This is a genomic window from Sphingopyxis sp. H050 (assembly GCF_001468265.1).
Lineage (GTDB): Bacteria > Pseudomonadota > Alphaproteobacteria > Sphingomonadales > Sphingomonadaceae > Sphingopyxis.
Genome location: NZ_LNRZ01000008.1, coordinates 115344 through 220587, shown reverse-complemented (window position 1 = coordinate 220587; position 105244 = coordinate 115344). Strand labels below are relative to the sequence as shown.

Genomic DNA, 105244 nt, shown 5'->3' with positions numbered 1-105244 from the left:
GGCGGGGAGCGATCCGCAGCGGCTGGCGCAGACCGGCCGGCAGCTGGCGCGCGCGGTGCGGCGCGCCGTGGCGAGCGGAGAGGATTGATGGGTTGGGCGCTGGTGGCGGCCGAGCCGCATCATCGCAAGGGCTGGGTAAAACGCTTCGATCCGCGGTTCTGGACGGTCAATTTCCCGCGGCCGATGATGGCGGGGGTGGTGACGGCAGCGCCCGACGCGTTGCGCGTCGATGCGGTCTTCTATCGCAAGCAGGATCTGGCGGGGCTGATCTGGGAAAGCGAGGATCGCTGGGATCATCCGTTGCTGGCCTATGAAACGATGCGCGATTACCGGCACATGCAGCTGCGCTTTCGGTGGCGGTCGGGCGGGCTGAAGCCGCTCGATGCGCTGCACGGGCCGACGCTGACGATCGAGGGGCGCGATGCCGCGGGGAGCGCCCGCGCCTGGTATGTGCGGCTGTGGAACTATGCCGCGGGAAGCCCCGAAGATGCGGTGATCTCGCTCGATTTCGATGCGCTCGAGGGCGGGTTTCTGTTGCCCGGCGAGGCCGACCCGGTGTGGGCGGGCGATGTCGACCGGATGTTCGTGTCGCTGGTGCCGCCGGCATTCGACGGCAGCGACGGCGTGCTCGCGGCGCCCGCCGAGGGCTGGGTGGAGATGAGCGCGATCACGTGCGCCGGGTCCGGATCGGTGCTGGCGATCGGCGATGCGATGTTGCCCGAGCATGATCTGGGGATCGCGAGCGGCTATGACGACAGCTATCATCTGACACCGGCGCGGCTGGTCCGGCAGATGGTTCAGCTCGGTTACCGGGGCGATGTCGTCCATTATGTCGGGATGAGCCATTATATGCGGCTCGAGGCGCTGGGCGAGGGATTTTATATCAGCCTGGCCGGCGGGGTGCTCAATCGCCCGACGGACGAATGGCACCGGAGGCTGGCGGAGGAATGCGCCGCCGCGGGGCTCGGCCTCATCTGGTCGCTCTCGTATGAATTGTTCGACGCCTATTGCTGGAACGACTGGAAGCAGCGCGCGGCCGACGGCGCGCCGGCGCTGACCGGTTGGGTGCCGCCCTCGACGCTGCTGTCGCCGGCCAATGCCGCGGCGATGGGCTATTTGCAGCTGGTCGCGCGGAGTTTCATGGCGATCGGGATCGCGGCCGGGCTGGCCGCGAAATTCCAGGTCGGCGAGCCCTGGTGGTGGATCGCGCCCGGCGGGCGGATCTGCGCCTATGATGCGGCGACGACGGCGGCGCTCGGGACGGCGAGCGTGGCGATCGCCGATGTGCGGGGCAGCCTGAGCGCGCCGCAGACGGCGATGCTCGAGGCGCTGGGCGGGCTGCTCGCCACATCGACCGCGGCGTTGGTCGCGGCGGCGCGCGACGAGGCGGGCGCGCTGGAGAGCTATCTGCTCGTCTATCTGCCGACCGTGCTCGACGATGCGGCGGCGGAGGTGCGGCGGGCGAACGTGCCGATCGGCTGGGCGGCGCCGGCGTTCGATGTGCTGCAACTCGAGGATTATGACTGGGTGACGGGCGGGCGCGCGGCCGAAACGGCGCGCGCGCGCGCGGTGATGGCGGAGCGGCTCGGCTATCCTGCCGACGATCAGCAGTATTTTTCGGGGTTCGTGCTGATGCCCGAGGATCGGGCGCAATGGGCGGCGATTGCCGACGCAGCCGCGGCGGCGCGGCGGGCGGTCGCCCGGACATATGTCTGGGCGCTGCCGCAGGTGGCGCGCGACGGCTTTGTCGCGTTTGACGATCGGGGCGACGGGGAGGATGAGATGCAGGCTTTCGATGCGGTCGACTTTCCGCTGGCGATCGGGCGTGAGGCGAGCGCGCTCACCGAATTTTCGACGCAGATCGTGAGTTCGCCCGCGGGACATGAGCAGCGCGCGAGTGAATGGGCCGAAGCGCGGATGCGCTATGACGCGGGGCCGGGGGTGCGGTCGGAGGCCGATGTGCGCTTGCTCGCCGATTTCTTCCGGGCGCGGCGCGGCGCGGCGCGGGCGTTTCGCTTTCGCGACCCGTTCGATTGCAGCTCGGCCGCCGATGGCGGGATGCCGGGCGCGACGGACCAATGGCTCGGGACCGGCGACGGGATGCGGCGGCAATTTGCGCTGGTGAAGCGCTATGGCGCGGGGGAGGCCGAGCAGGTGCGCCGTGTGCGGCTGCCGGTGGCGGACAGCGTGCGCGTGTCGGTCGACGGGATCGAGACGGCGGCGTTCGCGGTGACGGGTGAGGGCGAATTGCTGCTCGATGCGCCGCCGGGCGCCGGCATCGCGGTGCGGGCGGGGTTCCTGTTCGACGTGCCGGTGCGCTTTGCCGAGGACCGGCTGGAGGTGAGCCGCGCGACCTTTCTGGCGGGCGAAGTGGCGAGCGTGCCGCTGGTCGAGGTACGGGCGCCGTGGTGAGTTTCGGGGTGACGACGATGGCGCCCGACTGGCTGCGCGAGGAGTTGGTGACGCTCGCCTGGTGCTGGCGGCTGTCCCGGCGCGATGGCGTGGCGATCGGGCTGACCTCGCACGATCGCGATCTGGTCGTGGCGGGCGTGCCCTATCGCGCGGCGCCAGGGATGAAGCCCTCGGCGCTTGAGACGAGCGACAGCCTCGATGCGTCGACAATGGACCTGGAAGGCGCGATCGCGAGCGATGCGATTGCCGCGGCGGACCTCGACGCCGGACGCTGGGACGGAGCGGCGCTGGAGCTGTTCGTGACCGACTGGACCGCGCCCGAGGCGGCGCCGGTCGTGGTCGCGCGCGGATCGCTCGGCGCGATCGAACGGCGCGGTGCGGCGTTTACGGCGGAACTGCAAGGGGTGACACGGGTGCTCGACGCACCGGTTTGCCCGGCGACCTCGCCCTCGTGCCGCGCTTCGCTCGGCGATCGCGCTTGCCGGGTCGACCTGGCGCCGCTGACGCATGAACGCCGGATCGTGGCGGTCGAGGGGCGGGCGGTAACGCTCGACAGCGCAGTGCCGGGGGCGATGGCGTTCGGCGAGCTGCTGTGGATCGAGGGCAGCGCGTGCGGGCTGGCGACGCCGGTGATCGCCGAGGCGGACGGCGTGCTGATGCTTGCCGAGATGCCGCCGGTGCTGCCTGCGCTGCCGGCGCGGGTGCGGCTGGTCGAGGGGTGCGACAAGCAGCTCGGGACCTGTCGCGAACGCTTTGGGAATGCTGTCAATTTTCGCGGCGAGGCGCATCTGCCGGGGAACGACCTGCTGACGCGTTATCCCGGTGGATGAGCTCGGCAGCCGCGCCTTTGTCGCGGCGCGGGCAATGGTCGGGGCGCGCTTTCGGGCCCAAGGCCGCGATCCGGCGCTGGGAGTCGATTGCGTGGGGCTGGTCTGGGCGGCTTATGCAGCGGCGGGGTGCGTGCTGCGGGCGCCTTGCGACTATCCGCTGCGCGGGTGGAGCCGAGGGCGGATCGTTGCGGCGCTGGAAGCGGCGGGGTTTCGGGCGGCCGTTGATACGCGCGAGGGCGACGTGGCGCTGATGGCGCTGCCCGCGGGGCAGTTTCATCTCGGGCTGATCGGGGTCGGGCGGATGGTGCATGCGCACGCCGGGCTGCGGCGGGTCGTGGAGACGCCTTTGGTTGCAGCTGGCGCGATGCAGGTGTGGCGTTTGGTCGATGGCCCGCCCCGCTGCGCCTGACGAACAAGTTCGTCAGGCCCGCTGCCCCTCCCGCATGCGGGAGGGGTTTTCAGTTTATCTTTCCGGAGTTTGACGATGGCGACTTTGGTGCTGACGGTGGTCGGCGGGATCGTGGGCGGGCCGGTCGGAGCGGCGATCGGGGCGACCGTCGGCCAGCAGATCGACGCCGCGATCTTCAAGCCCAAGGGGCGCGAGGGGCCGCGGCTGGCCGACCTGAAGGTGCAGGCCTCGACCTATGGCCAGCAGATCCCGAAGCTGTTCGGCACGATGCGCGTCGCGGGGAGCGTGATCTGGGCGACCGACCTGATCGAACGGCGGGCCAAGCGTGGCGGGGGCAAGGGACGGCCCTCGACGACCGAATATAGCTATGCGGTGTCGCTCGCCGTGGCGCTGTCGGCACGGCCGATCCGCGCGATCCGGCGCATCTGGGCCGACGGCAATCTGCTGCGCGGGACAAGCGGCAGCTTTCAGGAGCGCTGCGTCTTTCGCTGGTACGACGGGGGCGAGGATCAGCCGGTCGATCCGCTGATCGCATCGGCGGTGGGGCCGGATTCGGCGAGCGCCTTCCGCGGGCTGTCCTATGCCATGTTCGAGGAACTGGAACTCGCGAGCTTCGGCAATCGCATCCCGTCGCTTACCTTCGAGGTCGAGGCCGATGCGGGCGATATCGACGCGGGGTTGGTTGGCGATGTCTTGCTCGGCGAGACGGGGCGGTGCGAGGGGGGGTGGCCCTTTGCAGGCTATGCCGCGTCGGGCGACCGGCTGCGCGAGGCGCTGGCGCCGCTGTTCGAGGTCGATGCGGCCGGGTTGTGCAGCGCGCCGGACGGCTGGCGGTTGGCCCCCGCAGGCGGCGATGCGCTGAACCTGCAGGGTTTTTGCGAAGCGCGGCGGACTGTCGGCGCGGCCGATCGCATCGAGCGGCGCCGCGCCCCTTTGTCGTCGCTGCCCGGCGCAATTCGGCTGCGCCACTATGAGCCCGAACGCGATTATCAGCTGGGGCAGCAGGCGGGCGCGGTCGCCGGCGGCGGGGCGCGCGAGGACCGGATCGATCTGCCCGCGGTGCTGGCGGCTGGTTCGGCGCGCGCGCTGGTGCAGAAGCTGGCGGCCGCGGCCGCGGACGGGCGCGAGGCGCTGGTCTGGCAGGGCGACCTTGCAGCGCTGGCGCTGCCGGTCGGCGGCTTGGTCGATCCAGGCGACGGCAGCCGCTGGCGCATCGCCGCGCGAACCATTCGCGATGCCGTCGTCGCGCTGGAGCTGCGGCGGCATCAGCCGATCGCGCCGGGCGCGGTTGCGGCCGATCCGGGGGTGCCGGTGACGGCGCCCGACTGGCCCGACGCCGCGGGGACCGTGTATCTGTTCGACGGTCCCGCCGCCGGCAGCGTCGCGGCATCGGCGCCGCGGTTGCTGGTCGCAGCGGCAGGCGGCAACGATGGCTGGCGCGGGGCCGATCTGTGGTTCCGGCCGACCGCGGAGGCCGAGCCGATTGCGCTCGGGACCGTTCGTCCGGCCGCAGCACTCGGGGCGCTGTCCAGCCCGCTGGCGGCCGGGTATCCGGGGCTGATCGACACCGTGAACGAGATTGTGGTCGAGCTGGTGAACCCATCAATGACGCTCGAATCGATTTCGGATGCGGCGCTGTTGGGCGGCGGCAACCGCGCGATGGCGGGCGGCGAGATGTTCCAGTTCGGGGTCGCCGAAGCGGTCGGCCCCGGCACATGGCGGCTGTCGCGCCTGCTGCGCGGACTGGGCGGCACCGCGGATGCGATGGCGCACGACGCCGGCGCGCCCTTCGTGCTGCTCGACGATGCCGCGCTGCTCGCGGTGCCCGATGACCTGGCGGATATCGCCAGGAGCGGCGGCGCGGTTCTGCAATGGGCGGCGCGGGCAAGCGCTGCGCCGGCCGACGTTCCGATCATGGCCGCGGGTCGCGCATTGCGCCCGCTGGCGCCCGTGCATGGGCGCGTCGAGGCCGATGGCGCGGGCGGGGTCGCGATCGGCTGGACCCGGCGCAGCCGCGCCGACGCCGGATGGCGCGACCATGTCGGCCTGCCGCTGGGCGAGGCGCGCGAGGCGTGGCGCGTCGAACTGTCCCCGCCGGTGCCCGGTACAGGGCCGTGGGAGAGTATCGCGCCGATGCTCGCGATCGACGCGGCGACGATGGCGGCGCTGCCGCCCGGCTGCGCGGTGCTGATCCGCCAGATCGGCGACTTCGCGCTCTCGCCGCCGCTTTCCTTGCCGCTGACCTAGGAGGATATGATGACCGACCTGCCGCGCACCGCGCGCTATTCGCTGCCTTTGCTTGCGCTCGCGCAAGCGCAGAAGGAGGTGACGCACAATGAGGCGCTCGTGCTGCTCGACGCGCTGGTGCAGGCCGCCGTTGTGGCGGGGCCGATCGCCGATCCGCCGTCGGCCCCGGAGGAAGGGCAGTGCTGGCTGGTCGCCGCCGGCGCGAGCGGCGCCTGGGCCGGGCATGGAGGCAAGCTGGCCGTTCGCACTGGCGGCGGATGGCGATATGTCACGCCGGGTGCGGGCTTTCGCCTGACCCGGCAGAGCGACGGCGCGGCACTCTATTTCGACGGCACGGCATGGATCGCGCCACCGACGATCGCGACTCCTGCGGGCGGAGTTACAATTGACGTCGAGGCCCGGTCTGCTATCGCCGCTTTCGTCCTGCTCCTTGAGGCGCATGGTCTTCTGATTTCAGGCTGATTTTGCTCAGTTTAGAGTATCAAGTGCGACTTTTTGGCAACAGATTGACGATTTGTTAGCTTGCACGGAACCAAAGCGACGGGTAGGACGTCTGACGAGACGTAAATCTCAATTGAAAGGGGAATCTACTATGAGGAAGCTTGCCGTCGCAATGGCGTTGGCCTCCACCGCCCTGGCGTCGCCGGCTCTGGCGCGCGACAACTCCTGGTATGTCGGAGTTGGTGGCGGTGTGATGATCGTCGAAGATCTCGATCTCGACATCGGCGCTGCCGACAATGCCGGTTCGCTCGATCACCGCAAGGGTTACGACTTCGAAGGTACCGTCGGGTACGACTTCGGTGGTTTCCGTGCGGAAGTCGAAGTTGGCTACAAGGAAGCCGACATCAAGTCAGGTCGCTTCACGACGCCCGGTATTCCGCAGAGTGTTTCGGGTACCGGCCCTCTCGCGACGGGTGCCTTTGCGCTGAATGGTGACTCGAACGCCCTGAGCTTCATGGTCAACGGTCTGCTCGACTTCGGTGACGACGACGGCCTGCAGGGCTTCGTCGGCGGCGGTGCCGGTGTGGCGCGCGTCTCGGTCGAGCCGGTCTATGCCGGTGCGTTCCTCGACGATTCGGACACGGGTTTTGCCTGGCAGGCGATTGCAGGCGTTCGCGCTCCGCTCAGCTCGAACTGGGATGTCGGCCTGAAGTATCGCTTCTTCAACGCCAGCAACCTCGACTTGGTCGATCAGGTTGGCCGCGATGTTTCGACGCGCTTCCGTTCGCACTCGATCCTGGGCACGCTGACCTACAACTTCGGTGGCGCAGAACCGCCGCCGCCGCCGGTGGTGTGCGAGCCCGGACCGTACATCGTGTACTTCGACTGGGATCAGTCGAACATCACGCCGGAAGCGGCTTCGACGCTCGACAACGCGATCAGCGCCTACAACCGTGGCTGCTCGGGTACGCAGGTCTGGCTCGCCGGTCACGCTGACCGTTCGGGTTCGGCAACGTACAACGTTGGCCTGTCGAACCGTCGTAACGACGCCGTTCGCAGCTACCTGACCGCTCGCGGTATTTCGGATAGCTCGATCAGCGCCGAAGGCTTCGGCGAAAGCCGTCCGGCCGTTGCGACTGCCGACGGCGTCCGCAACGACCAGAACCGCCGCGTGGAAATCAAATACGGTCCGGGTTCGGGCATGTAAGATTTCCAACCCGGTTCGGGTTTGAGACAAGAGGGGCGGTACCGAAAGGTGCCGCCCTTTCTTGTTAGGTGTGCGAGGCCGTTGGCGGCGCGCTTTTTATTTGCCCCTGCTGCAAAATGTTATACCATAACAGCGCAGATTGGCTCGCGGTGCGAGTCAAAGATCTGCGGCGCGGGGCAAGCGCCGAGGTGGCATGGGCTCCGCCGGACAGGGAGAGAGAGGATGCGCAAGCTTCGTAGCCGGTTTCACCAGAGCGTCTTTCGCGCGGACCCCAATGGCGATCCCGACATCAACACCACGCCGCTGATCGACGTGATGCTGGTGATGCTGGTGATGTTCATCATCACCATCCCGCCGCCGACGCACAGCGTCGATATCACGCTGCCGATCGGCGGCCACGCCGAGGTCCGTGACGAGAATCGCGTCACGATCGACACGCGCGATATTATCCGATGGAACGGCGAGCCGGTCGATCTCGCGCAGCTTGGCCAATTGGTCAAACTGGCAGCGGATCGGCCCGAACAGGCGACCTTGATGTTCGAACCCGAGGCCCGCGCGCGCTATCTGCGCGTCGACGAAGCGATCGGGGCGATCCGCCGCAACGGCGGCAGCAAGCTCGCGTTTCCCGGCATCCACCAATATGGCGGCCTGATTTGAGCCGAAGTGTTGGCGGGCGGCCGCTTTGGGGTGCGGAGCGGACGTTCAATTCTCGTCATGCTGAACTTGTTTCAGCATCCATGGGCTGAGCTCGAATGAAATGCCGCGCCTGAGGAAACGGCAGACCATGGATCCTGAAACAAGTTCAGGATGACGAAGCTATAAATGTCGTGTTTCGGTCGTTTCCGGTCGTTCCCTTGTCCGTTCGTGTCGAGCGAAGTCGAGACACCCATCGATCTCGCGCCACGCCGAGGGGCATCTCGACTTCCGGGGCAGCCGGAAGTTTATCCTGAGCGCCTGCCAAGGCAGTCGAAGTAGGTTAGGCAGCCTCCGGTCGCTATCTGCCATCGTGCCCCGTATTGCGCCGGCGAAAACGGGGTGGGGAGTTCTCGGTCAGCTTTCAGGCCGAGCGAAGCATGATGGACTAAGGGCGAACCTCATCGCCTGCGGCATACGGTGGCAGATTGGCAACGGCTTCTCGAAACGCCGAGATAATTTCAGTGACGCTAAAGCTGCGATCCCACAGGTCCGTGGCCAAGGTGCTGATTGCTTGAGCGAGAACGGGATTGTCCGGCCACGGGTTTGCTTTGTGAAGCTCGCTCACCGCGAGCGAATAGCGGTAGGACGCTTCATACAGCGCCGTCTGCCAATCATCGCGTTTAGCCTGCTCGTGCTCGTTATTCATCGGGCTGTGATGCCACCAACTCGCAACGTCCGCAATTAGGAAGCCTATTCCTCGGCTTAAACGGCAAAGAACGGTCGTTACCGGTCATCCCGTCCCAATCGGCACGACTGTCAAAAACGACCGAAACCGGTCATAGCCACCCGCCGCCATCGTCAGCCGGCGGGCGCGGTTCCCGGGCGCAGATATTGCAGCATGTAGCCGACATAGTCGGACTTGCCGAGCGGGACGCCCATGTGGCGGAGGATCGCATAGGCCGCGACGGCGTGGAAATAGAATTGCGGCAGCGCCCAGTCGCGGATGTAGCTGTCGGCGGTCATGTCGAACGCCATGCCGTTCGGCAGGTCGAAGCCGATGGGCCGGGCGCCGTCGTTGCCGAGCGCTGCGGGCGTGACGCCGTTCAACCAGGCGATCGTCTCGGCGATCTGCGTCTGGAGTCCCGCGAAGTCGGTGGCGTCTTCGGCGAGCGCGGGCGCGCCGGTCGCGCCGAGGCGCGTCGGGGCCTGCGCCGCCTGCACGCAGGTCGAGCGGACCTGCGCCGCGAGCGGGAACATGTCGGGCGCGAGGCGCGAGGCGATGAACTGGAGCTCGCCGACGCTGTTCTCCGCGCCCCATGCGAGCGCCTTGTCGAGCTGGCCCGAGAGCGCGCTGAGGCCATGGACATAGGCGGGGATGATGCGGTCGTGGAGCGTCATGGTCATCGGGGCGTCCTTGATAGGGTGGCGATCGGGAATAATGGCGCTCAGGCGGCGGCGAGACTGTCCTGAAATTGCAGGCGCGCGAGGCGGGCGTAGAGGCCGTCGGCGGCGACGAGCGCGTCGTGTTTGCCCTCCTCCACGATGCGGCCCTCGTCCATCACGACGATGCGGTCGGCGGCGCGGACGGTCGCGAGGCGGTGCGCGATGACGATCGTGGTGCGGTCGTGCATCAGCGTTTCGAGCGCGTCCTGCACCAGCTTTTCGGATTCGGCGTCGAGCGCCGAGGTCGCCTCGTCGAGGAGCAACAGCGGCGCGCGGCGCAACAGGGCGCGCGCGATCGCGACGCGCTGGCGCTGGCCGCCCGACAGGCGCGCGCCGCCTTCGCCCATGAAGGTGTCGAGGCCTTGCGGCAACTTGCGCAGGAAATCCTCGGCATTGGCGGCGCGGGCCGCGTCCCAGAGCTCGTCGTCGGTGGCGAGCCAGTTGCCGTAGCGCAAATTGTCGCGCGCCGAGGCGGCAAAGATCACCGTCTCCTGCGGCACCATTGCGATGCGCGCGCGAAGATGGGCGGGGTCGAGCTCGGGCAGCGGCACACCGTCGAGGCGGATCTCGCCGCCCTGTGGATCGTAGAAACGCTCGGCGAGCTGGAAGAGCGTCGACTTGCCGGCGCCAGAGGGGCCGACGATCGCGACGGTCTCACGCGGGCGGATCGCGAGGCTGAAATCGTGGAGCGCCGGGGCGTCGGGGCGGGTCGGGTAGCGGAACTCGACATGGTCGAATTCGAGCGTGCCGAGGGGTGGTTCGGGCAGCGCGCGGGGGCCGGCGGGCGCAGCGATGCTGGGTTCGGCGTGGAGCAGCTCGCTGAGCCGTTCGGCGGCGCCGGCGGCGCGGAGCAGGTCGCCATAGACCTCGGTCAAGGCGCCGAAGGCGCCCGCGACAAGCCCGCCGGTGAGGACGAAGGCGGCGATCGTGCCGCCGGTGATCGTGCCCGCGGCGACGCCGGCGGCGCCGTACCACAGCAGCGTCGTGATCGCGCCGAACAGCAGGCCGATGACGATCGCGGTCATCGTGGCGCGGAGGCGGATGCGGCGCTTTGCGGTCGCGAAATTGGCCTCGACTGCGGCGGTGAAGCGCTCGGCCTCGCGCGCCTCCTGCCCGAAGGCCTGGACGATCTTCATCGCACCGAGTTGCTCGGCGGTGGTCGCGCCGATGTCGGCGACGCGGTCCTGGCTGGAACGCGAAACATTTTGGAGGCGGCGGCCGAGCAGCACGATCGGCATGATGATCACCGGGATGCCGAGCAATATGCCCCCGGTGAGCTTGGGCGACAGGGTGAAGAGATATGCGATGCCGCCGATGCCCATGACGGTGTTGCGAAGCGCGACCGAGACGGTCGTGCCGACGGTCTGTTCGATGATCGCGGTATCGGCGGTCATGCGCGAAGCGATTTCGGACGGGCGGTTTTCCTCGAAGAAGCCGGGGGCGAGGCGGAGGAGGTTCTGCTGCACCGCCTGGCGAATGTCGGCGACGGTGCGCTCGCCTAGCCAGCTGACGAAATAGAAGCGGAGCGCGGTCGCGAGCGCGAGGATCACGACGATCACGTAGAAGAAGCGGAAATGCGGGCTGACGTCGCCGCCGCCGGCGACGAAGCCCGAGTCGATCATTTCCTTGAACTGATAGGGGATCGCGAGCGTCGCGAGCGCGGCGATGCCGAGCGCGACAGCGGCGACGAGCAGCTGCAGCGGGTAGCGGCTGGCATAGTGCCACACCATGCGCAGGCTGCCGAGCTTGCGGGGCTGGGTCGATTTGTCGGATTTGGTCGCCATTTGTCATCGCCGTAGCAGCCGCAGGGGTGCCGCTCAACGCCGCAGAATGGCGGCGGGCTTCAAGGACCATGAAGCAGGACTGCGTAAAGGGAGATAGAATCCATCTGCCGCAATCTTTGGCGGTTGCCCGCGAGCCCGGACATGATCACTCGATCGGACACGACGGCGTTCGCTGTCCCATAATATTGTCGACGAAATAGGGGGTGCAACGATTTTGATGCATTGCACAATGACAGCGTTGCCCTAGACTGGCGTTCGAGCAGGGACGCCGGAAGAGCGCCCGACAGGACGCAAGGACATGGGAATGCTGTATCACGCCTTTGAAATGCAGAAGAGCTGGCTCGCGGGGGCGAGCGCGCTGGCGACCGCGGGGGCGCAGGTCATCCAGCATCCCGCGAACCCGCTCGGCTATTTCGGGGGCAGCCCGATGTTCGCCTCGGCGCTCGAAGTGTTCGCGCACGCCTCGGCGCCGCGCGGCAAGCCGGGGTTTGAACTGTACGAGACGGTGGTCGAGGGCGAAACCGTGCGCATCACCGAGCGGGTCGAGGCGCGCAAGCCGTTTGGCCAGCTCAAGCATTTCAAGCACAAGGCGAGCGAAGGCAAGCCCAAGCTGCTGATCGTCGCGCCGATGTCGGGCCATTATGCGACGCTGCTGCGCGGGACGGTCGAGCGGATGATCCCCGAGCATGACGTCTGGATCACCGACTGGCGCGACGCGCGCAACGTGCCGCTGGAGGCGGGTCAGTTCGATCTCGACGATTATATCGACTATCTGATTTCGTGGCTCGAGCATATCGGGCCGGGCGCGCATATGCTGGCGGTGTGCCAGCCGTCGGTGCCGAGTCTCGCGGCGGCGGCGATCATGGCGGCGGACAAGCACAAGTGCCGGCCGAAGACGCTGACGATGATGGGCGGGCCGATCGATACGCGCAAAGCCCCGACCGCGGTCAACGAACATGCGATGACGCGGCCTCATGCATGGTTCCAGGAAAATGTGATCGTCACGGTCCCGGCCTGGTATCCGGGCGCGGGGCGCCGCGTCTATCCGGGCTTCCTCCAGCTCGCCGGCTTCATGTCGATGAACCTCGGCAATCATATGATGAGCCATTGGGCGATGTTCAAACATCTGGTCGACGGCGACGGTGAGAGCGCCGACAAGACCAAGGAGTTCTACGACGAATATCGCGCGGTCTGCGACATGACCGCCGAATTCTATCTCCAGACGGTCGACGTCGTGTTCCAGCGTCACGCGCTGCCGAAGGGCGAGATGCTTCATCGCGGCAAGCCCGTCGACCTGACCAAGATCGAGGATATCGCGATCCTGGCGATCGAGGGCGAGCGCGACGATATTTCGGGGATCGGCCAGACGAAGGCGGCGCTGACGCTGGCGAAGGCGCTGCCGGCCGAGAAGAAGAAATATTATATGGCGAAGGCCGTCGGCCATTACGGCATCTTCAACGGCCGCAAATGGCGCGAGGAGATTGCGCCGGTCGTGGAGAAGTGGATCCGCAGCAACGGTTGATAGCGACCGGTTGCCGCCTTCCTAACCCCGCTCGCATCTAGACCTTCGACTGCCTTGCAGGCGCTCAGGATAAACTTCTGGCTGCGCCGGAAGTCGAGATGCCCCTCGGCGTGGCGCAAGGTCGATGGGTGTCTCGACTTCGCTCGACACGAACGGACAAGGGAACGACCGAAAACGACCGGTAGCGGCCTAACCTACCGCCGTTCGCATCGAGCCCTTCGACTGCCTTGGCAGGCGCTCAGGATAAACTTCCGGCTGCGCCGGAAGTCGAGATGCCCCTCGGCGTCGCGCGAGGTTGATGGGTGTCTCGACTTCGCTCGACACGAACGGAAAAGGGAGGTGACGGCTAACGACCTATAGCTTCGTCATCCTGAACTTGTTTCAGGATCCATGGCTCGCCGTTTCCCTCGACGCTGCGTCAAATTCGAACACAGGCCATGGATGCTGAAACGAGTTCAGCATGACGAGAATTGAGGGGCAGCTCCCCACCCCAAAGCGGCCGCAGCCCTCATTCTTTGCGCCGGCCCAAGGTGCTCAATGCCAGGGCGAGGTTCGTACGCTCCAGTAGATCAGGTAGAGCAGCCCTCCCCACAGGAGCAGGATGAAAGCCATGCCGGTGCGGCTCGACGGGCGTTCGCTCGCGGCCTCGGCGGCGGCGTGGAGTTCGGCCCAGAGGGGGGCGGGGATCAGGCGGCGCACCAGGATCAGGCCCAAGGGCACGATGATCAGATCGTCGAGCCAGCCGAGCACCGGGATGAAATCGGGAATGAGGTCGATCGGCGACAGCGCATAGGCCGCGATCGCGACGGCAAGGATGCGCGCAAGCATCGGCACGCGCGGGTCGCGCGCGGCAAGCCAGGCGGCATGGGCCTCGACGGCGAGGCGGTGGCCGAGATCGCCGATGCGTTCGGAAAGGGATTTGCCCGAAGAAGGTTTGCCGGTCATCGCGATCTACACTAGCCTCCCCGCATGGCTATCCAACTGAAAAGCGCGCGCGTCGAGCGCTGGCCCGTCGCCGGAGAATTCGTGATCGCGCGGGGCGCAAAGGATCATGTCGATGTCGTCGTCGCCGAGGTCGAGGCCGAAGGTGCGACCGGGCGCGGCGAAGGGACGCCGGTCTATTATCTGGGCGAAGATGCGGCCGGATGCCGCGACCAGATATTGCATGCGGCTGGGCATATCGGCGACCTCGACGCGGCGGCGGCGCGTGCGGCGATTCAGGAAATCATGGGGCCGGGCGCGGCGCGCAATGCGCTCGATTGCGCGCTGTGGGATCTGGAGGCGCGGCAGCGCGGCCTGCGGCTATGGCAGCTCGCCGGCTGCGACGGCGCGCCGACCGCGCGCACGACCGCCTACACCATCTCGCTCGGCACACCCGGCGGGATGGCCGAGGCGGCGGCGACCGCCGAGGCCAACGGCTATCACCTGCTCAAGGTCAAGCTGACCGGCGAGGGCGACCGGCTGCGCGTCGCGGGAGTGCGCAAGGGGGCGCCCAATGCGCGGTTGATCGTCGACGCCAACGAGAGCTGGGGGCAGATCGACATTTTGAGCGAGGCCGAGGCGCTCGCCGACATGGGGGTCGAGATGATCGAGCAGCCGGTGCCGGTCGGCACCGATGCGCTGCTCGACCAGATCTACGCCCCGATCCCCTTCGTGGCCGACGAAAGCTGCCAGGTCGCGGCCGATGTGGCGCGGATCGGGCCCTTCTATGATGGGGTCAACATCAAGCTCGACAAGGCGGGCGGGCTGACCGAGGCGTTGCGCCTTGCCGATGCGGCGGACGCGGCGGGATTGTCGATCATGGTCGGGTGCATGCTCTGCACCAGTCTGGCGATCGGTCCCGCGTTCGTGCTGGCACAGCGCGCGAAATGGGTGGACCTCGACGGCCCCGCGCTGCTGGCGCGGGACCGCGAGGGCGGGTTCGAGTTTCGTGAGGGGCGGATCGGGCCGCGCGTGGCGTGATTGGGCCTCCCCATGCCTTCGGCAGGGGGGAGGATCGATCAGAGCGACACCTCGGCGTGTTTGCCGAGTTCGCTGCCCTTCATAGTGATACCGGTCGCCAGCTTGAACAGGCCCTTGAGGCTCGGCTCGGCGGTCCAGATTTCGGCGTCTTCGAGGTCGAAGCGGAGGAGGACGAGCTTGGGGTCGTCCTTGCCGCCTTCATACCAAGCCGCAATGCTGTTGTTCCAGAGCTTGTCGAGGACCGCGCGATCGTCCTCGCGGCGGAGGGTGCCCGAAATGCAGGCGTAGAGATCGTGGCCCTTTGACGCGAACTGCGCCATCGCCGGGCCGCCGCCCGCGATGCGGTTGTCGGTCGCGGTGAAGAACCAGAAGGCGCTGTCGGCATCCTTGTCGAGCTGCGCGTTCATCGGGATATGATGCTGGCGCTCGCCGGTCAGGCCGATCATGACATAGGGGCTGGCGTCGAGCGCCTTCCAGAAATCCTGCTTGATATCGTCGCTCATCGGTCGGTCTCCATTTGCCCCCCGATGAGCGATAAACGCGCCTGAATGCCGTATGTTGCGACCTTTCAGCGCAGGCGCGGCTCGGCATAGCTGACAACCTCATATTCGATGCCGTCGGGGTCGAAGAAATAGAAGCGGCGGCCGGGGTCGTAATCGCCATGGTTGAAGGGCGTGAGACCGACCGCCTTCACGCGCATTTCGATCGTGTCGAGGTCGTCGACCTGCACGCCGAGATGGTTGAGCGGCTCCCCCTTTGGATAGCGCGCCTCTGCGTGCTGGCCGTCGGGGCCGGTGTAGAGCGCGACATAGTCGCTATCGGTCCCGAGGTGGATCGTACGGCCGCCGTCGCGCGCGGGGCCGCGCCAGCGTTCGTGCCAGCCGAAGATGGCCGACAGGATACCCGCCGTGCGATCGGGGTCGCTGACGGTCAGGTTCACATGTTCGATGAAGGGGTGCGTCATGATTCTGCTTTCGTGATTCGGGTTGACGCAGCGGTATATGAAAGCTCAAGTGAGGTTTAGATCAAGCGGAAAGCGAAAGACCATGAGCATTCATCGGACCGACCTGATCGCGATCGGCGAATTGGCGGCGCGCACGGGCACCGCGGTGTCGGCGATCCGCTTCTATGAAGCGAAGGGCTTGCTCGAGGCGCTGCGGACCGGTGGTCGGCAGCGGCGCTTCCTGCGTGCCGATATCCGCCGCGTGTCCTTCATCCTGATCGCGCAGCAAATGGGGCTGAGCCTCGAGGAGATCGCGGGCGAGCTGGCGCGGCTGCCCGCGGGGCGGACGCCCAACGCCGCCGACTGGACGCGGATCAGCACCGGGCTGCGCGCACGGATCGACGCGCGGATCGCGGCGCTGGAGCGGACGCGCGCGCTGCTCGACCAGTGCATCGGCTGCGGCTGTCTGTCGTTGAAGAAATGCGGGCTCTACAACGCTCAGGACAAAGCGGCGCAGCGCGGCGCGGGGCCGCGCTACCTGATGGGCGATCGGGCGGGGGAGATTGCCGAGGTGGGATGACGGCAACGGTTTTGGGGGTGGGGAGTGGACGTTCCATTCTCGTCATGCTGAACTTGTTTCAGCATCCATGGGCTGAGCTCGAATGAAATGCCGCGCCTGAGGAAACGGCAGACCATGGATCCTGAAACAAGTTCAGGATGACGAAGCTATAAAGGTCGTGGTCCGGTCGCAACCGGTCGTTCAGACCGCGGGCAGGCTCTCGATTTCGGGCGCGCCGGCCAGGCAGGGGCCGAGTTTGGCGCCGAGGGTGCGGAAGTGATCCGACGCCCGGTGCGCGGCGATCGCCGCCTCGTCGTCATAGCATTCGAGCACCTTGTACACGCCGGTCTCGGCGGTGCGGAACAGCTTGTAATAGCTGTTGCCGGGTTCGTTCGCGTGCACCGCGGGGGCGAGCTCGGCGAAGATGCCCTCGAATTCGGCTTCCTTGCCGGGCTGGACGCGCAGCGTTGCGATCACTCCGATACCGCTCATGTCATTCTCCTTGTTGGTCAGGCCTTGAGGTCGGGGTCGACCTCCCAGCCGTCCTCGACCTGGATGCCGAAGCTGTTCAGCATCATCGAAACCTGGGTGTATTGGCCGACGGTCATGACAAGGTCCATGCGGCCCTTGTCGCCGAGCGGCGCGAGCGCGGACCAGCTGGCGTCGAAAACGAAGTGATGGCTCGTGAGGTCGTCGGTCGCGCGCAGCATCGCGCGGTCGATGTCGCTCCAGCCGTCGGCGTCGGGGCCGGCCTTGATGCGTTCGATCTCGTCTTTGGTCAGGCCGCTGTCGAGCCCGATGCGCCTGTGCTGCGTCCACTCATAGCCCGAGCGGCAGTTGTAGCCGGTGCGCAGGATGACGAGTTCGCGGTCGCGCGCGGACAGCGCATTGTGGCGGGACAGGATGTAGCTGCCCCAGCCGAGAAAGGCGGTCAGCGCTTTCGGTGCGCGCGCCAGCGTGCGGAAGATGTTGAGCACCCGTCCGCCGCCGACCTTGCCGCCGCCATTGTCGAGGAACGGCGACAGCGCAGCGCGCTGGTCGGCATCGAGCCGGCCGAGATCGACCGGCTCGATACGCGGAGCGTTCAGACGCAAATCAGAAGACCTCGAACAGGCCCGCCGCGCCCTGGCCGCCACCGATGCACATGGTGACGACGGCATATTTGACGCCGCGGCGCTTGCCCTCGATCAGTGCGTGGCCGACGCAGCGCGCGCCGGTCATGCCGAAGGGGTGGCCGATCGAGATCGAGCCGCCGTTGACGTTGAGCAACTCGTTCGGGATGCCGAGCGTGTCGCGGCAGTAGAGGACCTGCACGGCGAAGGCTTCGTTGAGTTCCCAGAGGCCGATGTCGTCCATCTTGAGCTCGAAGCGTTCGAGCAGCTTGGGGATGGCGAAGACCGGGCCGATGCCCATTTCGTCGGGCTCGGTGCCCGCGACCGCCATGCCGACATAGCGGCCGAGCGGCTGGAGGCCCTTCTTTTCGGCGACCTTGGCTTCCATCAGCACCGCGGCCGACGCGCCGTCGGCGAGCTGGCTGGCGTTGCCCGCGGTGATCGTGTGGCCTTCGCCCATCACCGGCTTCAGGCTCAGCAGGCCTTCGAGCGTGGTGTCGGGACGGTTGCACTCGTCCTTGTTCGCGACGACGTCCTTGAAGCTGACTTCCTTGGTTTCCTTGTCCACGACCGCCATGGTGGCCGGGCACGCGACGATTTCGTCGTCATATTTGCCCGCGGCCTGCGCGGCGGCGGTGCGCTGCTGCGACTGGAGCGAATATTCGTCCTGCGCTTCGCGGCTGATGTTGTAGCGCTTCGCGACGACCTCGGCGGTGCCGATCATCGGCATATAGGTGTCCTTGTGCATCGCGATCAGCTCGGCGTCGGTCTCGATGAAGACCTTGCCGCTGCCGCTGACCTTCGAGATGCTCTCGATGCCGCCGGCAACCGCAATGTCCTGGCGGTCGACGATGATCTGCTTCGCGGCGGTCGCGATCGTCATCAGGCCCGATGAGCATTGGCGGTCGATCGACATGCCGGGGACGGTGACCGGCAGGCCCGAGCGCAGCGCGATCAGGCGCGCGACGTTCATCGTCTGCGACCCCTGCTGCATGGCGGCGCCGAACAGGACGTCGTCGATCTCGCCGCCTTCGATCCCGGCGCGTTCGACCGCGGCGCGAACCGCATGGGTGCCCAGCGTCGGGGCGAGGGTGTTATTGAAAGAGCCGCGCGCCGCCTTGGTCAGCGGGGTGCGGGCGGTGGAAACGATGACGGCGTCACGCATGATAATGTTCCTTCTTACTTAAGCCCTCCCCTGCAGGGGAGGGTTTGGGTGGGGCATGTCAGGGGAAGCCCAAGGCCAACAGGCCCTCCCCCGACCCCTCCCGCAAGCGGGAGGGGAGATTTACCTCAAACGAAAAACTGGCTGATCCATTCGGCGATCAGCGCGGGCTTTTCCTCGCCTTCGATCTCGACGGTCACTTCGTTGGTCTGCTGCCACTGGCCGGGGCGTTTCTCTTCGAGTTCGAGCAGCTTGATATGGCTGCGCACGCGCTTGCCCGAGCGGACGGGCGACAGGAAGCGGACCTTGTTGCAGCCGTAGTTGACGCCCATCTTCACGCCGCCGACCTTCGGACCGTCGGTGCTCGCGCCGAGCATCGGCAGCAGCGAGAGCGTCAGGAAGCCGTGGGCGATCGTGCCGCCGAACGGCGTCAGCTTGGCCTTTTCCTCGTCGATATGGATGAACTGGTGATCGCCCGTCGCGTCGGCGAACTTGTTGATCATCTCCTGATCCACAAGCACCCAATCGGACGTGCCGAGATGTTGTCCAACCCTGGTTTGCAGTTCCTGCGGTGTGATGCTGGCCATGTGCCATCCCCTCTGATCGTTGGTTCGGGGCGCGTTCTAGGCCTGTCTTGCCGCGTTGCACAAGGGCCAAGCCCCGCGCCCGCGCCGCCGTAGCGTCAGCCGGGCTTGGCGGCCTTTGCGGCGCTTGCCTTGGGTTTCGGGGACTCGGGATAGGGCATGATCATCGTGCCGTCGGGCGCCGCGGTAAAGGTGGTCTGCGTCGGATAGGCGAACTCGTATCCGGCCGCGGCCAACGCCTCGAACAGCCGGATGCCGACGTCCGTCCGCGCCGCGACCACTTCCTCGAACTGTTCGGTGAAGACGTCGAAGAGCAGCTCGAAATCGAGGCTCGACGGGCCGAAGGTGAGGAAGCTCGACCGGATGAATTCATGCCCCGCGGCCTTCACCTGCTCCTCGAGCAGCGCGGGCAGGTCGCGCAGCATCTGCGGCGTCGTCTGATAGATGACGCTGATCGTGAAGGTCACGCGGCGGCGGTGGAGATGCGCGAAATTGGTGATCTCCTTGCCGAGCAGATTGGTGTTCGAGATCACGAGCAGCTCGCCGTTGACCGAGCGCAGCCGGGTGCTCTTGAGCCCGATGCGCTCGACCGTCGCCGTGCTGGTGTCATATTTGATCGTCTCGCCGACGCGGAACGGCCGGTCGAAGATGATCGAGAGCGACGCAAACAGGTCGGAGAAAATGCCTTGGGCGGCCAGGCCGATCGCGATGCCCCCGATGCCGAGGCCGGCGATCAGGCCGGTGACGTTCACGCCCATATTGTCGAGAATGACGATGATCGCGATCGCAAATAGCGCGACGCTAATCAGCAGCCGGATGATCCCCATCGCATTGCTGAGCGTCTCGTTATGCCCTTCGGCGGCGCGGCGGCCGATCAGGCCGAGGATGATCTCGCGCACCCAGATCGCGACCTGCAACACCACCGCCACGGTAAAGACGAACTGGATGATCTGCAGGATCGCCGCGGGCGGCTGGGCATAGCCCGCGACCATGCGAACCGCGATGATCGCGATGACCGCCGACTTGGTCTTGTGGATCACGCGCCCGGCGATGTGGGTCAGGGTGAGGTCGCCCTCGGCCGATTGCGCATATTTGAGCGCGAAGCGGCGCGCCATCGAGAGGACGAAATAGATCAGCAGCCCGGCGCCGACCGCGATGCCGATTTGCAGCCAATGACTGTTCACCCAGGCGACGCTGACATCCCAATAATGCTGGAGGTCGGCGAGCGGATCGCCTGGGGGCGCGGCCGTTTCGGCGATGGGCTTTGCGGGCGCGGCTTTGGCGGCGGTCAAAAGCGAAAGGGTCATGACGGTATCTTGGCGGATCAGGCGGAGCGAAGCAACGCCTCGGCGCCCGGGGCGCGTTCGAGCCAGTTCAGAAAGCCGCGCTCGTAGCGCGAGAGATATCGGGTCGCGCGCGGCAGTCGGCCGGCGTCGGCGGCGAAGCTGCCGCGCTCCTGCGCCGCGGCGATCATCGCGGGGTGGACATAGGCCTTGCGCGCGACCGCCGGCGTGTTGCCGAGCCAGTCGGCGACATGCGTCACCATCGCCTTCAAAGTCGGCGGTTCGGGCGCGTCGTAGAGATAGGTGAAGGCCTCGACGCTCGCCGACCAGGTGCGGAAATGTTTGGCGCTGAAATCGGCGCCCATCGCCTCGCGGATATAGCTGTTCACGTCGGCGGAGCCGACCGCGCAGAGGCTGTCGGCATCCCGATACTGAAAGAGATGTTGACCCGGCAGGTCCTGGAGGCGGCGCACGAGCGTGGTCAGGTTGCGGTCGGTGATCGAGACCTCGCGCTGCGCGCCGCCCTTGGCGCGGTAGCTGAGGCGGAGCGTCTTGCCGCTGAGCGTGGCGTGGCGCTGGCGCAATGTTGTCGCGCCGAAGCTGTTGTTCGCCGCCGCATATTGCTCGTTGCCGACGCGAAGGGCGGCAAGGTCAAGCAGGCGCACGACCGCACCGACGACGCGTTCCTGCGACAGCGAACGGCGCGCAAGGTCGTCTTCCAGCCGCGCGCGGAGCAACGGCAGCGCATGCCCGAAGGCGGCGCAGCGGTCATATTTGTCGGCGTCCTGCGCGAGGCGGAATTCGGGGTGATAGCGATATTGCTTGCGCCCGCGCGCGTCATAGCCGGTCGCGAGGATATGCCCGTTGGGCGCCGGGCAGAACCAGGCGTCTTCATAGGCGGGCGGCAGCGCGATCGCGTTGAGGCGGTCGATTTCCTCACGATCTCGGATGATCTTGCCCTGGGCGTCGCGATAACGCCAGCCGACGCCCGAACGCGTGCGGCTGATGCCGGGCAGGCTGTCGTCGACATGGATGAGGGGCGTTGGCGGCATGGGGCATTAGCGCGCCGACGCCGCTTATGGTTCCCCGACCGGCTAGCGGCTCTCGGTCAGCGCCTGTTTCGGGGCAGCGAGCAGGCGGTCGCCGGCGCGCTGGGCGAAGCGGCGGCCGGGCACTTCCAGCCAGACATGGAGCAGATGCGAGACCGCCAGCGTCATGATGACGAAGGCCGCGATCTTGACGGGCGGCACCATCGCGGGATCGTCGACGAAGAATAGCTTGAAGAGGATCCACAGGAAGAAGTGCGACAGATAGACGGCGTAGCTGATGTCGCCGAGCCATTGCGCGATGCGGCCGGCGAGCAGGGGTTTCGCCGCAACCGATGCTTGCAGCGACAGGATGACGACGGCGACCATGATCAGCGGGATCGCGGCGGGTTGCGACAGGCTGAACAGCAAGGTCGCGCCGAGGGCAGCGAAGCCGAGCGCGGTGCCGACAATTACGGCGGTGCGGCCCCCGGCTTGTTGCGCGGTCCACCATTGGCAAAGCAAGATGCCCATGCCGAACTCGATGAGGCAGCGCAGCAGGCCGGTGGCGGGAATATCCTGACCGATGCTTGTGCGCCCGGTCGCGGCGAACCACGCGCCGAGGCCTGCCGCCAGCCCGATGATCAGTAGCGGAAAGCTCCATCGGCCGGGCGACAGCCGCGCGATCCGGCCCCCGGTGACAGCGAGCAGCAGATAGGCCGCCCATTCGGTCGAGATCGACCAGGCCGGGTCGTTCCAGGTCAGCCGGTCGCCGAAGCCCCAATTCTGGACCAGCAGATAATGGGCGGGCAATTGGACGAAGCTGTAGTGCGCGCCCGGATCGCGCCCGCTGACGAGCAAAGCGAGCGCAAACAGCGCCATCGCCGACAGGATCGCGACATGCAGCGGAAAGATGCGCGCAAAGCGCCGCATGATGAAATGCGGCGCGCCGCGCGCACCCTGCGCGCGGAACTGCGCGCCATAATTCCACCACAGCACGAACCCCGACAGCACGAAGAACAGGTCGACCGCGAGATAGCCTTGCCCCAAAACCGAAATCACTTGCGGCGGCGCGAAGCCGGTCATGCCGCCGCGGATATGATAGAAAAGCACCATCAGCGCCGCGATGCCGCGCACGCCGGTCAGCGTCGGCAGCATCCGGGGCGAGGCGGCGGTCCCGCTCATGCCGCCGCCATCGGGCGCATGGCGAGCGGCCGCCAGCCCGATTCCTTTTCGCGGCGGCGGCAATAGGTGGTCAGCCCGATCTCGAGCGCCAGCATCATATAGATGAAAGGCTGGAACGCGATCGCGACGAACAGCGATCCGATCAGATAGACGATGTGCCCGTGCTGGAGCGCGGTCGCGAGCGGTGCGATCCATTGTTCCTCGCCGCGGCGCGTCTTCAGGTATCGCCGCCTGATCCGCTCCATCTGGATGAGCCCCGTCAGGTGCAGCATCAGCCACAGCGTCAGCCCCGGATAGCCCTGCTCGCCGAGCATCTCGAAATAGGCCGAGTGATAGGCGCGCGATTCCTCTTCATAGACGCTCGCGACCTCGTCGGGCTTGCTCGCTTCCTTTTCGACGCGGACGCGGTTCTGGAGATAGGCGTTGAAGCCGCCGCCGAACGGGTGGTCCTTGGCATAGTCCCACGTCCACGCCCACACCGCGACGCGCGTCGAGGCCGACTGGTCGGACTTGTAGCCGCGGATCGTCTCCATGCGCTCGGTATAGCTTTGCGGGAGGAAGGGGATGGCGGCGGCCGCGAGCAGCGCTGCACCGACCATATAGAGGATGCGGTGCTTCACCGCGCGCAGCGACAGGATCGCGAGGACGGCGAGGCAGATAAGACCCGTGCGCGCCTGCGTCCCGACGGGCAGCAGGGCGCAAGCGAAGACCAGTGCGAAGCAGAAGAGCGACACCATCCAGTCGGACGGGAAGATCGTGCCATGCTTGCGATACCAGAGGATCAGCGGGATGATCGAGATGGCGACGCACGACATGGTGCTGCCCTCGTAGAGGCCGTAATTTTCGCTGAGCAGCAATTGGAGCGCGCCATAGCCGCCGCCGCCCGCCGCCGTCTTGATGCCGCCCGCGATCGCGATTGCGGCTGCGGAGAGGAGCAGGACGAGCGCCAGCGCCTCGATGCGGAGCTTCGTTCGCAACGTCAGCGGCAGGAAGATGGCCCAGATCAGCGCCTTCCACACCCAGCTCCACTTGTCCGCTGCCTCCACCGGAAAGTCGGCGTAGATCGTCGTCATCCAGCAATAGAAGAGGAGCACGACCATCAATGTCTGCCGCCCCGACCATCGCGTGTCGCGCTTGTCGTCGGCGGCGAGCCAGCCGAGGATGGCGAGCCCGAAGACGATCAGCGAGATCGGGATCGAATTGATCAGGAAATAGCTGAGCCGCTGCGGCGCGACGATGTCGATGTAGCAAAAGCAGAGCACGAACAGGAATGGCTTGCGAAAGCCGATCCCGATGAAGGCGAAGAGGAAGGCGACGAAGGCGAGGTCACGCATCGGACGCGGCGTCCCTTGCCCGCGCCTCGGCATCGCGTTGCCGCCGCCACGCGTCGCGCGGGCTCACCTCCTGATCAAGATCGTCGCGATGAAGCAGGCGCCATAGCCCGATCGCCAGCAGCACATGCGTCAGGGCAATGGAAAAATTGTCGATCATCTGGGTCCTGACCCTAAGCAGCTTGCCCGATTTTGTCCCGTGGCTCTATGCCCGTTTGCAGCGTCTCTACGGCAACGGGGTTGACGTGCCGTTAAGCGTTGTATGGCAGAGGCTTGGCCGATGACCCGCATACTTCACGTCCTCGATCACAGCCTGCCCACGCATAGCGGCTACACGTTTCGCACCCGCGCGCTGATGAAGGCGCAGGTCGCGAAGGGCTGGGACGTTGCGGGCGTTACCGGCGTGCGCCACCCGATCCCGGGTCCCGCGGTCGAGACCGTCGACGGGCTGACTTTTCATCGTACCCCGCCGATCGCACCCGCGCCTTCGCCGCTCCGCGAATGGCGCGAGATCGGGGCGCTCGCCGCGCGGACCGAAGCGCTGGTCAAGGAGTGGCAGCCCGATCTGCTGCACGCGCATTCGCCGGTGCTCGATGCGCTGGCGGCGCTCCGCGTTGGGAAAAAGCTGGGTATTCCAGTGATATACGAAATCCGCGCCTTTTGGGAGGATGCGGCGGTCGGCAACGGGACCGGGCGCGAGGGCGGGCCGCGCTATCATCTGATCAAGGCGATCGAAACGCATGCGGTAAAATCGGTCGATGCGGTGGCGGTGATCTGCGAGGGCCTACGCGGCGACCTGATCGCGCGCGGCATCGATGCCGCCAAGATCACCGTTTCGCCCAATGGCGTGGACCTCGACCTGTTCGGCGATCCGCCGCCCCGCAACGATGCGCTGGCGGGCGAGCTGGGGCTGGCAGCGGGCGACGCGGTGATCGGCTTCATCGGCAGCTTCTATGACTATGAGGGGATCGACGACCTGATCGCGGCCATGCCGGCGCTGGTCGCCGCCGAGCCGCGGGCGCGGCTGCTGCTCGTCGGCGGCGGGCCCATGGAGGCTGCGCTGAAGGCGCAGGCCGCGGCGTCGCCGGTCGCCGATCACATCCTGTTCGTCGGACGCGTACCGCACAGCCAAGTCGAGCTTTATTATTCGCTGATCGATATCCTCGCCTATCCGCGCAAGAAGATGCGCCTGACCGATCTCGTCACGCCGCTGAAACCGCTCGAGGCAATGGCGCAGGGCAAGCTGGTCGCGGCGTCGGATGTCGGCGGACACCGCGAACTGATCGAGGATGGCGTGACCGGCACCTTGTTTGCGCCCGACGATCCCGCGGCGATCGCGGCAGCGCTCGCCCGGCTGCTGCGCGATCGCGGTAGCTGGGGCGAGCGGCGGGATACGGCACGCGCTTTCGTCGAAAAGCATCGTAACTGGTCGTCAAACATTTTACGTTACGAACCTGTTTACCAGCGGCTGCTTAACAGCAGGGGGCGCTGAGACTATGGATTTGCTTTATATGGACGATAGCGGCGAAACTTCGGGACAGACGCGCGGGGCGGCGCTGCTCGCCGCGCTGCGTCCGGCGCTGCCTGCCGTGATCGGCGCCGCAGCGCTGACCTTTCTCTTCGCCGCCGTGATGCCGATGGCGTGGGTCGCCGGCATCAGCTGGAACCTCTATCTCGACCGGCTGTCGGACTTTTTCGTGCCGCCGGTCGGCAACGCCGCCCGCCTTTCGCTGGCGCTCGGCATGTCGGCGGTGGCCGCGCTGCTCGCCGGCTTTGTTGCACTGGTCGTGGCGACGCCCGAGGCTTCGGGCCTTGCAGCCGTCCGCCGCCGCGTACGCCGGTCGGCTGCTGAGAGTGACGAGGCGCTGCCCCGCCGCCGCGCCGACCTGCACCCCGACGACCTGCCGCGCGCGCCGATCCGCGCCGGACGCGATCTGCCCGCGGGTGGACTGGGTCCGATCGCGTCGGCCGACGACGAACGCGCTATCGCCGTTCCGGAGGCGGCCGACTGGCCGGTGGACGGCGAACTGATCCTTGCCGACCTCGCGCCCGTCGAAGTCGACGTCGAAGGCGAAGAGCCCTGGCTACAGCCCGTCGAATCGACCGGCCCCGCCATGCCCGACCCGACCGACAATTCGATCGGCGCGATGGTCGCGCGCTTCGAAGCGGGACTTGCAAGCCGCCGCCAGGCGCAGGCCGCGACCGCCGCTATCCCGGTGCCTGCCGTTCCGATCACGGAAAGCGCCGGCGAAGAGGAGATCGACTTTGCGCTCGAAGCGGCGCTCGGCACGCTGCAGCGGATGAACCGTCAAGCCATCGGCTGAGTTTCGCGAGCGGTCAGTCCTCGACCGTCAGCACCTCGATCCGAAAATCGCCATCGTCGCCTACGGGCTCGACCGCCATGTCGGCGACAATGTGCCCGCGCAGACGCCATTCGATGTCGGTCAGGCGCTGTTGCAGGGCGATCAGCGACGTTTGTCCGATACAGGAAAAGATATGCCGCGCGCCGACGAAGTTGGCGCTTGCCCACGGGCGCAGGGTCGAGCCGGTGACGATGACGCCTTCGGGAAGCTCGGCGGCGAGCAAGCGCGACAGGCGGCCGTGCGGGCAGGATGGGCGCGCCGGCGCGGCGGGGGACCAGCGGATCATGCGGCCGCGCCTTCATCGCGGCGACGGCGGTCGCCCTGCCGGGTGACGCGGCCCCGGCGAAAGTCGGCCCGCCATTTGTTCATGAAATGTTCCACACGGCAGATAATGTCGCGGCCGGCATCGCGGCCGCCGCGCAGGTCGGCGACGAGGCGCGGGTCGCGCACGGCGGCGCGGCCGAACACGCTCGGCGGCATGTCCGATTCCTTCAGGAAATTCTCGATCCGTTGCAGCAGGCTGCGTTCCATCCACGTCCTCCTCAAATGCCTCGTCGGGGCGACTCGCTCCGATAGGATATTTCCTATTTGATGATCATTTTCCTACTTGTCTAGGAAAAATCCTATCGCTATGGATGAAATAGGAAGGACCAGCCTCCAATGACCGTCATCACCGACTTCGACATGGATCCGCGCGCCGCGCTCGACCGCCTGCTCATCGAAAAGGGCGTGGATTATGCCCAGCTCTCGGCGCGCATCGGGCGCAACCCCGCCTATATCCAGCAATATATCAAGCGTGGCTCGCCGCGACGTTTGGCCGAGGAGGATCGCGCGCGCATCGCCGCCTATCTGGGCGTGTCCGAAGCCTTGCTCGGCGGCCCCGAGCCGCGCGTCGCGTCCGTGCCGGCGCGGGCGCGCGGATCGAGCATGGTGCTGGTGCCGAAGCTCGCCATCGGCGCGTCGGCGGGCGCGGGCGCGAGCATCGACGGCGAGGCGGTCGAGGGCGAGGTCGCCTTCGATCCCAAATGGCTGCGCGGGCTCGGCGCCGATCCACGCGCGCTCAGCATCATTCGCGTCGAGGGCGATTCGATGGCGCCGACGCTGAACGACGGTGACGACATCATGGTCGACGGCGGCGATGCGGCCGGCCGGCTGCGCGACGGCATTTACGTGCTGCGCATGGACGATGTGCTGATGGTGAAGCGCATCGCGCGCGCGCCGGGGCAGGGACTCGTCTCGGTGATCAGCGACAATCCGCACTACAAGAGCTGGGACGATCTGCCGCTCACCGCGATCCGGCTGGTGGGGCGGGTCGTGTGGACGGGACGGCGGGTGCGCTAGATCGGCTCGGCCATTACCGCGTCGATCTCGTGCTCCAGCACTTCGGCGCGGTCGCATTGGTCCGCGTTGCCGTCGCGGCATTTCTCGGCGGCCTTGTCGCGCTGGCGCGACAGCTTGCCGAGCTTTTCCTCGCGCTCGCGCATCGCGCGGCCGCGGTTGCGGTCGGCTTCGTCCTGGCTGGTGGTCGTCCAGTCGGCGACCTTGCCCACGGCCTTGACCGGCGCAGTGACGACCTTGCCGACGGTGCTGATGCAGCCGCCGAGCAGTGGCGCGGACAGAAAAACGAACAGGACAGTGCGCATCACGAACTCCATTGGCAGCCATTCCCCTTTGCATAGCCGCCGGTGGCTGAACAGGGGATTGCGACGGACGGCTCGTCGGGGCAGGGCTGTGCCGACCCAGAACATCTCCCTCGATTCAAAAATTTGCCGATCGAATCGATGCTGTTAAGATGCCCCCGCGCCGATGGCGTCATGGCCACCGGTGGGAGGGAGGGTCCAATGACGAATATCCAAAAGGGCTTGGCCGAGTTTATCGGCACATTCTGGCTTGTCTTCGGCGGGTGCGGCAGCGCGGTTCTGGCCGCCGCCTTTCCCGATGTCGGTATCGGTCTGCTTGGCGTGTCGCTGGCGTTCGGGTTGACGGTCGTCACCATGGCCTATGCGATCGGCCATATCTCTGGCTGCCATCTCAACCCCGCGGTCACGGTCGGCTTGTGGGCGGGCGGGCGCTTCGATGCGCGCGACATCCCGCTCTATGTCGTGGCGCAGGTGCTCGGCGCGATCGTCGCGGCGTTCCTGCTCTTCTATATCGCCAGCGGCAATCCGGCCTATGATCTTGCGACCAACGGCCTCGCGGCGAATGGCTATGGTGAGGGATCGCCCGGCAACTACGACCTGATTGCGGGTTTCACGATCGAGATCGTGCTGACCGCCGCCTTCCTCTGGATCATCATGGGATCGACCGACGGCCGCGCGCCCGCGGGCTTCGCCCCGCTCGCGATCGGGCTTGCGCTGACACTCATCCACCTGATCTCGATCCCGGTGACCAACACCTCGGTCAATCCGGCGCGCAGCACCGGTCCGGCGCTCGTTGTCGGCGGAATCGCGCTCCAGCAATTGTGGCTGTTCTGGGTCGCACCCCTGATCGGCGGTGCGGTCGGCGGCGTGCTTTACAAGACGCTGGGGGCAGACACTTTCCCCAAGCCGAATATCGAAGGCGAATAATCGGCGCAGCGGCGGGGGTGCGAAGCCTCCGCCGCTCTATTTCAGCAGGTCGACCGCAAAGGCGCGAACCTCGTCCGCCATGTCGGGCCGCTTGAGGGCGACCGCGAGATTGGCCTGGATATATCCGGCCTTCGAGCCGCAGTCGTAGCGGGCGCCGGCGAAGGTGACGGCGTGGAAGGGCTGGGTGCCGATCATCGTCGCCATTGCGTCGGTGAGCTGGATCTCGCCGCCGGCGCCCTTCTCCTGCCCCTCGAGCACGCGCATCACCTCGGGCTGGAGGATGTAGCGGCCCGAGATGATCAGGTTCGAGGGCGCCGCATCGGCCTTCGGCTTCTCGACGAGGCCGGTGACCTCGGTCAGCGCGCCCTCGCTCCGGCCCGGCGCGATCACGCCGTAGCTCGATACCTGCTCGTGCGGCACTTCGAGCACCGAGATCAGATTGCCGCCGACTTGGCTGTAGGCATCGACCATCTGCTTCATGCAGCCAGGCGAGCCGTGCATGAACTCGTCGGGCAGAAAGATCGCGAAAGGCTCGTCGCCGACGATGTCGCGCGCGCACCAGATCGCGTGGCCGAGCCCCATCGGCTCCTGCTGGCGGACATAGGCGCAATTGCCGGGGCCGAGCCGCGTCGCCTCGAGCACCGACAGATCCTTGCCGCGCTCCGACATCGTCTTTTCCAGTTCGAAGGCGATGTCGAAATGATCCTCGATCGCGCTCTTGCCGCGGCCGGTGACGAAGATCATCTGCTCGATCCCCGCCTCGCGCGCCTCGTCGACCGCGTACTGGATCAGCGGCCGGTCGACGATCGGCAACATCTCCTTCGGGATCGCCTTCGTCGCGGGCAGGAAACGCGTGCCGAGACCGGCAACAGGGAAAACGGCTTTGCGGATCGGTTTCATGCGCGCGGCTTAGCGGGCTTTGGTGACCAAGAAAAGAATAGGAAAAGCCCGTTGCACGATGCGGCAAATTGCGCGACGCAGCGACGGGGGTTCCGGTGTCCGGGACTTTAAGGGGAACCAAGATGCTCAAACTTCGGATTGCCGTGCTGCTGGCCATGCTCATCCCGGTCGCGGCGCTGCCGGCCCATGCGGCCGAAACGGCGGCGCAGGACGAGCTTCGGGCAACCCGGGCGGCCGAGCTTGCCGCACTGTTAAACAGTACCGCCGAACTCAGGTCCCAGATCGACCGGGTGCTCGATGGAATCTCGACACAGGCTTTCGCCACCGATCCCAATCTCCGCCTGCTGAAGGAGGAATATCCGGGCGTGGAAAAGGTCTTTCGCGATACGATGCGGCCGATCATGCTCGACGCGGTCGAGGCGATGATGCCCGCCTATAACGCCGACACCGCCGCCTTTTTCGCACGCAATTTCACCGCCGCCGAATTGGGCGAGTTGCTCGGCTTCTGGAATTCGCCGGCGGGGAGGACGGTGCTGGGGCAAACGGTGAAGAACGCCGACTTTGCCGCGATCACCAAGGAGGTGGTCGAGCAAATGGGGAACGAGGAACTACAACTCAGCTCCGCGGCGATCGATGCGGACAAGCGCAAGGCGGCGACCGCCGCGGTCCGCGATCTGTCGTCCGAGAACCGCGCGGCGGTGATCCGGTTCGGTCTGACTCCCACAGGAATCAAGATGCGGCGCCTGCTGCCGGAGAAGAACCAGATCGACCATAAATGGGCCAATCGCGATCCCTCGCCCGAAACGGTTGCGCGGATCGAACGCGAGGTCCCAGCGGCGCTATCGGCCTTTATCGAAGCCGAAAGCAGCAAGCGCGCGGGCGCGAAATAGGCGGCGGATTGCCGCGCTCGCTCACGGCGGGGTGATGATCACGACGACGCGGCGGTTGTCCTGCCGGCCCTCGACCGTGCTGTTCGGCGAGATCGGCGTCGTCTCACCGCGCCCGATGATCTGATCGGCCGAAAAGCGCATGCCATTGGCCTGGAGCGGCGCGGCGACGGCGACGGCGCGCGCCCGCGACAGCCGCTGGTTGTATTTCGTGCTGCCGGTCGAATCGGTGTGGCCCTCGACGCGGGCGGTGAAGATCCCGACCGAGGCGAGGTTGCGCGCCAGCCGGCCGAGCCGTTCGATCTGGTCAGGCTCGAGCGTGCTTTCATTCGATGCGAAGAGCAACCGCTCGTTCAGGGTCAATTCCCAGCCAAGTTCGGTTTGGGTGAAACCTTCGGCCTTGAGCGCGGCGACCTGTTCGGTGTTGAAGCCTCTCGGGGCGGGTACGCTCTGGCACGCCGCGAGCAGCGTAGTCGCGCATATCAGCAAGAGGGCCAGGATGGGACGGGGCAGGGCTTGGGTCACATTCACTCTCCGCAGGATCGTCATATTTTGGAACGGCCGGCCAGCTTGTCGGCGTACATCGCCGCGTCCGCGGCGGTCAGCAACGCGGTCGCGTCGGTTCCGTGATCGGGATAGACCGCGATGCCGACGCTGATCGTCAGGCGATATTCGCCGCCGCCGGGAAGCGGGATCGGGTGCGACGCGCTGGTCTGGATGCGCGCGGCAAGCATGTCGGGCGCGATCTGGGGATCGAGCGGGTCGATGATGACGATGAATTCGTCGCCGCCGACCCGCGCCGCGAAATCGCCCTTGCGCAGCGTTTCCTTGATCCGTGCCGACAGCGCGACAAGCACCGCATCGCCGGCGCGGTGGCCGTGATTGTCGTTCGCCGCCTTGAAATTGTCGGCGTCGATGAAAAGCACGGCGAACCGTTCGCCGCGGCGTTTCGCATTCTCGATCCGCTGCGCCAGCTGTTCGTCGAAGGCCGCACGGTTCGGCATCGCGGTCAGCATGTCGTGCGAGGCGCGGTGCGCGAGCAGCGCATTTTCAGTCTCCATCGTGCCCTGCCAGCCCTGTAGCTCGTCGAGCAGCGCGTTGATGTCGCCGCCGAGCCGGTCGAGTTCGACGATGCCGAGCGACTGAACGCGCTTGTCGAAGCGGCGGTGGAGGCGGACATCGTGCGCGACCGTCGCGATCTCGTTGAGCGGCTTCACCAGCTCATATTCGAAGCGGCGGGCGAGGACGATGGTGCCGAGCGCGGTGACGAGCAGGCAGCCGAGACCCGCGAGAACGCCGAGCCGGACATAGTGGATCAGCGTCGAGCTGTCGCCCCAGACCTCGATCCGCCCGATCACCGATCCGTTGCGCTGGACGGTCGCGGCGAAGGGTTTCGGAAAGAAGAAGCGGGTGAGGAGCGGCGCGGGGTCGCCAGTGGGCGAGTTCCACTCGGTAAGCGGGCGGTTGCGGTCGTCGAGGACGCGGAGCCGCGCAATGCCCGGAATGCGGGTCAGGGGCGCCAGACCCTCGCGCGCGGCCTGCGCATCGTTGAACACCAACGCAGGCTCTACGCCATAGGCGCCGAGGCGCGCGGCGAGCTCCATATTGCGGTCGGCATAGCCGCGCAACGTCGTCACACCGGCCAGCAGGATTGTCATCCCCGACAAGGCGACGGCAAAGAGAGTGATACCGAAGTGAAAGCGCGACAGCAGCTTTTGCAGCGTCGTGCGAACGGGCGGACGAACGCTCATCGGGCGCCTCCATCGCTGCCGATTTTGAGCACGCGCGGATCGATCCGCACCGTGCCGCGCGCGATGGCGTCCAGATTGACCGAAAAGCCGAGGGTCGATGCACGCCCGCCGAGGCAGAACATCGCCCCATGGCCGCAGTCCGGATCGGCATCTGTGATCGTGAGCACCGGCTTCGCGCGAACCCAGGCGATCAGCCGCTGGCGATCGGCGACCGCCATGCGGCCGAGGAACAGGATATCGCAGTTGCCGCCCATGCTGGCCGCGGGGGTCGATCGGCGGACGGCAATCACCGGGCCGCCGGCGACGGTTGGGGCGAGGCTGCTCGATAGTTGCGGGGTCCCGACGACGCACATGGTGCGCGTCGCGCGCGGGGTGCCGTCGGGCCATTTCGCGTAGCTGACAATCCCGCCGATCATGCGATCGACGCCGCGCGCCATACCGATCGCGCTGTCCTCGACGAGCGTCTGGCTGACCGACTGCACAGCCAGCTGCGGCGTCGCGAACGACGCGCTGACAAGGAACAGCGATGCAAACACTCGTTCAGCGACCCCCCACACGCTTCAGGACCGGTCCTGCCCCGAAGCGCGCGCGTCGGCTAGTCTAAAGCGCCGTCAAGTCAAGGAAAAGTGACGTCATGCGGCCATTTTGCAACAATGTTGCTGCCATTCTGGCATTTGAGTCAGAAGCTAATGAGGCAGAGGCTAACCCGCGCGCAGCCGATCGGCAAAACCCTTGCGCAGCTTGGCGAGCTTCGGCGGGATCACCGCCATGCAATAGGGATTGCGCTGGCCCTCGCCGTCCCAATAGGCCTGATGATAGTCCTCGGCCGGATACCAGGTTGCGGGCGGCTCGATCGCGGTGACGATCGGCGCCGGCCAGTCGGCCTGGGCGCGGTCGATCGCGGCGCGCGCGGCGTCGGCCTGTGCGTCGTCCAGGGGGAACAGCGCGCTGCGATACTGCGTGCCGATGTCGTTGCCCTGACGATTGAGCGTCGTCGGGTCGTGCGTCGCGAAATGGACGTCGAGCAGATCGTCGTAGGAAATAACGGCCGGGTCATAGGTGATGCGGATCGCCTCGGCATGACCGGTGTCGCCGCCGCACACCTGCTTGTAGGTCGGGTTCGCGACCGAGCCGCCGATATAGCCGCTCTCGACGCCATCGACCCCGGCGAGCGACTGGAACACGGCCTCGGTACACCAGAAGCAGCCACCGGCAAAAATCGCGGTCTCACGGGTCATGGAATTATCCTTGGAGATGGGAGGAAGCTGACCGTTAAATAGGGAGCGGCGCGCGCTATTCCAAGGGCGGCGGGTTGGCGATCAGCGGCGGCTCGAGCGGCCGGCCCGCCGTGCGCGCGGCATCAATCGTCCGTATTTCTTCCTCGATCGACGCGACGCGGTCGCGCCATTCGGGGTGCGTGCCCGCCTGAAACAGCGGGCGGCCCTTGCGCTGGCCGAAGGCGGTCCAGAAGCGCACGGCGGCGGCGGGATCATAACCCGCACCCGCGAGCAGCCAGACGGACAAGCGGTCGGCCTCGACTTCGGTCTGCCTGAACAGCCGGGCGTTGCGGCCGAACTGCTTGCCGATCCCGCGGTCGACCCCGGCGGCGTCGAGCCGCGCGCGGTGGCGGAGGATATTGTGCGCAAGCTCGTGCGCGACCGCGGCGGCAAGCTCGTCGTCGTTCGCGGCGAATTCGGCAAGGCCCTTGCTGATCAGGACCAGCCGCCCCTCGGCCATGCCCATCGGCCGGTCGACCGCCTCGACGCGAAAGTCGCTGCGGCAGCCGGCAACGGGGATGACGGGTAGCGAAGCGCCGCCGGTCGCGACCGCAGCGGGATCGCGCAGAGGCAGGCCGGCGAAGGCTGTCTCATAGGCGGTGACGCGAGCGTAGGGATGGTCGCCTTCGCCTGCCGGAGGTGGCGCGCCGTTGATCGCGGTGACGGGCGTGCCGACCGCCAGCCCGGCCTCAGCGGCCGGCGAGCCCGGCGCGATCGCGGCTAGGAAGGGGGCGTCGCGGTCGCTGGCGGCGTAGGCGGCGCGCGCAGCGGGTCGATCCTTCGGCGCATAGAGGCGCAAATCGCCCCAGATCCAGCCGAACTGCGGTTGCTGTGCCGGGCACCAGCTCGCGTTCGCCGTCGTCAGGCGGAAGCCGATCGCCGCGACGCGCGCTTCGAGCGCCGCCAGCGCGCTGTAAGCGGACGATGAGGTGGCCGATGCCGGCACGGGCGTCGCCGCCAGTGCGCCGAGCAGGATCGGAATGAGGCGGAGCGAGCGGTGCATCGGAGTGCGCTTATCAGCGCGCGGCTGACGCGGCCATGAATTTCCCGCCCCCCGATCAGCCTCTTGCCTATCGCGGGTCAACCGACGATAGGGCGGACATGTCGCAGACTTCTCAACCCCGTCCTGCTGCCCTAGCGCGCTGGCTCTGGGCTGTCGCACTGCTGGTAATCGCGGTCGTCGCAGTGGGCGGCATCACCCGCCTGACCGAATCCGGCCTGTCGATCACCGAATGGAAGCCGGTATCGGGCGTGCTGCCGCCGCTGACCGAAGCGGGATGGCTGGCCGAGTTCGAGAAGTACAAGCAGATCCCCGAATATAAGGAGATCAATGCCGGAATGTCGCTCGCGGCGTTCAAGGGCATTTTCTTCTGGGAATGGCTGCACCGCATCCTCGGGCGGCTCGTCGGGCTGGGGCTGCTCGTGCCGCTGGCCTGGTTCGCCTGGCGCCGCGCGATTCCGGCCGGCTATGGCTGGCGCCTGCTCGGCTTGGCCGCGCTGGTGGGGCTGCAGGGTGCAATCGGGTGGTGGATGGTCGCCTCGGGCCTTGTCGACCGGACTGATGTCAGCCACTTCCGGCTGGCGCTTCATCTGCTCACCGCGCTGTTCCTGCTCGCTGCGCTCGTCTGGACGGCGCGCGATTTCTCGCTGATGATGCATGATCCGGCCGCGGTCCGGCCGCGGCTGGCCGGCGCGGCCTGGGCGGTGATCGCGATCCTGTTCGTCCAGTTGCTGCTCGGCGCATGGGTTGCAGGGCTCAATGCCGGCTATGTCGCGAGCAGCTGGCCGTCGATGAACGACCATTTCGTACCCGAGGGTATCGACTGGTCGCGGGGCGTCTGGTTCGCCTTCACCAACGACCCCTTCCTGATCCACTTCCTCCATCGCTGGTGGTCGTGGATTGCCGCGCTGGCATTGCTGCTGGTCGCGCGGAGGCTCTTGCGTCAGGGCGCGCGAACCGAGGCTGGGCTGCTGGTCGCGGTCGTCGCGGCGCAGATGATGCTCGGCATCCTGACCGTCGTCACCGGCGTGTCGATGTGGATTGCGGTGCTGCATCAGGTGACCGGGGCGATCCTCGTCGCGATCGTGGCGGCATCGCTCCACCGGCTGGGACGGCACAGCGCATGATCGCGGGGGCGCTGACGCTGCTCATGGCGCAGCCCGCGCCCGAGCCACCGCTTCCGCCTGCAGCGGCGATTGCCGCCGCGCCGCGCTTCGCGCCGCCGCTCGACCGGCCGATGACCTATCGCGTCACGACGCGGCGGCTGGCGCGCGACGGAACGATGGCGAGCTATACGGCGGTCTATGTGCTGCAATGGAGCCGCGTCGGCCGCGGGATCGAATTGTCGTCGACGCTGCGCGGCGTCGAATCGGATGCGCGCCCCGAACTGGCGCGCGCGTTGACCGGGTTGCTCCAGCCGCTGGTGGGTCAGACGATGACCTATCTCGTGGCGCCCGATGGCGGCCGGCTCGATCTGGTCGATCCCGAAGGGCTGTGGCGGCGTGTGCTGGCGCGCATCGAAACCATGGGGGCCGACGCGGAGCGTCCGGAGGCAAAGCAGATGGCGTCGCTGATCGCCGCGCTGCCGCCGGCCGACCGTGACAGGCTGGTAACCTCGGACATTCGCGCGCTGCTCGCTGCGGCCAATCCGACGCTGTCGGGCGCGGTGCACGGCGAAGGGACGCAGACGCTCTCGAACGTCGAGCGAACCGTGATCGACGGCGCGGCGCCGCTGGAAATCGACACGCGCTGGACCGTCGATCGCGCGACGGGCCTCGTCATGGCCGAGACCCGGCAGAACTGGGTCGCCGGCCCCGGCGCGGCAGGAAAAACGCTGGTCGAGGAGCGGCTGCGCGAGCTGAAATTCGCCGATCCGGCATAGAGGTATCATAATACCCGTCAGGAAAGTCGCCGAATCATTGACTTTCACGGCGATTGCCGTCATTGGCCCGCTCCGAAGCGCCGCTTCGTCCTTATCGGACAGGCTGCGCGGTTTGTTTCGGGGCGGCCGGCAATAGGGTCGGGAGGCTCCGGTCCATATCTGTCAAGGAGCGTGCCATGAAGGCGCTGACCAAGACGACCGTTTCGGCGAACGCCGCCACGGTCGAAAAGAAATGGGTGCTGATCGACGCCGACGGTCTCGTCGTGGGCCGCGTCGCATCGATCATCGCCAACATCCTGCGCGGCAAGCACAAGCCGTCGTTCACCCCGCACGTCGATTGCGGTGACAATGTCATCGTCATCAATGCGGAGAAGGTGGCGTTCACCGGCAAGAAGCTGGCCGACAAGCGCTATTACAAGCACACGGGCTATGCCGGCGGCATCAAGGAAACGAGCCCCGCGAAGATCCTCGAAGGCCGTTTCCCCGAGCGCGTGCTCGAAAAGGCTGTCGAACGCATGATCCCGCGTGGTCCGCTCGGCCGCCAGCAGATGCGCAACCTGCGCATCTTCGCCGGCGCCGAACATCCGCACGAAGGGCAGAGCCCCGAAGTGATCGACGTCGCGTCGATGAACCGCAAGAACAAGGTGGGTGCATAATGGCTGACGAACAGACCATGACCGATCTCAAGGATCTCGGCGGCGCCGTTGAAGGCACCGTCGCCCCGGCAGCGCCGACCGCGCCGCTGCGCGAAAAGATCGTCGACAAGCAGGGCCGCGCCTATGCGACCGGCCGCCGCAAGGACGCGGTCGCCCGCGTGTGGGTCAAGCCCGGCACGGGCAAGATCACCGTCAACGGCCGCGACCAGGAAGTCTATTTCGCACGTCCGACGCTGCGTCTCGTCATCAACCAGCCCTTCGGTCTGACCGAGCGCACGGGCCAGTATGACGTCATCGCCACCGTCAAGGGCGGCGGCCTGTCGGGGCAGGCCGGAGCGGTTCTGCACGGCATCGCGCAGGCGCTGACCCGCTTCGAACCGGCGCTGCGCAGCCCGGTCAAGGCGGCGGGCTTCCTGACCCGCGACAGCCGCGCCGTCGAGCGCAAGAAGTACGGCAAGGCGAAGGCCCGCCGCAGCTTCCAGTTCTCGAAGCGCTAAAAGTTTTTCCACCGACGGGTGGAGAAGGGAAGGGCGGTCCGGCAACGGGCCGCCCTTTTTCGCGTATATGGCAGCGGCGCAATCGGCTCGTCGCAAAGGGGTTAGTAGCCGGTCACCAGAGATTGTGTAATTTTTTCGAATGGTTAAGCTGTCCCTATGTCGCCGGTTCCACGACCCGGAAGAGGCGTCACCAATCTACGGGGGTAGTGTATGAGTAAATTCGTTTTTTCGCGGCGCGTGCGCCGCGGAGGCCTGATGGCGTCGGTATGCGTCGCGGGCTTGATGCAGGCTGTTCCTGCGCTGTCGCAGGACAGCATCTACGGTCCCGAGGCGGCCCGTCCTTCCGGATCGATCGAAAGCCCGCACGGCACCGGCAGCGATGCCGCGCCGCTGACCGGCTATGTTTCGTCGGTCGACGTCGTCGACACGCCGCAGGTCGTCATCAACAATAATTTCACCCCCACCGACGTTCGCGATCCCACGAACATCACGGGCATCGGGCAGGTGGTGACCGATGCGGGCGGCGGCTCGGTCGGCCTGTGCACCGGCACGCTGATCAATCCGCGCACCGTGATCTTTGCCGCGCACTGCGTGAACACACGCGCCGCGACCGCCTATGGCGCCAACAGCGGCGGCACCGGTATTGCCGTCGGTTTTGAAACCAACACCCGCGCCAACGCCGCGGGCCAGTCGGACGAGCTGGTCAACTGGCTGCTCGGCGGCAGCACCGGCCCGGGCCGGTTCCAGACCAACACCGCGCAGGCGCTATACAATGTCAACCAAGTCTTCTGGAATCCGGCGTCGCGCGCCGCGGCGTCCTGCACGTCGCCGACGTCCTGCTTCATCGAGGCCGACATCGCGACCGCGGTGCTCGACGCGCCGGCCGCGAACATCCCCACCTGGGCACTGCTCTTCTCGCCGTTGACGACGCCGACCAGCATCAGCCCGGCGACGGGTACGGGCTATCATGTCACCATCGCGGGCTATGGCAATACCGGCAACGGCACCACAGGCATCACGGGTGCCGATTTCCGCCGCCGCGTCGCCGAGAATATGCTCGGCGCGCTGGTGTCGATCAATACGCGCAACCTGTTCCTGTTCGGCACGGCAGGCACGCCGTCGCGTCCGCAGCAGCTCTATTTCCTCGACTTCGACGATCCACGCCGCGGTCAAACGGGCGCCGATCCGGAAGATTTCAACGGCTTCCGCGACAATGCGTTGCTGCGTGAAGGTATCACCGGTCCAGGCGATTCGGGCGGTCCGCTGATCCTCGACCAGACCTTTTCGAAGCAGGTCGTGATCGGCGTGCTGTCGGGCGGTTCGACCTTCTTCACGGGACAGCCGCAGGGTAGCTATGGCACCCAGAGCTTCTATCAGCCGCTGTTCCTCTATTGGGACTGGATCGTCGCCAACAACCCCTATCGCTATGTGACCGCGACCGCGGGCAACAAGAATTGGGAAGACGGCACGGCGTGGATCACCGAACTCGATCCGGCCTATCAGATCCTCGACGCGAATGGCCAACTGGTGAACGGCTTGCCGACCAACCTCGGCGGCACCAACTCAGGCAATGGCTCGGAGTTCGGCGAACTCTGCTTCCAGTCGCCGAGCACCTCGCCGAATCCGGCGACCAACGAGTGCGTCGACCTTGCGACCGGCGTGGAGCGCAACGGCGTTCCGAACACCGCGACCGAGTCGAACAGCCCGCTCGTCGCCGGCTTGGCCGGTGCCGACGGCATGGCGTCGGTCGAAACGGCGCAGGCGGCTCCGGGCTATTCGGACACGGTTCGTCCGGCGCCGACGCTTGCGAACGGCCTGCCGGGCGCAACGGGCTTCACGCCGAACAATGTCGACGGCGTCCGCGCGACGGGCGAGATCGGCCGCTATTATGACGTGACGCTACGCAACACCGGCGCGATCACGCTGAATACGGCCGTCACCGTCGACCGTTTCTCGGTCGCGGGCGCGACGTCGCAGCTCAATATCGCGACCGGTGCATCGCTCAACAGCCTGATCGAGATCCGCCAGCTGACGGGTACCGTGAATAATAACGGCACCTTCCGCTCAAACGGCGACTATCTGTTGATGTCGGGCCTTTTGACCGGCAGCGGCACCGTCCGCACGCCGTTCCTGACCAGCGTCCTCGGCACGATCGCGCCGGGTTCGCTGACGACGATCGGCACGCTGACCGTGAACGGCAATGTCGTGATGTCGTCGGGCAGCGGCCTGATGATCGACGTTGGTCCGAACGGCACGTCGGACCGTCTGGCGATCAGCGCGAACGGCACCTCGACCGGCAGTGCGACGCTCGGCGGCACGGTGAACTTCGCTCCCGTCGCGGGCTATCAAGTGCGCGCGGGCGACCGATACACCTTCCTGACCGCCGCCGGCGGCGTGACGGGCACCTTCACCTCGACGGCGATGTCGGCGATCCTGCGTCCGATGATCACCTATGGCGCCAACGCGGTGTCGGTGGAGATTCAGGCGGGTCTCTATCGCGACGTGGTGACCCCGGGCGCATCGGTGCAGGGCGCATACGCCTTCCTGCTCGATGGGTCGCGCGGCAACGCCAATCTGTCGGGTGTCTATGGCCTGCTCGATCTGCAGAACGCCGCAACGATCCAGTCGACGCTCGACAGCTGGGCGCCGCGCACCGAAACGCTGCGCGGATCGCTGGGCACGGTGGCGGCCGACAATATGTCGCGCTTCTATCGCGATCGCCTCGCCGGCCTCGATGCCGATAACATGGGCGGCACGTTGGCGATGATCGGCAAGCCGATCCAACTCGCGGCGCTGAACATGAATTCGCTGGGCGGCGACGAGGTGCGCAGCGATGCCAGCGGCGTCACGGTGCAGGAAGGGCGACTGCCCGAAGACACCAGCGCCTTCCTGGCGGGCGGCTATCTCGACGGCGACAGCCGCCCGATGGCTTCGGCCATACCCGCGGGCGGCCGCGACCAGTTCGACGGCTTTTATGTTGCCGGCGGCATCGAAAAGGCGCTGAACGAGAACAGCGTTCTCGGCCTCGCGTTGAGCTACACCGACATCGACGGCGACGCCGCGGCGGCGGGGCAAACCGCGAGCGGCACGCTGATCCAGGGCACCCTCTATGGCAAGACCGAGCTGGGCGGCGGGGTCGAGCTATCCACACAGGTCAGCGCGGGCGCCTTCGATACGAAGACGACGCGCAACATCGGCTTGGTCGGCACGCCGTTCACGCTGACCGGCAAGGACAGTTCGCTGGTGTTTACCGGCGAGGTGACGCTGGGCAAGGATTTCGACCTCGGTTCGGTCGAATTCGGTCCGCGCGCGGGTCTGCGCGCCAGCCACATCGGCTTCTCCGACATAAAGGAGAATTGCACCGGTCCGGCGCTGCGGATCGACCGCAGTTCGTTCAACAGTGTGCAGGGCCGCGCCGGCATCGCGCTGTCGGGCAAGCGCGGCGCCAGCTTCAAGCCGAGCCTGCGCGCGGATTATGTCCACGAGTTCATGGATGCGCCGACCTCGTTCGGCGCAAATTTCGTGGGCGGCGTCGGACCGAATGCGATCTTCGGCTTGACCGGCAGCGACAGCGACTGGTTTGAAGTTGGCGGCGGTCTGACGATCAGCACGGGCAGTGTCGATCTGTCGGTCGGCGCCGAAACGACGATCGGCCGCAGCGATGTCTCGTACCAGAGCTATCGCGGCACGGTGACGTTCCACTTCTGATCGGCGGCAGGACGAACAAAGGGGGCGGTCCGGCGACGGGCTGCCCTTTTTGCTGCGCATTGATCGGGTAGCGCTGGTGCCGGAATTGCGCGCGAGCCGTCGCAACCGGTCGTCCAATGCCGCGATCCAAGCCCGCACCGGCCGAACCGAGCGCTTCGGCTAGCAGCAGCCTGTTGACAGTCATTCGCAATTAGGGCGTATCGAAATTCTCCTGGCATTAGAGGACATCAACCCCCATGCACCGATTGCTTGTTCGCTGGCACATGCTCGTCGCGGCCTTTCTGTTTCCCGGCATCGTGCTCTTCCTGATCACAGGCGCGCTCTACACTTGGGGGTCGAAGGGCGACTATGTATCGCAGGATTACAGGATCGCGCTGTCGGCGCCGCTGATCAACGACAAGGAAGCGCTTCAGGCGGTCGCCGCGCGGGCGCTCGCCGAACGAGGAATCGCGGTTCCAACGGGACAGCCGAGCGTGCGCGAGGTCGGCGACAGCTTCCAGTTCGAATGGTCGGGTTCGAACCGCGACGTTTCGCTGGTTCCCGGCACTGATTCCGCCAGCGCAAAGCTGACCGTCAAGGACACCGGCTGGCACCGCTATTTCGTGCAGCTCCACAAGGCCAAAGGCGGGACAGCGTTCAAGGTCTATGCCGCCATCGTCGCGCTCGGCCTGTTCTTTCTCGTAACCTCGGGGCTGATCGTTGCATTGCGCGTGCCTAATATGCGGCGCGGGGCGATCGTTGGTTCGGTGGTCGGGCTGGGCGCCTTCGCCGCCATCGCGGCGACCAGCTAAAGCAGGTCGAGGCTCCCGAGCGAGAGGGCCTGCCGCGCCGGTCGTTCGGCCATGACGGCGAACATCTCGTCGCCCCGCTCGGTTCGCTCGACGCTCATTGATGCAAAGACGGCCATGAAATAGCCGCTCAAGGCGCCGACGCGATAGTCGGCCCACAGCGTTTCGGGGTCGGGATCGACGCCGCGCAGGCGCAGCGCCGCGATCCAGTGGTCGAACGCCGGGCGGTCGGCGGCGGCGCGCTCGAAGGGATCGGCGATGCTGGTGCCGACCAGATAGGCGAGGTCGGTCGCGCCGCTGCCGCGGCCGAGCGTCTGCCAGTCGACGAGCCAGCAGCGGTCGCCTTCGGGGGCGAAGAGGATATTGTCGATGCGCAGGTCGCCGTGAACGATCGTCCGCGTGGCGGTTTGGCGGGTGAGATAGGCGTCGAGACGCTCGACGATCCCGGCGCCGAGGTTGAGCACCTCCGGGGCAAGCCGTGTCGTATAGCGCTCGCGAAACCCGGCGTAGAGCTGCGGGAACAGCGCGCGGATGACATCGCCATTGTCGCGGGCAAGCCATGGCAGGGCGTCGAGCTTCGGGTCGTCCCAAAGCAGCGAATGCAGCCCCGCAGCGGCGTCGATGCAGGGGACGAGGCCCGCAAGCCCCAGCCCGGCAAGCTGATCCCCCTGCCGCGCCGGGGCGAGGTCGGAGAGGATCAGGATGAAGTCAACTTCGTCGTCGGCGATCTCGGCATAATGGCACACCGGCGCCGCGACGCCGCTGCCCGCGGCGAGCTCGCGGTACCAGCTGACCTCCTTGACATAGGTGCCGGTGAGCTTGGCGATGTTGCGGCTCGCCTCGTCGTGGCTCGGGCATTTGGCGACGACGGTCGCGGGCGCATCGACCTGACCGGCCCAGTCGAGCGTCAGGCGGAAGCTGTCGCACATCTGGCCCGTGCCGACCTTGGCGACCGAGAAACCGCGCAGCGCGTCGGCATCCTGTCCCAGCTTCCCAGCAAGCCAAGCGGTCGACATCGCCCCGGGCGCGGTGGGAAAGTTCAAGACGCGGGATCCATCAGGCCGGTCAGGCCGGTCGGAGTATGGGGGCCAACGAACAATTGTTCGAGCACGCCGACGCCGCGGTGCGTACTGCCACCATCGGTCAGCTCCGCAGTCACCAGCGCCTGGATGTGCATGGCAAGCGGATTGCCCCAGCTGCGGTCGGCCTCGGCAAGCCGATCGTGCGCGACGGCAAGCTCGGGACCATGGTCGAGTCCGTGGCCCCACAGCGGATGCGTATAACCAAGCCCGCTCATTGCAAAGACGGGGCTGGTAGGCGCCAGCGTCAGCGAGCGGCCACTGCCGAGGTCAGCGGTCATCGTCGCGATCCGGCGCGATCCCGGCTGCCATTCGGCGCCAAAGGTCGCAGCGTCAAAATGCTGCTCGGTCCCGCCATCGCGGACGATCACCGCGCGCCGGTTCCACGGATTGCCCGCGCCGTCGTCGTTGCTGTGGAAGAAGAGCGAGCAGTCGCCGAAATTGCACGGCGTCCAGAGCCAAAAGAACTGGTTGAAATTGCCCTCTGGCGGCGGCTGCGGTTCGCTTGCGCCGACGGGGCGGACTCCCCAACTGCGGTCGCGCGTTCCGGTCCAGCCCGGGTCTGCGTCGACCCGCTGGCCATCGACCGCCAGCCAGCCAGACCAACGGCCGTTTTGCGTCATGCGCGTATAATCCATGAACAGCCGCGTGCCGTTGCGGCGGATGAAGCGCGGCTCTTCGATCGGGAAATGGCGGCCGGTGAAGGTCAGCTCGGCGGTCAGCGGACCATCGTTCGCCGCGATGCGGAGCGTGACAATCTCCAGCGGCGCATCGATCCTCACCGTGATCGGTCCGACCGACAGGTCCAGCCGCTCGCCGCCCGAGCGGCGGCTGGCGCGAAGGTTATGCTGCACACCACCGACGATCACGCAGAAGCTGGCATCGACGATCCCGAGCTGCGGATAGAATCCCATCGCTGCGGCGAAGAAGATAGAGCCGTCGGCGGTGTAGCCGTTGAAGAAATAGCGGTCGTAGAAGTTGCGGTCGGTCCCGGCGAACGCGATCGGTTCGCTGGTCTGATGCAACGGAAAATCGTCGCCCTTGGTCAGCATCGCTCTCTCTCATCCCGTTTTTTGTTGCAACCTAACGGGATGGACGCGTGCGTCAATGCACGGGAGGATCGACCGGCGGCACGGCACCGACAGGGGCCACTGGCTCGTCCGGCGCGCGCGGCGGCAGCGCGTCGGGGGGCACATCGTCGATCTGCATGTCGGGGGTCGGGACATGCTCAAGGTTACGGACGCGAACCTCGATCGTCCCGCCCTCTATCGTCAGTTCGTTGAAGCTCGGCGGGGTCGATCGGATGCGCTGCGACAGCGTTCCCGCGCCGATCATGCGGATCGGCCCGGCGACGGTCTCCTTCACCAAATCGAAGGCGTCGTGGACATGTCCGGTGAGCACTGCCGCAACGCCGCGCTGCGCAAGCTCGGTGAGCGCACGTTCGCCGCCGCGCGTAAGCGCGCGGCCCTTGGTGCCAGCCTCTACCAGCGGATGATGCGCCGTCACGAGCGCGGCTGTACCCGCGGGGAGCGCGTCGATCGCCGCGAGCGTCTTGTCGAGCGCGCTTGGCGTTACCCAGCCCTTCGACCAGTCGAGTCGCCATTGGGCGCGGGTGGTGGTCTTGAGCGGGACGACCACGACCCCGGCGAGGTCGAGTTCGCGCTCGACGAGCCGTTCGATGCCGCGGATCCGTGCATAGGGCCACAAGAAGCGCGCCAGCGGGTTGAAATAGGGCAGGTCGTGGTTGCCGACCTCGACCGTCACCGGCACGTCGAGCGCGCCGATCCAGTCGCACGCGGCGGCGAACTCGCGGGACCGCGCGCGCATCGTCAAATCGCCGGTGATCAGCACCGCGGCGGGGCGCTCGACGCGGACGCATTCGGCGAACCAGGCGAGCGCGCGGCGATCCTCCAGCCCGAAATGCAGGTCGCTGATATGGAAAAGGCGCATCATGCGGTGGCGACGAAATCGACCGCGCTGGCGCCGAGGGCAAAGCGCGCGGGCGACGCGGTGTCGGCAAGCTCGCCGTCATATTCGAGGCTGATCGGGGCGTCGCTTTCGAGGATGATCGTCTCGCCCTGCGTGATCGCCTCGTTCGGTCCGTCGCGGAAATCGCCGCCGAGCCAGGCGAGCCCGTGGCGCAGCACGTCGATCGTGCCCTCGGTCAGGATCCCGTCGGCGCGCACGCCCGCCTCGGTGGGAGTCAGGATGACCGCCGGATAGGCTTTGCCATGCCCTGCGACGCGCACGCCGGGGGCGTTCATCATCGCGTCGAGTGCTTCGGGCGCTGTGCCCGCCGCTTCGAGCAGGCCATCCTGGCGCATCGTCTCGCGGACCTCGGCCCAGCGCGTCGCCGGCCCTGCAACGATCGTGATGAACGCCTCGCCGTCTGCCGAGCGGATGGTCGGGATCGGCCGGCGGCGTCCCTTGCCCGCAAGCGTATCAGCCAGAATGTCGGGCACGGCGCGGTCGCCGTGAAGCGCTTTCGACAGCAGGTTGAGCGTACCACCGGGCAGCGGCAAGAGCGCGCCGTCCCAGCCCGCCGCCGATCGCGCCGCGGCGTTGATCGTCCCGTCCCCGGTCCAGACGAGCAACAGATCGACCTCCTGATCGCGAAGCTTTGGCGCGTCCGGCACGTCGCCTTCGGGCAGTTCGAAGGTCGCCGCGAGCGGCGCGCCTGCGCTGCGGCACGCCTCCTCGATCGCGGTGCGGATCGCGGGATCGTGGCTGCCGCTCTGGACATTACAGAGCAGCGCGGGGCGGGCAAAGGGGCTGGTCATCGGCTGTCCTACGCACGAGCGGCCAAAAGGTGGCGCTTGTTCGCCGCCGCGCCGCCCTGTAGGGCGCGATGCTTATGACGGAGCCCAAAGCCAAAGGACGGCGTTTGATCAAATTCATTGTCGTGGCGATCCTGCTGATCCTCCTGTTCGGCGGCGGAACGCGGATGATCGTGGCGGGGGGCGCCAAGTCGCTTAACCTCGGCGACCGGCTGCTCGGCGATGGCGATGGTGCGACGTTGCAGGTGGCAGGGCAGTCCTATGGTGCGGGCGAGCGCAACAAGCTCAATATCTGGGTGCCTACCGGCACGAAAAAGACCGACAGACTGCCGGTGATCGTCTTTCTTTACGGCGGCGGCTGGTACAGCGGCGCGCGCGACGATTATGGGTTTGCGGGCCGCGCCTTCGCGAAGCAGGGCTTCATCGTCGTGATTCCCGACTATCGCCTCGTGCCCGAGGGGCATTGGCCGGACTTTCTGGAGGATAGCGCCGCTGCAGTCGCATGGACCGATGCGCATATCGCCAATTATGGCGGCGATCCCGACCGCATCGCACTGTCGGGCCACTCGGCCGGAGCCTATAACGCCGTGATGCTGGCGCTCGATCCGCAATGGATGAAGGGGGCGGGGAGCGACACCTCGGCAATTCGCGGCGTGGCGGCGCTCGCCGGGCCGTATGACTTCGTGCCGTTCGAAAAGGGCGGACGCGCCGATGTCGCGATGGGCGATATTCGGCCGATCGAGAAAACGCAGCCGATCAGCTTCGTGCGCGCCGATGCGCCGCCGCTTTGGCTGGGTCACGGCACCGCCGACACCGTCGTGCGTGTGGGCAACAGCCAGCGGCTCGCTGCGGCGATCGAGAAGGCCGGAGGCGCGGCGACGCTGCGAACCTATGACGGACTCAGCCACAATGATGTGATCATGGCGCTGACCGGGCCCTTGTCGTACAAGGGACCCGTCCTTGCCGAGATGACCGATTTCCTGCGCGTCGCGACTGCTCGCCGCGTGACTCCGGCCCCATGACGACCCCGGCGATCGTAATGGCCGGCAGCCGCCCCGGCCCGGACCCCCTGCTCAGCGGCACCGGCGTATCGACCAAGGCGCTATTGCCCGTTGCGGGTCAGCCGATGCTCGTCCACGTCGTGCGGGCGCTGCGCGCCTCGCCGCTGGTCGGGCCGATTACGGTGCTGGCGCAGAACAGCACCGAACTGGCGGCCGAGCCCATGTTGACCGGAATCGCCGACCTGCATTTCGCGGAGTCGGGGCGGGGGATCAGCAGTTCGCTCGCCGCGGCGCTTCCCGAAAGCGATGCGCCGGTGTTGGTGACGACTGCCGATAATGTGCTGCTCACCCCCTCGATGATCGCCGAATTCCTCGCGAGTGCCGAGCAGAGCGACGTCGCTGTGGCGATGGTCGAGCGGGATGTGCTGCTGGCGCGCTATCCGGAGTCGAAGCGGACCTGGCTCAAATTCCGCGGCGGCTGGTGGTCGGGCGCCAACATGTTCCGGTTGCGGGGGCGGCGCGTGCTGCCTTTGCTCGACTTCTGGGGACGCATCGAGCGCGACCGCAAGAAGGGGCTGAAGATCATCGCGGCGTTCGGGCCGTGGTTGCTGCTGGGCGCCTTGCTGCGTCTGTTCACGATCCAGCAGGGGGTTGCGCGCGCAGGGCTGCGCTTCGGGCTCAAGGCGAAGGTGGTGCCGATGTCGGAGGGCGAGGCGTGCATCGATGCCGACAAGCCCGTCGACATCGTGCTGATCGAGAAGATTATGGCGGCGCGCTCTTGAGCCCGTTCGCCCTGAGCTTGTCGAAGGGCCGTTCTTCAAACGCTGGAAGAATGAAGAACGGTGCTTCGACAAGCTCAGCACGAACGGAGTTTGGGTGTCAGGCTTCCGCCAGCGCCCGATCCACCGCCGCGACCGCGAGCGCCAGTTCGTCCGCATAGGGAATCGTCGCGTCGATATCGATGATCGGGGCGCCGTTGAACGCGAGCTGCGGCACCGTCTCGACCTTGCGGGTGATCAGCGCGCGGTCGTGGTCGGGCTTGCGCGCCATCACCGTGTCGACGTCGACGTGCAGGCGGATCACCAGCGTCGGAACATAGGCCGCCATCTCGGCATAGAGCGCGCGCTCTTCGGCCTGCATCGCGGCAAGACGCGCATTGGTCGCGCGGCCGGCGAGGATCGGGCCGTCGTGGAGGCCGGGCACGTCGATCTGCGGGTAGCGGTCGGTGACGATGGTGATGCCGGCGCACCGCGCGTCCAGCAGGCTTTCGAACTTGGCGCGACGCTTCTTCGATTTGTTGAGAGCGTAGCGCGCCGCGAGCGTGCCGGGAATCGGTTCGTCCGGTTCGCGGAGCTTGTCGGCGATGCCGTCGAGGAAGCGGTGCAGCGGCGGGCCGATGATCGGCCAGCGGCCGATGCGCCGCCCTTGCTCGCCCGAGCCGAGGCCGAGATAGCCGCTTTCGGCCTTGCGCGTTTGCCGGACATGCGCGAGCAGATCCGCCGACAGGGTCGACTTGCCCGACCCGTCGCTTCCGACCACTGCGATCAGGGGAGCGAGCCGCCCCCCGCGCTCGCCGGGGGGAGCCTTTTGCTCCCCCATTTCGTCAGCTCAGTTCCTTGAAGAAGCCGACCATCTTCAGCCCGCCGATGATGAAGCGGACGACGACGAGCGCGCCATAGGCATAAACCCAGGTCCACTGCTGCGGCGTCAGCACGTCGAAGTTAAAGTCGAGGCGCGCGAACCAGGTCAGGAATACGGTCGTCGCAAGCAGGAACAGCTTGTTCTGCTCGCGCCAGATCATGCGCTTCCACCAGAAGGGGTATTTGGGCTTCACCCAGCCGTGCAGCCGCGGGAGCAGCGCGGGGACGTCCTTCGCCCATTCGGCGTGTGCCGCGCCGAATTTCTCGCGCAGGAACTCTTCCTCATAGATCGAGATGCGCTCGTAAATGAGGATCGCGAGCAGGAACACGATCGCGCCGAACACCCAGCTGCCCGACAGCATCGCAAGGCCGGTGAAATTGAGGATGCGGCCCACGTAGAGCGGGTTGCGCACCAGGCTGTAGGGGCCGGTGGTGTTGAGTTCGCTGGCCTCGGCGGCGACCTTGGCGCGGCCCGAAGTGCCGAGCGCGGCCCAACCGCTGGTGAAGATGCGGATGATCGCGCCGGCGCTCGCGACGCCGAGCGACAGCCAGAACCACGCGCAATCGCCGAAGGCCGTCTGGAACGGACCCCAGTCCTTGCTGCACCAGGCAATCAGGACCGAGATCGCGATGGTGATGTAGATATAGGTGCCGCGAATGAAAAAGAGGCGCTTGCCGCTCCGGGCGAGTTCTTGCTGATACATATGGGATCCGCCTGTTGGCCGCAGGTGCGGCGAATTAAGTGGCGACGTCTCTAACAGACTTTGCGGCTAAATTAAGACCCAACCCATCTTCGTCGCCCCGGACTTGATTCGGGGCCCCTGCAAGCGCGGCGGCAATGGATGCCGGATCAAGTCCGGCATGACGAAAGGAGGATTAGATGAGCCTCAGTTTCCGGCCCGTCTTGCCGAGCGATGCGCGGTCCGCGCGGGGCAGCGCAAAGCGCAGTGACGACCAGATCGCTGCAACCGCGATGGCGACGATCAGCGGCAGCGCGACCGGATCCGGCAGGCGGCTGACGAGCAGCGCGAGTGCGCCGGCGACGAGCGTGATCAGCACCCCGCGGAGCGCGACTTTCGGGAACTGATGGTCGAACGGATGAAGGCGCTCGTTGGCCGCCAGCTGCACCATCGGGATCCCCGCCATCACGACGAGCCCGACTGACATGGCGAGCGTCACGCCCGTGAGCTCGTCCACATGGCCCAGGATCAGCCAGCCCGATCCGAGCGCCACGATGACGCCGAAGATCGCCGCGGTGAGCTGGTGGCGGAACGCCGCGACGACCTGCAGCACCGGCTGCGAGATACCGAGTACGGCTTCGAGCGCGCGCGCGAAGAGGAGGATGATCACCGCACCCTGCGCGATATGCGCCTGCGCGCCGAACAGGCTGAGCAGCGACGAGCTGCCCGCCGCGAGCACGGCAGCGAGCGGGAGGGCGATCGCCGAGATCAGCCGTGTCGCATAGGCATAGATGTCAGCGACCTGCGCGCGATCCTCGCGCTCGGCGCTCGCCGCCAAGGGCGCTAGGACATAGACGAAGGCGATGCGAACGAGCTGGACGACGCTCGACAGCTTGCGCGCGATCGTGAACAGCGCCGCCGCCGCTGCGCCCGCCGCACCGGGGAGCAGCAGGTTCAGGATCAGCGCAGGCGCATCGCCAAACAGCCGCGCGATGATGTTCGAGGGCAGGATCGACAGGCCGGCCCAGAATGTGTTGCGCTCAACCTCGCTGCCGCGCCCGCCGCGCCACAGATCGGCGAAGTTGTAGTAACGGGTGAGCAGGCGGACGCAGAGGATCGCGGTGATCGCCAGTGAGCAGATATGCGCGGTGAACAGTCCCTTGAGCCCCCAGCCGCCCGCAAAGAAAAGTCCCGCAAAGACGAGCCGCATGATCTGTTCCCAGACGATGCGCAGTCGGATTTCGGCGCCGAACACCATGCGCGCGCGCATCGCCGAGGTCGCGATTTCGACAAAGGCCCAGAGCGGCAAAGCCCAGACGAAGAGCTGGATCGCCGGCACGACGAGCGGCCGGTCCTTTTCGGCGACGTTGAGGAAGGGCGCCAGATCGGCGGCGAAGATTGCGATCAATGCCGCGACGATCAGGCACGGCCCGACCCCGAAGAGCATCGCGGTCCGCAGCGCCGCCGCGGCCTCGGCGTCGCTCGCCGACTGCGGCACCGTGCGCTGCATTGCGCTGGTCATGCCGAGGTCGAAGATATTTTCGAGCAGGTTGATCGTCGCCCAGAGCACGGCATAGAGGCCATAGCCCGCGAGCCCGAACATCAGCACATAGAGCGGCTGCGCAACGATCTCGACCACCGCGCCGAGCCGCGCCAGCACGGTCGTGCCGAGCCCCTTCGCGACGCTGCGGCTGGTGACGGCGGGCTGGGCGGTGTCTTCGCTCATGTTTCGCGCCCCTAGCGGCTTGTCCGACAAGCCGCCAGCGGCTTTCGCTTTTGCAGCATCAACCTCTTGTCGACTCTTTCAATCGGGTCTAGTCCGACCGCGACTGCATCAAGGGAGCCAGAGACATGGCCGAATTTCGTCTGCCCAAGAACAGCCGTCCGAAAAAGGGCGGCGAGGTCCACAAGGCCGAGGGCGCGACCAACGTCAGGAAATTCAAGGTCTATCGCTACGACCCCGACAAGCGCGAAAACCCGCATTTCGATACGTTCGAGATCGACCTCGACAAGTGCGGCCCGATGGTGCTCGATGCGCTGATCAAGATGAAGAGCGAGCAGGACTCGACGCTGACTTTCCGCCGCTCGTGCCGCGAAGGCATTTGCGGCAGCTGTTCGATGAACATGAACGGCAAGAACGGTCTGGCCTGCACGACCGCGATCGAGGACCTGAAGGGCGACATCCAGATCACCCCGCTCCCGCATATGGAAGTCATCAAGGATCTCGTCCCAGACTTCACTCATTTCTATGCGCAATATGCGTCGATCGAGCCTTGGCTGAAGACCAAGACGACGACGCCGAGCGGCAAGGAGCGGCTCCAGTCGCCTGCCGAGCGCGAAAAGCTCGACGGCCTCTATGAATGCATTCTGTGCGCTTGCTGCTCGACGAGCTGCCCCAGCTATTGGTGGAACAGCGACAAGTTCCTCGGCCCGGCGATCCTGCTCCAGGCCTATCGTTGGTTGGCCGACAGCCGCGACGAGATGACCGGCGAGCGGCTCGACGAGCTGGAAGATCCCTTCCGCCTCTATCGCTGCCACACGATCATGAACTGCGCCAACGCCTGCCCGAAGGGTCTGAACCCGGCGCGCGCGATTGCCGAAATCAAGAAGTTGACGGCAGAGCGGCAGGTGTGAACGACGGGATCGAGGAGCCGAAGCGGCGCGAGAATTTCACGGCCGAGGAACTGGCCGACGGTTGGGTCAGCTGGAACCTCAAGGACCCGAGCCGCTTCAACGCCTTCATCGAACCGCTGTCGGTGCGCGCCGAGCCGCCGACGTCGGACGGGCGGCCGCGGGCGCGAGTGCGCATGTTCCCCGAACGCAAGCACAGCAATCTGGGCGACAATGTCCATGGCGCGGTAACGCTCGCGCTCGTCGATATCGCGCTCTTTGCCGCGTCGCATCAGTTCGGATCGCTCGACGCCGGCCATTCGGTGACGCTCGACCTGTCCACCCAGTTTGTCGGCGCGGGCCGCATCGGCGAGCCGCTCGACGCCATCGTCGAGCTGGTGCGCGAAACCGGCCGCCTGATCTTCCTGCGCGGCCTTGTCGTGCAGGGCACGGGTGACAGCCATATCGTGCTGACTTTCGCCGGGACGATCCGCAAGGCCAGCAAGAAGTGACCGGAGTCCTTGCCGCCTATGATGCGCTCGTCGCGGGCGGCGAACTCAAGCCTGACGGGGAGCAGCGCGCGGCCGCCGAACGGCTGAACCGGCTGCAACAAGAGTTGGAAGCCGCGCCGCCGCGCGGCAGTCTGCTCTGGCGCATTGCGGGCCGTAAGCCCGAAGCGCCACGCGGCGTCTATCTGTGGGGCGCGGTCGGGCGCGGCAAGTCGATGCTGATGGATTTGTTCTACGACCAGCTGAAGATCGAGCGGAAACGGCGCGTGCATTTTCACGCCTTCATGCTCGACGTCCACGCGCAGATGCGCGAGGTCCGCAAGACCGAAAGCGGCGATCCGATCCCGCAGGTCGCGGCGATGCTGGTCGAGAATATCCGCTGCCTCGCCTTCGACGAGATGGTCGTGAACAACAGCGCCGACGCGATGATCCTCTCGCGCCTGTTCACCGCGCTGATCGACAAGGGCGTGACGGTGGTCGCGACGTCGAACCGGCCGCCGAAGGATCTCTACAAGGACGGGCTCAACCGCGAGCATTTTCTGCCCTTCATCGCGCTGGTCGAGGAAAAGCTCGACGTCCTCAGCCTCAACGGCCCGACCGATTATCGCCGCGACCGGCTGGGCGACGGTGCGCGCTGGTTCGTGCCCGCCGACGATACCGCGAGCGCGGCGCTGTCGGCCGCCTTCTTCCGCCTGACCGACTATCCGCCCGAGGACCGCGCGCATGTGCCGACGCTGGATCTCGACGTCGGAGGAGGACGGACACTGCATGTGCCCAAGGCGCTGAAGGGCGTTGCGGTCTTTTCATTCAAGCGGCTCTGCTCGGAGGCGCGCGGCGCGTCGGACTATCTGGCGATCGCGCGGCATTTCCACACGGTGATCATCGTGGGCATTCCACGCATGGGGCCCGAAAACCGCAACGAGGCGGCGCGTTTCGTGACGCTGATCGATGCGCTGTACGAATATAAGGTCAAGCTGCTCGCGAGCGCGGCGGCGATGCCCGACGATCTCTATGTCGCGGGCGACGGCGCGTTCGAATTTGAACGGACGGCAAGCCGCCTCTCCGAAATGCAGTCGGACGATTATCTGGCGCTAGGCCACGGGCGCGACGAGGGCGCGATTGCCTAGGCAATCGCCAGGAAGACGCCGCCTAAAACCTTGCCCCAGCGCGAGGAGTTGACCGTGACCGCGACGAGGTCGCGGACATAGCGGACTTCGTGCGCAAGGTGCCCGAAACCCTGCTGGATGACGCGGCGCAGCGTACGCAGCGGCTTGGGCGCCGCGACCTGGATGCGGCGCGGGCGGGCGGGCGGCGCGGGAAGGGTCACGAAGCCGCCGCTCGACAGCCGCGGATCGTCCGCGACCGCACGGCACAGCGCCTCCATGCGCACGATGGCCAACCGGTTCGCGACCTTGCGATCGCGGCTGAGCAGTTCGAAGCTGTGGCTGAAGGCCGAGAACTGGATCGCCCCGCTCGCTGCCGAATGATCGAGCGCGTCGCGCATCTCTTCCTCGGACATGGCGCAGAGCTGGGCGGGCCGGAAGCGGTTGGCGCGGTCCATCAGGCCGCTCACCGGAACTTCGCATACGCCTTCATGGTCGCGCATGCCAAGATTGCCGGCGTCGAGCGAAATGTCGCAGCCACGGCCCCGATACGCCCCGTTGAAGCTGCTGTCGAAGCGGAAGCCGAGCGCTGCCGCGGCGCGCAGCGTGTCGTCGTTGGCGCCGAAATTGCCGGCGCGGAACGCGATCGGTTTCGGCGCGCCCGCTCCGACCAAGATATCGCGCGCGAGGGCGATCAGCTTCTTTTGCGCGGCAAGCGGAAAGTCGCCGATATTGCGGCCGACGAGCCGGCCGGCGGGATTGAATTTCGCGAATGCGAGCCATTCAGTGTGGATGTGCAGTTGCACCTCGTGGCCGCGCGCGACGATCGGCTGGACGATCGCGTCGATGATCGCGGGGCCATAGACGAGCGCAGGCATCGGATCGACGAAATAGACCCCGGTCAGGCCGTGGCGTTCGAGCATGTCCATCTGGAAATGGATGCCGAAATCGCCCTCGCGGCAGCGGCCGAGGATCGAGCTTTCATAATTGGCGCGGGCGTCGGCGCCGCGCTGGTAGAGCCCGGCGGAAAGTTCGGTGTCGAAGCTGATGAGAGCCCGCGTCATCCCCGCGAGCCTAGCAGATCGGGGGATAAGGGAGGGTTAAGGGGGTGTTGCGGGCAGTTTACGATCCTCCCGGTGCCGCAGGCATGGGGAGGCGGCAGCGCGAAGCGCTGACGGAGGGGCCGGCGCGTATCGCCCCTCCACCACCCGCTGCGCGGGCGGTCCCCCTCCCCATGGCTTCGCCACAGGGAGATTTTAAAAGCGGAAGCTCACATCGACGCCGGCGCTGTTGGTGCTTCCCCAAGGGAAGATCTGCACCCGGTCGTTTGCCCTGGTCGTGATCAAATGCCCCGTCGCGGTCCCGATCGCGGCGCCGACGAGCACGTCGCCGACGCGGTGCTTCTTCGCCTCGACGCGGCTGAGGCCGACAAAGGAGGCGACGACGTAGGCGGGAAGGCCTGCCTCCCAGCCATAACGGTTGTGGAGCGTCGCGGCGGCGGCGAAACTGGTCGAGGTGTGGCCCGAGGGGAAGCTCTTGTTGTCGCTGCCGTCGGGACGGCGCGACGGGAAGGCCTCCTTCAGGCCTTGTGTGATCAAGATCGTGCCGCCGATGCTGCCACCGGCCTCGAGTACGCCTTCCCAGTCGCTCTGCACTGCCGGCACGCCGAAGGCGGCGACGACCAGCGCATTCTTTGCGACGGTTCCGGCATCGTCCCAGCCCTTCTCGCTCGCCGCGGCCGGCGCCGGAATGCCAAGTGACAGAAGCGCGGCGGTGCAGGCGGCGCTGGCTTTGAACATCGTCATTCTCCCCGAAAAGGCTCCCCCCTTTTCCCGGGTGGTCCGGGCATATCGCGCGCGGCGCGCGACGCCAAGGAAATGTGACGAGCATGGCCTTCAATCCTGTCGGAGCGCCGCTGCGGTCGCCGCAACAATCGTATCTAAAGCTATTGCGAACTATTTGCATAAAAAGGCGGAATTTGGGGCTTTTCGCTGTTGTTTCCTTAACGGAATCGGCGTAGGGGCGGCGCAGTCTTTGGAACCGGAGCGTAGCTTTAGCCCGTGCTTCGCCGGTTCGTGAACCAATGCCGGGCTTGCCAGGAAGGGAGTGCCGCGCGCCATGGGACGCAAGAAGATCGCTTTGATCGGAGCCGGGAATATCGGCGGAACGCTGGCGCTGCTCGCCGCGCAGAAGGAACTGGGCGATGTCGTCCTGTTCGACGTCGTCGAAGGCGTGCCGCAGGGCAAGGCGCTCGACCTGTCGCAGGTCGGCCCGATCGCCGGTTTCGACGCGAAGATCACCGGCTCGAACGATTACAAGGACATCGCCGGCGCCGACGTCATCATCGTCACTGCCGGTGTCGCCCGCAAGCCGGGCATGAGCCGCGACGACCTGCTCGGCATCAACCTCAAGGTCATGAAGGCCGTGGGCGAGGGCATCAAGGCGAACGCCCCCGACGCTTTCGTCATCTGCATCACCAATCCGCTCGACGCGATGGTCTGGGCTCTCCGGGAGTTTTCGGGCCTGCCGCACAACAAGGTCGTCGGCATGGCCGGCGTGCTCGACTCGGCGCGCTTCAGCCACTTCATCGCCGACGAATTCGACGTGTCGGTGAAGGATGTGAACACCTTCGTCCTCGGCGGCCACGGCGACACGATGGTCCCCGTCGTCCGTTATTCGACCGTCAACGGCATCCCCGTTCCCGACCTCGTCAAGATGGGCCTGTCGTCGCAGGACAAGATCGACGCGATCGTGAAGCGCACGCGTGGCGGCGGCGGCGAGATCGTCGCACTGCTCGGCACCGGTTCGGCCTTCTACGCGCCGGCCGCTTCGGGCATCGCGATGGCTGAAGCCTATCTGGGCGACCAGAAGCGCATCCTGCCCTGCGCCGCCTATGTCGACGGCCAGTATGGCCTCGACGGCCTTTATGTCGGCGTGCCGGTGCTGATCGGTGCGGGCGGGGTCGAGAAGATCGTCGAGATCGAACTCGATGACGCCGACAAGGCCGGCCTGCAGGTGTCGGTCGATGCGGTCAAGGAACTGCTCGACGCGTGCAAGGCGCTGGATTCCAGCCTCGCATAAGTTGCTGTGTCCCCGCGAAGGCGGGGGCGCATCACTGGCGCTCTCGAAATAGGATCGCCGGTGAACCAATGTCTGGAGATGGGCCCCCGCCTTCGCGGGGGCGCGCAGAAAACGGAAGTCAGTGTATGAGCATTCTCATCGACAAGAACACCAAGGTCATCACGCAAGGGATGACCGGTGCCACCGGCACCTTCCACACCGAACAGGCGCTCGCCTATGGCACGCAGATGGTCGGCGGCGTCACGCCGGGCAAGGGCGGCACGACGCATATCGGCCTGCCGATGTTCAACACCGTCGAGGAAGCGAAGCATGCGACCGGCGCGACCGCGTCGGTCATCTATGTGCCGCCGCCGTTCGCCGCCGACTCGATCCTCGAGGCGATCGATGCCGAGATCGAACTGATCGTCGCGATCACCGAAGGCATTCCGGTGCTCGACATGGTCAAGGTGAAGCGCGCCCTCAGCGGTTCGAAGTCGCGCCTGATCGGCCCGAACTGCCCCGGCGTGCTGACCCCCGAAGAGTGCAAGATCGGCATCATGCCCGGCAACATCTTCAAGAAGGGCAGCGTCGGCGTCGTCTCGCGCTCGGGCACGCTGACCTATGAAGCCGTGTTCCAGACCTCGAACGTCGGCCTTGGCCAGACCACCGCGGTCGGCATCGGCGGCGACCCGGTCAACGGCACCAACTTCATCGACGTGCTCGAACTCTTCCTTGCCGATGAAGCCACGAAGAGCATCATCATGATCGGCGAAATCGGCGGCGACGCCGAGGAACAGGCCGCCCAGTTCCTGATCGACGAAGCCAAGCGCGGCCGCAAGAAGCCGATGGCCGGCTTCATCGCGGGCCGCACGGCGCCTCCGGGGCGCCGCATGGGCCATGCCGGCGCGATCGTGTCGGGCGGCAAGGGCGACGCCGAAAGCAAGATCGCGGCGATGGAAGCCGCCGGCATCAAGGTATCGGCAAGCCCGTCCGAACTCGGCACGACGCTGGCCGAAGTGCTGAAGGAACGCGTCTGACCGGGCGCCCCGCCGGCACCCTTTGCCGGCGGGCTCCCGCTCCCCACATAAAACCCACTCCCTCCTCCCCGTGGAAAAGCAGATGAACCTCGAACGACAAAGCTTCGACGTCGATGAAGTCCAGGCCGGCCCCAGCTGGGCGCCGAAGAACTGGCCGCAGATCGACAGCGACGACCTGACCGCCGCGCTCGACCCGCAGCAGATGCAGGTCGCGGTAAGGGCGGCCGCCGCCAAGGCGGGTACGGCCCTGTCGAGCGCCGAAGTCGAGCGCGCCGCGGACGATTCGATCCGCGCGATGATGCTGATCCGCACCTATCGCGTGCGCGGCCATCTGGCCGCCAACCTCGATCCGCTCGGCCTAAGCCAGCGTGAGCTGCCCGCCGATCTGACGCCCGAATATCATGGCTTCGTCGGCGCCGATCTCGACCGGCCGGTTTACATCGGCGGAACGCTCGGCCTTGAAAAGGCGACCATTCGCGAGATCGTTGCGATCCTGCGCGCCAATTATTGCGGCAACGTCGGCCTCGAATATATGCACATCTCCGACATCGAGGAGCGCGCATTCCTGCAGGAGCGGATGGAGGGCGCCGACAAGATCATCGAGTTCTCGGTCGAGGGCAAACGCGCCATCCTGAGCAAGGTGATCCAGGCCGAGGAGTGGGAGAAATTCCTCGCGCGCAAATATGTCGGCACCAAGCGCTTCGGCCTCGACGGCGGCGAGAGCATGATCCCCGCGATGGAAGCCATCATCAAATATGGCGGCCAATATGGCGTGCGCGAGATCGTCTATGGCATGGCGCACCGCGGGCGCCTGAACATGCTCGCGAACGTCATGGCGAAGCCGTACAAGGTGATCTTCCACGAATTTTCGGGCGGCAGCGCAAACCCCGACGATGTCGGCGGCTCGGGCGACGTCAAATATCACCTCGGCACCTCCACCGACCGCGAGTTCGGCGGCGCGTCGGTGCATATGTCGCTCGTTCCGAATCCCTCGCACCTCGAGGCGGCCGATCCGGTCGTGCTCGGCAAGGTGCGCGCGCAGCAGGTGGTGCGTGACGACCTCGACAAGCATGAGCAGGTGCTGCCCGTGCTGATCCACGGCGACGCGGCGTTCGCGGGGCAGGGGATCGTCTGGGAATGCCTCGGCTTCTCGGGCATCCGCGGCTACAACACCGGCGGCTGCATCCATTTCATCGTCAACAATCAGATCGGCTTCACGACCAGCCCGCAGTTCGCGCGCTCGTCGCCCTATCCGTCGGACGTCGCAAAGGGCGTGATGGCGCCGATCCTGCACGTCAACGGCGACGATCCCGAAGCCGTGACCTTTGCATGCAAGCTGGCGATCGATTTCCGCCAGCAGTTCAAGCGCGACGTCGTGATCGACATGTGGTGCTATCGCCGCTTCGGCCACAACGAAGGCGACGAGCCCTCGTTCACGCAGCCGCTGATGTACGCGCGCATCCGCCAGCATCCGCCGGTGTCGCAGCTGTGCGCTGCGAAGCTAGAGGCCGAGGGCGTGATCGACGCTGGCTGGGCCGACGCGCGCCGCGCCGAATTCGTCGCGCGGCTCGAAGAGGATTTCGAATCGGCGAAAAGCTACAAGCCGAACAAGGCCGACTGGTTCGCGGGCCGCTGGTCGGGGCTCCACGCCCCCGCCGATCCTGAAAATGCGCGCCGCAACATCGCGACCGGCGTGTCGGACAAATTGTTCGATTCGATCGGCCGCACGCTGACGACGATCCCCGACAATGTCGAAGTCCACAAGACGCTCCGCCGCGTGATCGACGCGCGCGCCGCGATGTTCGCCGACAAGAGCGACAACGAGGTGTTCGACTGGGCGACCGCCGAGAGCCTCGCCTTTGGCACGCTGCTCAGCGAAGGCTATCAGGTGCGGCTGTCGGGCCAGGATTCGGGACGCGGCACCTTCAGCCAGCGCCACGCGGTCTGGGTCGACCAGCGGACCGAGGCCAAATATATCCCGCTCACGACGGTGCCGCACGGCCGCTTCGAGGTGCTCGACAGCCCGCTCTCCGAATATGGCGTGCTCGGCTTCGAATATGGCTATGCGATGGCCGATCCGAAGAGCCTCGTGCTGTGGGAAGCGCAGTTCGGCGACTTCGCCAACGGCGCGCAGATCATGATCGACCAGTTCGTCGCGTCGGGCGAAGCCAAGTGGCTGCGCGCCAACGGCCTCGTGATGCTGCTCCCGCACGGCTATGAAGGCCAAGGGCCCGAGCATAGCTCGGCGCGCCTGGAACGGTTCCTCCAGCTGTGTGCCGGCGACAATATCCAGGTGTGCAATATCTCGACCCCGTCGAACTATTTCCACGTCCTGCGCCGCCAGATGCTGCGTCCGTTCCGCAAGCCGCTGATCATCATGACGCCGAAGTCGCTGCTCCGCCACAAGCTGGCGGTGTCGCAGCGTTCGGACTTCATCGGCGACGCGCATTTCCGCCGCATCATGTCGGACCGCACGCCGCCCGCCGACGCCGACGTCAAGCGCGTCGTCCTCTGTTCGGGCAAGGTCGGTTACGACCTGATGGAGGCGCGCGATGCCGCGGGCCTGACCGACACCACTGTGGTTCGCATCGAGCAGCTCTATCCCTTCCCGGGCGATCCGCTCAGCGTCCGCCTGAAGCGCTTGCCGAACCTGGAAGAGGTGGTCTGGGCGCAGGAAGAGCCGCGCAACAACGGCGCCTGGTTCTTCGTCAACGAACTGATCGAAGAGGCGCTGACCAATGCCGGCCACAAGGGCATGCGTCCGCGCTACGCCGGCCGCGCCTCTGCCGCCTCGCCCGCGACGGGGCTGATGAGCCGCCACCAGACCGAACAGTCGGCGCTTGTCGCCGACGCGCTGGGGCTGTCGGTTCGCGCCGAGATCAGACGCGCGAAGAGCAGGGCGTAGGATTATAGGGTGTGCCCCTGCCAAGGCAGGGGCCCATCTCCCACCGTTTGATGATGGGCCCCTGCCTTCGCAGGGGCACGGAAAGAGAAGAAGCGATGAGCACCGAAATCAAAGTCCCCACGCTGGGCGAAAGCGTTACCGAAGCGACGATCGGCGAATGGCTGAAGAAGCCCGGCGAAGCTGTTGCGCTCGACGAGCCCATCGCGAGCCTCGAGACCGATAAGGTCGCGGTCGAAGTGCCGTCGCCGGTCGCCGGCGTGATGGGCCAGCAACTCGCCGCGGTCGGCGATACGGTCAATGTCGGCGCGGCGATCGCGACGATTGAGGCCGGCGGCGCCGCTGCTGCTCCGGCGCCTGCCGCGGCTGCGCCCGCTCCGGCTGCAAAGGCCGAGGCTGCTGCGCCGGCGCCCGCGGCAACGGCGGCTCCGGCTTCCGAGGGCGTCGATACCGTCACCACCATGTCGCCCGCGGTGCGCCGCCTCGTGCTCGAGCATGGCGTCGACCCGACGAAGATCCAAGGCAGCGGCAAGGACGGCCGCCTGACCAAGGAAGATGTGCTCGCTGCTGCCAATAATGCGCCGGCAGTCGCCCCGGCTCCCGCTGCGGTTGCCGCCGCTCCCGCCGCCAGCGGTGCCCCCGGCCGTCAGGAAGAGCGCGTCAAGATGACGCGCCTCCGCCAGACGATCGCCAAGCGGCTGAAGGCGGCGCAGGACACGGCGGCGATGCTGACGACGTTCAACGATGTCGACATGTCGGCGGTGATCGCGACGCGCGACAAATATCGCGAGAGCTTTGAAAAGAAGCATGGCGTGCGCCTCGGCTTCATGAGCTTCTTCACCAAGGCGGTCGCGCTTGCCGCGCATGACATCCCCGCGGTCAATGCACGCATCGACGGCGACGAGATCGTCTATCACGACTATCTCGACGTCTCGGTCGCGGTCAGCGCGCCGAACGGCCTCGTCGTGCCCGTCGTCCGCAATGCCGACAGCCTGTCGTTCGCCGACATCGAGAAGGCGATCGCCGACCTTGGCAAGCGCGCCAAGGAGGGCACGCTGACGATCGACGACATGACCGGCGGCACCTTCACCATCTCGAACGGCGGCGTTTTCGGCGGCCTGATGTCGACCCCGATCATCAACCCGCCGCAGTCGGCCGTGCTCGGCCTCCACCGCATCGAAGACCGCCCGGTCGTCCGGAACGGCGAGATCGTGATCCGTCCGATGATGTATCTGGCGATGAGCTATGATCACCGTCTGATCGACGGCCGCGAAGCGGTGACCTTCTTGAAGACGATCAAGGAAGCGATCGAGGATCCGACGCGGTTGCTGATCGATCTCTAAGGATATTTCTCCCCGTCCCCCCGTGGGGTGAAAGGAATGATATAAATGGCTGATTACGACTACGACGTCCTTGTCATCGGTGCCGGGCCCGGCGGTTATGTCGCGGCGATCCGCGCGGCGCAGCTGGGTCTGAAGACCGCGTGCGCCGAGGGGCGCGAGACGCTCGGCGGCACCTGCCTCAACGTCGGTTGTATCCCGTCTAAGGCGATGCTCCACGCGTCGGAATATTTCGATGCGGCGGCGAACGGCGCGATGGCGAAGATGGGGATCGATGTGACCCCCAAGCTCAACCTGCCCGCGATGCACGGCCAGCGCATCGACGCGGTCAAGGGCCTGACCGGCGGCATCGAATTCCTGTTCAAGAAGAACAAGGTCGACTGGCTGAAGGGCTATGCGCAGTTCACCGCGAAAGACAGCGTCGAGGTCGCGGGCAAGACCTATCGCGCCAAGAATATCGTCATCGCCACCGGCTCGTCGGTCACCCCGCTGCCGGGCGTCGAGGTCGACAACGACAAGCAGATCATCGTCGATTCGACCGGCGCGCTCGAACTCGCGAAGGTGCCGGGCCATATGGTCGTGATCGGCGGCGGCGTGATCGGGCTCGAACTCGGCAGCGTGTGGCGCCGCCTCGGCGCCAAGGTCACGGTCGTCGAATATCTCGATCAGATCCTGCCCGGCATGGACGCCGACGTGCGCAAGGACGCGAACCGCATCTTCAAGAAGCAGGGCATCGAATTCAAGCTGAAGACCAAGGTCACCAAGGCCGAGGTAAAGGGCAAGTCGGCGGTGCTGACGCTGGAGCCCGCGGCGGGCGGGGAAGCCGAAACGCTGGAGGCCGATGTCGTGCTGGTCTCGATCGGTCGCCGTCCGAACACCGACGGGCTGGGGCTCGACAAGGCCGGGCTTGCAGTCAATGCGCGCGGCCAGATCGAAACCGACCATGATTTCTCGACCCAGGTGCCTGGCATTTGGGCGATCGGCGACGTCATCCCCGGCCCGATGCTTGCGCACAAGGCCGAGGATGAGGGCATTGCGGTCGCCGAGAATATCGCCGGGCTGACCGGGATCGTGAACCATGATGTCATCCCGTCGGTCGTCTACACCCTGCCGGAAATCGCTGGCGTCGGCCTGACCGAAGAGCAGGCAAAGGAAAGGGCCCAAAGCCCTGAAGGCATCAAGGTTGGCAAATTCCCGATGGCGGGCAACAGCCGCGCCAAGACCAACCACGAGCCCGACGGCTTCGTGAAGGTGATCGCCGATGCCAAAACCGACCGCGTGCTGGGCGTCTGGATCATCGCCAGCGTCGCGGGCACGATGATCGCGCAGGCGGCGCAGGCGATGGAATTCGGCGCGACGTCCGAGGACATCGCCTACACCTGCCACGCGCATCCGACGCACAGCGAAGCGGTGAAGGAAGCGGCGATGGCGGTGACGGGCAAGCCGATCCACATCTGATATTTCGGTGATCCCGGGCTTCGCGTGGTTGACGGGTTGGCGTGTTGGAAATCTTTGCCATGATGGAGCCCCAAACCCTCATCCGCCTGCTCGACCTCGCCGGGATCGCGGTGTTCGCGCTGTCGGGGGCGTTGATGGCGGTGCGTTTGCGGCAGACGCTGATCACCGCCTGCTTCTTCGCGCTCGTCACCGGCGTCGGCGGGGGCAGTGTGCGCGACCTGCTGATCGGGGCGCCGGTGTTCTGGGTTCAGGACGGCGCAATCGCGGCCGTGTGCATCGCCATTGCGTTCCTTGTCTGGATCACGCCCGAACGCTGGTGGCAGGGACAATTGCTCGAATGGGCCGATGCGGTGGGACTGGCCGCCTATGCGGTATTCGGCACCGCCAAAGCGCTGGCGTGGGGCGTTCCGCCGGTTCCCGCACTGCTGATGGGCGTCATCACCGGCTGTGTCGGCGGCACGATCCGCGACATATTGGCGGGGGTGCCGTCGATCATCGTGCGCCCGGAAATCTATGTCACCGCGGCCGCCTTGGCCTCGGGACTTTTCCTGATCCTGCTTTGGCTGGGAACGGGGACAGCAACGGCGGCGGTCGTTGGCGCGAGCGCCGGATTTATTTTGCGCGGTGCAGCAATTCGCTGGTCTTTGGCGCTTCCTGCCTATAGGGGGCCCCGCGAATCGCGGTAAACAGCGGCATAATCTCGCCGCAACGCTCCGTTTAACTTTGATCCACTAGGATCGCGGCCGACACGCGGGGGGCGTGTCGTGGGGACTGGCCGAATTTTGTCGACATTGCTGATCCTTTTCGGCGCCGGAGTCGAGGCGCCCGAGTGCGCGAACGCGTGCAGCGATCCCGTGTCGACGGGGCGCTGGATCGTGGGCCTATCGCTGATCATCTTCATCCTGCCCCTGGTGGCATCGCCAAAGGGCCGGGCGTTTTTTCGGCGGCCTCTGACATCGTCGGCAACTCTCAAACCATGGGCGCGCCTGCGCTCTTCGATGCTGTCGCGATTGATGGGCTGACAACAGGATCGGGAATATGGCAGTTTGGGCGCCATGACCGCTGCGCTCGACACTATCGCCCGCCAGGTCCGCGACCAGGCCCTTGCCTTGCCCGACCTGTTCGGGCGGTTCGACTTCGACCGCGCCCCCGAACGCTGGGCGGTGGAGCCCGATGCGACGAGCGAGCTCAGCCGTGTCCGCGGGATCGACCGCGGCGCCTATCTGGACGACGCCGATCTCGTCGCGCGCATCCGCGAATATACGATGCTCGGCGACCGCACGGGCGACGCCTATGCGGCGCTAATGCCGGGGCTGGGATTCCAGCGGACTGTCGCGATGCTGGTCGAGGCATGCGACAAGGGGGTCGAGGCGGTCGCCGAGGCCCCGCCCGAACTCGTCGCGCTGATCCGCGAGATGGAAGCGAAACCCGACTGGGTCGACATGGCGCTGGTCGAGGAGGGCGCCGCTTATGAGCGCAACGCGACCGCGAACCTTGCGCCCTTCCTCATCCGCGGCGCCTTTATCGCGACTTTCCTCAACAAATATTCGGCGCTGCCGATGGCGCTGACCGGAACGCTCGGCCATGCGACCGCCGCGCGGCGGGTGAAGGAGACCGCGACCTTCTTCGCCACGACGGCGCTGCCGGGGGCGCTAAGTCGCTTCGGGCCGGGATTCAAGGCGGCGGCGATGGTGCGGCTGATGCACTCGATGGTGCGCGTCAATGTCTTGTCGCGGCCGGGCATGTGGGACGCCGAAACCTATGGCGTGCCGATCCCGCAGCTCGACCAGATGCCCGCTGGTCTGATCCCGATTTACTTTCTGTCACAGGACGTGCTCAAGAGCGGGCGCACATCGTTCAATCGGTTGGAGCGCGGGCGCGTCGAGCTGGCGCGCTATCGCTGCTTTCTGCTCGGTTTGCCCGAGGATTTGCTTGCCGACAATCCGCAAGAGATCGTGCGTATCTGGCGGACGCGAAGCGCGACGCTGCGTTACGAATATGACGATCCGGTCTGCGGCGGGCTGCTGCGTGCGACGATGGAGGCCGAGCTGTCGACCGATCCGTCGCCCGCGGGCCGCGTCAAGCGCCGCCTGGAGCGGTCGGTGAGCCGCGTCTTTTTCGTGAAGGCGTTCCTCAACGGCGATGCCGAGCGCGCCGAGAGCGTCGGGGTGCCGGTCGGCCGCCGCGATCACCTGATCTATGGCGCGACGATGCTCGCGCTGGCCGGGCGGATGACGGCATACCGCGTTGCCTCGCGCGTGCCGGTGCTGCGTCACCTTGCCGATCGCCGCCTCGTGCGCCGGATCAACCGCCAGCTCGCCGGCTATGGCCGCGCCGAGTTCCAGTCCGACGCCGCGCATTATCGTCCCGCGACGGCTTGACCGCGCTGCACTTCGCGGCATGTTGGTCGGCTAACGGCAAAGGATTCCAGCGGTATGACGACCGAGCAGGCGACGGCGAACGGCATCAGCATCACCTATGAGGATAAGGGGCCGAAGGACGCGCCCGCGATCCTGCTGGTGATGGGGCTCGGCGGACAGCTGACTTTATGGCCCGACGAATTTGTCGATGCGCTCGTGGCGCACGGCTTTCGCGTCATCCGCTACGACAACCGCGACGTCGGCCTGTCGACGCGTTTCGATGCGGCGGGCGTTCCCAACCTCAAATGGATGTTCGTCAAGGCGGCGCTCAAGCTGCCGGTGCGCAGCGCCTATACGCTCGCCGACATGGCGGCTGACGGCGTGGCGCTGCTCGACCATATCGGCATCCAGCGGGCGCATATCGTCGGGGCATCGATGGGCGGGATGATCGCGCAGCATATCGCGGCGCGCTATCCCGAACGGACGCTATCGCTGACCTCGGTGATGTCGACGACCGGCAACCCGCGGCTGCCGCGCGCGCAGAAAGAGGCGATGCGCGTGCTCGCCAACCGCCCGATGAACGGCGATCCCGAGGCGCTCATCGCCTATTCGGTCAACGCCGCGCGCGTGATCGGCAGCCCCGACTATCCGGCGGCGGAGGAGCGACTCCAGCGCCGCGTCCGCAGCGATTTCGAGCGCGGCTGGTATCCGCAGGGCGTTGCGCGCCAGATGGCGGCGATCGTCGCCGACGGCGACCGGCGGCCGATGCTGAAGTCGATCAAGGCGCCGACGCTGGTGATCCATGGCGAGGCCGATCCGCTGGTGCCGATTGCAGGCGGACGCGACACGGCGGAGAATATCCCGGGCGCCCGGCTGCTGACCATACCCGGCATGGGGCACGACCTGCCGCTTGCGCTGGTCGATACGCTCGCTGGCGCGATCGCGGAGCATGCGAAGGGGGTCGCGCTGGCGGCGTAACGTTCGCCTTCCCATTTATGGGAGGGGTCGGGGGAAGGCATCTCATTCGGGGCGGTGCCTCGGCAGACCCTCCCGTGACCCCTCCCGCAAGCGGGAGCGGACCTACTTCAGCAGCAGCGCGAGCGTCCCGAGGACGCTCTTCGCCTTGGCGTCGGCGGCGCGCGGGACGGCGGGCAGGAAGGCGCGGCAGTCGAGGCACGACGCCTGGATCGATCCGGCCCGGGTCAGCAGCGTCATATCCTGCACCAGCCGCCGCTCGGCGAGTTGGCGGTTCATCGCTGCGATGCCAAACCAGCCGCGCGGCGCCGCGGCTTCTTCGCCTTCCTCGGCGCCCGACAGGCTGGCGATCATCTTCGAAAATTCGCTGGGTTCGTCCTCATAATATTTGGCGTAAAAGGCGCCATCGATCTTCGCGAGCTTCGCCGCGGCGGCGAGCGCGTCGGGCAGCCCGCCGAACTGATCGACGAGGCCGATCTGGCGGGCGGTGCCGCCGGCCCAGACGCGGCCCTCTGCGATCGTGCGGATCTTCTCGAGCGGTTGCTTGCGGCTCTTGGCGACGAGGCCGGTGAAGCGCGCGTAGATATCCTCGACGCTGGCCTGTGCGAGGGCGTTGAACTCGTCGTTGACGCCGCCCAGGATGTCGGGCTGGCCCGACAGCGGGGTGGTCGCGATGCCGTCGGCGTTGACGCCGATCTTCGCCAACGCCTGGTCGAAGCTTGGCAGGATGCCGAAAACGCCGATCGAGCCGGTGATCGTCTCGGGCTCGGCGAAGATACGGTCGGCCGGGGTCGAAATCCAATAGCCGCCCGATGCCGCGACATTCGCCATCGACACGACGACGGGCAGCTTTTTGGCCTTGGCGGCCAACAGCGCCTGCCGGATATGCTCCGACGCCAGCACCGATCCGCCGGGCGAATCGACGCGCAGCACGACCGCCTTGGTGCCGCTGTCCGAAATCGCATCGAGGATGTGCTGCGCGACCGTGTCGCCGCCCGCCATGCCGTTGGGCGCCTCGCCGTCGATGATTTCGCCGACCACCGGGATCACCGCAATCGCCGCGCCGCTGGTGCTCGGTGGGTTCGCCGCGACCCAGTTTTCGAGCGGGATCGCGTTGAAGGCCCACGGCTGGCTGTCGTCATAGGCGCCGCTGATCTCGGTCACGCGCTGGTTGAACGCCATGCGGCTGCCGACCTTGTCGACGAGACCCGCATCGAGCGAGGCCTTCGACATGTCATTACCCGCGGCCTTCACTGCGCCCGCGGTGTCGGCAATGAACGCGTCGATCTTCGCCGCGGGCCGCGCCTTCTTCACGTCGGTCAGCCAATTCTCCCACAGCGCGCCCGCATAGGCCATGTCGGCCTGCTTCGCCTCGGGCGACTGGTCGCTGCGCAGGAAAGGTTCGACCGCGCTCTTGAAGGTGCCGACGCGATAGATGTGCGCGGTGACGCCGAGCCGGTCCAGCAGCCCCTTGTAGTAGAGACGCGAGCCGCCGGGGCCGGCGATCGCGACGCCGCCGACGCTGTCGGTCCAGATTTCGCTCGCATGCGCCGCCACCTGATAGCTGTCGGTGGTGTAGGCAGTGGCGAAGGCGAGCACCGGTTTTTTCCTGGCGCGCACCTTGTCGATCGCGCTGCCGATCTCGGCGAGCGAGACCTGCCCGCCGCCGAGGAAGCTATCGAGGTCGAGCACGACCGAGGTGACGCGTTTGTCGGTCGCCGCGGTTTCGAGCGCATGGACGACGTCGCGGGTCCGGATTTCCTTGAGCTGGTCGCGACCCGACAGCGCCGCGAGCGGATCGACGTCGGAGGGCTGTTCGGTGACGATGCCGTCGAAATCGACGACGAGCGCGCCTTGGCTGACGGGAAGCGAGGCGTTGGGACGCCCGGCGAGCAACCCGAAGAGCAGTGCGAAGAACAGCAGCAGGAAGAGGAGCGCGAGCGCGTCCTTGATCGCCACCAACAGGCGCCAGACCTTGCGCGGGAAACTGGTCGCGCCCTTGGGTTTGTCCTCCCCCGGCAACGGACGGCGCACAGGAATGGCCCAGGGGCCAGCGGGATCGTTTGGCGGCGTCGCGGTGCTGTCGGTCATGCACTCAAATCTAGGCGCGACCCCGGCCCTTGGCAATGCACGCTTCGACCGATGTGGAATAGGCCGGCACCAGCGACGTCAGAGCCAGCCTTCGCTGCGGTACCAACGCACCGTCGCGGCGAGCGCCTCGGCGGTATCGAGCGACGGCGTCCAGAGTTCGGGCGGCGGACAGGCGCCCGTTGAGGCAACCCAATCGGGATGCGCGATATAGCGCGCGCGGTCGGGGGTCAGTTTGGCACTGCCGCGGCGAACCAGCTTGTCGAGCTGGCCCGCGGTCTTGAGCACAGCCGGCGGGATTGGAATCGCGGAGACATGGGTGCGGTCGACCGCACGGCCGATCGCGCGCGCGAAGCTGCGGTATGACCAGCCGGTCGGCGTGCCATCGTCGGGCTCGTAGATCGCGCCGAGACTCGCCTCGCAGTCGGCGGCGACGGCGAGCAGCAGGCGCGCGAGGTCGTCCACATATATCGCCGACATCCGGCCCGGCGGCACCAGCGCGATCCCGCGTTTCGCCATGCGGAACAGGTCGAGCATTTCGGTGTCGCCCGGGCCGAACACCGCGGGCGGGCGGACGATCGTCCAGTCGAGGCCGCTGCCCTCGACGACCTTTTCGGCTTCCGCCTTCGACCAGCCGTAATTCGAGAGGTCGGGCTCGCGCGCGGCGAGCGAGGAGACGTGAATGAAGCGCCGCACGTCTGCCGCGCGCGCAGCCTCGACGACATTGGCGGTGGCGGCGGCGTTGCCCGCTTCGAAATCGGCGCGCGTCGGGACGTTCACGACCCCCGCGATATGCATGGCGACGTCGCTGCCCGCGACCAGGTCGGCAAGGCTCTCGCGGTTGGCGAGCGCGCCCGGGACCCATGTCACGCCGTCCCGCTCTTCCTGCGCGCGGCGGGTGAGGGCGCGGACGTGCCAGCCGGCGGCCACCGCCTGCCGCAAGGTGGCGCCGCCGACGAAGCCGGTCGCCCCGGTCATCGCGAGGGTGCGGGTCACAGCAGCACCATATGGTCGCGGTGGACCATCGCACTGCGCGGGGCATAGCCGAGCGCCGCTTCCTGTGCGTCGCGGCCGAGGCCGACGATCGCCGCCGCGTCGGCGGCGGGATATTCGGACAGGCCGCGCGCGACGACGCGGCCATCGGGGCCTGCAATATCGAGAATGTCGCCGCGCGCGAAGCTGCCGGTCGCGCCGGTGACGCCGGCGGCGAGCAGGCTGGCGCCGCCCTGCAGCGCCTTTGCCGCGCCCGCGTCGATCGTCAGCCGTCCCTTCGCGGTGAGCCCGCCCGCGAGCCAGGCCTTGCGCGCGCTCGCGCCCTTTTCGGCGATGAAGAGCGTGTGGCGCGCCTCGGTGGACAGCGGCCGGTCGGTATGGCCCGAGGCAATGGCGAGATGCGCGCCCGCGGCGTTGGCGATGCGTGCGGCGGCGATTTTCGACACCATGCCGCCCGATCCCATTCCCGATGCCGATCCGGTATCGGCCATCGCCTCGATCTTGCCGTCGATGCGCTCGACGCGGGGGATGTGGCTGGCGCCGGGGAGGGCGGGGTTCCGGTCGTAGAGACCATCGATATCGGACAGCAGGATCACGCCGCCCGCGCCCGCCGCCTGCGCGACGCGCGCGGCGAGCCGGTCGTTGTCGCCGAAGCGGATTTCCTCGGTCGCGACGCTGTCATTCTCGTTGATGATCGGCACGACGCCCAGCGTGAGCAGGCGGTCGAGCGTCGCGGCGGCGTTGAGATAGCGGCGGCGATGCTCCAGATCGTCGAGCGTCACCAATATCTGCGCCGCGGTCAGCCCTTCGCCGCCCAGCACATCGGCCCAGACCTGCGACAGCGCAATCTGTCCGGTGGCGGCGGCCGCCTGCGCATCCTCCAGCGTGCCGCGTCCGCCCTTGGCGAGCCCCAGCCGCCGCGCCCCGAGCGCGATCGCCCCCGACGAGACGACCGCGACCTGTTGCCCGGCGCGGGTTCGCGCGGCGATGTCGGCGGCGATCCCGACGAGCCACGAGCGCCGCACCGCACCCTCGGCATCGACAAGCAGCGCCGATCCGATCTTGACGATCAGTCGCGAACAGGTGGCGGGCGGGAACAGGCTCATCGTGCCGCCGTTAGCGCGATGCGCCGCCGCCGCCAATGCGAATGTCATGGCCGCGGCTGCTGGCGTAATTTTATTCCAAACTACCGGGCTTGTGGTGCGATCGTCATCCCCGGATCGATCGAGATCCCATCGCTGCGCTGTCTTCGTGGATCCCGGGCCCGCGGCCCAGTCGATCAGCGCGTTCCCCCAAAGGTGTAACTCAGCGCCACCCCGACCGAAGGCTGGCTGCGGCTGCCGAGTTGGCGCGTGATTGGGGAGTCGGCGGCATCGCCGACCAGGCGGTCGTAGCGGCCGTATACGGCGACGCCCCAGCGTCGCCCGAGCATCCGGTGATAGCCCGCGGTCACGCCGACCGACTGGATGCCGCCATCGGCATCATAGGTAGCGAGGCCGGAGGTGGCTGCGGCCGTCGGGGTCACCCCGAAATAGGCATCGGAGAATTTGTCGTCGCCCAGCGTCACGCGCGGGCCGACCGAAAACAGCCAGTCGTCGCCGTCGCGCGCGATATAGTCGGCGCTGACTTCGCCCGCCCAGCCCTTGTGCCCGCTCAGCGCCTTGCGGCCCTCCACCCGGACGCGGAACGCGGGGGTCAGCGACACTTGCGCAAAGCCGCCCGCCTCGATGGTGAACCCGACTTTGGGCAGATCGGCGCCGATGTCGGCGGCGGTGCGTTTGCCGATGAATGCCAGCGACGGCCCGAACGCGAATTTTCCGGATTGGATGAGCGGCCCGCCAAAGCTCTCGTCAGCGGCCTCGAAGGTGAATTCGGTCCCGACGCGCTCGCGCGAGACATCGACATAGGGGCCGATCGACAGCTCCTTTGCCCCCGGCCATGAGGGCGCCAGCTGCGGCCCCAGGATGACGCGCGTGCGCTTTTCGGAACCGCCGGCCGCGTCTTGCGCGTGCGCCGGAAAGGCGATGGCGCCGGCAATGGATGAAGCACAGAGCAAAAACCCGATCGCACGAAGGGCAGAGATCATCCGGAATTCCTTGTAGTTTATGCTACAAGGCGTCCCGCCCCAATTCGTTCCGGACGTTGCGACCCTTATACCGGCGACCAGTCGGTCGGTTCCTCGCCGTCGTCGCTGCCAGCGGCCACCCGTTTTTCCGGGGCGATGATTTCGAGCAGCTTGTCGAGCACCGCGGGCACCCCGACGCCGCTGGCGCCCGAGAGCGCCATTACGGGATGCCCGCTTTCCGCTTCGAGTTCGGCCGACAGCGCGGCGATCAGTTCGTCGTCGAGCGTGTCGATCTTGTTGAGCGCGACGATCACCGGTTTGTCGATCAGGTCGGCGCCATAGGCTTCAAGCTCGTCGCGGACGATGCGATAACTCGTTGCGACGTCGGTGTCGTTCGCATCGACAAGGTGGAGCAGCACGCGGCAGCGTTCGATATGGCCGAGGAAGCGATCGCCGACCCCGGCGCCGTCGGCGGCGCCCTCGATCAGGCCGGGAATGTCGGCGATGACGAACTCGTGGCCCTTGTGGCTGACGACGCCGAGCTGGGGGCGGAGCGTGGTGAAGGCATAGGCGCCGACCTTGGCCTGCGCGTTGGTCACCGCGTTGATGAAGGTCGATTTGCCGGCATTGGGCAGGCCGACGAGGCCTGCGTCGGCGAGCAGCTTGAGGCGCAGCCACACCCATGCTTCCTCGCCGGGCCAGCCGGGGCCGTGCTGCCGCGGGGCGCGGTTGGTCGACGTCTTGTAGCTGGCGTTGCCGCGCCCGCCGTCGCCGCCGCGCAGAAAGACAATGCGCTCGCCCTCTTTCGTCAGGTCGGCAAGCAGGCTGCGATCCTCGTCGTCGTCGAGGATCTGGGTCCCGATCGGCACCTGGATGACGAGGTCGGGGCCGCCCGCGCCGGTGCGGTCGCGGCCCGCGCCGGGGGTGCCGCGCTTCGCCTTGAAATGCTGGGTATAGCGAAAGTCGATCAGCGTGTTGAGGCCGGCGACGGCTTCGAAGATGATGTCGCCGCCCTTGCCGCCGTTACCGCCGTCGGGGCCGCCATATTCGATATATTTTTCGCGCCGGAACGACACGGCGCCGGGGCCGCCGTCGCCGGACTTGATGAAAATCTTGGCTTGATCGAGGAAATGCATCGGGCGCCTTTAGGGGGAAAGGCGCGGTTTGGCTAGGGCTTCGCCCACCGCTTGCGCCCCTGCGAAGGCAGGCAACTCGTTTCCCCACCCCCGTCATCCCGGACTTGATCCGGGATCCATCATTCCGGCCCGGCGTGAATGGATCCCGGATCAAGTCCGGGATGACGATGATTTGTGGCGGACGATGATTTGTGGAGGATGCCCGTCAGCCCCGCCGGCCGATCCCGTGCGCCAGCATCGATTCGAGTGCGATCTCGCGCGCGCGGCTGCGCGGCACGCCGAGCGCGCGCGACAGGGGGCCGCCGAACAGCGCGTCGCCGAGCGCCATCAGGACGAGCTGCATCGTCTCGTCCTCGATCGGCGCTTCGTCCTCGCTGTGGTTTTCGCGCAGTTCCTCGACGAGGTCGTGGATCGCCTTCAGGATGGGGTCGAGCGCATTCTCGTTCCCCGACAGGATCATCCAACTCGCCAGGGCGCCGGCGCCGCCGGTGTCGAAGGCATCGAAGGCCAGGTCGACGACTTCGCGCGGATTCTGGTCGCCCGCGCGCTGGCGAAACACCGTCTCGCGGATCGTCGTGGTGATGAAGGCGGCCATTTTTTCGATCAGCGCCTGCTGCAATCCGGCGGCGCTGCCGAAATGGTGCAGCAGGTTGGCGTGCGTGCGATCGACCCGCGCCGCGACCGCCTTCAGCGTCACCGCCTGCGGTCCGCTCTCGATCAGAATCTGGCGCGCCGCCTCGAGCGCGGCCGCCCGGCTCTCCTCGGGACTCAGCCGCTTTTTGACTGCTATTGACACCACTGTAAGTTACCTTTAACTTTGCCCCACAGGACGTCCCCACGTCCCTTAACCCCTTTCCGACGGTGAGGATCAGATGTCCAGCCTTTCGCTCTCCCCGACCCCGGATGACCTTACGATAACGCCGCGCGACGTCCGCTTCGGCCGCGACGACAAACAGGGCCGCTGGTGGCTGAACGGCGACCCCATCGCCTCCGCTTTCCACACGGCGTTGTCGGTGACCTTTCCGAAGGGCGAGGCGATGTTCATCGAGGCGGTGAAGGCGCACCGCGAAGGCGTGTCCGACAAGCTGGCGCGCGAAATCCGCGCCTTCACCCAGCAGGAAGTGATCCACAGCCGCGAACATGTCGTGTTCAACAAGAAGGCGGCCGAAGCCGGCTATGACCTTAGCGAACTCGAAGGCGACGTCGACCAGGTGATGGCGTTGATCAAGGCGCGTCCGCCGATCGTCAACCTGATGGCGACGATCGCGCTCGAACATTACACCGCGATGATGGCGGCGGTGATGCTGAAAGACCCCAAGATGTACGAGGGCGCCGAAGCGGAATGGGCGGCGCTGTGGAAATGGCATGCGATCGAGGAGATCGAGCATAAGGGCGTCGCCTACGACACCTGGCTGCACGCGACCAAGGACTGGAGCCGCTTCCGCCGCTGGCGTGCCAAATCGCTGATGATGCTGCTCGTCACGACGCGTTTCTGGCCGCGCCGCGTCAAGGGGATGAAGGCGCTGCTGCGGCAGGACGGCCTGAGCGGCTGGCGCGTCACCGCGCGCATCTGGTGGTATCTGCTCGGCTCGCCGGGGATCCTCCGCCGCAATTTCTTGCCCTGGCTCGCTTATTTCATGCCGGGCTTCCACCCGTGGAACCATGACGACCGCGCGCTCATCGAGAAATATGAGAGCGACTATGCCGACGCAGTGATGCCGGCGCAGTCCTCCGCACCCGAATTCGCGGTGGCCGCGGCCTGATCTTCAGCTCTCGCGCGAGCGGGTCTCCGGAGCGGTTCTCTCTCTCCCTGTCTCCGGGGCCTGCGCGCGGGCTGGACGTGTCCGGGCATCTCCCATACCCTGACGGCGGGTCAGGGGAGACGTCATGCAGGCACAGATGTCGGCGGCGGAGATCACGCAACTCGAACTGCAACTCGCGGGGCGCGATTCGCTGCTCGAATTCGGCTGCGGGGGCAGCACGCTCATAGCGGCGCGGCAGGTGAAGCGGCTCGTCAGCGTTGACAGCGATTCCGAATGGCTCGCCCATGTCGGCACCAATCTCGCGCGCGCGGCGATCGATTTTACGCCCTTCCATGCCGACATCGGCCCGACGAAAGAATGGGGTTATCCCGCCGACGCGAGTCGGCTCGCCGACTGGCCGCGCTATCATGTCGGCGTCTGGCGCCGCCTCCAGGGCAGTCCCGATGCGGTGCTGGTCGATGGCCGCTTCCGCGTCGCCTGCCTGCTCCAGTCGGTGATCCACTGCAAGCCCGACTGCCTGCTGCTGTTCCACGATTTCTTCGACCGCCCGCATTATCATGTCGCGCTGCGCCACGTCGAAGTGCTGGGGCGCGTCGATACGCTTGCGGTGATGCGCGCAAAGCCGCAGGTCGACGGCAAGGCGGTGCTGCACGACCTGTTCGACCATTTCCTGGTTCCGGATTGACCGGCGCCCGGACCTTGCGCCATGTCGGCGCCATGTTCACCGCACCCCCGACGATCGAGACCGACCGCCTCCGCCTCCGCCCGATGCGCTATTCGGACAAGGATGTGCATATCGCAATGTGGGCCGACGAGCGCGTCACGCGCTTCATAGGCGGCGAACCGCGCGCGCCCGATGTCAGCTGGGGGAAGTTCCTGAGTTCCGCTGGGCTCTGGCCAGTGATGGGTTTCGGCTATTGGGTGTTCGCCGACAAGGGCAGCGACGCGCTGATCGGCATGGGGGGGCTCAGCTATTTCTGCCGCGGCATCCCGGAGCTTGAGGGCGTGCCCGAGGCTGGCTGGGCGTTCGACGCCGACCATTGGGGCGCGGGCTATGCGACCGAGGCGATGACCGCGGCGCTCGGCTGGGCCGACGCGAATCTCGATGCGGCCGAAGTGCGTTGCATCATCGACCTCGGCAACGAGGCGTCGGAGCGCGTGTCGGCGAAACTAGGTTTCCGGCGGATCGGCGACAGCGATGCGCTGGGGCATGTGGTCGCGATCTATTCGCGGCCGAAGGGCGGTTAAGCCGGCTCGACCACCAGCACGCCGCCGTCGGCGCTGACGACGCGAACCTTGGTGCCTTCGGCTACATCAGGCCCGCGCACCGGCCATTCGCCGTCGCCGACCTTGGCGCGGCCCCGGCCGTCCTCGATCGCTTTCGTCACCGTCAGCACCTCGCCGACGAGGCGGCCGCCGCGCTGATTGAGGTGCGGGTCGGTGGTGGTGATCGGGTTCGCCTTCAGCCAGCGGCGCCCCCCATAAAGCGCGACGAAAGCCAGCACGGCGAAGATGCCCAGCTGGAACGGAATGCTGAGCGGCACGACCCAGGCGATGACGCCGGTGACGACCGCGGCGGCGCCGACCCAGATCAGGAAGAATCCCGGCGCGACGATCTCGGCGGCGGCGAGCAGCACGCCGAGCGAGAGCCACGCCCAATGCGGTTCCATATTGGCGATGAAGTCGGGCATGTCAGGCCCCCGTCTTGCGTTCGATCGCGTCGCGCGCGAGTTCGCCGATGCCGCCCAGCGTCCCGATCAGCTGCGTCGCCTCGACCGGGAACAGGATCGTCTTGGCGTTGGGACTGGTGGCGAACTGGCTGACCGCCTCGACATATTTTTGCGCGATGAAGTAATTGATCGCCTGCGCGTTGCCGCTGGCGATGGCGTCGGACACCATCTGCGTCGCCTTGGCCTCGGCCTCGGCTTCGCGTTCGCGCGCTTCGGCGTCGCGGAAGGCGGCCTCGCGGCGACCCTCGGCTTGCAGGATCTGACCGGCCTTTTCACCCTCGGCGCGCAGGATCTCCGATGCGCGCATGCCCTCGGCTTCGAGGATGTTGGCGCGCTTTTCACGCTCGGCCTTCATCTGCCGCGCCATCGCATTCGAAATGTCGGCGGGCGGGCGGATGTCCTTGATCTCGACGCGGGTGATTTTGACCCCCCATGGCGTCGTCGCATCGTCGACGACGTGCAGCAGGCGGGTGTTGATCTCGTCGCGCTTCGACAGTGTTTCGTCGAGGTCCATCGAACCCATGACGGTGCGCAGGTTCGTCGTCGTCAGGTTCATGATCGCCAGATACAGATCGCTGACCTCATACGCGGCCTTGGCGGCGTCGAGCACCTGGAAGAAGACGACGCCGTCGACCGCGACCATCGCATTGTCCTTGGTGATGATTTCCTGGCCCGGAATGTCGAGCACCTGCTCCATCATGTTCACCTTGCGACCGACGCGGTCGAAGATCGGCATGATGAAGTTGAGCCCCGGCTGCGCGGTGTGCGTGAACCGGCCGAAGCGCTCGATCGTATAGGCATAGCCCTGCCGGACGGGCGTCAGCGCCCAGATCAGGAACACCAGAGCCAGAACCACCAGCGCAAGCGCGAATTCCATCGATCATCCCCTCATCGCAAAATTGCCATTTGCAAACCCGCTTCCTTATTGCGGCAATGGCCCGTCTGCGCCACAGAAAAGCGCATGACGCCAAGTGACTATCCGCCCCGCTCCTTGCTCTATGTCCCCGGATCGAACGCCCGCGCGCTCGAAAAGGCGCAGGGGCTCGCCGCTGATCTGCTGATCATCGATCTGGAGGATGCGGTTCCCGCGGATCGCAAGATCGAGGCGCGGGCGGCGATGCGAAATGCGGTCGAGGCGGGCTATCCCGGCAAGCGCGTCGCGGTGCGCGTCAACGCGACCGGCAGCTGGGAGCAGGAGGCCGATATCGCGGCGCTGTACGGGCTGGCGATCGACGCGGTGGTGTTGCCCAAGGTCGATGCGGTCGCGGATCTGGAACCGGTGCGCGGCCTCGGGGTGCCGATCCTCGCGATGATCGAGACTCCGGTCGCCATTTATGCTGCGCGCGACATTGCCGCCGATCAGGCAGTGACGGGGCTGATCGCGGGGCTCAATGATCTGGCGCACGAACTGAAATTGCCCGACGGCATGGACCGCAGTGCGATGAGCCATGCGATCCAGGCGATCGTGCTGGCCGCGCGCGCCGCGGGCGTCTGGGCGTTCGACGGCGTCTATAATGCGATCGACGATGCCGCGGGCTTTGCCGCCGAAGCCGCCGAGGGGCGCCGGCTGGGTTTCGACGGCAAAAGCCTGATCCACCCGTCGCAGGTCGACCCGTGCAACGCTGCCTTTGCCCCATCGGAGCGCGAAATTGCGGCTGCCGAGGCATTGATTGCAGCCGCCACCGGCGGCGCCCAGCGCCATGACGGGCGGATGATCGAGGATATGCACGTCGCCGCGGCGCGTGCGCTGCTGGAGCGGGCCAAGAAGTAATCCACCCCTCCCGAAGGGGGGAGGGGAGATGAATGCCGCCGTTCGTCGTTCGACGAACGCGCCTTGCCTGCTTGCAGCGGAAATGCGATGCGCGCGCCCATGAAAATGACCTGTTTCAGCGCCGCCGTCGCGGCAATCGCCCTCGTCGCCTCCACCGCCCCCGCTGCCTTCGCCAAGGGCGATGCGCCGGTCACCGAGGCCGAACTCGCCGAGCATATCAAGGTCCTGGCGAGCGACGCGTTCGAGGGGCGCGGGCCCGGTACGGAGGGCGAGGATCGGACGATCGCCTATATCGTCGGCGAATGGGCGAAGTTCGGCCTTACACCCGTTCCGGGCAGCGTCACGCCCTGGCTGCAGGGCGTGCCACTGATCGAGACGCAGGCGCTCGGCGGGACCGCAAAGTTCAACGTCAAAGGCCGCGACGTCGCGTTCGGCGACGACGGCATCATTCTGACCGGGCGTGACGCGTCGGCTGCGCTGGCGAAGCTGCCGGTCGTGTTCGTCGGCTATGGCGTTGATGGCGCGGGCAAGGTGAATGCCGATGTCGCCGGCAAGCTTGCGGTCATGCTCTACGACAATGCGCCGTTCGGCGATAAATTGCCGCGCTATCGCGAACGCCGCCAGCTGCTTGCCGACGCCGGCGCGTCGGCGGTGCTGGTGGTCGCGACCGATGCGGCCCTGTGGGATCAGGTCCAGCATTCGCTCGGCGGCAAGACGACGCGGCTCGAATCGGGAAAGGTCGGTGCGCCGGTGACCGGCTTCCTGTCGCCCGCCGCGGCCGACGAGCTTTTCAAAAAGGCCGGGCAGGACGGCGCCGCGCTGCGCGAGGCGGCGAAGGCCGCCGATTACAAGGGCTGGGCGCTGCCGGCGACCGCCGACCTGGCGACGACCTCGACCGTGCGCGCCTATCAAAGCAACAACATAGTCGCCAAGCTGCCGGGCGCGAAGCCCGACGGCAAGGCGGTGCTGTTTCTCGGCCACTGGGATCATCTCGGCATCTGCGCTCCGGAAGGCGCGGCCGATCGCATCTGCAACGGCGCGGTCGACAATGCGAGCGGCATTGCGGTGCTGACCGCGGTCGCCAAGCGGCTCGCCGGCGGCGAACGCCCCGATCGCGATATTTACTTCATGGCGACCACCGCCGAGGAGAAAGGCCTGCTCGGCGCGCATTATTTTGCGGCGAATCCGGTCGTGCCGCTCGCCGACATCACCGTCGCGCTCAACATCGACACGATTGCGATTTCGCCGCGCGGCACGCCCGTTGCGACGATCGGGCGCGGCAAGCCGGCCTATGACGCGGTGGTGCGCGATGTCGCGACCAAACTCGGTCGCAAGCTCGACGAGGATGGCGAGGCCGACGCCTTCGTTCAGCGGCAGGACGGCTGGGCGCTGGGCGCCAAGGGCGTCACCTCGCTGATGGTCGGCGGCAGCTTCTCCGACATGCCGCTGCTCGAGAAGTTCCTCGGCAGCGATTATCATGATCCGGCCGACGAATTTTCGGACAAGGTGCCGCTCGGCGGGGCGGCCGAGGATGCCGACCTGCACGTCGCGCTCGGGCGCGTGTTCGCCGACACGAAGGCGTGGCCGGGGAATCCATGATCGTCGCCCCCGCGAAGGCGGGGGCCGCTGTCGGTTTACACAACTCAACGGCCCCCGCCTTCGCGGGGGCGACGCTAGAAAATCAGGCCGCCTGCTTGGCGCGCTCCGACATTTCCTGATTCAGCATCTCGGCCAGAAGGAACGCGAGTTCGAGGCTCTGCCCGGCATTAAGGCGCGGATCGCAATGCGTGTGATAGCGATCAGCCAGATCCATCTGGGTCACGTCCATCGCGCCGCCAGTGCATTCGGTAACGTTCTGGCCGGTCATCTCGATATGGATGCCGCCGCCATGCGTGCCCTCGGCGCGGTGCACGGCGAAGAAGCCGCGCACTTCGGCGAGGATGCGCTCGAACGGGCGCGTCTTGTAGCCGTTGTTCGTCTTGATGACATTGCCGTGCATCGGGTCGCACGACCAGACGACGGGGTGGCCCGCCGCCTTCACCGCGCGAACTAGCTTCGGCAGATGTGCCTCGATCTTGTCGTGTCCATAGCGGGTGATCAGCGTCATCCGGCCGGGCACATGGTGCGGGTTCAGCGTATCGAGCAGGCGCAGCAGCACGTCGGGCTCGAGGCTGGGGCCGCACTTCATGCCGATCGGATTGCCGACGCCGCGGAGATATTCGACGTGGGCCGATCCCTCGAAGCGGGTGCGGTCGCCGATCCAAAGGAAATGGCCCGACAGGCCGTACCAGCCGCCGGTCAGGCTGTCCTGCCGCGTTAGCGCCTGCTCATAGGGGAGCAGCAGCGCCTCGTGGCTGGTGTAGAAGCTGGTGCCCTTGATCTGCGGGACCGTTTCGGGTGTCACGCCGCACGCTTCCATGAAGGCGAGCGCTTCGGAAATGCGCGCGGCGGTTTCCTGATATTTCTTGGCCCAAGGGCTGCGGTCCATGAAGTCGTGCGTCCAGGCGTTGACCTGATGCAGATTGGCATAGCCGCCGCCGGCGAAGGCGCGCAGCAGGTTGAGCGTCGCCGCCGACTGGTTGTACGCCTTGACCATCCGCTGCGGGTCGGGCGCGCGCCCTGCCGCTTCGAAAGCGATATCGTTGATGATGTCGCCGCGATAGCTCGGCAGCGAGACGCCATCGATCTCTTCCATATCGGCCGAGCGCGGCTTCGCGAACTGGCCCGCCATGCGGCCGAGCTTCACCACGGGCATCTTCGACGCATAGGTCAGCACGACCGCCATCTGGAGCAGCACGCGGAAGGTGTCGCGGATGTTGTTCGGGTGGAATTCGGCGAAGCTTTCGGCGCAGTCGCCGCCCTGAAGCAGGAACGCCTTGCCCTCGGCGACGCGCGCGAGATCGGTCGTGAGGTCACGCGCTTCGCCCGCAAAGACAAGCGGTGGATAGCCGGCAAGTTCCTTCTCGGCCGCGGCGAGCGCTGCGTCGTCGGAGTAGGTCGGGAGCTGGCGGGCTTCGTGCGAGCGCCAGCTGTGCGGCTGCCAAATCTGAGTCATAACAGGGGTCTTCTACGTGTTTCGGAGCAAAAATGCGAATCGCGCGCCGCCATGGCGCGAACGGGCGCGGGACGCAAGTCACTGAAAATTAGTTTCAAGTGCAACCAAATGCACATTTGCTTCACTCACCGGACCGAAAATGTTAGTTTATTGCTCAAGTCGGTCCAAAAAAGGGGCGCAGGGACCAAGGCATTCTGCAATCGGTAACGTTATGCCGCTAGTGGTCCAATCGGGGACCGCGACGCAAAAAAGAAATTCTATGGCGAATTTCGATCCGGCTTGGTTTGGTTATGGCGCGCTCATGGTGCTGCTTGCGGCGAGCCTGGTCGTGCGCGTCGATCATGTCCGGCTGGGGCTGGCCATCGCCGCGCTGCTGGCGCTACCCGTGGCGATCTTCGGCTGGAGCGGCCCGGGCTATACTCTGCTCATCCTCGCCATTCTGCTCGTCAATCTGGGCCTCATCACACGGCTGTGGCTCGCCAAAGCCAAAGTGAGTTTCAATGCCGAGGAGCGGGAGCTTCGCGACCGGCATTTCGAACGGTTGAGCCCGGCCAACGCGCGCGCTCTGATCGACCAGGGGCACTGGATCTCGGCAAAGCGCGGCGAGGTGCTGATCCGCGAGAATGAGGCGGCGCCCTGTCTGTTCTACCTCGCGCAGGGCACCGCGAGCATCCACCGTGACGGCGCCGACGTCGGCGCGCTCGCCGATGGCGCGCTGATCGGCGAGGCGACGGTGCTCGACGAGACGCATGCGACGGGCACCGTCCTGCTGACCAGCAATTCCCGGCTGTGGTTCATCCCCGCGGCCGGCCTTCGCGCCTATCTGGCCGCTCATCCCGAGGTCGCCGGTGCGCTGCACGAAGGCTTTGCGCGGGCCATGCGCGGAAAACTTGCGAGCGCAAACGCTCGCATTGCCGAAAGACCCCCGTTATCCTGAAGGCATGGCAACGATTCTCTATGGCATTCCCAACTGCGACACGGTGAAAAAGGCGCGTCGCTGGCTCGACGATCATGGCGTCGCGTACAGTTTCCACGATTTCCGCAAGGACGGGCTGGAGCCCGCGAAGCTCCAAGGCTGGATCGACGCGCTCGGCTGGGAAAAGCTGCTCAACAAGAGCGGCACGACCTTCCGCAAGCTGCCCGACGATAAGAAGGCAGGGCTGGACGCGGCATCGGCGAAGGCGCTGATGCTCGATCAGCCCGCAATGATTCGCCGCCCGGTCGTCGAAAGCGCCGCCGGGCTCGGCGTGGGCTTCGCCGCCGATGACTGGCAGCAGCGTTTTGCATGACGTTGTGGCGCGCGGTCCTGTTGCCGCTGCTGCTTGCCGGCTGCGGCGCTAAACCGATGGCGGCGCAGCCGACCCTCGACGGCCAGCCGCCGATCGTCATCGCGCACCGCGGCGCCTCGGGCGAACGGCCCGAGCATACGCTGGCGGCATACAGGCTCGCGATCGATCTTGGCGCCGACTTCATCGAACCTGATCTTGTGCTGACCCAGGACGGCGTCCTTGTCGCGCGGCACGAGAATGAGATTTCGGAAACGACCGACGTCGCCGATCATCCCGAATTCGCGTCGCGCAAAGCGACGAAGACGATCGATGGCGTCGAAGTCAGCGGCTGGTTTACCGAGGATTTCACGCTCGCCGAACTCAAGACTCTGCGCGCAAAGGAGCGGCTGCCGAAGTTGCGATCGACGGAATATGACGGACAATATGCCGTCCCGACCTTCGCCGAGATTCTCGACCTGCTGGCGGAGGTCAACAAGGATCGGGCGAAGCCGGTGGGCGTCTATCCCGAGACCAAGCATCCGAGCTATTTCGCCGCGATCGGACTGCCGCACGAAGCGGCCTTGCTCGCGATCCTCGACAAATATGGCTACAAGGGCCGCCGGGCGCCGGTCTTCATCCAGAGTTTCGAAGTTGCGAACCTCAAAGCGATCCGCGCCAAGAGCGACCTGCCGCTGATCCAGCTGATCGACGGCGAAGGCGGACCCGCCGACGATCCGAAAGCCAGCTATGCCGCCATGGCGTCGCCGGCCGGGCTAAGGGCGATCGCGACCTATGCGGACGGCATCGGCCCGAACAAGGCGATGGTCATCCCGCGCGGCGCGCTCGGGACGCTCGGCGATCCGACCGGCCTCGTCCGCGATGCGCATGCGGCGGGGCTCAAGGTCCATCCCTGGACCTTTCGCCGCGAAAATTATTTCCTGCCGCTCGGCGACAAGGGCGGAGTGAACCCGGCGGGGCATGGCGATCTGGCGGCCGAGATAAACGCTTATCTGGCGACCGGGATCGACGGCCTGTTCAGCGACAATCCGCGCGAGGCGGTGGTGGTGACGAGAGCGGCGCAACGATGAGCGCGGTTCGATTTGCCCCCTGACCGGTTTCGGCCGGTAGCGGACCTGGCTGATGTGATCCCCACGCCAAAGTGGGCATCTGGCTACCGTTCATCCTGGCCGTCGTCCCACAGGAACACCGCCTCCAGCGGCTTGCCGAACGCCAGCGCGATACGAAATGCGACCTCCAGCGACGGCGAATATTTGCCCTGCTCGATCGCCGCGATCGTCTGGCGGGTGACGCCGACGCGATCGCCGAGCTCGGCCTGCGTCATTTCGCCGGCGAGGAAGCGCAGAGTGCGGATGTCATTGGTGAAGGGAAGCGCCACCGGTCAATATCCCCGGCGGTAATAATAGAGCTGCGCGCCGACGCGGACCAGTTCGGCCAGCACGACGGTGGCGATCAGCATGTTGAGATAGACGCCCGGGGTGAAGCGATAGAATATGGCGATCATGTTGGCCCAACAGCCGAGCACCAGCGGATAATAAGCGAGATGGGTGCCGCGAAGGTGGATGCCGCGTTCGCGCTCATCCTCCTTTACATGGACTTCCTTGGGCGCACGAATGGCGAAGAAGGCGGCCGTTGCCGCCATCGCCACGATGATGATGATCGTGACCGGCACCAGCATCCACGCCACCGCGCCGACGCCCTCCGCCGTATCGACCTTGTGCCAGGGATAAGCGGCGAAATACCAGCCGAAGGCGGCGAGAATCCCGATGAAGGCCGCCTAGTGGGTCTTTTCCCGAAATGACATGTAAAGATCTCCGATGTTCGTTCTATATGACGCAATGTTAACAATATCAGACATTGAGTCAAGCATAGTTTACTCGGCCTTGCTTCGCGCTTTCGCGGCGGGGGTTTAACCGCTAAGCCCCCGCGCCATGTCCACGATCCCGAAAACGCTGACGCTCGACACCTCGACGAGCCGCGCCAACCCGACGCCGCAGCCAATGAAGCGCCTGACGGTGCCGCGCATCCGCCAGCGCAAGGGCGGCGAACCGATCGTCATGCTGACCGCCTACACCGTCCGCATGGCGCAGCTGCTCGATCCGCATTGCGACATGCTGCTTGTCGGCGATTCGCTGGCTCAGGTCATTTACGGCCTGCCGCACACGGTCGGCGTGACGATGGACATGATGGCGCTGCATGGCGCCGCTGTTGTGCGCGGCAGCTATCATGCCGCGGTCATCGTCGACATGCCTTTCGGCAGCTATGAGGGCAGCCCGCAGCAGGCGTTCGACAACGCTGCACGGCTGCTCAAGGAAACCGGCGCGGCGGCGGTGAAGGTCGAGGGCGGCAAGGTGCTCGCCCCGACGATCGAGTTCCTGACCCAACGCGGCATTCCGGTGATGGGCCATGTCGGGCTGACCCCGCAGGCGGTCAACATTCTCGGCGGCTATGGCGTGCGCGGCAAGAGCGAAGAAGAAGCGCGCTCGATCGTCGAGGACGCGGTCGCAGTGGCGCAGGCCGGCGCTTTCTCGATCGTCATCGAGGGCGTGCTCGAATCGATCGCGATCGAGATCACCCGGAAGGTCGCCTGTCCGACGATCGGGATCGGCGCGTCGGCGCAGTGCGACGGTCAGGTGCTCGTCACCGACGACATGTTGGGCATGTTCGAACGCGTGCCCAAGTTCGTGAAGCGCTTCGGCAATATGGCGGGCGAGGTCGAAAGCGCGGTCAAGGACTATGCCGACCAAGTCAGGTCCCGTTCATTCCCGACCGAGGATCAGATCCACGCGGGATGACGGGCAAATTATTGTCTCAAATATCGCACACGGTGAATCGCTTGGCCTTTCCCGGCGCCGCCGCTAAGGAAGCGGCCGGTCTCGCCGCATGTGCGGGGCCGGTTTGAGTTTATGGAGGTTTGAGTGGCGCTGAGCCCGAACAACAACGCGGCGCTGCTGCAGGAAGTCGATGAAGCGGTCCGCAAGGACCAGCTCGACAATATCATGCAGAATTACGGCCGCTGGATTCTCGGCGCGGTTGTTGCCGGGCTGCTCGCGTTCGGCGGCTATCTCTATTGGGGACACCGCCAGGATCAGGCGCGCGGCGAAAAGGCCGAAGCGATGATCGCGGCGTTCGAGAAAGTGGCGAGCCAGCCCACTGCCGCCGTCGCCGAGCTCAAGAAGCTGGAGGATGCAGGCAACCCCGCCTATCGCGCGGCGTCGCTGATGCAGCAGGCGAATGTCAAGGCGCAGGCGAACGACCTGAAGGGCGCGGCGGCGCTGATGGCCCAGGTCGCGAGCGACACGAAGCTCGACCAGTCGATCCGTGACCTCGCGCTCCTTCGCCAAACCGCCTTCGAATATGACACGCTGAAGCCCGAAACGGTGATCGCGCGCCTGAAGCCGATCGTCGATGCGAAGGACCCGGTATCGAGCTGGTTCCCGACCGCGGCCGAAATGTCGGCGACGGCCTATTATCAGCTCGGCCAGTATGACCGTGCCGGCGCGCTCTATGGCCAGATCGCCCGGATGAAGAATGTCGGCAGGGGGCTGCAGTCACGCAGTGTCCAGATGGCCGGCATGCTGGGCGTCGATGCCGTGGTCGACCGGGCGAGTGAAGCCCCCACCGAAAACCAGAAAGGCACGCCGGGCGCAGCGGCGGCCGCGAAGACTGAGGAAGCCAAGTAACATGCGGAAACGGCATTTTGTGATTTCTGCGACGGCGATGGTCGCGCTGTCGCTCGCGGGTTGCGGCGCGTTCAAGGGCAATGGCGGACCCAAGACCCCGACGGTCGGCGACCGCGTGTCGATCCTGTCGAACGACAACAGCATCAAGGTCGATCCGGCGACCGCTTCGATCGAGGTCGTGTTGCCCGAGCCTGCGGTCAACGCTGCGTGGGCACAGTCGGGCGGCAATGCCTCGAAATCGATGGGCCACCCTGCGCTCGGCGCCACGCGCGCGAAGCTCTGGGAAGCAAGCGTCGCAGGCAGCAACAACAAGCAGCGCCTGGCCTCGTCGCCGGTCATCGCCGACAATCGCCTGTTCGTCGTCGATACCGATGCGGTCGTCACCGCCTTTGCCGCGGACACGGGCGCGAAGCTGTGGAGCGTCGCGATCGGCAGCACGGGCAAGGATTACAAGAATTCGCTGTTCGGCGGCGGCGCCGGTGTCGACGGCACGGTCGTCTATGCGACCAGCGGTGCGGGCGATGTCGCCGCGCTCAACGTCGCCGACGGCACGGTGCTGTGGAAGGTGAAGCCCGCGGGTCCGCTGCGCGGTGCGCCCACCATTGCCTTTGGCGACGTCTTCGTCGTCAGCCAGGATAACCAGATTTTCGCGCTGAGCGCCGCCGACGGCGCGGTGCAGTGGCAGGCGACGGCGTCGCTCGAGCCCGGCAGCGTGTTCGGCGCGGCGTCGCCCGCGGCAGGTCAGGGCACCGTCGTCGCCGGCTTCTCGTCGGGCGAGGTGCAGGCCTATCGTTACGAAAACGGCCGCGACCTTTGGGAAGATGCCCTCGCGCGTACCTCGATGGCGCTGTCGGTCTCGACCCTGACCGACGTCGATGCCGACCCGGTGATCGACCGCGGCCGGGTCTTCGCGCTCGGGCAGGGTGGCCGCATGGCGAGCTACGAACTCGTGACCGGCCAGCGCAGCTGGGAAATCTCGATCGCGGGTATTTCGACGCCTTATGTGGTCGGCGAATGGGTCTATGCGATGACCGATGACGGCAAGCTGCTCTGCGTCGCGCGCGCGACGGGCAAGGTCCGCTGGTTGCAACAGCTTGCGCGCTTCCGCGTCGAGACCGAAAAGAAGAAGAAGGACCCGATCCGCTGGACCGGCCCGATCCTCGCCGGCGGCCGTCTGATCGCGGTCAACAGCGAAGGGCTGTTGCAGGAATTCTCGCCGACCGACGGCAGCCTGCTCGGCACGACCGACTTCAAATCGTCGCTGTCGCAGTCGCCGGTGGTCGCGAACAATATTTTGTATATTCTGGCAGACGACGGACGTCTCACGGCCTGGCGCTGACAAGCGTTCGGGCCGGGGCGCCCGGATAGATACAGGGATTAAGAGATGCCGCGATCCGCAACGATCGCCATTGTCGGCCGGCCCAATGTCGGCAAATCGACGCTGTTCAACCGGCTGGTCGGCAAGCGCCTGGCGCTGGTCGACGACCAGCCGGGGGTGACGCGCGACCGCCGCGAGGGCGACGCGAAGCTGCTCGGCCTCGAATTTCTGATCGTCGATACCGCGGGGTTCGAGGATCAGGATGCCGCGACGCTGCCGGGCCGGATGCGCATCCAGACCGAGAAAGCGGTGCGCGAGGCCGACGCGGCCTTGTTCATGATCGACGGCCGCGCCGGGGTCACGCCGCTCGACGAGGAAATCGCGCGCTGGCTGCGGAGCGAGGACACGCCGATCATCCTGCTCGTCAACAAGGCCGAGGGGAAGCAGGGCGAAGACGGCCTGTTGGAATCCTATTCGCTGGGCTTCGACAATCCGATCGCCTTCAGCGCCGAGCATGGCGAGGGGATCGTCGATCTGTTCGATGCGCTGCGCCCGATCGTCGAAGGTTTTGACGAGGCAGCTGCCGAGGTCGCGCCGCCGCCGGGCCTCTCCGGGGAAGATGGCGGCGAAGAGGAAGAAGACGCACCGCTCGGCCCGATGAAGCTGGCGATCGTCGGCCGCCCCAACGCGGGCAAATCGACGCTGATCAACCGCATGATCGGGGAGGATCGCCTGATTACCGGACCCGAGGCGGGGATCACGCGCGACTCGATCCGCGTCGACTGGCAGTGGGAGGACGACGGCGAAGTCCACGAAATCCAGCTGTTCGACACCGCCGGGATGCGCAAGCGCGCGAAGGTCGTCGACAAGCTCGAAAAATTGTCGGTCGCCGACGCGCTCCACGCGGTCGATTTCGCCGAGGTCGTCGTGTTGCTGCTCGACGCCACCAAGGGGCTGGAGGCGCAGGACCTGCGCATCGCCGACCGCGTGCTGCAGGAAGGCCGCGCGCTGATCGTCGCGCTCAACAAATGGGACGTCGCCGAGGATCCGTCGGCGCTCTACAACGGCGTGCGGGCGGCGCTCGACGACGGGCTCAGCCAGGTCAAGGGCGTGCCGGTGCTCAGCATTTCCGGCGCGACGGGCAAGGGGATCGACACGCTGGTGCGCGTCGCGTTCGAACAGCGCGCGATCTGGACCAACCGCGTGTCGACCGCGAAGCTCAACCGCTGGTTCGAGGGCGCGGTTGAGACCAATCCGCCGCCGGCGCCGGGCGGCAAGCGCATCAAGCTGCGCTATATCACGCAGGCGCGCACGCGCCCGCCAACCTTCGTCGTCTTCGGCACGCGCACCGACGCGCTTCCCGGCAGCTATGAGCGCTATCTGGTCAACGGAATGCGCAAGGAACTGGGCTTCCAGGGCGTGCCTGTGCGGCTCAATTTCCGCAACTCACGCAATCCCTATGACGAGTGACGCGCCGACGCGCGTCGTCGATGCGCGCGGGATGCGCTGTCCGTGGCCGGCGCTGCGATTGGCGCGCGCGATGCGCGAAAGCGCCGATGTCCTGCTGCTCGCCGACGATCCGCAGGCGGGGCGCGAAGTCTTGGCGCTGGCGGGCGAACATGGCTGGGGGCTGACCGACGCTGGCACGAACCGGTGGCGCGTATTCCGCGACTGACCCAATATGGGGCGGCTTCTGTTGCAAGATCGTCCCGGCGTAACCTCTTTTTTACCGACTTTCGGCATGGGTCGTGAGGGACCAAGACCGAGTTGAACACCGAGGGACGCAAAAATTGGACGAGATCCTGGTCGATTGGGATGAATTCCGCGCAACGCGCGCCCAGCTGGGCGCCGCTTTTGTGCGGATTCTCGGCTATTTCCGCGAGGACGGCATCAAGTCGGTTGCCGCGATCGAAGAGGCGATGCGCGCCCGCGACGCGCGCGGTCTCGTCATGCCCGCGCACACGCTGAAGAGCGAGGCGCGCCAGTTCGGCGGCGAAAAGCTCGGCGCGCTGGCCGAAGATATCGAAATGTTCGGCCGCCACTGCGTCGAGGCACAGATCAGTCCCGAGGAATATCTGCCGCGCGTCGTGACGCTGCGCCCGCTGTTCGAGGAGACGCTGGGCGCGCTCGAACGCGAAGCGAACCCGCTCGTCCAGCGCCGGGCATCGGGTTTCGGCCGCGCCGCCAGCTTTTAGGCCCGAACGACTTTTCGCATCGGCTGAAGTTCGCCGCGCGACAGGCTGCGCCAGACCCATTCGAGCGGGCCATAGTTGAACCGGTCGAGCCACGGCTTCGACCACAGCAGCATCGCCGCCCACATGCCGAAGCAGAAGAGATAGAGCGCGGTGCGTCCGATGCTGCCGAACAGGCCGAACCCGTAGCCGTAGAATATCGTCGTCATGACGATCGAGCTCATCAGATAGTTGGTAAAGGCCATGCGCCCGGTCGCCGCCAGCCGCGCGCGCACAGCATCGCTTGCCGCAGTCTTGATCAGCAGCATGATCAGCGCCGCCCAGCCGATCGTCATCGCGACGTCGAACGGCACCGAAAGCGACAGCGAAGCGCCGAAGGTCGAAACCGCGCTGAACCCGTTGGCATATTGATACCAGGCGAGCCCGACGAGCGGCGGGACGCCGATCAGGAAGCCGCGGATCGCCCATTTGCGGTAGCGTGCCGGCTCCCAGTCGCCGGTCAGCATGCGCAGCTTGAACAGCGCCATGCCGACGAGCATCAGGCCCATCGTTTCCCACAGGAACATCAGCGCCTGAACAAAGGGTTCAGCGATCTTGTCGCCCAGCTTTTCTCCGACGATATGGCCATAGCTACCGAGATGAGACGCGACTTCGCGCGCATAGCTGGCGGCCTTTGGCCCCATATCGGCGTTCATCTTGGCAAGGTCGCCTTGCACCTTCGCCATCGCCTCGGGCGGCAGCAGGCCCGCTTCGGCCAGCGCGAACATCGCCCAGCCCGCCGCGAGAAAGCCGATGCCGATGAAGAAGAAGACCGCAGCCCAGATCAGCAGCGCCTTTACCGACAAATTGCGGAAGGCGAAAAGCAGCAGGCCGCAAACCGCGTAGAGGAACAAGATGTCGCCGAACCAGATGAAATAATAATGGACGAGGCCGAAGACCGCGAGCCAGGCCATGCGCGAATAATGTGCGCCGGCGGCGCTGCGCCCGCTTGCCTCTGCGCTCTGGATCACCAGCAGCGTGCTTGCGCCGAACAACATCGAGAACAAGCCGCGCATCTTCGAATCAATGAACAGGAAGTTGAACAAGAAGGTCGCAAGGTCACCCCCCCCGACCGGCCCGCCCGCAAGCGGATTGACATAGGCCGCGAAGGGCAGGGCAAAGGCGACGATGTTCATCGCCAATATGCCCATCACTGCGACCCCGCGGATCGCGTCCAGGCTCTCGTAGCGTGTCGCCCCGGTATGCGTTTCCATGCCGTTTCCCCCTTCGGCCAAGGCGCAGGGCGTATCGTGGGCGCAGGCAGGCGTCGAGCGGTTTCTCCGCGCCATTAAGTGGTTATTGACATCTGTGTCAGTAATGCTATTTCCACGGCATCAGATGATTCGCACGAGTTCGCTAAAGAGACCCGCCATGACCCCGACCATCTTCTCCCATCCCGATCGCCAGCCGGCCAAATTCCGTCCGCTGAAGGCGCTGCGCCACTTCCGCAAGCTGATCAAGGACAAGGAAGACACCGAACAGGTGTTCCACATTTTCGAGAATCTGCCGCGCAAGGGTTTCATGGACGATGCGCGCGCCTTCGTCGAAAGCGACCTGGGTAAGCGGCTGATGGAAAGCGAACCCTATCTGCCCGACCTGCTCGACGATCACAGCTGGATCGACGAACTGCCCGAGGGCACGGTCGGCCACGCTTATGTGACCTTCATGCGCCGCGAAGGGCTGTCGGCTGCTGGCCTCGTTGCCGAAGCCGAGAAGATGGGCCGCCCGAAGTTCGACGACCAGATCCAGTGGTACGCCAACCGCCTTCGCGACACGCACGACCTGTTCCATATCCTGACCGGCTATGGCCGCGACGCGCTCGGCGAGCAGTGCGTGCTCGGCTTCACCTATGGCCAGACGGGCAATTACGGCAATTTCTTCATCGCCTATGCCGGTGGCTATGAGCTGAGGCGCCGCGTCAAGGGCGACGCGCCGGTGATAGCTGCGATCCGCCAGGGTCAGCGTCACGGCAAGGCGGCGAAGGCGATCATCGAACAGGATATCCGCGCGCTCCTCGCCGAACCGCTCGATGCGGCGCGTGTGCGCCTCGGCATCGGCGAGCCGACGCTCTACAAGGAAGCGCACCGGGCCTACCGTAGCCGCGGCATCGATCCGTATAATTTCCTCGAAGCCAAGGCAGCGGCAGCTTAACCTGAAGATCCTCCCTGTCGCGGAGCGATGGGGAGGTGGCAGCGCGAAGCGCTGACGGAGGAGCTATGGCGCGAGGTCGCTGGCCCCTCCACCATCCGCTTCGCGGACGGTCCCCCTCCTCATGGCTTCGCCACAGGGAGGATTTCTTAGCGCAGTTCCTTCCGGATCATCAGCTTGAGGCCGGACCAGGTGGCGTCGACCGCGCAGACCTTCACGTCGACCCAGCCCATCGGCAGGCAGATGGTGCGGATGACGTCCTCGGTGATGTCGGACGGGACCTTGGACGTCCTTTTGGGCCAGCTTACCCAGACGAAGCCTGCAGGGGAGATCAGGGTGCGGAGGTCGGTGAGCAAAGTTTCCAGCTCGGCGCGCTCGGTGGTGAAGATATGCGCGGCTTGCAGGCCCGCCTTGGGCGCGTCGCGTTCGTCGAGCGTCACAGCCCCGATCTCTTCGCGCAAGCTGCCGGGCATCGCGTGGAACCACGCGCTCATCCCGTCCTTCAGCGACAGCTTCTTCGCAAGCGGGGTGCCCGAATAGCCTGTGGTCACAGCCGCGCGATCAGCGCCTGCGCGGCGGCGGGGTTGCGGACCTTGGCGCCCGAGATGAAGAAGAGGAAGACGTCGCGGTCGCCCTTGGCCCAGTCCTTGGCCTGCTTCGCCCAGCTATCGAGCGCCTTGGCGTCGTAGCCGGTTTCGACATCCTCCTGGCTGCGCTGGAGGCGGGCGTAGGTGAAGTCTGCCGTTTGTTCGTCGATGCAGGGGAATTCGTCGCTGTCGGCGTAGACGACCGCCATGTTGCGTTCGCGGAGCATGGCGAGGAAGGCGGGGTCGCGGAAGCTTTCGTGGCGGACCTCGATCGCGTGGCGGAGCTTGAGGCCGTCCTGACTGTCGGGCAGCAGGTCGAGGAAGCCCGCGAAATCGTCGCGGTCGAACTTCTTGGTCGCCATGAATTGCCAGTGGATCGGGCCGAGCCGGTCGCCGAGGCGAGTGAGGCCCTGAGTCAGGAATTTTTCGATCGAGGCTGCTCCGTCGGCCAGCACCTTACGGTTCGTCGTGAAGCGTGACGCCTTGACGCTGAACTTGAAGCCTTCAGGCACCGCGGCCGCCCAGCCCGCGAACGTCTCGGGCTTCTGGCTGCTGTAATAGGTGCCGTTGATCTCGATCCCGGTCAGGTGCTGACCGGCATATTCGAGCTCGCGTTTCTTCGGATGCTTGTCCGGGTAAAAGGTGCCGCGCCAAGGCTCGTAGGTCCAGCCGCCGATGCCGATGTGGATGCTCATGGACCTTTCACCTATCCCTTCGTGCTGATCTTGTCGAAGCACCGCTCTTTCCTTGCTACGGCTAAAGAAAGTACGGCCCTTCGACAAGCTCAGGGCGAACGGCTTTGGCGTTGCCTTATGGCTCAGGCCAGCGCCGCGTCGGCTCCCATCAGGTTCGGGAAAAAGCCCTCATGCGCCTCGCGCAGTTCGGCCAGCGTCACCTGATGGTCGCTGTCGGCGAGTTCGAAGACGATGCGGTCCTTGATCGTGCGGCCGACCGGATCGACCGGCACGTCGGCGCGGCCCGCGGCGTCGAGGAAGTCGGCGAGGCAGGTGTCGCAGACGGTGACGAGATACAGCCCCTGATCCTCGCCGAAGAAGCTTTCGGCGACGCCGAACGGCTGCTCTTCACTGACCAGCACGCCGATGTTCGATTTGAGCGCCATTTCGGCGAGCGCGACCGCGATGCCGCCGTCGGAGACGTCGTGGCAGGCGGTGATCCAGCCGGCGTTGATGGCGCCGCGGATGAAGTCGCCGGTGCGCTTTTCGCAGCGCAGGTTCACCGGCGGCGGCGGGCCTTCCTCGCGGCCATGGATTTCGCGCAGCCACACCGACTGGCCCAAATGCCCCGCACGCTCGCCGACCGCGAGCACGATGTCGCCGGTCCGCTTGAAGCCGATGCCGACCGCCTTGTTCAGATCCTCGATGACGCCGACGCCGCCGATCGCGGGGGTGGGCAGGATCGCGCTGCCGCCGCCGGTCGCCTTCGATTCATTGTAGAGGCTGACGTTGCCCGAGACGATCGGATAGTCGAGCGCGCGGCACGCCTCTGCCATGCCGTCGAGGCAGCCGACGATCTGCCCCATGATCTCGGGACGCTGCGGGTTGGCGAAATTGAGGCAATTGGTAATGGCGAGCGGGGTCGCGCCGACCGCACTGATGTTGCGCCAAGTCTCGGCGACCGCCTGCTTGCCGCCCTCTTGCGGGTCGGCGTAGCAATAGCGCGGGGTGCAGTCGGTCGACATCGCGAGCGCGCGGTTGGTGCCGTGGATGCGGACGAGCGCGGCGTCGCCGCCGGTCTGCACCGTGTCGGCGCCGACCTGGCTGTCATACTGCTCCCAGATCCAGCGGCGGCTGGCGATGTCGGGCGTGCCCATCAGAGTCTTGAGGTCGGCGGCGACGTCCTTCGTTTCGGGGACGCCGGTCAGTTCGGGCTTCTTGGGCGTCGGAACGTGCGGGCGGTCGTAGAGCGGCGCGTCGTCGGCGAGCGGGGCGAGCGGGATGTCGCAGACGATCTCGCCATGATGCTCCAGCACCATGCGGCCGGTGTCGGTGACGGAGCCGATGACCGCGAAGTCGAGTTCCCATTTGTGGAAGATCGCCTTGGCGAACTCTTCCTTGCCGGGCTTCAGCACCATGAGCATACGCTCCTGGCTTTCCGACAGCATCATCTCGTACGCTGTCATCCCGGTTTCGCGCTGGGGCACATCGTCCATCTTGAGGTGGAGGCCGACGCCGCCCTTCGACGCCATCTCGACCGAGGATGACGTAAGCCCGGCTGCGCCCATGTCCTGGATCGCGACGATCGCGTCCGACGCCATCAGTTCGAGGCACGCCTCGATCAGCAATTTTTCGGTGAAGGGGTCGCCGACCTGCACCGTCGGGCGCTTTTCCTCGGCATCCTCGCCAAAGTCCGCCGACGCCATCGTCGCGCCGTGGATGCCGTCGCGGCCGGTCTTCGAGCCGACATAGACGATCGGATTGCCGACGCCCGATGCGGCCGAATAGAAGATCTTGTCCTGCTCGGCGACGCCGACGGTCATCGCGTTGACCAGGATATTGCCGTCATAGGCCTTGTGGAAATTGACCTCGCCGCCGACGGTCGGCACGCCGACGCAATTGCCGTAACCGCCGATGCCGTGAACGACGCCCGAGATGAGGTGCTTCATCTTCGGATGGTCGGGGCGGCCGAAGCGCAGCGCGTTGAGGTTCGCGACGGGGCGCGCCCCCATGGTGAAGACGTCGCGCAGGATGCCGCCGACCCCGGTCGCCGCGCCCTGATAGGGTTCGATATACGACGGGTGGTTGTGGCTCTCCATCTTGAAGATCGCCGCGAGCTTCTTGCCGTCCGGGCCTTCGCCGATGTCGATGACGCCGGCATTTTCGCCGGGGCCGCAGATCACCCAAGGCGCCTCGGTGGGCAGTTTCTTCAAATGGATGCGCGAGCTTTTATAGCTGCAATGCTCGGACCACATGACCGAGAAGATGCCGAGTTCGACGAGGTTCGGCTCGCGTCCGAGCGCGGCGAGGACGCGCTCATATTCTTCCGGCGAGAGGCCGTGTTCGGCGACGATCTCGGGGGTGATGACGGAGGCGGGCGCGGTTGCGGTCTGAGTCATGGCGCGCCTTTAGCGATGTAGGCGCAAAACGAACAGACCCCATGACGCGAAAAGCGCCATGGGGTCTGCGGTCGGAGAGAGGGGTCAGCGCGAGGCGAGAATGGTGACCTTCACCACCGGATCGACGTCGCGCAGCGCGAAATTGACCTGCTGCGACCCGACGGTGCCGCGGACGCGGTGTTCGCCGATACGGAGCTTGAACGGCTTGCCGCTCTTTTCCTCGATGCCGCTGATCACGCGGTAGCCGTCGGCCTGCGTCACGGTGTAGCTGTAGATACGCCCGTCATGTTCGAACCTTTGCTCCTCGGCGCGGGCGGTGGCCGGCACGAGCGCGAACAGGGCGAGGGCTGGGAGGAAGAATTTTTTCATGGTGCAAGTCCTTGTGGTTAGACAAAACTTGCCTTCGAGCCCCTCTCTTCTTGTGCGATGCAACATGAGGCGCGCAGCGGCGCGGCGCAATTGCAAAAATTCGAAACGTGATTGCGCTTAAGCGAACGGATCAGGCGCTGCGCGGTAAGAAAGTAAGCACCAGCCATGTCGCGGCGCCCGCCGCCACGCCGGTTGCGAACGTGCCCCACGCGATGTCGGCAAGCGTCACCTTGGTCGACCAGATCTTCATCGTCGCCTGATTGGTGAGGTCGTAGGTCATGTAGCAGAAGAAGCCGAACAGCGCGCCATAAGTCGCCGCGACCTGCCACTTGCCTGCCGCCAGCGCCGGCTGAACTGCAAAAATCTGGATACCGAGCATGTAGAGCGCGTAGAAGGTCAGCGCCGGCGCCGGCCGCCAGCCGTCCATGAGCAGCGCGCCGATCTCTGGCCGGTAGAGTTTCGGACCGACCTTGGTCAGCCACAACGCGTCGAGCGCCCCAAAGACTATGGCGGTCGCCATATAGGCGGCGATGGCTTGCAACGTCATGCAACAGCTCCGGAAGTGACAGGTTCGCGCGGCGCGCCCGCCCAGGCGGCGACCGCTGCCAGCAACGCATAGGCGCCGAGCATCGTTGCCGGGATCGCCAGCGAATAGACGAGCTGTTTCGGCCCGAACCAGTCGACCGCCTGCGCCAGCGCGAGCAACGCGATGAGGACCCACAGCCGCCAGCCGCCCACGGCAGCGTGCGTATGCCGGGCATAATAGAAGAGCGCGCCGCCGATCAGCGCGAGCTCGAGCGGCATCGCGGCGGCGGGATAATTCCACAGCCCGAAACCGAGCTTTGGCGGCAGGCCGAACAGCGTCAGATCGGGGATGTGAACGATCAGGTCGAGGAACCAGTGCGATACGACCACCAGCGCGGCGCCGATCGCGGCTTCCTTGCGCCGCGTCGCGAACCATACGATCACGCCGAAAATCTTCGCCCAGATCAGCGCGCCGAGCAGGCTGTGCGTGAACGGCATGTGATGGAGGTCCATGGGGTTCATCGCACTGATTCCGGGAACGATCCGCATCGCCTCGACGCCGGAGATCAGAAGCGCGGCAAAGCCGATGTCGACCAGTTGTGCGGCGACGAACAGGGTGCCGAGGCCCGCCGCCTTCGGCCGCGCAGCGACAATGAGCGCCGGTGCGAAATGCCCGATGAACATGGGCCACGAAGTTATCGCGTGAAGGCGCGACGTCAAGTTCGACCACGCGCGACCGCACTTGACCCAGGGGGGGCGAAGAGGCCAAAGCAGGCGGATGACGGATACGCCCGATACCGCAGACACCCCTGCCATTTCTTCACTGTCGTTCGAGGCCGCGATGGGCGAGCTTGAAAGCATCGTCCGCCACCTGGAGAGCGGCGATGTTAGCCTCGAGAAATCGGTTGCCCTCTATGAACGCGGCCACGCGCTCCGCGCCCATTGCGAAGCGCGGCTTGCCGCGGCACAGGCGCGGATCGAACAGGTCAGCCTCGGCGCCGATGGACAGGCGGCGGCAACCGCCCCCTTCGGCGAGGGTTGATCGCAGATGGCGGTCGTCGAATCCGCATCATTGCTCAGTCTCGCGCAGGAGGAGGTCGCAGCCGGGATCGACCAGCTGTTCGACAGTCTGATCGCGGTGCCCGCCGATCCCCGCGGCCGCCTTTATGAGGCGATGCGCTATGCCGCCATCGGGGGCGGAAAACGTTTGCGCCCGCTGCTCTTGCGCGCGGCCGGCGACCTGTTCCATGTGGACCGCGCGATCAGCCTGCGCGTCGGCGCAGCGGTGGAGGCAATGCACGTCTATTCGCTGATCCATGACGATTTGCCGTGCATGGACGACGACGATCTGCGACGCGGCAAGCCGACCGTGCACAAGGCGTTCGACGATGCGACCGCGGTGCTCGCGGGCGATTCGCTGCACGCGCTCGCCTTCGAATGGCTTTGCGATCCCGCGACCCATGCGGACCCCTTTGTTCGTGCCGAGCTGTGCTGCGAACTGGCGCGCGCCGCCGGTCCCGCGGGGATGGCGGGCGGGCAGATGATGGATCTTGCGGCCGAAACCTCCGATTTCGACCTGCCGACCGTCACGCGGTTGCAGCAGCTCAAGACCGGCGCGCTGATCGCTTTCTCGGTCGAGGCGGGCGCGATCCTCGCACGCATTCCGGCCGAGGGACGCCGGCCCCTGCGCGGCTATGCCCGCGACATCGGGCTCGCGTTCCAGATCGCCGACGACATCATGGATGTCGAGGGCGACGAGGCGTTGGCGGGCAAGGCGCTCCACAAGGACGAGGCGGCGGGCAAGGCGACCTTCGTCACGCTAATGGGCCTGGAGCGGGCGCGTGAGCAGGCGCGGCTGCTGGTCGATCAGGCGATCGCGCATCTCGGCGGTTTCGGCGAGGAGGCGGCGCTGCTGCGCGCGATCGCACGCTATGTCGTGGAAAGGGACCATTGATGCGGGTGGGGGTATATCCGGGGACGTTCGACCCGATCACGCTCGGTCATATGGACATCATCCGGCGCGGCGCGAAACTGGTCGATCGGTTGGTCATCGGCGTCACGACCAACATCACCAAATCACCCCTGTTCGACGACGACGAGCGGATCGAGATGGTCCGCCGCGAGGTGGCGAGCATTGGCGGCGACATCCGTGTCGTCGGCTTCAACTCGCTGCTGATGGATTTCGCGGAGCGCGAAGGCGCGGGCGTCATTGTGCGCGGGCTGCGCGCCGTCGCCGACTTCGAATATGAATATCAGATGGCGGGGATGAACCAGCAATTGAACGACCGGATCGAGACCGTCTTCCTGATGGCCGACGTCGGGCTGCAGCCGATCGCGTCGCGGCTGGTCAAGGAAATCGCGATCTTCGGCGGCGACATCCATAAGTTCGTAACCCCCGCGGTGCGCGAGGCGGTGGTGCAGCGGATATCCGAACGCGGGCTACGCCAAGGTGAGGGCTGACCCCGTCGCCTATCCCAATCATTGAGCGTTCAGCTTTTTCCCGCTAGGCCGCCCCGACAGGGCGCATACAGAATCTTGATAGAGGCCGATCCAGCATGATATTCCCCCCCCGTTCCTTCGTTCTGACGGCGATGGCGCTTTGCCTTGCGACCCCCGTTCTGGCGCAGGAAGTGCCGCCGGCACCCGCGCCGCTGGGCACCGAAGCGCCCGCGCCCGCGCCCAGCGAGACGCCGCCGCCCGCCGATACGCCTGCTCCGACCCCGGCGCCCGCCACCACCGACGCGGCGCCGGCGACCGCGGCGCCCGCCGCCCCGGCGATGACGGCGGATCAGTATATCAACAATCCCGAATATATGCTCAACCTCGACCTCTCGACGGGCGGGCGCGTGGTCATCCAGCTCTATCCGAACGTCGCGCCCAACCATGTCGAGCGGCTGAAGACGTTGACGCGCGCGGGCTTCTATGACGGGATCAAGTTCCACCGCGTGATCGACGGCTTCATGGCGCAGACGGGCGATCCGACCGCGACCGGCGCGGGCGGCTCGCAGCTGCCCGACATCAAGGCCGAGTTCAACGACCTGCCGCACCTGCGCGGGACGCTGTCGATGGCGCGCGCCGAAAGCCCCGACAGCGCGAACAGCCAGTTCTTCATCATGTTCCAGCCGCGCTTCGCGCTCGACCATCGCTACACCGCGTTCGGCCGTGTCGTGTCGGGCATGCAATATATCGACGCGATCCAGAGGGGCGAGCCGCCTGCGGTGATGTCGCGTATCGTCCAGATGTCGGTCGCCGCCGACAACAAGCCGATGCCGCCCGCGTCGGCGCTGACCGAGGCGCAGCCAGCCGCGCCGGCGGCCGACGTCACGGTCGACCAGCTCAACGCGCCGATCCGCCAGTAAGCCCGGAGCGCGCGCCATGCGCGTCGACGCCTTCGATTTCGATCTTCCGCCCGAGCGCATAGCGCTTCGCCCCGCGCGTCCGCGCGATGCGGCGCGGATGCTCGTCGTCCACGGCGGCGCGATCGCCGACGCCGGGGTGCGCGACCTGCCGTCGTGGCTTCGTGCCGGCGACTGCCTTGTTTTCAACGACACGCGCGTGATCCCGGCGCAACTCGAAGGGCGCCGGGGAGAGGCAAAGATCGGCGCGACGCTGCACAAGCGTGTCGATCTGCGCCGCTGGCAGGCGTTCGTGCGCAACGCCAAGCGGCTGCGCGTCGGCGAAACGATCGACTTCGGCTCCGATGTCGCCGCGGTCGCCGAAGAGCGCTTGGCCGACGGCAGCTTCATCCTCGCCTTTGGCGGCGATGAGCCGGTCGAGGTCTTGCTCGAGCGCGCGGGCACGATGCCGCTGCCGCCCTATATCGCGGGCAAGCGGCCGACCGACGAAGACGACCGCAGCGACTATCAGACGATGTTCGCCGACAAGGACGGCGCGGTGGCCGCGCCGACTGCGGCCCTGCATTTCACCCCCGATCTGCTCGCGTCGCTCGCGTCCGCGGGCATCGCGACGGAGACGCTGACGCTGCATGTGGGCGCGGGTACTTTCCTGCCGGTGAAGGCCGACGACACCGACGACCATGTCATGCACGCCGAATGGGGGCATATCGACGCAGCGACCGCCGACCGGCTGAACGCCGTTCGCGCGAACGGGGGCCGGGTGATCGCGATCGGCACGACGAGCCTACGTCTGCTCGAAAGTGCGGCACGGGACGATGGCGTCATCGCGCCGTTCGAGGGGGACACCGCGATCTTCATCACCCCGGGCTATCGTTTCAAGGCGATCGACGGACTGATGACCAACTTCCACCTGCCGCGCTCGACCTTGTTCATGTTGGTCAGTGCGCTGATGGGGCTGGAGACGATGCAGGCGGCCTATGCCCATGCGATCGCTGCGGGCTATCGCTTCTACAGCTATGGCGACGCCAGCCTGCTGCTGCCGCGGGCGTGAGTTAACTATCTAATTTCCTGTTTGAAATCGCCGAAATCGGCGGCGCGCCTTGCCTCTACCAAAGCGCAATGGGGCGTGATACGGCGAAGCGATGAACCGCATCCTGGACAAACTCAACCGGCTGCTCAAGGAACGCGCGCTGGGCCGGGCCGCGCGCGCCGTGCTCGATACGTCGCCGGTGGTGCCCGCGAACGACGGGCTGGTGCTGTTCTCGATGATCGGGACGCGAGTTCTGCTGCCCTATCTGGTTGCGATCAAGTCGCTCCATGCGCGGCTGAAGCGCGGGCGGATCGTCATCCTCGACGACGGCACGCTGACCGCCGACGACCGCGCGATCCTCGCCGTGCAGCTGGGCGATCCCCGGATCCTCGCGATCGCCGACGTCGATACCGGGCCGTGTCCGCGCGGCGGGACGTGGGAGCGGTTGCTGACGATCCTCGACATTCGCGCGAACGACTATGTGATCCAGCTCGATTCCGACACGGTGACCGCGGGCGACGTGCCCGAGATTTTGGGCGCGATCGCGGCCAACCGCAGCTTCACCTTGCGCGGCGACCCCGACAGCCGCCTGATCGGCTTCAGCGAGATCGCCGCATTGACCGATGACGATGCCTTCCTCAACAACCCCGCCGCGCATGTGCAGGGCGCGATCGAATGCGGGCTCGACCGCATCGCGCTGCCCGGCATCGCTGCGCCGCTTTATGTGAGGGGCTGCTCGGGTTTCGCCGGCTTTGCGCGCGGCGGCGATGGACGCAAGCTTGCCGAGGCTTTTTCTATCGAAGCGACGAAGCTGCTTGGCGCGAAGCGCTGGGCCGAGTGGGGGACGGAGCAGGTGACATCGAACATGATCATCGCGAACGAACCCGACGCGCTGCTGCTGCCCTATGACCGCTATCTCAATTTCTGGGACAGGGGCATTCCTGCCGACGCGCGCTTCCTGCACTTCATCGGCAGCTGCCGCTTCAACGGCACCGCCTATATCGACGCGGCGCGCGACGCGGTCGCAGCACTCCGCTAGACCTGGATCCGACGTCCGCGAACGAGCGCGATCAGGTCCTGCGCGGTCGCGCGCGCGAACAGGAACAGCCACAGGCAATAGACGGCGCCGCCCGTCGCGACGAGCAATGCGAGCCGCATGACCTGTGACAGCGGCGGCAGCAGATGGTCGACAAGCGTGACCGCCGCCGCCATCGCGGTCGCGGCGAGGACCGCCGGCGCGATGGCGCGGAGCAGCGATCCGGCGCCGACGCCGATGATGGGCAGCGAGCGCGCGGCGGCGAAGAGTAGCAGGGCGGGATAGGCGACGAGCCAGGCCCAGGCGATCCCCTCGATCCCCGACCGCGCGCCGATCAGGAAGGCGATCGGCATCATGATCGCGCCGACGATGGCGTTGCGCGATGCGATCCCCGGCCGCCCGAGCGCGTCGGTGGCGGGCTGAAGCAGGGTAAAGAGCGTCCAGAAGGGCATGGCGAGCGCGAGCGGCAGGATCAGCGGCACGATGTCGCGCCACTTCTCGCCGAGCAGCGTCAGCACCAGCGGCTCGGCGACCGCGGCGAGGCCGAAAAAGAAGGGCATGGCCGCGACCATGATGGCGCGCACCGATCGGGTGAACCCGCCAGCAAGCGCAGCCGGATCGCCCTGCATCCGCGAATAGGCGGCGAAAGCGACTTCGTTGAGCGGGGGGATGACCTTGTTGTTGAAGATCTGCGTCAGCAGCAGCGCGGTGGTGTAGAGGCCGACGAGATGCGGGTCGAACCAGCGGCCGGCGACGAGGATGTCGGCCTGACTCTGGACGAACCCGAAAAATTGCCCGACCGCAATCAGCCCGCCGTAGCGCGCGATCGAGCCCGCGCCGCGGAAATCGAAGCTTGGCCACAGCCAGCTCTTCGCGGCGATCGTGAGCCCGAGCGCGCGCGAGGCGAACATGGCGATCGGCGCCCAGACCAGTGCCCACACGCCCCAGCCCGAAAGCGCCCCGCCGAGCGCTACGCCTGCGCCGATCAGCGCCGAGGCGAGATTGACCTGCGCTTGCCGATGGAATTCGAGCGTCCGCGCCAGCTTTGCATAGGCGAGCGCTGAGAAGGGCATCGTCAGATAGATCAGCGCCTGCACGCGCAGCAGGTCGGCGACCATCGGTTCGCGGTAATAGGCTGCCGCCAGGGGTGCGGTGGCGATCTGGGCAAGCGCGAGCCCGCCGTTGAGCAGGAGGAGCAGGCCGAAGATCTGCCGCATCTCGTGGTGGCCGATCGCGTCGCGCTGGATCGCGGCGCTGGCGAGGCCATAGCCGTTCATCATCGTGAACAGCATCAGCATCACCTGCGTCAGCGCGAACAGGCCATAATCCGCCGGTGTCAGGATGCGAATGACGAGGAAGGTCGAGGCCCAGGCGATCACCTGACCCGCGATCTGCGATCCCGACCGCCAGATCACGGCGCGGCGGATGCGCTGACCGAAATCGGGCGACAGCGGGGTGTCGTTGGTCATCGCGGTCTGGGGCGGCGGGGCGTCCATGGCGGCGGGCCTAGCATAGATTCGTTGGGAAAGAATTGCCGCTCAGCGCGCGGCGATGTCGCTGGCGGGCGGGGCCGGCAGCGCGGCGCGGCGAACCCCCACCCACATCGGCTGGCGGCCGAGGCGCGCGTTGAACAGGCCGTTGAACGTCGCCGGATCGGGTGCGGTGGAATCGAGCGCTTCGCCATAGCTCCGCCGCACGGCGACCGGATCATAGCCCATCGCAGCGAGCAAGGTCGGGAAGATGCGATAATGGCTCGATGCATCGAAATGCCGCTTCGCCGCGGCCTGCCAGCGCCCCGAGGCATCGATCGCGACCAGAGGTACTGCGCCTTCCTCCGCGACAGGCACGACGCTGCAGTGCGTTGTCGTCCCTGAATCGCCGCGCTCGTGGAGCTTTTGCCCGTGGTCGGAGGTGTAAATGATGAGCGCGTCGCGGAGCCGGGCATGCGCGAAAAGCCGATCGAAAAAGCCGCCGACCGTCCACGCCACCGTGTTGCGATAGGAATTGCGATAGAGCCGCCAATTCTCGGCCCCGCTGTAGAGGTTTTCGGGAAGCTGCATTTCGGCGACATCGGCCGAAAGGCCGCGGGGCAGCGTGGGCTGATAGGGGGCGGCCGTATCGGGGAATTTGTCCGCAATCGGAAAATGGGCGCCCATTTTGTTGACCAAGATGAATTCGCGCCGGTCGTTGGCCAGCGCGTCGATCACGGCGCCGGCCGCGGCCATGTCGCGGTTCGCCGCGGGTGTGTCGTCGAACTGGATGAAATGATCGATCGAACCGCGCTCGGCGTCGTCCATGCCGTTCTGGAACGCGCCGCCGGTGCGCTGGGCATCGACATAAACCGTGCGGAATCCCGCAGCTTTCGCATAGGCAAAGATAGACGGTCCGGTGGCGTTTATCCGATTGTACGCGGCTCGTGTGCCGCCGTGGCGGAGCGTCATGTTGCTGCCGAAGCTGCAATCGGTGATCGAAGCCGCGATCCCGAAATTGGCGACCGACAGGCCGGAGGGCGGTGAGGCGAGGCCGGACCGCACACCCTGTGGGTCATTGATGTCGAGGTAACGCGCGGCGATGCTCTCGTCGATGATCAGGACGATATCGCGATAGGCGGGGGGCCGCGTCCGCGCGATCCGCACCGGCTGGCGCGGACCGACGGACCGGGTGATGCTTTCGAAGCCATAAAGCACCGAATAGGCTGACCCGACCCACGCACTCGGCAGTCCGCGCCCGCCCTCACCGCCGCGGAAAAAGAGCAGCGTGGAGAGGAGGGCAAGGCCGAGAAAGGGGGCCGATCCAGCGAGGATCCCGGGCAGCCGGCGCGATGCCGGCTTCAGCCCTATGCCGACGAGCAGAAGCAGGGCATTCGCCGACGCCCAGGCGATCGGCCCGCGATATTGCGCGAGGGCATCGTCGATGAAGCCCGCGGACTGGAGCATCGAGATGAAGGTCTCATAGCTCATCGCATCGGCGGCGGCGGTTTGAAAGCTGCCGAGCAAAATCGTCGCCGCGGCAAAAAGGATTGCCCATCCCCAGCGAAAAACCGGCTGGCGGATCATCGCCGCGCCGCCCAGGCAAAGGGCGAGGAAGACATAAAGGCCGATATAGACAGGCAGCCCG

109 protein-coding genes (1 of these 109 running past the window's edge) are annotated in these 105244 nt (G+C 66.3%); 56 read left to right on the top strand and 53 right to left on the bottom strand.

Annotated elements, in window-relative coordinates:
* Window positions 1-87 precede the first annotated feature (87 nt).
* The 7 genes from ATE67_RS16625 (at window position 88) to ATE67_RS16595 (ending at window position 8203) form a co-directional block, all read left to right on the top strand.
* Complete coding sequence (locus tag ATE67_RS16625) at window positions 88-2412, top strand: DUF2460 domain-containing protein (protein ID WP_058817770.1); 2325 nt, start codon at window positions 88-90, stop codon at window positions 2410-2412.
* 17 nt (window positions 2413-2429) lie between these two features.
* On the top strand, window positions 2430-3242 hold the full coding sequence (locus ATE67_RS16620; protein ID WP_058817803.1) for a DUF2163 domain-containing protein: 813 nt from the start codon (window positions 2430-2432) through the stop codon (window positions 3240-3242).
* Window positions 3235-3651: an NlpC/P60 family protein gene (locus ATE67_RS16615; RefSeq protein ID WP_231728203.1), complete on the top strand. Its 417-nt coding sequence runs from the start codon at window positions 3235-3237 to the stop codon at window positions 3649-3651. The genes ATE67_RS16620 and ATE67_RS16615 overlap by 8 nt, the downstream gene beginning before the upstream one ends.
* 75 nt (window positions 3652-3726) lie before the next feature.
* Window positions 3727-5898, top strand: a complete 2172-nt coding sequence (locus tag ATE67_RS16610) for a phage tail protein (protein WP_058817769.1) — start codon at window positions 3727-3729, stop codon at window positions 5896-5898.
* Window positions 5899-5907: 9 nt separating this feature from the next.
* On the top strand, window positions 5908-6360 hold the full coding sequence (locus ATE67_RS16605) for a DUF2793 domain-containing protein (RefSeq protein ID WP_058817768.1): 453 nt from the start codon (window positions 5908-5910) through the stop codon (window positions 6358-6360).
* Window positions 6361-6490: 130 nt separating this feature from the next.
* Window positions 6491-7546, top strand: a complete 1056-nt coding sequence (locus ATE67_RS16600; RefSeq protein WP_197411977.1) for an OmpA family protein — start codon at window positions 6491-6493, stop codon at window positions 7544-7546.
* 222 nt (window positions 7547-7768) lie between these two features.
* Complete coding sequence (locus ATE67_RS16595; protein ID WP_058817767.1) at window positions 7769-8203, top strand: ExbD/TolR family protein; 435 nt, start codon at window positions 7769-7771, stop codon at window positions 8201-8203.
* A gap of 424 nt (window positions 8204-8627) precedes the next feature.
* Here ATE67_RS16595 and ATE67_RS16590 read toward each other — a convergent pair whose 3' ends face one another.
* The 3 genes from ATE67_RS16590 to ATE67_RS16580 form a co-directional block, all read right to left on the bottom strand.
* On the bottom strand, window positions 8628-8888 hold the full coding sequence (locus ATE67_RS16590) for a hypothetical protein (protein ID WP_058817766.1): 261 nt from the start codon (window positions 8886-8888) through the stop codon (window positions 8628-8630).
* A 152-nt stretch (window positions 8889-9040) separates the two neighbouring features.
* On the bottom strand, window positions 9041-9586 hold the full coding sequence (locus ATE67_RS16585; RefSeq protein ID WP_331458778.1) for a DUF1993 domain-containing protein: 546 nt from the start codon (window positions 9584-9586) through the stop codon (window positions 9041-9043).
* Window positions 9587-9627: 41 nt separating this feature from the next.
* Window positions 9628-11409 carry an ABC transporter transmembrane domain-containing protein gene (locus ATE67_RS16580; RefSeq protein WP_058817765.1) on the bottom strand — a complete coding sequence of 594 codons (1782 nt, stop codon included), beginning with the start codon at window positions 11407-11409 and terminating at the stop codon, window positions 9628-9630.
* Between the two features lie 304 nt (window positions 11410-11713).
* Here ATE67_RS16580 and ATE67_RS16575 point away from each other — a divergent pair, with 304 nt between their 5' ends.
* Entirely contained in the window at window positions 11714-12931 is a 1218-nt protein-coding gene (locus ATE67_RS16575) for a polyhydroxyalkanoate depolymerase (RefSeq protein WP_058817799.1), read from the top strand.
* Window positions 12932-13465: 534 nt separating this feature from the next.
* Here the strand turns inward: ATE67_RS16575 and ATE67_RS16570 are convergent.
* Window positions 13466-13876, bottom strand: a complete 411-nt coding sequence (locus ATE67_RS16570) for a YkvA family protein (protein ID WP_082660442.1) — start codon at window positions 13874-13876, stop codon at window positions 13466-13468.
* Window positions 13877-13900: 24 nt separating this feature from the next.
* On the opposite strand from ATE67_RS16570, the gene ATE67_RS16565 reads away from it, so the two are divergent.
* Window positions 13901-14893 (top strand): dipeptide epimerase, encoded by a 993-nt coding sequence (locus tag ATE67_RS16565; protein ID WP_058817764.1) that lies wholly within the window; start codon window positions 13901-13903, stop codon window positions 14891-14893.
* 38 nt (window positions 14894-14931) lie between these two features.
* Here ATE67_RS16565 and ATE67_RS16560 read toward each other — a convergent pair whose 3' ends face one another.
* Together ATE67_RS16560 and ATE67_RS16555 are read right to left on the bottom strand one after the other, a co-directional pair.
* Entirely contained in the window at window positions 14932-15396 is a 465-nt protein-coding gene (locus tag ATE67_RS16560; RefSeq protein WP_058817763.1) for a pyridoxamine 5'-phosphate oxidase family protein, read from the bottom strand.
* A gap of 65 nt (window positions 15397-15461) precedes the next feature.
* Window positions 15462-15857: a VOC family protein gene (locus ATE67_RS16555; RefSeq protein ID WP_058817762.1), complete on the bottom strand. Its 396-nt coding sequence runs from the start codon at window positions 15855-15857 to the stop codon at window positions 15462-15464.
* Between the two features lie 82 nt (window positions 15858-15939).
* On the opposite strand from ATE67_RS16555, the gene soxR reads away from it, so the two are divergent.
* Window positions 15940-16416 carry a redox-sensitive transcriptional activator SoxR gene (gene soxR, locus ATE67_RS16550; RefSeq protein WP_058817761.1) on the top strand — a complete coding sequence of 159 codons (477 nt, stop codon included), beginning with the start codon at window positions 15940-15942 and terminating at the stop codon, window positions 16414-16416.
* Between the two features lie 180 nt (window positions 16417-16596).
* Here the strand turns inward: soxR and ATE67_RS16545 are convergent, their stop codons facing one another.
* From ATE67_RS16545 to ATE67_RS21735, 9 genes are all read right to left on the bottom strand, one after another.
* Window positions 16597-16887 (bottom strand): putative quinol monooxygenase, encoded by a 291-nt coding sequence (locus ATE67_RS16545; RefSeq protein ID WP_058817760.1) that lies wholly within the window; start codon window positions 16885-16887, stop codon window positions 16597-16599.
* Window positions 16888-16904: 17 nt separating this feature from the next.
* Window positions 16905-17489, bottom strand: a complete 585-nt coding sequence (locus tag ATE67_RS16540) for a carboxymuconolactone decarboxylase family protein (RefSeq protein WP_058817759.1) — start codon at window positions 17487-17489, stop codon at window positions 16905-16907.
* Window position 17490: 1 nt separating this feature from the next.
* Window positions 17491-18672, bottom strand: coding sequence for an acetyl-CoA C-acyltransferase (locus ATE67_RS16535; protein ID WP_058817758.1), 1182 nt, complete (start codon window positions 18670-18672; stop codon window positions 17491-17493).
* A gap of 125 nt (window positions 18673-18797) precedes the next feature.
* On the bottom strand, window positions 18798-19256 hold the full coding sequence (locus tag ATE67_RS16530; protein ID WP_058817757.1) for a MaoC family dehydratase: 459 nt from the start codon (window positions 19254-19256) through the stop codon (window positions 18798-18800).
* Between the two features lie 95 nt (window positions 19257-19351).
* Entirely contained in the window at window positions 19352-20560 is a 1209-nt protein-coding gene (locus ATE67_RS16525; protein ID WP_058817756.1) for a mechanosensitive ion channel family protein, read from the bottom strand.
* Between the two features lie 17 nt (window positions 20561-20577).
* Window positions 20578-21588, bottom strand: coding sequence for a DNA topoisomerase IB (locus ATE67_RS16520; protein WP_058817755.1), 1011 nt, complete (start codon window positions 21586-21588; stop codon window positions 20578-20580).
* Window positions 21589-21630: 42 nt separating this feature from the next.
* On the bottom strand, window positions 21631-22746 hold the full coding sequence (locus ATE67_RS16515) for an acyltransferase family protein (RefSeq protein WP_156417073.1): 1116 nt from the start codon (window positions 22744-22746) through the stop codon (window positions 21631-21633).
* Complete coding sequence (locus ATE67_RS16510; protein ID WP_058817753.1) at window positions 22743-24080, bottom strand: putative O-glycosylation ligase, exosortase A system-associated; 1338 nt, start codon at window positions 24078-24080, stop codon at window positions 22743-22745. The genes ATE67_RS16515 and ATE67_RS16510 overlap by 4 nt, the downstream gene beginning before the upstream one ends.
* Complete coding sequence (locus tag ATE67_RS21735; RefSeq protein WP_197411976.1) at window positions 24073-24237, bottom strand: hypothetical protein; 165 nt, start codon at window positions 24235-24237, stop codon at window positions 24073-24075. Before ATE67_RS21735 ends, ATE67_RS16510 begins: the two co-directional genes overlap by 8 nt.
* 120 nt (window positions 24238-24357) lie before the next feature.
* On the opposite strand from ATE67_RS21735, the gene ATE67_RS16505 reads away from it, so the two are divergent.
* Both ATE67_RS16505 and ATE67_RS16500 read left to right on the top strand, forming a co-directional pair.
* Window positions 24358-25569, top strand: coding sequence for a TIGR04063 family PEP-CTERM/XrtA system glycosyltransferase (locus ATE67_RS16505; protein ID WP_058817797.1), 1212 nt, complete (start codon window positions 24358-24360; stop codon window positions 25567-25569).
* Window positions 25570-25573: 4 nt separating this feature from the next.
* A complete protein-coding gene (locus ATE67_RS16500) occupies window positions 25574-26401 on the top strand; it encodes a hypothetical protein (RefSeq protein WP_231728202.1) in 828 nt (275 codons plus the stop codon).
* A gap of 13 nt (window positions 26402-26414) precedes the next feature.
* Here the strand turns inward: ATE67_RS16500 and ATE67_RS16495 are convergent, their stop codons facing one another.
* Both ATE67_RS16495 and ATE67_RS16490 read right to left on the bottom strand, forming a co-directional pair.
* The gene (locus ATE67_RS16495) at window positions 26415-26726 is read right to left on the bottom strand and encodes a hypothetical protein (protein WP_058817752.1); all 312 of its coding nucleotides are present in this window, start codon (window positions 26724-26726) and stop codon (window positions 26415-26417) included.
* On the bottom strand, window positions 26723-26971 hold the full coding sequence (locus tag ATE67_RS16490) for a hypothetical protein (protein WP_058817751.1): 249 nt from the start codon (window positions 26969-26971) through the stop codon (window positions 26723-26725). Before ATE67_RS16490 ends, ATE67_RS16495 begins: the two co-directional genes overlap by 4 nt.
* Window positions 26972-27100: 129 nt before the next feature.
* Between ATE67_RS16490 and ATE67_RS16485 the strand changes: the two genes are divergently transcribed.
* Complete coding sequence (locus ATE67_RS16485; RefSeq protein WP_197411975.1) at window positions 27101-27781, top strand: S24 family peptidase; 681 nt, start codon at window positions 27101-27103, stop codon at window positions 27779-27781.
* Here ATE67_RS16485 and ATE67_RS16480 read toward each other — a convergent pair.
* Window positions 27778-28083, bottom strand: a complete 306-nt coding sequence (locus tag ATE67_RS16480) for a hypothetical protein (RefSeq protein WP_058817794.1) — start codon at window positions 28081-28083, stop codon at window positions 27778-27780. The genes ATE67_RS16485 and ATE67_RS16480 overlap by 4 nt on opposite strands.
* Window positions 28084-28281: 198 nt before the next feature.
* Between ATE67_RS16480 and aqpZ the strand changes: the two genes are divergently transcribed.
* On the top strand, window positions 28282-29007 hold the full coding sequence (aqpZ, locus tag ATE67_RS16475) for an aquaporin Z (protein ID WP_058817750.1): 726 nt from the start codon (window positions 28282-28284) through the stop codon (window positions 29005-29007).
* A gap of 36 nt (window positions 29008-29043) precedes the next feature.
* On the opposite strand, the gene galU is transcribed toward aqpZ, so the two are convergent.
* Window positions 29044-29907 (bottom strand): UTP--glucose-1-phosphate uridylyltransferase GalU, encoded by an 864-nt coding sequence (galU, locus tag ATE67_RS16470; protein WP_058817749.1) that lies wholly within the window; start codon window positions 29905-29907, stop codon window positions 29044-29046.
* 122 nt (window positions 29908-30029) lie between these two features.
* On the opposite strand from galU, the gene ATE67_RS16465 reads away from it, so the two are divergent.
* Window positions 30030-30797: a DUF2059 domain-containing protein gene (locus ATE67_RS16465; RefSeq protein ID WP_058817748.1), complete on the top strand. Its 768-nt coding sequence runs from the start codon at window positions 30030-30032 to the stop codon at window positions 30795-30797.
* A gap of 21 nt (window positions 30798-30818) precedes the next feature.
* Here the strand turns inward: ATE67_RS16465 and ATE67_RS16460 are convergent, their stop codons facing one another.
* The 5 genes from ATE67_RS16460 to ATE67_RS16440 all read right to left on the bottom strand — a co-directional run bounded on the left by ATE67_RS16460 (window position 30819) and on the right by ATE67_RS16440 (window position 34825).
* On the bottom strand, window positions 30819-31319 hold the full coding sequence (locus tag ATE67_RS16460; protein ID WP_058817793.1) for an OmpA family protein: 501 nt from the start codon (window positions 31317-31319) through the stop codon (window positions 30819-30821).
* A 20-nt stretch (window positions 31320-31339) separates the two neighbouring features.
* Complete coding sequence (locus tag ATE67_RS16455; RefSeq protein WP_058817747.1) at window positions 31340-32545, bottom strand: diguanylate cyclase domain-containing protein; 1206 nt, start codon at window positions 32543-32545, stop codon at window positions 31340-31342.
* Entirely contained in the window at window positions 32542-33081 is a 540-nt protein-coding gene (locus ATE67_RS16450) for a YfiR family protein (protein ID WP_058817746.1), read from the bottom strand. The genes ATE67_RS16455 and ATE67_RS16450 overlap by 4 nt, the downstream gene beginning before the upstream one ends.
* Window positions 33082-33246: 165 nt before the next feature.
* Entirely contained in the window at window positions 33247-33783 is a 537-nt protein-coding gene (gene msrA, locus ATE67_RS16445) for a peptide-methionine (S)-S-oxide reductase MsrA (protein WP_058817745.1), read from the bottom strand.
* Window positions 33784-33838: 55 nt separating this feature from the next.
* On the bottom strand, window positions 33839-34825 hold the full coding sequence (locus ATE67_RS16440; protein WP_058817744.1) for a M48 family metallopeptidase: 987 nt from the start codon (window positions 34823-34825) through the stop codon (window positions 33839-33841).
* Between the two features lie 98 nt (window positions 34826-34923).
* Here ATE67_RS16440 and ATE67_RS16435 point away from each other — a divergent pair, with 98 nt between their 5' ends.
* The 6 genes from ATE67_RS16435 (at window position 34924) to ATE67_RS16410 (ending at window position 42356) form a co-directional block, all read left to right on the top strand.
* Complete coding sequence (locus tag ATE67_RS16435) at window positions 34924-35949, top strand: COX15/CtaA family protein (protein ID WP_058817792.1); 1026 nt, start codon at window positions 34924-34926, stop codon at window positions 35947-35949.
* Entirely contained in the window at window positions 35946-36704 is a 759-nt protein-coding gene (locus ATE67_RS16430; protein WP_058817743.1) for a hypothetical protein, read from the top strand. The genes ATE67_RS16435 and ATE67_RS16430 overlap by 4 nt, the downstream gene beginning before the upstream one ends.
* A 176-nt stretch (window positions 36705-36880) precedes the next feature.
* On the top strand, window positions 36881-37360 hold the full coding sequence (gene rplM, locus ATE67_RS16425; protein ID WP_058817742.1) for a 50S ribosomal protein L13: 480 nt from the start codon (window positions 36881-36883) through the stop codon (window positions 37358-37360).
* Window positions 37360-37857 (top strand): 30S ribosomal protein S9, encoded by a 498-nt coding sequence (gene rpsI / locus ATE67_RS16420; protein ID WP_058817741.1) that lies wholly within the window; start codon window positions 37360-37362, stop codon window positions 37855-37857. Before rplM ends, rpsI begins: the two co-directional genes overlap by 1 nt.
* A 210-nt stretch (window positions 37858-38067) precedes the next feature.
* Window positions 38068-41565, top strand: coding sequence for an autotransporter outer membrane beta-barrel domain-containing protein (locus tag ATE67_RS16415; protein WP_231728201.1), 3498 nt, complete (start codon window positions 38068-38070; stop codon window positions 41563-41565).
* A 236-nt stretch (window positions 41566-41801) separates the two neighbouring features.
* A complete protein-coding gene (locus ATE67_RS16410; RefSeq protein ID WP_058817740.1) occupies window positions 41802-42356 on the top strand; it encodes a PepSY domain-containing protein in 555 nt (184 codons plus the stop codon).
* On the opposite strand, the gene ATE67_RS16405 is transcribed toward ATE67_RS16410, so the two are convergent.
* The 4 genes from ATE67_RS16405 to ATE67_RS16390 are packed head-to-tail and all read right to left on the bottom strand — an operon-like array spanning window position 42353 to window position 46212.
* Complete coding sequence (locus ATE67_RS16405) at window positions 42353-43396, bottom strand: phosphotransferase family protein (RefSeq protein ID WP_058817739.1); 1044 nt, start codon at window positions 43394-43396, stop codon at window positions 42353-42355. The two genes, ATE67_RS16410 and ATE67_RS16405, sit on opposite strands and share 4 nt — an antisense overlap.
* Window positions 43393-44484, bottom strand: a complete 1092-nt coding sequence (locus ATE67_RS16400) for a hypothetical protein (RefSeq protein ID WP_058817738.1) — start codon at window positions 44482-44484, stop codon at window positions 43393-43395. The genes ATE67_RS16405 and ATE67_RS16400 overlap by 4 nt, the downstream gene beginning before the upstream one ends.
* A gap of 52 nt (window positions 44485-44536) precedes the next feature.
* Window positions 44537-45385 carry a metallophosphoesterase family protein gene (locus tag ATE67_RS16395; RefSeq protein WP_058817737.1) on the bottom strand — a complete coding sequence of 283 codons (849 nt, stop codon included), beginning with the start codon at window positions 45383-45385 and terminating at the stop codon, window positions 44537-44539.
* Window positions 45382-46212 carry a diacylglycerol/lipid kinase family protein gene (locus ATE67_RS16390; RefSeq protein ID WP_058817736.1) on the bottom strand — a complete coding sequence of 277 codons (831 nt, stop codon included), beginning with the start codon at window positions 46210-46212 and terminating at the stop codon, window positions 45382-45384. The genes ATE67_RS16395 and ATE67_RS16390 overlap by 4 nt, the downstream gene beginning before the upstream one ends.
* Before the next feature lie 104 nt (window positions 46213-46316).
* Here ATE67_RS16390 and ATE67_RS16385 point away from each other — a divergent pair, with 104 nt between their 5' ends.
* Window positions 46317-47231: an alpha/beta hydrolase gene (locus ATE67_RS16385; protein WP_058817790.1), complete on the top strand. Its 915-nt coding sequence runs from the start codon at window positions 46317-46319 to the stop codon at window positions 47229-47231.
* Window positions 47228-47992, top strand: a complete 765-nt coding sequence (locus tag ATE67_RS16380) for a nucleotidyltransferase family protein (RefSeq protein ID WP_058817735.1) — start codon at window positions 47228-47230, stop codon at window positions 47990-47992. The genes ATE67_RS16385 and ATE67_RS16380 overlap by 4 nt, the downstream gene beginning before the upstream one ends.
* Window positions 47993-48089: 97 nt before the next feature.
* On the opposite strand, the gene ATE67_RS16375 is transcribed toward ATE67_RS16380, so the two are convergent.
* From ATE67_RS16375 to ATE67_RS16365, 3 genes are all read right to left on the bottom strand, one after another.
* Window positions 48090-48809 (bottom strand): hypothetical protein, encoded by a 720-nt coding sequence (locus ATE67_RS16375; protein WP_156417069.1) that lies wholly within the window; start codon window positions 48807-48809, stop codon window positions 48090-48092.
* Window positions 48810-48813: 4 nt separating this feature from the next.
* Entirely contained in the window at window positions 48814-49554 is a 741-nt protein-coding gene (locus tag ATE67_RS16370) for a methyltransferase family protein (RefSeq protein WP_058817733.1), read from the bottom strand.
* A gap of 172 nt (window positions 49555-49726) precedes the next feature.
* Complete coding sequence (locus tag ATE67_RS16365; RefSeq protein WP_058817732.1) at window positions 49727-51256, bottom strand: lipopolysaccharide biosynthesis protein; 1530 nt, start codon at window positions 51254-51256, stop codon at window positions 49727-49729.
* A 125-nt stretch (window positions 51257-51381) separates the two neighbouring features.
* Here ATE67_RS16365 and ATE67_RS16360 point away from each other — a divergent pair, with 125 nt between their 5' ends.
* Genes ATE67_RS16360 through zapE form a run of 3 tightly spaced genes read left to right on the top strand, consistent with a single transcriptional unit; the run spans window position 51382 to window position 53776 of the window.
* Window positions 51382-52164 (top strand): succinate dehydrogenase iron-sulfur subunit, encoded by a 783-nt coding sequence (locus ATE67_RS16360; protein WP_058817731.1) that lies wholly within the window; start codon window positions 51382-51384, stop codon window positions 52162-52164.
* Window positions 52161-52652, top strand: a complete 492-nt coding sequence (locus tag ATE67_RS16355; protein ID WP_197411974.1) for a PaaI family thioesterase — start codon at window positions 52161-52163, stop codon at window positions 52650-52652. The genes ATE67_RS16360 and ATE67_RS16355 overlap by 4 nt, the downstream gene beginning before the upstream one ends.
* Entirely contained in the window at window positions 52649-53776 is a 1128-nt protein-coding gene (zapE, locus tag ATE67_RS16350) for a cell division protein ZapE (protein ID WP_058817730.1), read from the top strand. The genes ATE67_RS16355 and zapE overlap by 4 nt, the downstream gene beginning before the upstream one ends.
* Here the strand turns inward: zapE and ATE67_RS16345 are convergent.
* Window positions 53773-54816: a polysaccharide deacetylase family protein gene (locus ATE67_RS16345; RefSeq protein ID WP_058817729.1), complete on the bottom strand. Its 1044-nt coding sequence runs from the start codon at window positions 54814-54816 to the stop codon at window positions 53773-53775. The genes zapE and ATE67_RS16345 overlap by 4 nt on opposite strands.
* A 192-nt stretch (window positions 54817-55008) precedes the next feature.
* The gene (locus ATE67_RS16340) at window positions 55009-55551 is read right to left on the bottom strand and encodes a phosphatase PAP2 family protein (protein ID WP_231728200.1); all 543 of its coding nucleotides are present in this window, start codon (window positions 55549-55551) and stop codon (window positions 55009-55011) included.
* 319 nt (window positions 55552-55870) lie between these two features.
* Between ATE67_RS16340 and mdh the strand changes: the two genes are divergently transcribed.
* From mdh to ATE67_RS16295, 9 genes are all read left to right on the top strand, one after another.
* A complete protein-coding gene (gene mdh / locus ATE67_RS16335; protein ID WP_058817727.1) occupies window positions 55871-56833 on the top strand; it encodes a malate dehydrogenase in 963 nt (320 codons plus the stop codon).
* A gap of 125 nt (window positions 56834-56958) precedes the next feature.
* Complete coding sequence (gene sucD / locus ATE67_RS16330; RefSeq protein WP_058455589.1) at window positions 56959-57849, top strand: succinate--CoA ligase subunit alpha; 891 nt, start codon at window positions 56959-56961, stop codon at window positions 57847-57849.
* An 82-nt stretch (window positions 57850-57931) separates the two neighbouring features.
* Window positions 57932-60754 carry a 2-oxoglutarate dehydrogenase E1 component gene (locus ATE67_RS16325; protein ID WP_058817726.1) on the top strand — a complete coding sequence of 941 codons (2823 nt, stop codon included), beginning with the start codon at window positions 57932-57934 and terminating at the stop codon, window positions 60752-60754.
* Window positions 60755-60849: 95 nt separating this feature from the next.
* Entirely contained in the window at window positions 60850-62094 is a 1245-nt protein-coding gene (odhB, locus tag ATE67_RS16320; RefSeq protein ID WP_058817725.1) for a 2-oxoglutarate dehydrogenase complex dihydrolipoyllysine-residue succinyltransferase, read from the top strand.
* Window positions 62095-62139: 45 nt separating this feature from the next.
* A complete protein-coding gene (gene lpdA / locus ATE67_RS16315) occupies window positions 62140-63549 on the top strand; it encodes a dihydrolipoyl dehydrogenase (protein ID WP_058817724.1) in 1410 nt (469 codons plus the stop codon).
* Between the two features lie 62 nt (window positions 63550-63611).
* Window positions 63612-64235, top strand: coding sequence for a trimeric intracellular cation channel family protein (locus tag ATE67_RS16310; protein ID WP_058817723.1), 624 nt, complete (start codon window positions 63612-63614; stop codon window positions 64233-64235).
* Between the two features lie 105 nt (window positions 64236-64340).
* Window positions 64341-64571: a hypothetical protein gene (locus ATE67_RS16305; RefSeq protein WP_058817722.1), complete on the top strand. Its 231-nt coding sequence runs from the start codon at window positions 64341-64343 to the stop codon at window positions 64569-64571.
* 33 nt (window positions 64572-64604) lie between these two features.
* Window positions 64605-65930 carry an oxygenase MpaB family protein gene (locus ATE67_RS16300; RefSeq protein WP_058817721.1) on the top strand — a complete coding sequence of 442 codons (1326 nt, stop codon included), beginning with the start codon at window positions 64605-64607 and terminating at the stop codon, window positions 65928-65930.
* Between the two features lie 54 nt (window positions 65931-65984).
* Entirely contained in the window at window positions 65985-66887 is a 903-nt protein-coding gene (locus ATE67_RS16295; RefSeq protein ID WP_058817720.1) for an alpha/beta fold hydrolase, read from the top strand.
* Between the two features lie 102 nt (window positions 66888-66989).
* Here ATE67_RS16295 and sppA read toward each other — a convergent pair whose 3' ends face one another.
* From sppA to ATE67_RS16265, 6 genes are all read right to left on the bottom strand, one after another.
* Window positions 66990-68975, bottom strand: coding sequence for a signal peptide peptidase SppA (gene sppA / locus ATE67_RS16290; RefSeq protein ID WP_082660441.1), 1986 nt, complete (start codon window positions 68973-68975; stop codon window positions 66990-66992).
* A gap of 78 nt (window positions 68976-69053) precedes the next feature.
* The gene (locus ATE67_RS16285) at window positions 69054-69950 is read right to left on the bottom strand and encodes an NAD-dependent epimerase/dehydratase family protein (RefSeq protein WP_058817787.1); all 897 of its coding nucleotides are present in this window, start codon (window positions 69948-69950) and stop codon (window positions 69054-69056) included.
* 14 nt (window positions 69951-69964) lie between these two features.
* On the bottom strand, window positions 69965-71071 hold the full coding sequence (gene proB, locus ATE67_RS16280) for a glutamate 5-kinase (RefSeq protein ID WP_058817786.1): 1107 nt from the start codon (window positions 71069-71071) through the stop codon (window positions 69965-69967).
* A 173-nt stretch (window positions 71072-71244) separates the two neighbouring features.
* Window positions 71245-72051, bottom strand: a complete 807-nt coding sequence (locus tag ATE67_RS16275; protein WP_058817719.1) for a MipA/OmpV family protein — start codon at window positions 72049-72051, stop codon at window positions 71245-71247.
* 65 nt (window positions 72052-72116) lie between these two features.
* Window positions 72117-73166 carry a GTPase ObgE gene (gene obgE / locus ATE67_RS16270; RefSeq protein WP_058817718.1) on the bottom strand — a complete coding sequence of 350 codons (1050 nt, stop codon included), beginning with the start codon at window positions 73164-73166 and terminating at the stop codon, window positions 72117-72119.
* 205 nt (window positions 73167-73371) lie between these two features.
* Window positions 73372-73956: a TetR/AcrR family transcriptional regulator gene (locus tag ATE67_RS16265; protein WP_156417080.1), complete on the bottom strand. Its 585-nt coding sequence runs from the start codon at window positions 73954-73956 to the stop codon at window positions 73372-73374.
* Window positions 73957-74038: 82 nt separating this feature from the next.
* Between ATE67_RS16265 and ATE67_RS16260 the strand changes: the two genes are divergently transcribed.
* The 3 genes from ATE67_RS16260 to ATE67_RS16250 all read left to right on the top strand — a co-directional run bounded on the left by ATE67_RS16260 (window position 74039) and on the right by ATE67_RS16250 (window position 76177).
* Window positions 74039-74929 carry a metal-dependent hydrolase gene (locus tag ATE67_RS16260; RefSeq protein ID WP_058817717.1) on the top strand — a complete coding sequence of 297 codons (891 nt, stop codon included), beginning with the start codon at window positions 74039-74041 and terminating at the stop codon, window positions 74927-74929.
* Between the two features lie 124 nt (window positions 74930-75053).
* A complete protein-coding gene (locus ATE67_RS16255) occupies window positions 75054-75614 on the top strand; it encodes a hypothetical protein (protein ID WP_058817716.1) in 561 nt (186 codons plus the stop codon).
* Window positions 75615-75646: 32 nt separating this feature from the next.
* A complete protein-coding gene (locus tag ATE67_RS16250; protein ID WP_058817784.1) occupies window positions 75647-76177 on the top strand; it encodes a GNAT family N-acetyltransferase in 531 nt (176 codons plus the stop codon).
* Here the strand turns inward: ATE67_RS16250 and ATE67_RS16245 are convergent.
* Both ATE67_RS16245 and ATE67_RS16240 read right to left on the bottom strand, forming a co-directional pair.
* Window positions 76174-76620 carry an NfeD family protein gene (locus ATE67_RS16245; protein WP_058817715.1) on the bottom strand — a complete coding sequence of 149 codons (447 nt, stop codon included), beginning with the start codon at window positions 76618-76620 and terminating at the stop codon, window positions 76174-76176. The genes ATE67_RS16250 and ATE67_RS16245 overlap by 4 nt on opposite strands.
* A gap of 1 nt (window position 76621) precedes the next feature.
* Entirely contained in the window at window positions 76622-77536 is a 915-nt protein-coding gene (locus ATE67_RS16240) for an SPFH domain-containing protein (protein ID WP_058817714.1), read from the bottom strand.
* Between the two features lie 84 nt (window positions 77537-77620).
* Here ATE67_RS16240 and ATE67_RS16235 point away from each other — a divergent pair, with 84 nt between their 5' ends.
* Both ATE67_RS16235 and ATE67_RS16230 read left to right on the top strand, forming a co-directional pair.
* Window positions 77621-78430, top strand: a complete 810-nt coding sequence (locus tag ATE67_RS16235) for an HpcH/HpaI aldolase/citrate lyase family protein (protein WP_058817713.1) — start codon at window positions 77621-77623, stop codon at window positions 78428-78430.
* Window positions 78431-78529: 99 nt separating this feature from the next.
* The gene (locus tag ATE67_RS16230) at window positions 78530-80029 is read left to right on the top strand and encodes a M28 family peptidase (RefSeq protein WP_231728199.1); all 1500 of its coding nucleotides are present in this window, start codon (window positions 78530-78532) and stop codon (window positions 80027-80029) included.
* A gap of 82 nt (window positions 80030-80111) precedes the next feature.
* Here the strand turns inward: ATE67_RS16230 and ATE67_RS16225 are convergent, their stop codons facing one another.
* Window positions 80112-81485 (bottom strand): class II 3-deoxy-7-phosphoheptulonate synthase, encoded by a 1374-nt coding sequence (locus ATE67_RS16225; protein WP_058817711.1) that lies wholly within the window; start codon window positions 81483-81485, stop codon window positions 80112-80114.
* Between the two features lie 259 nt (window positions 81486-81744).
* Between ATE67_RS16225 and ATE67_RS16220 the strand changes: the two genes are divergently transcribed.
* The 3 genes from ATE67_RS16220 to ATE67_RS16210 are packed head-to-tail and all read left to right on the top strand — an operon-like array spanning window position 81745 to window position 83841.
* On the top strand, window positions 81745-82422 hold the full coding sequence (locus ATE67_RS16220) for a Crp/Fnr family transcriptional regulator (protein WP_058817710.1): 678 nt from the start codon (window positions 81745-81747) through the stop codon (window positions 82420-82422).
* A gap of 4 nt (window positions 82423-82426) precedes the next feature.
* Window positions 82427-82774: an ArsC family reductase gene (locus ATE67_RS16215; RefSeq protein ID WP_058817709.1), complete on the top strand. Its 348-nt coding sequence runs from the start codon at window positions 82427-82429 to the stop codon at window positions 82772-82774.
* Window positions 82771-83841: a glycerophosphodiester phosphodiesterase gene (locus ATE67_RS16210; RefSeq protein ID WP_058817708.1), complete on the top strand. Its 1071-nt coding sequence runs from the start codon at window positions 82771-82773 to the stop codon at window positions 83839-83841. The genes ATE67_RS16215 and ATE67_RS16210 overlap by 4 nt, the downstream gene beginning before the upstream one ends.
* 83 nt (window positions 83842-83924) lie before the next feature.
* Here ATE67_RS16210 and ATE67_RS16205 read toward each other — a convergent pair whose 3' ends face one another.
* Window positions 83925-84149 carry a helix-turn-helix transcriptional regulator gene (locus tag ATE67_RS16205; RefSeq protein WP_082660440.1) on the bottom strand — a complete coding sequence of 75 codons (225 nt, stop codon included), beginning with the start codon at window positions 84147-84149 and terminating at the stop codon, window positions 83925-83927.
* Between the two features lie 3 nt (window positions 84150-84152).
* Window positions 84153-84458 carry a hypothetical protein gene (locus ATE67_RS16200; RefSeq protein WP_231728198.1) on the bottom strand — a complete coding sequence of 102 codons (306 nt, stop codon included), beginning with the start codon at window positions 84456-84458 and terminating at the stop codon, window positions 84153-84155.
* Between the two features lie 244 nt (window positions 84459-84702).
* Between ATE67_RS16200 and panB the strand changes: the two genes are divergently transcribed.
* From panB to ATE67_RS16170, 6 genes are all read left to right on the top strand, one after another.
* Entirely contained in the window at window positions 84703-85566 is an 864-nt protein-coding gene (gene panB / locus ATE67_RS16195; protein WP_058817707.1) for a 3-methyl-2-oxobutanoate hydroxymethyltransferase, read from the top strand.
* A 123-nt stretch (window positions 85567-85689) separates the two neighbouring features.
* Window positions 85690-86454, top strand: a complete 765-nt coding sequence (locus ATE67_RS16190) for a tetratricopeptide repeat protein (RefSeq protein ID WP_058817706.1) — start codon at window positions 85690-85692, stop codon at window positions 86452-86454.
* A 1-nt stretch (window position 86455) separates the two neighbouring features.
* Window positions 86456-87793: an outer membrane protein assembly factor BamB family protein gene (locus ATE67_RS16185; RefSeq protein ID WP_058817705.1), complete on the top strand. Its 1338-nt coding sequence runs from the start codon at window positions 86456-86458 to the stop codon at window positions 87791-87793.
* A gap of 45 nt (window positions 87794-87838) precedes the next feature.
* Window positions 87839-89242 (top strand): ribosome biogenesis GTPase Der, encoded by a 1404-nt coding sequence (der, locus tag ATE67_RS16180; RefSeq protein WP_058817704.1) that lies wholly within the window; start codon window positions 87839-87841, stop codon window positions 89240-89242.
* Window positions 89232-89447, top strand: a complete 216-nt coding sequence (locus tag ATE67_RS16175) for a sulfurtransferase TusA family protein (RefSeq protein ID WP_058817703.1) — start codon at window positions 89232-89234, stop codon at window positions 89445-89447. The genes der and ATE67_RS16175 overlap by 11 nt, the downstream gene beginning before the upstream one ends.
* Before the next feature lie 115 nt (window positions 89448-89562).
* Window positions 89563-89967 (top strand): Hpt domain-containing protein, encoded by a 405-nt coding sequence (locus tag ATE67_RS16170; RefSeq protein ID WP_197411973.1) that lies wholly within the window; start codon window positions 89563-89565, stop codon window positions 89965-89967.
* Here ATE67_RS16170 and ATE67_RS16165 read toward each other — a convergent pair.
* Entirely contained in the window at window positions 89964-91217 is a 1254-nt protein-coding gene (locus tag ATE67_RS16165; protein WP_058817702.1) for a DUF418 domain-containing protein, read from the bottom strand. The genes ATE67_RS16170 and ATE67_RS16165 overlap by 4 nt on opposite strands.
* 157 nt (window positions 91218-91374) lie before the next feature.
* Between ATE67_RS16165 and ATE67_RS16160 the strand changes: the two genes are divergently transcribed.
* Window positions 91375-92154 carry a Coq4 family protein gene (locus ATE67_RS16160; RefSeq protein WP_058817701.1) on the top strand — a complete coding sequence of 260 codons (780 nt, stop codon included), beginning with the start codon at window positions 91375-91377 and terminating at the stop codon, window positions 92152-92154.
* Between the two features lie 146 nt (window positions 92155-92300).
* Here ATE67_RS16160 and ATE67_RS16155 read toward each other — a convergent pair whose 3' ends face one another.
* From ATE67_RS16155 to ATE67_RS16130, 6 genes are all read right to left on the bottom strand, one after another.
* Window positions 92301-92702 (bottom strand): hypothetical protein, encoded by a 402-nt coding sequence (locus tag ATE67_RS16155; protein ID WP_058817700.1) that lies wholly within the window; start codon window positions 92700-92702, stop codon window positions 92301-92303.
* Entirely contained in the window at window positions 92699-93433 is a 735-nt protein-coding gene (locus tag ATE67_RS16150; RefSeq protein ID WP_058817699.1) for a DUF72 domain-containing protein, read from the bottom strand. Before ATE67_RS16150 ends, ATE67_RS16155 begins: the two co-directional genes overlap by 4 nt.
* Before the next feature lie 122 nt (window positions 93434-93555).
* Window positions 93556-95811, bottom strand: coding sequence for a phosphoribosylformylglycinamidine synthase subunit PurL (gene purL / locus ATE67_RS16145; RefSeq protein ID WP_058817698.1), 2256 nt, complete (start codon window positions 95809-95811; stop codon window positions 93556-93558).
* 84 nt (window positions 95812-95895) lie between these two features.
* Window positions 95896-96180: a hypothetical protein gene (locus tag ATE67_RS16140; RefSeq protein WP_058817697.1), complete on the bottom strand. Its 285-nt coding sequence runs from the start codon at window positions 96178-96180 to the stop codon at window positions 95896-95898.
* A gap of 130 nt (window positions 96181-96310) precedes the next feature.
* A complete protein-coding gene (locus ATE67_RS16135) occupies window positions 96311-96727 on the bottom strand; it encodes a DUF2177 family protein (RefSeq protein ID WP_058817696.1) in 417 nt (138 codons plus the stop codon).
* A complete protein-coding gene (locus ATE67_RS16130; protein WP_058817695.1) occupies window positions 96724-97389 on the bottom strand; it encodes a hypothetical protein in 666 nt (221 codons plus the stop codon). Before ATE67_RS16130 ends, ATE67_RS16135 begins: the two co-directional genes overlap by 4 nt.
* Before the next feature lie 94 nt (window positions 97390-97483).
* On the opposite strand from ATE67_RS16130, the gene ATE67_RS16125 reads away from it, so the two are divergent.
* The 6 genes from ATE67_RS16125 (at window position 97484) to ATE67_RS16100 (ending at window position 102130) form a co-directional block, all read left to right on the top strand.
* Window positions 97484-97747: an exodeoxyribonuclease VII small subunit gene (locus ATE67_RS16125; protein ID WP_058817694.1), complete on the top strand. Its 264-nt coding sequence runs from the start codon at window positions 97484-97486 to the stop codon at window positions 97745-97747.
* Window positions 97748-97753: 6 nt separating this feature from the next.
* The gene (locus ATE67_RS16120; RefSeq protein ID WP_058817693.1) at window positions 97754-98659 is read left to right on the top strand and encodes a polyprenyl synthetase family protein; all 906 of its coding nucleotides are present in this window, start codon (window positions 97754-97756) and stop codon (window positions 98657-98659) included.
* Entirely contained in the window at window positions 98659-99165 is a 507-nt protein-coding gene (gene coaD / locus ATE67_RS16115; protein ID WP_058817692.1) for a pantetheine-phosphate adenylyltransferase, read from the top strand. Before ATE67_RS16120 ends, coaD begins: the two co-directional genes overlap by 1 nt.
* A gap of 95 nt (window positions 99166-99260) precedes the next feature.
* Window positions 99261-100064, top strand: coding sequence for a peptidylprolyl isomerase (locus tag ATE67_RS16110; RefSeq protein WP_058817691.1), 804 nt, complete (start codon window positions 99261-99263; stop codon window positions 100062-100064).
* Window positions 100065-100080: 16 nt separating this feature from the next.
* Window positions 100081-101112, top strand: coding sequence for a tRNA preQ1(34) S-adenosylmethionine ribosyltransferase-isomerase QueA (queA, locus tag ATE67_RS16105; protein ID WP_058817690.1), 1032 nt, complete (start codon window positions 100081-100083; stop codon window positions 101110-101112).
* 91 nt (window positions 101113-101203) lie between these two features.
* The gene (locus tag ATE67_RS16100) at window positions 101204-102130 is read left to right on the top strand and encodes a hypothetical protein (protein ID WP_058817689.1); all 927 of its coding nucleotides are present in this window, start codon (window positions 101204-101206) and stop codon (window positions 102128-102130) included.
* On the opposite strand, the gene ATE67_RS16095 is transcribed toward ATE67_RS16100, so the two are convergent.
* A complete protein-coding gene (locus ATE67_RS16095) occupies window positions 102127-103623 on the bottom strand; it encodes a lipopolysaccharide biosynthesis protein (protein WP_231728197.1) in 1497 nt (498 codons plus the stop codon). The genes ATE67_RS16100 and ATE67_RS16095 overlap by 4 nt on opposite strands.
* 42 nt (window positions 103624-103665) lie before the next feature.
* Window positions 103666-105244, bottom strand: partial view of a sulfatase-like hydrolase/transferase gene (locus ATE67_RS16090; protein WP_197411972.1) — the 3' portion only. It continues 86 nt past the right edge of the window; the window shows 1579 of its 1665 coding nt (coding positions 87-1665); its start codon lies off the right edge, out of view; it ends in the stop codon at window positions 103666-103668.

What these genes read in the sequence shown, in the direction of transcription:
- ATE67_RS16625 (WP_058817770.1), top strand. Translation starts at nt 88, where the DNA reads ATGGGTTGGGCGCTGGTGGCGGCCGAGCCGCATCATCGCAAGGGCTGG.
- ATE67_RS16620 (WP_058817803.1), top strand. Translation starts at nt 2,430, where the DNA reads ATGGCGCCCGACTGGCTGCGCGAGGAGTTGGTGACGCTCGCCTGGTGC.
- ATE67_RS16610 (WP_058817769.1), top strand. Translation starts at nt 3,727, where the DNA reads ATGGCGACTTTGGTGCTGACGGTGGTCGGCGGGATCGTGGGCGGGCCG.
- ATE67_RS16605 (WP_058817768.1), top strand. Translation starts at nt 5,908, where the DNA reads ATGACCGACCTGCCGCGCACCGCGCGCTATTCGCTGCCTTTGCTTGCG.
- ATE67_RS16600 (WP_197411977.1), top strand. Translation starts at nt 6,491, where the DNA reads ATGAGGAAGCTTGCCGTCGCAATGGCGTTGGCCTCCACCGCCCTGGCG.
- ATE67_RS16595 (WP_058817767.1), top strand. Translation starts at nt 7,769, where the DNA reads ATGCGCAAGCTTCGTAGCCGGTTTCACCAGAGCGTCTTTCGCGCGGAC.
- ATE67_RS16590 (WP_058817766.1), bottom strand. Translation starts at nt 8,888, where the DNA reads ATGAATAACGAGCACGAGCAGGCTAAACGCGATGATTGGCAGACGGCG.
- ATE67_RS16585 (WP_331458778.1), bottom strand. Translation starts at nt 9,586, where the DNA reads ATGACCATGACGCTCCACGACCGCATCATCCCCGCCTATGTCCATGGC.
- ATE67_RS16580 (WP_058817765.1), bottom strand. Translation starts at nt 11,409, where the DNA reads ATGGCGACCAAATCCGACAAATCGACCCAGCCCCGCAAGCTCGGCAGC.
- ATE67_RS16575 (WP_058817799.1), top strand. Translation starts at nt 11,714, where the DNA reads ATGCTGTATCACGCCTTTGAAATGCAGAAGAGCTGGCTCGCGGGGGCG.
- ATE67_RS16570 (WP_082660442.1), bottom strand. Translation starts at nt 13,876, where the DNA reads ATGACCGGCAAACCTTCTTCGGGCAAATCCCTTTCCGAACGCATCGGC.
- ATE67_RS16565 (WP_058817764.1), top strand. Translation starts at nt 13,901, where the DNA reads ATGGCTATCCAACTGAAAAGCGCGCGCGTCGAGCGCTGGCCCGTCGCC.
- ATE67_RS16560 (WP_058817763.1), bottom strand. Translation starts at nt 15,396, where the DNA reads ATGAGCGACGATATCAAGCAGGATTTCTGGAAGGCGCTCGACGCCAGC.
- ATE67_RS16555 (WP_058817762.1), bottom strand. Translation starts at nt 15,857, where the DNA reads ATGACGCACCCCTTCATCGAACATGTGAACCTGACCGTCAGCGACCCC.
- soxR (WP_058817761.1), top strand. Translation starts at nt 15,940, where the DNA reads ATGAGCATTCATCGGACCGACCTGATCGCGATCGGCGAATTGGCGGCG.
- ATE67_RS16545 (WP_058817760.1), bottom strand. Translation starts at nt 16,887, where the DNA reads ATGAGCGGTATCGGAGTGATCGCAACGCTGCGCGTCCAGCCCGGCAAG.
- ATE67_RS16535 (WP_058817758.1), bottom strand. Translation starts at nt 18,672, where the DNA reads ATGCGTGACGCCGTCATCGTTTCCACCGCCCGCACCCCGCTGACCAAG.
- ATE67_RS16530 (WP_058817757.1), bottom strand. Translation starts at nt 19,256, where the DNA reads ATGGCCAGCATCACACCGCAGGAACTGCAAACCAGGGTTGGACAACAT.
- ATE67_RS16525 (WP_058817756.1), bottom strand. Translation starts at nt 20,560, where the DNA reads ATGACCCTTTCGCTTTTGACCGCCGCCAAAGCCGCGCCCGCAAAGCCC.
- ATE67_RS16520 (WP_058817755.1), bottom strand. Translation starts at nt 21,588, where the DNA reads ATGCCGCCAACGCCCCTCATCCATGTCGACGACAGCCTGCCCGGCATC.
- ATE67_RS16515 (WP_156417073.1), bottom strand. Translation starts at nt 22,746, where the DNA reads ATGAGCGGGACCGCCGCCTCGCCCCGGATGCTGCCGACGCTGACCGGC.
- ATE67_RS16510 (WP_058817753.1), bottom strand. Translation starts at nt 24,080, where the DNA reads ATGCGTGACCTCGCCTTCGTCGCCTTCCTCTTCGCCTTCATCGGGATC.
- ATE67_RS21735 (WP_197411976.1), bottom strand. Translation starts at nt 24,237, where the DNA reads ATGATCGACAATTTTTCCATTGCCCTGACGCATGTGCTGCTGGCGATC.
- ATE67_RS16505 (WP_058817797.1), top strand. Translation starts at nt 24,358, where the DNA reads ATGACCCGCATACTTCACGTCCTCGATCACAGCCTGCCCACGCATAGC.
- ATE67_RS16500 (WP_231728202.1), top strand. Translation starts at nt 25,574, where the DNA reads ATGGATTTGCTTTATATGGACGATAGCGGCGAAACTTCGGGACAGACG.
- ATE67_RS16495 (WP_058817752.1), bottom strand. Translation starts at nt 26,726, where the DNA reads ATGATCCGCTGGTCCCCCGCCGCGCCGGCGCGCCCATCCTGCCCGCAC.
- ATE67_RS16490 (WP_058817751.1), bottom strand. Translation starts at nt 26,971, where the DNA reads ATGGAACGCAGCCTGCTGCAACGGATCGAGAATTTCCTGAAGGAATCG.
- ATE67_RS16485 (WP_197411975.1), top strand. Translation starts at nt 27,101, where the DNA reads ATGACCGTCATCACCGACTTCGACATGGATCCGCGCGCCGCGCTCGAC.
- ATE67_RS16480 (WP_058817794.1), bottom strand. Translation starts at nt 28,083, where the DNA reads ATGCGCACTGTCCTGTTCGTTTTTCTGTCCGCGCCACTGCTCGGCGGC.
- aqpZ (WP_058817750.1), top strand. Translation starts at nt 28,282, where the DNA reads ATGACGAATATCCAAAAGGGCTTGGCCGAGTTTATCGGCACATTCTGG.
- galU (WP_058817749.1), bottom strand. Translation starts at nt 29,907, where the DNA reads ATGAAACCGATCCGCAAAGCCGTTTTCCCTGTTGCCGGTCTCGGCACG.
- ATE67_RS16465 (WP_058817748.1), top strand. Translation starts at nt 30,030, where the DNA reads ATGCTCAAACTTCGGATTGCCGTGCTGCTGGCCATGCTCATCCCGGTC.
- ATE67_RS16455 (WP_058817747.1), bottom strand. Translation starts at nt 32,545, where the DNA reads ATGAGCGTTCGTCCGCCCGTTCGCACGACGCTGCAAAAGCTGCTGTCG.
- msrA (WP_058817745.1), bottom strand. Translation starts at nt 33,783, where the DNA reads ATGACCCGTGAGACCGCGATTTTTGCCGGTGGCTGCTTCTGGTGTACC.
- ATE67_RS16440 (WP_058817744.1), bottom strand. Translation starts at nt 34,825, where the DNA reads ATGCACCGCTCGCTCCGCCTCATTCCGATCCTGCTCGGCGCACTGGCG.
- ATE67_RS16435 (WP_058817792.1), top strand. Translation starts at nt 34,924, where the DNA reads ATGTCGCAGACTTCTCAACCCCGTCCTGCTGCCCTAGCGCGCTGGCTC.
- ATE67_RS16430 (WP_058817743.1), top strand. Translation starts at nt 35,946, where the DNA reads ATGATCGCGGGGGCGCTGACGCTGCTCATGGCGCAGCCCGCGCCCGAG.
- rplM (WP_058817742.1), top strand. Translation starts at nt 36,881, where the DNA reads ATGAAGGCGCTGACCAAGACGACCGTTTCGGCGAACGCCGCCACGGTC.
- rpsI (WP_058817741.1), top strand. Translation starts at nt 37,360, where the DNA reads ATGGCTGACGAACAGACCATGACCGATCTCAAGGATCTCGGCGGCGCC.
- ATE67_RS16415 (WP_231728201.1), top strand. Translation starts at nt 38,068, where the DNA reads ATGAGTAAATTCGTTTTTTCGCGGCGCGTGCGCCGCGGAGGCCTGATG.
- ATE67_RS16410 (WP_058817740.1), top strand. Translation starts at nt 41,802, where the DNA reads ATGCACCGATTGCTTGTTCGCTGGCACATGCTCGTCGCGGCCTTTCTG.
- ATE67_RS16400 (WP_058817738.1), bottom strand. Translation starts at nt 44,484, where the DNA reads ATGCTGACCAAGGGCGACGATTTTCCGTTGCATCAGACCAGCGAACCG.
- ATE67_RS16395 (WP_058817737.1), bottom strand. Translation starts at nt 45,385, where the DNA reads ATGATGCGCCTTTTCCATATCAGCGACCTGCATTTCGGGCTGGAGGAT.
- ATE67_RS16390 (WP_058817736.1), bottom strand. Translation starts at nt 46,212, where the DNA reads ATGACCAGCCCCTTTGCCCGCCCCGCGCTGCTCTGTAATGTCCAGAGC.
- ATE67_RS16380 (WP_058817735.1), top strand. Translation starts at nt 47,228, where the DNA reads ATGACGACCCCGGCGATCGTAATGGCCGGCAGCCGCCCCGGCCCGGAC.
- ATE67_RS16375 (WP_156417069.1), bottom strand. Translation starts at nt 48,809, where the DNA reads ATGGGGGAGCAAAAGGCTCCCCCCGGCGAGCGCGGGGGGCGGCTCGCT.
- ATE67_RS16370 (WP_058817733.1), bottom strand. Translation starts at nt 49,554, where the DNA reads ATGTATCAGCAAGAACTCGCCCGGAGCGGCAAGCGCCTCTTTTTCATT.
- ATE67_RS16365 (WP_058817732.1), bottom strand. Translation starts at nt 51,256, where the DNA reads ATGAGCGAAGACACCGCCCAGCCCGCCGTCACCAGCCGCAGCGTCGCG.
- ATE67_RS16360 (WP_058817731.1), top strand. Translation starts at nt 51,382, where the DNA reads ATGGCCGAATTTCGTCTGCCCAAGAACAGCCGTCCGAAAAAGGGCGGC.
- ATE67_RS16345 (WP_058817729.1), bottom strand. Translation starts at nt 54,816, where the DNA reads ATGACGCGGGCTCTCATCAGCTTCGACACCGAACTTTCCGCCGGGCTC.
- ATE67_RS16340 (WP_231728200.1), bottom strand. Translation starts at nt 55,551, where the DNA reads ATGTTCAAAGCCAGCGCCGCCTGCACCGCCGCGCTTCTGTCACTTGGC.
- mdh (WP_058817727.1), top strand. Translation starts at nt 55,871, where the DNA reads ATGGGACGCAAGAAGATCGCTTTGATCGGAGCCGGGAATATCGGCGGA.
- sucD (WP_058455589.1), top strand. Translation starts at nt 56,959, where the DNA reads ATGAGCATTCTCATCGACAAGAACACCAAGGTCATCACGCAAGGGATG.
- ATE67_RS16325 (WP_058817726.1), top strand. Translation starts at nt 57,932, where the DNA reads ATGAACCTCGAACGACAAAGCTTCGACGTCGATGAAGTCCAGGCCGGC.
- odhB (WP_058817725.1), top strand. Translation starts at nt 60,850, where the DNA reads ATGAGCACCGAAATCAAAGTCCCCACGCTGGGCGAAAGCGTTACCGAA.
- lpdA (WP_058817724.1), top strand. Translation starts at nt 62,140, where the DNA reads ATGGCTGATTACGACTACGACGTCCTTGTCATCGGTGCCGGGCCCGGC.
- ATE67_RS16310 (WP_058817723.1), top strand. Translation starts at nt 63,612, where the DNA reads ATGGAGCCCCAAACCCTCATCCGCCTGCTCGACCTCGCCGGGATCGCG.
- ATE67_RS16300 (WP_058817721.1), top strand. Translation starts at nt 64,605, where the DNA reads ATGACCGCTGCGCTCGACACTATCGCCCGCCAGGTCCGCGACCAGGCC.
- ATE67_RS16295 (WP_058817720.1), top strand. Translation starts at nt 65,985, where the DNA reads ATGACGACCGAGCAGGCGACGGCGAACGGCATCAGCATCACCTATGAG.
- sppA (WP_082660441.1), bottom strand. Translation starts at nt 68,975, where the DNA reads ATGACCGACAGCACCGCGACGCCGCCAAACGATCCCGCTGGCCCCTGG.
- ATE67_RS16285 (WP_058817787.1), bottom strand. Translation starts at nt 69,950, where the DNA reads ATGACCGGGGCGACCGGCTTCGTCGGCGGCGCCACCTTGCGGCAGGCG.
- proB (WP_058817786.1), bottom strand. Translation starts at nt 71,071, where the DNA reads ATGAGCCTGTTCCCGCCCGCCACCTGTTCGCGACTGATCGTCAAGATC.
- ATE67_RS16275 (WP_058817719.1), bottom strand. Translation starts at nt 72,051, where the DNA reads ATGATCTCTGCCCTTCGTGCGATCGGGTTTTTGCTCTGTGCTTCATCC.
- obgE (WP_058817718.1), bottom strand. Translation starts at nt 73,166, where the DNA reads ATGCATTTCCTCGATCAAGCCAAGATTTTCATCAAGTCCGGCGACGGC.
- ATE67_RS16260 (WP_058817717.1), top strand. Translation starts at nt 74,039, where the DNA reads ATGTCCAGCCTTTCGCTCTCCCCGACCCCGGATGACCTTACGATAACG.
- ATE67_RS16255 (WP_058817716.1), top strand. Translation starts at nt 75,054, where the DNA reads ATGCAGGCACAGATGTCGGCGGCGGAGATCACGCAACTCGAACTGCAA.
- ATE67_RS16250 (WP_058817784.1), top strand. Translation starts at nt 75,647, where the DNA reads ATGTTCACCGCACCCCCGACGATCGAGACCGACCGCCTCCGCCTCCGC.
- ATE67_RS16245 (WP_058817715.1), bottom strand. Translation starts at nt 76,620, where the DNA reads ATGCCCGACTTCATCGCCAATATGGAACCGCATTGGGCGTGGCTCTCG.
- ATE67_RS16240 (WP_058817714.1), bottom strand. Translation starts at nt 77,536, where the DNA reads ATGGAATTCGCGCTTGCGCTGGTGGTTCTGGCTCTGGTGTTCCTGATC.
- ATE67_RS16235 (WP_058817713.1), top strand. Translation starts at nt 77,621, where the DNA reads ATGACGCCAAGTGACTATCCGCCCCGCTCCTTGCTCTATGTCCCCGGA.
- ATE67_RS16230 (WP_231728199.1), top strand. Translation starts at nt 78,530, where the DNA reads ATGAAAATGACCTGTTTCAGCGCCGCCGTCGCGGCAATCGCCCTCGTC.
- ATE67_RS16225 (WP_058817711.1), bottom strand. Translation starts at nt 81,485, where the DNA reads ATGACTCAGATTTGGCAGCCGCACAGCTGGCGCTCGCACGAAGCCCGC.
- ATE67_RS16220 (WP_058817710.1), top strand. Translation starts at nt 81,745, where the DNA reads ATGGCGAATTTCGATCCGGCTTGGTTTGGTTATGGCGCGCTCATGGTG.
- ATE67_RS16215 (WP_058817709.1), top strand. Translation starts at nt 82,427, where the DNA reads ATGGCAACGATTCTCTATGGCATTCCCAACTGCGACACGGTGAAAAAG.
- ATE67_RS16210 (WP_058817708.1), top strand. Translation starts at nt 82,771, where the DNA reads ATGACGTTGTGGCGCGCGGTCCTGTTGCCGCTGCTGCTTGCCGGCTGC.
- panB (WP_058817707.1), top strand. Translation starts at nt 84,703, where the DNA reads ATGTCCACGATCCCGAAAACGCTGACGCTCGACACCTCGACGAGCCGC.
- ATE67_RS16185 (WP_058817705.1), top strand. Translation starts at nt 86,456, where the DNA reads ATGCGGAAACGGCATTTTGTGATTTCTGCGACGGCGATGGTCGCGCTG.
- der (WP_058817704.1), top strand. Translation starts at nt 87,839, where the DNA reads ATGCCGCGATCCGCAACGATCGCCATTGTCGGCCGGCCCAATGTCGGC.
- ATE67_RS16175 (WP_058817703.1), top strand. Translation starts at nt 89,232, where the DNA reads ATGACGAGTGACGCGCCGACGCGCGTCGTCGATGCGCGCGGGATGCGC.
- ATE67_RS16165 (WP_058817702.1), bottom strand. Translation starts at nt 91,217, where the DNA reads ATGGAAACGCATACCGGGGCGACACGCTACGAGAGCCTGGACGCGATC.
- ATE67_RS16160 (WP_058817701.1), top strand. Translation starts at nt 91,375, where the DNA reads ATGACCCCGACCATCTTCTCCCATCCCGATCGCCAGCCGGCCAAATTC.
- ATE67_RS16150 (WP_058817699.1), bottom strand. Translation starts at nt 93,433, where the DNA reads ATGAGCATCCACATCGGCATCGGCGGCTGGACCTACGAGCCTTGGCGC.
- purL (WP_058817698.1), bottom strand. Translation starts at nt 95,811, where the DNA reads ATGACTCAGACCGCAACCGCGCCCGCCTCCGTCATCACCCCCGAGATC.
- ATE67_RS16140 (WP_058817697.1), bottom strand. Translation starts at nt 96,180, where the DNA reads ATGAAAAAATTCTTCCTCCCAGCCCTCGCCCTGTTCGCGCTCGTGCCG.
- ATE67_RS16135 (WP_058817696.1), bottom strand. Translation starts at nt 96,727, where the DNA reads ATGACGTTGCAAGCCATCGCCGCCTATATGGCGACCGCCATAGTCTTT.
- ATE67_RS16130 (WP_058817695.1), bottom strand. Translation starts at nt 97,389, where the DNA reads ATGTTCATCGGGCATTTCGCACCGGCGCTCATTGTCGCTGCGCGGCCG.
- ATE67_RS16125 (WP_058817694.1), top strand. Translation starts at nt 97,484, where the DNA reads ATGACGGATACGCCCGATACCGCAGACACCCCTGCCATTTCTTCACTG.
- ATE67_RS16120 (WP_058817693.1), top strand. Translation starts at nt 97,754, where the DNA reads ATGGCGGTCGTCGAATCCGCATCATTGCTCAGTCTCGCGCAGGAGGAG.
- coaD (WP_058817692.1), top strand. Translation starts at nt 98,659, where the DNA reads ATGCGGGTGGGGGTATATCCGGGGACGTTCGACCCGATCACGCTCGGT.
- ATE67_RS16110 (WP_058817691.1), top strand. Translation starts at nt 99,261, where the DNA reads ATGATATTCCCCCCCCGTTCCTTCGTTCTGACGGCGATGGCGCTTTGC.
- queA (WP_058817690.1), top strand. Translation starts at nt 100,081, where the DNA reads ATGCGCGTCGACGCCTTCGATTTCGATCTTCCGCCCGAGCGCATAGCG.
- ATE67_RS16100 (WP_058817689.1), top strand. Translation starts at nt 101,204, where the DNA reads ATGAACCGCATCCTGGACAAACTCAACCGGCTGCTCAAGGAACGCGCG.
- ATE67_RS16095 (WP_231728197.1), bottom strand. Translation starts at nt 103,623, where the DNA reads ATGGACGCCCCGCCGCCCCAGACCGCGATGACCAACGACACCCCGCTG.